This is a genomic window from Streptomyces sp. NPDC048269 (assembly GCF_040652395.1).
GTDB lineage: Bacteria > Actinomycetota > Actinomycetes > Streptomycetales > Streptomycetaceae > Streptomyces.
Window position 1 is genome coordinate 1 of the sequence record NZ_JBEZLW010000015.1, and the last position, 112064, is coordinate 112064.

Annotated in this window: 102 protein-coding genes and 4 pseudogenes; 57 read left to right on the forward strand and 49 right to left on the reverse strand. The window is 72.7% G+C overall.

Annotation, left to right across the window (positions count from 1 at the left end):
* Positions 1 to 135: 135 nt before the first annotated feature.
* The 5 genes and pseudogenes from AB0D48_RS18580 (at position 136) to AB0D48_RS18600 (ending at position 4260) form a co-directional block, all read left to right on the forward strand.
* Complete coding sequence (locus AB0D48_RS18580; RefSeq protein ID WP_362397458.1) at positions 136 to 1434, forward strand: MFS transporter; 1299 nt, start codon at positions 136 to 138, stop codon at positions 1432 to 1434.
* Between the two features lie 6 nt (positions 1435 to 1440).
* The gene (locus AB0D48_RS18585; protein ID WP_362397461.1) at positions 1441 to 2142 is read left to right on the forward strand and encodes a 4'-phosphopantetheinyl transferase superfamily protein; all 702 of its coding nucleotides are present in this window, start codon (positions 1441 to 1443) and stop codon (positions 2140 to 2142) included.
* Positions 2142 to 2696 (forward strand): annotated as a pseudogene (locus tag AB0D48_RS18590) (MFS transporter); the annotation flags it as partial. The gene AB0D48_RS18585 and the pseudogene AB0D48_RS18590, both read left to right, overlap by 1 nt.
* Before the next feature lie 22 nt (positions 2697 to 2718).
* Positions 2719 to 2832, forward strand: a pseudogene (locus AB0D48_RS18595) (SDR family oxidoreductase); the annotation flags it as partial.
* 459 nt (positions 2833 to 3291) lie between these two features.
* Positions 3292 to 4260: a nitrilase-related carbon-nitrogen hydrolase gene (locus AB0D48_RS18600; protein WP_362397464.1), complete on the forward strand. Its 969-nt coding sequence runs from the start codon at positions 3292 to 3294 to the stop codon at positions 4258 to 4260.
* Positions 4261 to 4582: 322 nt separating this feature from the next.
* On the opposite strand, the gene AB0D48_RS18605 is transcribed toward AB0D48_RS18600, so the two are convergent.
* Positions 4583 to 5521: a glycoside hydrolase family 16 protein gene (locus tag AB0D48_RS18605; RefSeq protein ID WP_362397467.1), complete on the reverse strand. Its 939-nt coding sequence runs from the start codon at positions 5519 to 5521 to the stop codon at positions 4583 to 4585.
* 299 nt (positions 5522 to 5820) lie between these two features.
* Complete coding sequence (locus AB0D48_RS18610) at positions 5821 to 6384, reverse strand: hypothetical protein (protein WP_362397470.1); 564 nt, start codon at positions 6382 to 6384, stop codon at positions 5821 to 5823.
* 74 nt (positions 6385 to 6458) lie between these two features.
* Here AB0D48_RS18610 and AB0D48_RS18615 point away from each other — a divergent pair, with 74 nt between their 5' ends.
* Complete coding sequence (locus AB0D48_RS18615; RefSeq protein ID WP_362397853.1) at positions 6459 to 8534, forward strand: glycosyltransferase; 2076 nt, start codon at positions 6459 to 6461, stop codon at positions 8532 to 8534.
* Positions 8531 to 9784, forward strand: a complete 1254-nt coding sequence (locus AB0D48_RS18620) for an acyltransferase (RefSeq protein WP_362397473.1) — start codon at positions 8531 to 8533, stop codon at positions 9782 to 9784. Before AB0D48_RS18615 ends, AB0D48_RS18620 begins: the two co-directional genes overlap by 4 nt.
* A gap of 30 nt (positions 9785 to 9814) precedes the next feature.
* Here AB0D48_RS18620 and AB0D48_RS18625 read toward each other — a convergent pair whose 3' ends face one another.
* The 3 genes and pseudogenes from AB0D48_RS18625 to AB0D48_RS18635 all read right to left on the reverse strand — a co-directional run bounded on the left by AB0D48_RS18625 (position 9815) and on the right by AB0D48_RS18635 (position 13338).
* Positions 9815 to 10192 carry an FKBP-type peptidyl-prolyl cis-trans isomerase gene (locus tag AB0D48_RS18625; protein ID WP_362397476.1) on the reverse strand — a complete coding sequence of 126 codons (378 nt, stop codon included), beginning with the start codon at positions 10190 to 10192 and terminating at the stop codon, positions 9815 to 9817.
* A gap of 241 nt (positions 10193 to 10433) precedes the next feature.
* Complete coding sequence (locus tag AB0D48_RS18630; protein ID WP_362397478.1) at positions 10434 to 11957, reverse strand: aldehyde dehydrogenase family protein; 1524 nt, start codon at positions 11955 to 11957, stop codon at positions 10434 to 10436.
* Positions 11958 to 12010: 53 nt separating this feature from the next.
* Positions 12011 to 13338, reverse strand: a pseudogene (locus tag AB0D48_RS18635) (GAF domain-containing protein).
* A 509-nt stretch (positions 13339 to 13847) separates the two neighbouring features.
* Here AB0D48_RS18635 and AB0D48_RS18640 point away from each other — a divergent pair.
* Complete coding sequence (locus tag AB0D48_RS18640; protein ID WP_362397481.1) at positions 13848 to 14030, forward strand: hypothetical protein; 183 nt, start codon at positions 13848 to 13850, stop codon at positions 14028 to 14030.
* Between the two features lie 584 nt (positions 14031 to 14614).
* On the opposite strand, the gene AB0D48_RS18645 is transcribed toward AB0D48_RS18640, so the two are convergent.
* Together AB0D48_RS18645 and AB0D48_RS18650 are read right to left on the reverse strand one after the other, a co-directional pair.
* Entirely contained in the window at positions 14615 to 15070 is a 456-nt protein-coding gene (locus AB0D48_RS18645) for an SAM-dependent methyltransferase (RefSeq protein WP_362397856.1), read from the reverse strand.
* A gap of 41 nt (positions 15071 to 15111) precedes the next feature.
* Positions 15112 to 15891 (reverse strand): hypothetical protein, encoded by a 780-nt coding sequence (locus AB0D48_RS18650; protein ID WP_362397484.1) that lies wholly within the window; start codon positions 15889 to 15891, stop codon positions 15112 to 15114.
* Between the two features lie 135 nt (positions 15892 to 16026).
* Here AB0D48_RS18650 and AB0D48_RS18655 point away from each other — a divergent pair, with 135 nt between their 5' ends.
* Positions 16027 to 16941, forward strand: a complete 915-nt coding sequence (locus tag AB0D48_RS18655; protein ID WP_362397487.1) for an oxygenase MpaB family protein — start codon at positions 16027 to 16029, stop codon at positions 16939 to 16941.
* A 76-nt stretch (positions 16942 to 17017) separates the two neighbouring features.
* Here the strand turns inward: AB0D48_RS18655 and AB0D48_RS18660 are convergent, their stop codons facing one another.
* Positions 17018 to 17617 carry a methyltransferase domain-containing protein gene (locus AB0D48_RS18660; RefSeq protein WP_362397490.1) on the reverse strand — a complete coding sequence of 200 codons (600 nt, stop codon included), beginning with the start codon at positions 17615 to 17617 and terminating at the stop codon, positions 17018 to 17020.
* Between the two features lie 178 nt (positions 17618 to 17795).
* Between AB0D48_RS18660 and AB0D48_RS18665 the strand changes: the two genes are divergently transcribed.
* The 5 genes from AB0D48_RS18665 (at position 17796) to AB0D48_RS18685 (ending at position 22852) form a co-directional block, all read left to right on the forward strand.
* Positions 17796 to 18575, forward strand: coding sequence for an MHYT domain-containing protein (locus tag AB0D48_RS18665; protein WP_362397859.1), 780 nt, complete (start codon positions 17796 to 17798; stop codon positions 18573 to 18575).
* Between the two features lie 98 nt (positions 18576 to 18673).
* The gene (locus tag AB0D48_RS18670; protein WP_362397493.1) at positions 18674 to 21337 is read left to right on the forward strand and encodes an ATP-binding protein; all 2664 of its coding nucleotides are present in this window, start codon (positions 18674 to 18676) and stop codon (positions 21335 to 21337) included.
* Positions 21337 to 21780, forward strand: coding sequence for a roadblock/LC7 domain-containing protein (locus tag AB0D48_RS18675; protein WP_362397495.1), 444 nt, complete (start codon positions 21337 to 21339; stop codon positions 21778 to 21780). Before AB0D48_RS18670 ends, AB0D48_RS18675 begins: the two co-directional genes overlap by 1 nt.
* 14 nt (positions 21781 to 21794) lie before the next feature.
* A complete protein-coding gene (locus AB0D48_RS18680) occupies positions 21795 to 22175 on the forward strand; it encodes a DUF742 domain-containing protein (RefSeq protein ID WP_328924407.1) in 381 nt (126 codons plus the stop codon).
* Positions 22175 to 22852 (forward strand): ATP/GTP-binding protein, encoded by a 678-nt coding sequence (locus tag AB0D48_RS18685; protein ID WP_362397498.1) that lies wholly within the window; start codon positions 22175 to 22177, stop codon positions 22850 to 22852. The genes AB0D48_RS18680 and AB0D48_RS18685 overlap by 1 nt, the downstream gene beginning before the upstream one ends.
* A gap of 52 nt (positions 22853 to 22904) precedes the next feature.
* On the opposite strand, the gene AB0D48_RS18690 is transcribed toward AB0D48_RS18685, so the two are convergent.
* Complete coding sequence (locus AB0D48_RS18690) at positions 22905 to 23342, reverse strand: PPOX class F420-dependent oxidoreductase (RefSeq protein WP_362397501.1); 438 nt, start codon at positions 23340 to 23342, stop codon at positions 22905 to 22907.
* A gap of 106 nt (positions 23343 to 23448) precedes the next feature.
* Between AB0D48_RS18690 and AB0D48_RS18695 the strand changes: the two genes are divergently transcribed.
* On the forward strand, positions 23449 to 23847 hold the full coding sequence (locus tag AB0D48_RS18695; RefSeq protein WP_328924404.1) for a roadblock/LC7 domain-containing protein: 399 nt from the start codon (positions 23449 to 23451) through the stop codon (positions 23845 to 23847).
* A 254-nt stretch (positions 23848 to 24101) separates the two neighbouring features.
* Positions 24102 to 24875 carry a DUF6397 family protein gene (locus AB0D48_RS18700; protein ID WP_362397504.1) on the forward strand — a complete coding sequence of 258 codons (774 nt, stop codon included), beginning with the start codon at positions 24102 to 24104 and terminating at the stop codon, positions 24873 to 24875.
* On the opposite strand, the gene AB0D48_RS18705 is transcribed toward AB0D48_RS18700, so the two are convergent.
* From AB0D48_RS18705 to AB0D48_RS18715, 3 genes are all read right to left on the reverse strand, one after another.
* Complete coding sequence (locus AB0D48_RS18705) at positions 24839 to 25240, reverse strand: YchJ family metal-binding protein (protein WP_362397507.1); 402 nt, start codon at positions 25238 to 25240, stop codon at positions 24839 to 24841. The two genes, AB0D48_RS18700 and AB0D48_RS18705, sit on opposite strands and share 37 nt — an antisense overlap.
* A gap of 158 nt (positions 25241 to 25398) precedes the next feature.
* Complete coding sequence (locus tag AB0D48_RS18710) at positions 25399 to 26307, reverse strand: acyl-CoA thioesterase II (RefSeq protein ID WP_362397510.1); 909 nt, start codon at positions 26305 to 26307, stop codon at positions 25399 to 25401.
* 88 nt (positions 26308 to 26395) lie between these two features.
* On the reverse strand, positions 26396 to 28918 hold the full coding sequence (locus tag AB0D48_RS18715) for a DUF3516 domain-containing protein (protein ID WP_362397513.1): 2523 nt from the start codon (positions 28916 to 28918) through the stop codon (positions 26396 to 26398).
* Positions 28919 to 29063: 145 nt separating this feature from the next.
* On the opposite strand from AB0D48_RS18715, the gene AB0D48_RS18720 reads away from it, so the two are divergent.
* The gene (locus AB0D48_RS18720; RefSeq protein WP_362397516.1) at positions 29064 to 29855 is read left to right on the forward strand and encodes a metal-dependent hydrolase; all 792 of its coding nucleotides are present in this window, start codon (positions 29064 to 29066) and stop codon (positions 29853 to 29855) included.
* 104 nt (positions 29856 to 29959) lie between these two features.
* Positions 29960 to 30487, forward strand: a complete 528-nt coding sequence (locus tag AB0D48_RS18725) for a hypothetical protein (RefSeq protein WP_362397519.1) — start codon at positions 29960 to 29962, stop codon at positions 30485 to 30487.
* Between the two features lie 83 nt (positions 30488 to 30570).
* On the opposite strand, the gene AB0D48_RS18730 is transcribed toward AB0D48_RS18725, so the two are convergent.
* From AB0D48_RS18730 to AB0D48_RS18745, 4 genes are all read right to left on the reverse strand, one after another.
* The gene (locus AB0D48_RS18730) at positions 30571 to 32352 is read right to left on the reverse strand and encodes an ABC transporter ATP-binding protein (RefSeq protein ID WP_362397522.1); all 1782 of its coding nucleotides are present in this window, start codon (positions 32350 to 32352) and stop codon (positions 30571 to 30573) included.
* Positions 32349 to 34187 carry an ABC transporter ATP-binding protein gene (locus AB0D48_RS18735; RefSeq protein WP_362397525.1) on the reverse strand — a complete coding sequence of 613 codons (1839 nt, stop codon included), beginning with the start codon at positions 34185 to 34187 and terminating at the stop codon, positions 32349 to 32351. Before AB0D48_RS18735 ends, AB0D48_RS18730 begins: the two co-directional genes overlap by 4 nt.
* A gap of 147 nt (positions 34188 to 34334) precedes the next feature.
* The gene (locus tag AB0D48_RS18740) at positions 34335 to 37271 is read right to left on the reverse strand and encodes an FAD-binding and (Fe-S)-binding domain-containing protein (protein ID WP_362397527.1); all 2937 of its coding nucleotides are present in this window, start codon (positions 37269 to 37271) and stop codon (positions 34335 to 34337) included.
* A 40-nt stretch (positions 37272 to 37311) separates the two neighbouring features.
* Positions 37312 to 37782, reverse strand: a complete 471-nt coding sequence (locus AB0D48_RS18745; protein ID WP_362397530.1) for a MarR family transcriptional regulator — start codon at positions 37780 to 37782, stop codon at positions 37312 to 37314.
* A gap of 95 nt (positions 37783 to 37877) precedes the next feature.
* Between AB0D48_RS18745 and AB0D48_RS18750 the strand changes: the two genes are divergently transcribed.
* Both AB0D48_RS18750 and mltG read left to right on the forward strand, forming a co-directional pair.
* Entirely contained in the window at positions 37878 to 39737 is a 1860-nt protein-coding gene (locus AB0D48_RS18750) for an ABC transporter ATP-binding protein (protein WP_362397533.1), read from the forward strand.
* A gap of 63 nt (positions 39738 to 39800) precedes the next feature.
* A complete protein-coding gene (gene mltG / locus AB0D48_RS18755; protein ID WP_362397536.1) occupies positions 39801 to 40667 on the forward strand; it encodes an endolytic transglycosylase MltG in 867 nt (288 codons plus the stop codon).
* 241 nt (positions 40668 to 40908) lie between these two features.
* Here mltG and AB0D48_RS18760 read toward each other — a convergent pair whose 3' ends face one another.
* The 4 genes from AB0D48_RS18760 to AB0D48_RS18775 form a co-directional block, all read right to left on the reverse strand.
* Complete coding sequence (locus tag AB0D48_RS18760) at positions 40909 to 42006, reverse strand: FAD-dependent oxidoreductase (RefSeq protein ID WP_362397539.1); 1098 nt, start codon at positions 42004 to 42006, stop codon at positions 40909 to 40911.
* Between the two features lie 55 nt (positions 42007 to 42061).
* The gene (locus AB0D48_RS18765) at positions 42062 to 43438 is read right to left on the reverse strand and encodes a cytochrome P450 (protein ID WP_362397542.1); all 1377 of its coding nucleotides are present in this window, start codon (positions 43436 to 43438) and stop codon (positions 42062 to 42064) included.
* A 118-nt stretch (positions 43439 to 43556) separates the two neighbouring features.
* The gene (locus tag AB0D48_RS18770) at positions 43557 to 44234 is read right to left on the reverse strand and encodes an HAD family phosphatase (protein WP_362397545.1); all 678 of its coding nucleotides are present in this window, start codon (positions 44232 to 44234) and stop codon (positions 43557 to 43559) included.
* 45 nt (positions 44235 to 44279) lie between these two features.
* Positions 44280 to 44759 (reverse strand): Lrp/AsnC family transcriptional regulator, encoded by a 480-nt coding sequence (locus AB0D48_RS18775; protein WP_362397548.1) that lies wholly within the window; start codon positions 44757 to 44759, stop codon positions 44280 to 44282.
* Positions 44760 to 44947: 188 nt separating this feature from the next.
* On the opposite strand from AB0D48_RS18775, the gene AB0D48_RS18780 reads away from it, so the two are divergent.
* The 3 genes from AB0D48_RS18780 to AB0D48_RS18790 are packed head-to-tail and all read left to right on the forward strand — an operon-like array spanning position 44948 to position 48953.
* The gene (locus AB0D48_RS18780) at positions 44948 to 46525 is read left to right on the forward strand and encodes an SDR family oxidoreductase (protein ID WP_362397551.1); all 1578 of its coding nucleotides are present in this window, start codon (positions 44948 to 44950) and stop codon (positions 46523 to 46525) included.
* Positions 46522 to 47895, forward strand: a complete 1374-nt coding sequence (locus AB0D48_RS18785; RefSeq protein WP_362397554.1) for a deoxyribodipyrimidine photo-lyase — start codon at positions 46522 to 46524, stop codon at positions 47893 to 47895. Before AB0D48_RS18780 ends, AB0D48_RS18785 begins: the two co-directional genes overlap by 4 nt.
* Positions 47896 to 47930: 35 nt before the next feature.
* Entirely contained in the window at positions 47931 to 48953 is a 1023-nt protein-coding gene (locus AB0D48_RS18790) for a MerR family transcriptional regulator (protein WP_362397557.1), read from the forward strand.
* Here AB0D48_RS18790 and AB0D48_RS18795 read toward each other — a convergent pair.
* Entirely contained in the window at positions 48877 to 49467 is a 591-nt protein-coding gene (locus tag AB0D48_RS18795; RefSeq protein ID WP_362397560.1) for a sigma-70 family RNA polymerase sigma factor, read from the reverse strand. The genes AB0D48_RS18790 and AB0D48_RS18795 overlap by 77 nt on opposite strands.
* 70 nt (positions 49468 to 49537) lie before the next feature.
* Positions 49538 to 50252: pseudogene (locus AB0D48_RS18800) on the reverse strand (YoaK family protein).
* Positions 50253 to 50322: 70 nt separating this feature from the next.
* Between AB0D48_RS18800 and AB0D48_RS18805 the strand changes: the two are divergent.
* The 5 genes from AB0D48_RS18805 (at position 50323) to AB0D48_RS18825 (ending at position 55254) form a co-directional block, all read left to right on the forward strand.
* Positions 50323 to 50916, forward strand: a complete 594-nt coding sequence (locus tag AB0D48_RS18805) for a histidine phosphatase family protein (RefSeq protein WP_362397563.1) — start codon at positions 50323 to 50325, stop codon at positions 50914 to 50916.
* 48 nt (positions 50917 to 50964) lie between these two features.
* On the forward strand, positions 50965 to 52605 hold the full coding sequence (locus AB0D48_RS18810) for an APC family permease (protein ID WP_362397566.1): 1641 nt from the start codon (positions 50965 to 50967) through the stop codon (positions 52603 to 52605).
* A 9-nt stretch (positions 52606 to 52614) separates the two neighbouring features.
* Positions 52615 to 53055 (forward strand): universal stress protein, encoded by a 441-nt coding sequence (locus AB0D48_RS18815; RefSeq protein WP_362397569.1) that lies wholly within the window; start codon positions 52615 to 52617, stop codon positions 53053 to 53055.
* 157 nt (positions 53056 to 53212) lie between these two features.
* Positions 53213 to 54130, forward strand: a complete 918-nt coding sequence (locus AB0D48_RS18820; RefSeq protein WP_362397572.1) for a methyltransferase domain-containing protein — start codon at positions 53213 to 53215, stop codon at positions 54128 to 54130.
* Between the two features lie 2 nt (positions 54131 to 54132).
* Positions 54133 to 55254 (forward strand): hypothetical protein, encoded by a 1122-nt coding sequence (locus AB0D48_RS18825; RefSeq protein WP_362397575.1) that lies wholly within the window; start codon positions 54133 to 54135, stop codon positions 55252 to 55254.
* A 9-nt stretch (positions 55255 to 55263) separates the two neighbouring features.
* On the opposite strand, the gene AB0D48_RS18830 is transcribed toward AB0D48_RS18825, so the two are convergent.
* From AB0D48_RS18830 to AB0D48_RS18850, 5 genes are read right to left on the reverse strand one after another with little or no spacing between them, the layout of a single operon-like run.
* A complete protein-coding gene (locus AB0D48_RS18830; protein ID WP_362397862.1) occupies positions 55264 to 56604 on the reverse strand; it encodes a cytochrome P450 in 1341 nt (446 codons plus the stop codon).
* 29 nt (positions 56605 to 56633) lie between these two features.
* Positions 56634 to 57254 carry an ATP/GTP-binding protein gene (locus tag AB0D48_RS18835; RefSeq protein WP_328924377.1) on the reverse strand — a complete coding sequence of 207 codons (621 nt, stop codon included), beginning with the start codon at positions 57252 to 57254 and terminating at the stop codon, positions 56634 to 56636.
* The gene (locus AB0D48_RS18840; protein ID WP_362397578.1) at positions 57235 to 57594 is read right to left on the reverse strand and encodes a DUF742 domain-containing protein; all 360 of its coding nucleotides are present in this window, start codon (positions 57592 to 57594) and stop codon (positions 57235 to 57237) included. Before AB0D48_RS18840 ends, AB0D48_RS18835 begins: the two co-directional genes overlap by 20 nt.
* A complete protein-coding gene (locus AB0D48_RS18845) occupies positions 57591 to 57998 on the reverse strand; it encodes a roadblock/LC7 domain-containing protein (RefSeq protein WP_362298409.1) in 408 nt (135 codons plus the stop codon). The genes AB0D48_RS18840 and AB0D48_RS18845 overlap by 4 nt, the downstream gene beginning before the upstream one ends.
* A complete protein-coding gene (locus AB0D48_RS18850) occupies positions 57995 to 59524 on the reverse strand; it encodes an ATP-binding protein (protein ID WP_362397581.1) in 1530 nt (509 codons plus the stop codon). The genes AB0D48_RS18845 and AB0D48_RS18850 overlap by 4 nt, the downstream gene beginning before the upstream one ends.
* Positions 59525 to 60454: 930 nt before the next feature.
* On the opposite strand from AB0D48_RS18850, the gene AB0D48_RS18855 reads away from it, so the two are divergent.
* Positions 60455 to 61951, forward strand: a complete 1497-nt coding sequence (locus AB0D48_RS18855) for an FUSC family protein (RefSeq protein ID WP_362397865.1) — start codon at positions 60455 to 60457, stop codon at positions 61949 to 61951.
* On the opposite strand, the gene AB0D48_RS18860 is transcribed toward AB0D48_RS18855, so the two are convergent.
* Positions 61941 to 64232 carry an ATP-binding domain-containing protein gene (locus AB0D48_RS18860; RefSeq protein WP_362397583.1) on the reverse strand — a complete coding sequence of 764 codons (2292 nt, stop codon included), beginning with the start codon at positions 64230 to 64232 and terminating at the stop codon, positions 61941 to 61943. The two genes, AB0D48_RS18855 and AB0D48_RS18860, sit on opposite strands and share 11 nt — an antisense overlap.
* 140 nt (positions 64233 to 64372) lie before the next feature.
* On the opposite strand from AB0D48_RS18860, the gene AB0D48_RS18865 reads away from it, so the two are divergent.
* The 3 genes from AB0D48_RS18865 (at position 64373) to AB0D48_RS18875 (ending at position 67436) form a co-directional block, all read left to right on the forward strand.
* Complete coding sequence (locus AB0D48_RS18865; RefSeq protein WP_362397586.1) at positions 64373 to 64954, forward strand: GNAT family N-acetyltransferase; 582 nt, start codon at positions 64373 to 64375, stop codon at positions 64952 to 64954.
* 214 nt (positions 64955 to 65168) lie between these two features.
* Complete coding sequence (locus AB0D48_RS18870) at positions 65169 to 66302, forward strand: nitric oxide synthase oxygenase (RefSeq protein ID WP_362397589.1); 1134 nt, start codon at positions 65169 to 65171, stop codon at positions 66300 to 66302.
* Between the two features lie 54 nt (positions 66303 to 66356).
* On the forward strand, positions 66357 to 67436 hold the full coding sequence (locus AB0D48_RS18875; RefSeq protein ID WP_362397592.1) for a lactonase family protein: 1080 nt from the start codon (positions 66357 to 66359) through the stop codon (positions 67434 to 67436).
* A 75-nt stretch (positions 67437 to 67511) separates the two neighbouring features.
* On the opposite strand, the gene AB0D48_RS18880 is transcribed toward AB0D48_RS18875, so the two are convergent.
* From AB0D48_RS18880 to AB0D48_RS18890, 3 genes are all read right to left on the reverse strand, one after another.
* Positions 67512 to 68426, reverse strand: a complete 915-nt coding sequence (locus tag AB0D48_RS18880) for a hypothetical protein (RefSeq protein ID WP_362397595.1) — start codon at positions 68424 to 68426, stop codon at positions 67512 to 67514.
* Positions 68427 to 68522: 96 nt separating this feature from the next.
* Positions 68523 to 69209 carry a uracil-DNA glycosylase gene (locus AB0D48_RS18885; protein WP_362397597.1) on the reverse strand — a complete coding sequence of 229 codons (687 nt, stop codon included), beginning with the start codon at positions 69207 to 69209 and terminating at the stop codon, positions 68523 to 68525.
* Between the two features lie 11 nt (positions 69210 to 69220).
* Positions 69221 to 70312: an exo-alpha-sialidase gene (locus AB0D48_RS18890; RefSeq protein ID WP_362397600.1), complete on the reverse strand. Its 1092-nt coding sequence runs from the start codon at positions 70310 to 70312 to the stop codon at positions 69221 to 69223.
* Positions 70313 to 70556: 244 nt separating this feature from the next.
* Here AB0D48_RS18890 and AB0D48_RS18895 point away from each other — a divergent pair, with 244 nt between their 5' ends.
* The 3 genes from AB0D48_RS18895 (at position 70557) to AB0D48_RS18905 (ending at position 73538) form a co-directional block, all read left to right on the forward strand.
* Entirely contained in the window at positions 70557 to 71906 is a 1350-nt protein-coding gene (locus AB0D48_RS18895; protein WP_362397603.1) for a wax ester/triacylglycerol synthase family O-acyltransferase, read from the forward strand.
* A gap of 81 nt (positions 71907 to 71987) precedes the next feature.
* A complete protein-coding gene (locus AB0D48_RS18900) occupies positions 71988 to 73088 on the forward strand; it encodes an NADH:flavin oxidoreductase/NADH oxidase (protein WP_362397605.1) in 1101 nt (366 codons plus the stop codon).
* A 105-nt stretch (positions 73089 to 73193) separates the two neighbouring features.
* Positions 73194 to 73538 carry a helix-turn-helix domain-containing protein gene (locus AB0D48_RS18905; protein WP_362397608.1) on the forward strand — a complete coding sequence of 115 codons (345 nt, stop codon included), beginning with the start codon at positions 73194 to 73196 and terminating at the stop codon, positions 73536 to 73538.
* Here the strand turns inward: AB0D48_RS18905 and AB0D48_RS18910 are convergent.
* From AB0D48_RS18910 to AB0D48_RS18920, 3 genes are read right to left on the reverse strand one after another with little or no spacing between them, the layout of a single operon-like run.
* On the reverse strand, positions 73535 to 73954 hold the full coding sequence (locus AB0D48_RS18910; RefSeq protein ID WP_362397611.1) for a hypothetical protein: 420 nt from the start codon (positions 73952 to 73954) through the stop codon (positions 73535 to 73537). The two genes, AB0D48_RS18905 and AB0D48_RS18910, sit on opposite strands and share 4 nt — an antisense overlap.
* 10 nt (positions 73955 to 73964) lie before the next feature.
* Complete coding sequence (locus AB0D48_RS18915) at positions 73965 to 75323, reverse strand: FAD-dependent oxidoreductase (RefSeq protein ID WP_362397614.1); 1359 nt, start codon at positions 75321 to 75323, stop codon at positions 73965 to 73967.
* Positions 75324 to 75375: 52 nt separating this feature from the next.
* Positions 75376 to 75990, reverse strand: a complete 615-nt coding sequence (locus AB0D48_RS18920; protein WP_362397617.1) for a DUF305 domain-containing protein — start codon at positions 75988 to 75990, stop codon at positions 75376 to 75378.
* Positions 75991 to 76139: 149 nt separating this feature from the next.
* Here AB0D48_RS18920 and AB0D48_RS18925 point away from each other — a divergent pair, with 149 nt between their 5' ends.
* Positions 76140 to 77624, forward strand: coding sequence for a hypothetical protein (locus AB0D48_RS18925; protein WP_362397620.1), 1485 nt, complete (start codon positions 76140 to 76142; stop codon positions 77622 to 77624).
* Positions 77625 to 77652: 28 nt separating this feature from the next.
* Here AB0D48_RS18925 and AB0D48_RS18930 read toward each other — a convergent pair whose 3' ends face one another.
* From AB0D48_RS18930 to AB0D48_RS18945, 4 genes are all read right to left on the reverse strand, one after another.
* Entirely contained in the window at positions 77653 to 78291 is a 639-nt protein-coding gene (locus AB0D48_RS18930; RefSeq protein WP_362397623.1) for a helix-turn-helix domain-containing protein, read from the reverse strand.
* A gap of 208 nt (positions 78292 to 78499) precedes the next feature.
* Positions 78500 to 79147 (reverse strand): phosphatase PAP2 family protein, encoded by a 648-nt coding sequence (locus tag AB0D48_RS18935; protein ID WP_362397625.1) that lies wholly within the window; start codon positions 79145 to 79147, stop codon positions 78500 to 78502.
* A 44-nt stretch (positions 79148 to 79191) separates the two neighbouring features.
* Positions 79192 to 80130 (reverse strand): M56 family metallopeptidase, encoded by a 939-nt coding sequence (locus tag AB0D48_RS18940; RefSeq protein ID WP_362397628.1) that lies wholly within the window; start codon positions 80128 to 80130, stop codon positions 79192 to 79194.
* 81 nt (positions 80131 to 80211) lie between these two features.
* On the reverse strand, positions 80212 to 80748 hold the full coding sequence (locus AB0D48_RS18945; protein ID WP_362397631.1) for a DUF5134 domain-containing protein: 537 nt from the start codon (positions 80746 to 80748) through the stop codon (positions 80212 to 80214).
* A gap of 174 nt (positions 80749 to 80922) precedes the next feature.
* Between AB0D48_RS18945 and AB0D48_RS18950 the strand changes: the two genes are divergently transcribed.
* Positions 80923 to 81462: a GNAT family N-acetyltransferase gene (locus AB0D48_RS18950; protein ID WP_362397633.1), complete on the forward strand. Its 540-nt coding sequence runs from the start codon at positions 80923 to 80925 to the stop codon at positions 81460 to 81462.
* Positions 81463 to 81507: 45 nt separating this feature from the next.
* Here AB0D48_RS18950 and AB0D48_RS18955 read toward each other — a convergent pair whose 3' ends face one another.
* Together AB0D48_RS18955 and AB0D48_RS18960 are read right to left on the reverse strand one after the other, a co-directional pair.
* On the reverse strand, positions 81508 to 82200 hold the full coding sequence (locus AB0D48_RS18955; protein ID WP_362397636.1) for a glycerophosphodiester phosphodiesterase family protein: 693 nt from the start codon (positions 82198 to 82200) through the stop codon (positions 81508 to 81510).
* 190 nt (positions 82201 to 82390) lie between these two features.
* Positions 82391 to 83062 carry a PadR family transcriptional regulator gene (locus tag AB0D48_RS18960; RefSeq protein WP_362397639.1) on the reverse strand — a complete coding sequence of 224 codons (672 nt, stop codon included), beginning with the start codon at positions 83060 to 83062 and terminating at the stop codon, positions 82391 to 82393.
* 49 nt (positions 83063 to 83111) lie between these two features.
* On the opposite strand from AB0D48_RS18960, the gene AB0D48_RS18965 reads away from it, so the two are divergent.
* The 6 genes from AB0D48_RS18965 to AB0D48_RS18990 all read left to right on the forward strand — a co-directional run bounded on the left by AB0D48_RS18965 (position 83112) and on the right by AB0D48_RS18990 (position 89217).
* Positions 83112 to 84233, forward strand: a complete 1122-nt coding sequence (locus AB0D48_RS18965; RefSeq protein WP_362397642.1) for an LLM class flavin-dependent oxidoreductase — start codon at positions 83112 to 83114, stop codon at positions 84231 to 84233.
* A complete protein-coding gene (locus AB0D48_RS18970; protein WP_362397645.1) occupies positions 84233 to 85222 on the forward strand; it encodes an alpha/beta hydrolase in 990 nt (329 codons plus the stop codon). Before AB0D48_RS18965 ends, AB0D48_RS18970 begins: the two co-directional genes overlap by 1 nt.
* A gap of 81 nt (positions 85223 to 85303) precedes the next feature.
* Positions 85304 to 86710 (forward strand): DUF6421 family protein, encoded by a 1407-nt coding sequence (locus AB0D48_RS18975; RefSeq protein ID WP_362397648.1) that lies wholly within the window; start codon positions 85304 to 85306, stop codon positions 86708 to 86710.
* A 26-nt stretch (positions 86711 to 86736) separates the two neighbouring features.
* Positions 86737 to 87498, forward strand: a complete 762-nt coding sequence (locus tag AB0D48_RS18980; RefSeq protein WP_362397651.1) for an SDR family oxidoreductase — start codon at positions 86737 to 86739, stop codon at positions 87496 to 87498.
* Entirely contained in the window at positions 87495 to 88571 is a 1077-nt protein-coding gene (locus tag AB0D48_RS18985) for a low specificity L-threonine aldolase (protein ID WP_362397654.1), read from the forward strand. The genes AB0D48_RS18980 and AB0D48_RS18985 overlap by 4 nt, the downstream gene beginning before the upstream one ends.
* Positions 88572 to 88614: 43 nt before the next feature.
* Entirely contained in the window at positions 88615 to 89217 is a 603-nt protein-coding gene (locus AB0D48_RS18990; RefSeq protein WP_362397657.1) for a transglutaminase family protein, read from the forward strand.
* On the opposite strand, the gene AB0D48_RS18995 is transcribed toward AB0D48_RS18990, so the two are convergent.
* The gene (locus AB0D48_RS18995; RefSeq protein WP_362397659.1) at positions 89153 to 90400 is read right to left on the reverse strand and encodes an MFS transporter; all 1248 of its coding nucleotides are present in this window, start codon (positions 90398 to 90400) and stop codon (positions 89153 to 89155) included. The genes AB0D48_RS18990 and AB0D48_RS18995 overlap by 65 nt on opposite strands.
* An 82-nt stretch (positions 90401 to 90482) precedes the next feature.
* On the opposite strand from AB0D48_RS18995, the gene AB0D48_RS19000 reads away from it, so the two are divergent.
* Together AB0D48_RS19000 and AB0D48_RS19005 are read left to right on the forward strand one after the other, a co-directional pair.
* Positions 90483 to 91046, forward strand: a complete 564-nt coding sequence (locus AB0D48_RS19000) for a CGNR zinc finger domain-containing protein (protein WP_362397662.1) — start codon at positions 90483 to 90485, stop codon at positions 91044 to 91046.
* Between the two features lie 181 nt (positions 91047 to 91227).
* Positions 91228 to 92430, forward strand: a complete 1203-nt coding sequence (locus AB0D48_RS19005; protein ID WP_362397665.1) for an alginate lyase family protein — start codon at positions 91228 to 91230, stop codon at positions 92428 to 92430.
* A gap of 74 nt (positions 92431 to 92504) precedes the next feature.
* On the opposite strand, the gene AB0D48_RS19010 is transcribed toward AB0D48_RS19005, so the two are convergent.
* Positions 92505 to 93227, reverse strand: coding sequence for a lysophospholipid acyltransferase family protein (locus AB0D48_RS19010; RefSeq protein ID WP_362397668.1), 723 nt, complete (start codon positions 93225 to 93227; stop codon positions 92505 to 92507).
* A gap of 200 nt (positions 93228 to 93427) precedes the next feature.
* Here AB0D48_RS19010 and AB0D48_RS19015 point away from each other — a divergent pair, with 200 nt between their 5' ends.
* The 5 genes from AB0D48_RS19015 (at position 93428) to AB0D48_RS19035 (ending at position 98131) form a co-directional block, all read left to right on the forward strand.
* The gene (locus AB0D48_RS19015) at positions 93428 to 93802 is read left to right on the forward strand and encodes a thioredoxin family protein (protein ID WP_362397868.1); all 375 of its coding nucleotides are present in this window, start codon (positions 93428 to 93430) and stop codon (positions 93800 to 93802) included.
* 313 nt (positions 93803 to 94115) lie between these two features.
* A complete protein-coding gene (locus AB0D48_RS19020; RefSeq protein WP_362397671.1) occupies positions 94116 to 94646 on the forward strand; it encodes a flavin reductase family protein in 531 nt (176 codons plus the stop codon).
* 201 nt (positions 94647 to 94847) lie between these two features.
* Complete coding sequence (locus AB0D48_RS19025) at positions 94848 to 95633, forward strand: electron transfer flavoprotein subunit beta/FixA family protein (RefSeq protein WP_362397674.1); 786 nt, start codon at positions 94848 to 94850, stop codon at positions 95631 to 95633.
* A gap of 60 nt (positions 95634 to 95693) precedes the next feature.
* Positions 95694 to 96656: an electron transfer flavoprotein subunit alpha/FixB family protein gene (locus AB0D48_RS19030; protein ID WP_362397677.1), complete on the forward strand. Its 963-nt coding sequence runs from the start codon at positions 95694 to 95696 to the stop codon at positions 96654 to 96656.
* A gap of 176 nt (positions 96657 to 96832) precedes the next feature.
* Complete coding sequence (locus AB0D48_RS19035; protein ID WP_362397680.1) at positions 96833 to 98131, forward strand: aldolase; 1299 nt, start codon at positions 96833 to 96835, stop codon at positions 98129 to 98131.
* Between the two features lie 63 nt (positions 98132 to 98194).
* Here the strand turns inward: AB0D48_RS19035 and AB0D48_RS19040 are convergent, their stop codons facing one another.
* Positions 98195 to 98557 (reverse strand): WD40 repeat domain-containing protein, encoded by a 363-nt coding sequence (locus AB0D48_RS19040; protein ID WP_362397683.1) that lies wholly within the window; start codon positions 98555 to 98557, stop codon positions 98195 to 98197.
* A gap of 177 nt (positions 98558 to 98734) precedes the next feature.
* On the opposite strand from AB0D48_RS19040, the gene AB0D48_RS19045 reads away from it, so the two are divergent.
* Complete coding sequence (locus AB0D48_RS19045) at positions 98735 to 98929, forward strand: hypothetical protein (protein ID WP_362397687.1); 195 nt, start codon at positions 98735 to 98737, stop codon at positions 98927 to 98929.
* A gap of 3 nt (positions 98930 to 98932) precedes the next feature.
* Here AB0D48_RS19045 and AB0D48_RS19050 read toward each other — a convergent pair whose 3' ends face one another.
* Positions 98933 to 99919 (reverse strand): LacI family DNA-binding transcriptional regulator, encoded by a 987-nt coding sequence (locus tag AB0D48_RS19050; protein WP_362397690.1) that lies wholly within the window; start codon positions 99917 to 99919, stop codon positions 98933 to 98935.
* A 189-nt stretch (positions 99920 to 100108) separates the two neighbouring features.
* Here AB0D48_RS19050 and AB0D48_RS19055 point away from each other — a divergent pair, with 189 nt between their 5' ends.
* The gene (locus AB0D48_RS19055; protein ID WP_362397693.1) at positions 100109 to 101146 is read left to right on the forward strand and encodes an NUDIX domain-containing protein; all 1038 of its coding nucleotides are present in this window, start codon (positions 100109 to 100111) and stop codon (positions 101144 to 101146) included.
* 51 nt (positions 101147 to 101197) lie between these two features.
* Here AB0D48_RS19055 and AB0D48_RS19060 read toward each other — a convergent pair whose 3' ends face one another.
* Together AB0D48_RS19060 and AB0D48_RS19065 are read right to left on the reverse strand one after the other, a co-directional pair.
* Entirely contained in the window at positions 101198 to 101887 is a 690-nt protein-coding gene (locus AB0D48_RS19060; protein ID WP_362397695.1) for an MBL fold metallo-hydrolase, read from the reverse strand.
* A 107-nt stretch (positions 101888 to 101994) separates the two neighbouring features.
* Positions 101995 to 103359 (reverse strand): dipeptidase, encoded by a 1365-nt coding sequence (locus AB0D48_RS19065; protein WP_362397698.1) that lies wholly within the window; start codon positions 103357 to 103359, stop codon positions 101995 to 101997.
* Positions 103360 to 103541: 182 nt separating this feature from the next.
* Between AB0D48_RS19065 and AB0D48_RS19070 the strand changes: the two genes are divergently transcribed.
* Positions 103542 to 104876, forward strand: a complete 1335-nt coding sequence (locus tag AB0D48_RS19070; RefSeq protein ID WP_362397701.1) for a geranylgeranyl reductase family protein — start codon at positions 103542 to 103544, stop codon at positions 104874 to 104876.
* A 921-nt stretch (positions 104877 to 105797) separates the two neighbouring features.
* Here the strand turns inward: AB0D48_RS19070 and AB0D48_RS19075 are convergent.
* Positions 105798 to 106259, reverse strand: a complete 462-nt coding sequence (locus AB0D48_RS19075) for a nitroreductase/quinone reductase family protein (RefSeq protein ID WP_362397703.1) — start codon at positions 106257 to 106259, stop codon at positions 105798 to 105800.
* 153 nt (positions 106260 to 106412) lie between these two features.
* Between AB0D48_RS19075 and AB0D48_RS19080 the strand changes: the two genes are divergently transcribed.
* Entirely contained in the window at positions 106413 to 107111 is a 699-nt protein-coding gene (locus AB0D48_RS19080; RefSeq protein ID WP_362397706.1) for a TetR/AcrR family transcriptional regulator, read from the forward strand.
* A 346-nt stretch (positions 107112 to 107457) separates the two neighbouring features.
* Positions 107458 to 108441, forward strand: a complete 984-nt coding sequence (locus AB0D48_RS19085) for a spherulation-specific family 4 protein (RefSeq protein WP_362397709.1) — start codon at positions 107458 to 107460, stop codon at positions 108439 to 108441.
* Between the two features lie 224 nt (positions 108442 to 108665).
* On the opposite strand, the gene AB0D48_RS19090 is transcribed toward AB0D48_RS19085, so the two are convergent.
* Complete coding sequence (locus AB0D48_RS19090) at positions 108666 to 109136, reverse strand: hypothetical protein (protein WP_362397712.1); 471 nt, start codon at positions 109134 to 109136, stop codon at positions 108666 to 108668.
* A 108-nt stretch (positions 109137 to 109244) separates the two neighbouring features.
* Entirely contained in the window at positions 109245 to 109988 is a 744-nt protein-coding gene (locus tag AB0D48_RS19095) for a maleylpyruvate isomerase family mycothiol-dependent enzyme (protein WP_362397715.1), read from the reverse strand.
* 38 nt (positions 109989 to 110026) lie between these two features.
* Here AB0D48_RS19095 and AB0D48_RS19100 point away from each other — a divergent pair, with 38 nt between their 5' ends.
* Complete coding sequence (locus tag AB0D48_RS19100; protein ID WP_362397717.1) at positions 110027 to 110692, forward strand: alpha-ketoglutarate-dependent dioxygenase AlkB; 666 nt, start codon at positions 110027 to 110029, stop codon at positions 110690 to 110692.
* Positions 110693 to 110734: 42 nt separating this feature from the next.
* A complete protein-coding gene (locus AB0D48_RS19105; protein ID WP_362397719.1) occupies positions 110735 to 112051 on the forward strand; it encodes an ROK family protein in 1317 nt (438 codons plus the stop codon).
* Positions 112052 to 112064 lie beyond the last annotated feature (13 nt).

Here is a 112064-nt window from a genome sequence, read left to right on the forward strand (position 1 = left end):
TCCACGGCCGAGTACTCACACCATCCCGAACGGCCGAATCGTCACACCGGTCACGGCTGACCAGGACATCTCATCAAGATCCTGTTACGAGCTCTAAGGGTCATTCACGAATCAGGGAAAGGGGGTTCTGTTCGTATGCCCGGCTGTTCGGCGGATGACGCGGTCCGTGACCAGAGCCCGGACGCTGACGCACCGGCCGGCAGGCCGGTTCGCTCGCGGGACTTCGCCTTGTTCCTCACGGCGCGTGCGGCCGCCCGGCTGGGCGAGACCATGCTGCCCGTCGCTCTGGCCGCGGGCCTCCTGCACGTCGGCTACGACGCCGGCGCGGTGGGTCTGGCGATGGCCGCCCCGCTGGCGAGTTTCGTGGCCCTGATCCTCTTCGGCGGTGTCTTCGCCGACCGGGTGGACACCCGGCGGCTGATGATCGCCGCCGACCTGGCCCGGGTCGCCACGCAGGCACTCACCGCCGCCCTCTTCTTCTCCGGCCACGTGGTGCTGTGGCAGGTCTGCGCGATCGGAGCGGTGAGCGGCGCGGCCACGGCCGTCTTCCAGCCCGGGGTGGCCAGCACGATCCCGGCCCTCGTCGACGACGTACAGAAGGCCAACGGCGCGATCCGGGTCGCGGAGTCCGTCATGGCGCTTGCGGGCCCCGCGCTCGCCGGCGTGGGCGTCGCGTTCGCCCCGGCGGGCGGCGTCTTCGTCCTGCACGCCGGAACGTACCTGCTCAGCGCGGTCTGTCTGCTCCTGATCCGGCACCGGCCGCAGGCGCCGGAAGACGGCCGTGGCCGCGCACCCGGCGGCAAGCAGCGCCCCACCAGCGTCCTTCGTGATCTGCAGGAAGGCTGGCAGGAGTTCACGGCCCGTACGTGGCTGTGGAGCGTCATCGTGATCTGGTGCGTGCTCACCCTCACCGTGTGGGGGCCCGCGGTGCCGTTGGTCGCGGCGAGCGTGGTCGACGAGCACGGGCCGCGTTCCTTCGGCCTGATCAGTTCCGCGCTGGGAGCCGGCACGATCCTCGGCGGGCTGCTCGCCCTGCGGTTGCGTCCGCTGCGGATGCTGCGTGCCGGCGCGCTCGCCTTTGCCGGCTTCGCCCTCTACCCGGCTTCCGTCGGCGCGCATCTGCCGGTACCGGCGATCGCGCTCTGTATGGCGGTGGCGGGCGCCGGAATGTCGTTCTGGGGAGTGATGTGGTCCACGAGCATCCAGACCCAGGTACCAACGGCCGTGCTCAACAGGGTCTCCGCGTACGACCTGGCCGGTTCGCTGGTCATGCTGCCGGTTGGACAGGCGCTCGCGGGCCCGGCCTCCTCCCTCTTCGGTACGGGCCGCGTCCTGCTCGGCAGCGGGGTGATGACCCTGGCCGTGTCGGGGGCCCTCCTGGCCGTCCCGGCCGTGCGTCGGCTGCGTCGGGCCGACGCCCCCGAGGACAGGTGAGCCGCCATGACGCCCGCTTCCACCCACGTCCGCTGGGCGGACACCGCCCGCGTGCTGGCCGTGCTCCGTCCGCTACGGGCGGCGCTCACCGCCGCAGAGCACGCGCGCGCCGCCCTTTTCGCCTCGCCGCTCGACCGGGAGGACTACCTGGCGGCTCACCTGCTGGTCCGTGCGTGCGCCGCCCGTGCCACCGGGGCGGAGGCCGCCGGTCTCTCGTACACCCACTCGTGCCCCGACTGCGGTGCCACGGACCACGGCCGGCCCCGGATCCCCGAGCTCCCGGAGCTGTCCGTCAGCCTGAGCCACACCGCGGGTCGCGTAGCGGCCGCCGCCGGCCCCGGGAGGGTGGCCGTGGACATCGAGGGGACGTCCCTGAACTCCGTCCGCCTCGCCGCGGCGCACCGGATGCTCACGCCGAGGGAGCGGGCGGCGGTCGAGGCGGCCCCGGACCCGCAGGCGTGCGCAGCCCTCCACTGGACCTACAAGGAGTGCCTCGTGAAATGGGGTGACGCCGCCCTGCACAGCACGGGGAGGATCGAAGCTCCCCCGCTGGTCCTGCGGCAAGGCCCCGTGCGGCGGGATGACCGCTGGCTCTGGACCTGGGTGGACGGCGGCGCGAACGGAACAAGCGGAACCACTATGACGTCCGAGCGTCCCGAAATCGAAGGTCCGGGACGCCTTGAAAGCCTTCTGACAGCGACACCCTGATGACTGCGGGGGGAGTGGTCGGCTGCCGTTCAACGGGGTGGGGGGATTTTGACACTCAATTACAAGAATGTGAGCACACGTGTCGCGGCCCACTTGGGTGGGTTACCGAGAAGTTTCTGGATCGTATTCACCGGTCAGTTCATCAACCGCATCGGCAGTATGGCCGTCCCCTTTCTGGTCCTTTATCTGGGAGACAGGGAGTCTCGACCCGGAACGCCGGATTCGTGCTCGGCACGGTCGGCGTCGGCGGGCTCGTCTCCCAGCTGGTAGGGGGTTTGCTCGCCGACAGGTGGGGCCCTCGTCTTGCCCTGGTGACCGGCCTTCTCGCGAGTTCCGTCGCCATCGCCCTGCTGGCCGTGGCCCGCGGCCTGCCGATGATATTGGCCGCAGCCCTGCTGGTCGGCGTCGCGGCGGACGTCTACCGGCCGGCCGCCGCCGCGCTGGTCGCCGCCGCCGTGCCGAGTGCGGACCGACCGCGCGCCTACAGCCTCATCTACTGGGCCGTCAATCTCGGTGTGGCACTGGGCGGTCTGGTCGCCGGTCTGCTCGCCGGGCACGGCTACTGGATGCTGTTTTCGTCTGGCCCGGCCCGAGGAGGTCGCCTCAGCGGTCCTGTGGCTCTCCTCCGCCGAGGCTTCCTACGTCACCGGCCAGGCGCTGGCCGTCGACGGGGGCTGGACCGCTCACTGACGTTCCCCATGCCTGTCCAGCGCCGCACTGAAAGGCCCTGATCTGCATGACCGACCGCCATATCTCCCTGGTCGACACCTACGCCCTGTCGCAGCGGACGCCGTCGGCTTCTTCGACGCCGGATACACGCCGGTCAGGGTCCAGAGCACCCTCGACGTGCCGGCGCTCTACGCGGGCAGGCCGGATCCGCACCCCTATGCGGCGGATCTGGTGCACCGCGGGGACGTGCGGGCAACGGCGGCGAAGCTGGCGGAATTCGAGCCGGTCGCCGTGGTGGGGGGAGGAGAGCTCGGCGTCGATGGCCCACGACGTGGACGAGGTCCTGCCGCGCGACCTCGGCACCGTCCGCTTCCTCGACGGGCACGGCTTCTACGAGCTGGAAGACGCCCCGGCGAACGGCCGGGCCGCCTGAGGTGCCCGCCCCCCCCGTGACCGGCCCTACACGTGAGGAATTCCGACATGGACGCCATGAACTCCGCGCCTCCCGCTGCTGACGGGGCCCGGCGCACCGTCACCGCCGCCGTCGTCCAGGCGGCCGCCCCGCTGTTCGACACGCCGACCGCGCTGGTGCGTGCGGAGGAACTCATCCGTGAAGCCGCCTTCGTCCACCGAGCCGAGGTGGTGGTCCTGCCCGAGGCGTTCCTCGGCGGCTACCCGAAAGGCCTGGACTTCGGCATCACCGTGGGCAGCCGTACCCCGGCCGGCCGGGACCTGTTCCGCCGCTACCACGCCGCCGCCATCGACGTCCCCGGCCCCGAGGTCAGCGCCCTGGCGGCCCTCGCCCGGGAACTCGGCATCCACGCCGTGGTCGGGGCGGTCGAACGCCAGGGCGGCACCCTGTACTGCGTCGCGCTCTTCTTCGGCCCCGAAGGCTACCTGGGCCTGCACCGCAAGCTGATGCCGACGGCGGCCGAACGCTACCTCTGGGGGCAGGGCGACGGTTCGACGCTCACGGTCGTCGACACCGGCACTGCCCGCCTCGGCGCGGCGATCTGCTGGGAGAACTACATGCCGCTGTTCCGCACCGCGATGTACGCCAAGGGGGTCGACCTCTGGTGCGCCCCGACCGTGGACGACCGCGACGCCTGGCAGGCCAGCATGCGCCACATCGCCCTGGAGGGGCGGTGCTTCGTCCTCAGCGCCAACCAGTACCTGCGCCGCGATGCCCTGCCGGACGACGTCCGCCCGGTCCAGGGAAACGATCCCGGCACGGTCCTGATCGGCGGAGGCTCCGTCGTCGTCTCCCCGCTCGGAGAGGTCCTGGCGGGCCCACTGCGCGATGGCGAAGGCATCCTGGCCGTCGAACTCGACCTCGACGACCTCGTCCGCGCACGCTTCGACTTCGACCCGACCGGCCACTATGCCCGCCCCGACGTCTTCACCCTCGACGTCGACGAATCCACCCACTCCACCGTCACCACGACCTGACCCCGAACGCCGCGTCGCGCTCACGGAAAAGTCCGGATCAGGCGGCCACGGTGACCGCGTACCGGGCAGTCGTCACTGGTGCGGTGCCTTGCGGACGAGGCCGACGGCGGGTCGGCTGCTCCTCGAGCTGGACGGCCGTTTCGTCAGCCGGGACCCGGCCCTACGAGCGGGCGGCAGGCTCCTTCCTGGACGTCGCCGGCACGGTGCTGCTCGGCCCCGCCGGCCTGGACGGAAGTCCAGGCCAGCGGGGCTCTTGCCGTTTGCGGAGCGGCAGGTGGCCGATCGCAGGAACGAATTGCGGCCGCCAGACCCCGGAGCGGGGTCAGGACTTCGGCACGGTGTTGATGTAGTTGGTGCCGGCACTGTAGAAGCCGTCCACCGTTTTCTGGACATCTGCCTGAGAGACGGCCTCACCGGCCTTGTAGTAGAACCAGTTGACCTTCATGTCCCATGTGCGTGGACCACCGGTGAAGGGAAGGTCGATGAGCCAGTTGCTGAAGTGGATGTCCATCTTCTCGTGCGGGACGTACTTGCCGGAGCTGGTGAACAGCTCCTTGCCGTCCAGGGAGTAGGTGACCTTTCCGTTCACGGCGGTGATCATCATGATGTGCCAGCCCTCGAGGTGTTGCTTGAGCGCGTGGGTGACCCGGTCCGGCGGATCGGCCTTGTACCAGCTCGTGGTGTCGAGTCGCGGACCCACCGAACCCCAGCCGCCGTTCGGCATGTACTCGCAGTCGAGTTCGCTGTAGTCCGTCGAGGAGTCCGAGGCGGAAATCGGGAAGAAGGTCTGGACGACGTGGTCGCCGTTGCGACCGCTTGTGGGCTTGTCGCTCAGGTAGACCCGAGCGGCGAAGGTCCCCGTGAAGAGGGCGGTACCGGTGCTCTGCACCTCGACCTGCTTGGTGCCCTGCTTGGTGCCGTCGGTGGAGGCCTGCAGCTGCAGGACCCTGCCCCCCTGGGCGGTCGTGTCGGAGGGGAAGCTGGCACCAGCGGTGGACCAGCTGTCCTTGATCCCCGGGCCACCCCCACCGGTACGGACCTCCCAGCCGTGGGCGGTGAGCGAGGGGTCGTCGGGGCCGCTGTAGTGGAAGTCGTCGAACAGGGTTCCCGGCGGTCCGGGCGGGGTCGGCGAGGCGCTGGGGGCGGGCGCGGCGGCATCGTCACTGGGGGCGCCGGAACACGCGGCGAGCACGCACAGGAGGGCAGGCAGCGTGAGCGCGGTCCAGACGCGGCGACGAGAGGTGCGGCGGGGCTGGCTCACACGGGCTCCTTGGGGCGTAGAGGCGGTACCTGGACGCGCCCTTTGCATGAGGATCACTGGCTGATCACACGAGGGGGTCATCCTAAGGTTCGGGGTGCCCACCGGAGTGACCTACGCGACCCCGGCCACCGCTGGTCCCGGCGGAACGGCTCCGGCTGAACACGCACCGATCAGTGCCGGGCGGCCGTGTGGGCAGGCCTACTAACCGGTATCACCGATTCCATTTCGATCTGATTACAGCACCTGAGCGGATCGTGCCAAATGGCGACATCGAGCCCAAGTCGACTCAGCCCGGTGCACTAGCGTTCGCCTGCGATCCCGCGGTCTACGTACCCTGCAATGAAAGGCCCTCGCAAGGTGCGCCCAGTCGTCACTTCCATCGAACGCGGACCGGCGCACCAGGCACAGCCTGACATGTCCGAGTCGAGCTTTGAGGAGCCCGCTCCCGCACCGGTGTTCGTCGACCAGTCGGGTCTGCGCGGCCGTCTGTTGCGGGGCTTGGGCTGGCCGGTCTCCGTGGTCGGCGCGATCCTGGCGGTCGCCATGGGCAGCAGCCTGATCGGTGTGCAGGCGGACGCCCCGGCGATGGGCATACCCGCGCAGCCCTCGCGGTCGCCCGCCCCCTCGCCCTCACCCGTGCCGTCGCTGTCGCCCACCCCGCCGTCCGCACCTCGGACGGCCGCGCGGTCGGCTACACCCCGGACGAAGTCCTCGGCCACCACATCGAAGCTCACGGCCACCACATCGAAACCGACGACCACCACGTCGAAGCCGACGACCACCGCGCCGCACGGGGCAAGGCCTTCGGGCCCACCGGCCAAGCACCCCTGATCGCCCGCACCACCCATCTCCAGGAGCGTCATTGTCCCGCCACCAGCGCCGCCGGCAGTCCGTGCTGAGGCCGCGCCGACTGGCCGCGCCGCCACTGCGCTTCTTCATGCCGCTGTCCCTGCTGGCGTGCCTGCTTGCGCTCCTCGTCCTGCGCGGCCTCGCCACCAATGAGGCGTTCCACGACTCCCGGATCGCGATCTCGGTCGACAAGACGACCGTGCCGGACAACCTGCTCAAGGGCGGTCCGATCATCGACGCGCGCGGCACCAAGAACGCGCAGCCCGTGAGCTATCACATACCCGACCGCACCGTGGTTCTGAGCTTCGACGACGGTCCCTCGCCGGAGTGGACTCCGAAGATCCTGGAGGTGCTCGCGGCCCGCAACGTCCGTGCGGACTTCTTCGTGACCGGCGCCATGACCACGCGCAACCCGGAGCTGATCCGGCAGATCGTCGCGGGCGGCCACGAACTCGGCGTGCACACCTTCACCCACCCCGATCTGGTGTACCAGTCCCACGCCCGGATCAGCTGGGAGATGGCGCAGACGCAGCTGGCGCTGGCCGGCGTCGCGGGCGTCCACAGCGCGCTGTTCCGTCCGCCGTACTCCTCCGACGCCTCGGCGATGGACGACTGGAACTACCCGGTGATCAAGTATGTGGGCGCGCGCGGCTACCTCACCGCGTTCATCGACCGCGACACCGACGACTGGAAGCGTCCCGGCGTCGAGGAGATCGTCAAGGCGGCGATGCCGTCCAAGCCCGGTGCGGGCGCGCTGATCCTGCTGCACGACGCGGGGGGTGACCGCACCCAGACCATCACCGCGCTCGGGCAGATCATCGACAAGCTGCAGGCCCAGGGCTACCGCTTCACCACCATCTCCGAGGCACTCGGCGCCTCCAGCGCCACCGTGCCGGTGCACGGATTCCAGCTGTGGGCGGGCAAGGGATTCATCTGGGCCACCCACGTCGCCGTGCTCACCCTGCCGGTGCTGGTCGGGCTGCTGGCCCTCGTCGGCTTCCTCAACTTCGGCCGGTTCGCGCTGATGCTCGTCCTCGCACCGATCCACGCCCGCCGCTCCAAGCGGCGGGACGCCTGGGGACCGCCCGTCACCGAGCCGGTCACCGTACTGGTCCCGGCCTACAACGAGCGCGAGTGCATAGCCAACACCCTCAACTCCCTGGCCGCCAGCGACTATGCGATCGAGGTGATCGTCATCGACGACGGCTCCACGGACGGCACCGCGGACATCGTCGAGGAGATGGACCTGCCGTTCGTCCGGTTGATCCGCAAGGTCAACGGCGGCAAGTCCCGCGCGCTCAACACCGGTATCGCGGCCGCCTCGCACGACATCATCGTGATGATGGACGGCGACACCGTCTTCGAGCCGTCCACCGTGCGCGAGCTGGTCCAGCCCTTCGGCGACCCGGCGATCGGCGCGGTCGCGGGCAACGCCAAGGTCGGCAACCGCGAGAGCCTGATCGGAGCCTGGCAGCACATCGAGTACGTCCTCGGCCACAATCTGGACCGCCGGATGTACGACATGCTGGGCGTCATCCCGACCATTCCCGGCGCGGTCGGTGCCTTCCGCATCGAGGTCCTGCAGCGGGTCGGCGGGATGAGCGACGACACCCTCGCCGAGGACACCGACATCACCATCGCGGTGCTCTGCGACGGCTGGAGGATCGTCTACGCCGAGCACGCCCGCGCCTGGACCGAGGCTCCCGCCAGCCTCCAGCAGCTCTGGTCCCAGCGGTACCGCTGGAGCTACGGCAGCATGCAGGCGATGTGGAAGCACCGTGGCGCGGTGACCTCCCGCGGTCCGGCCGGGCGCTTCGGCCGACTCGGGCTGCCGCTCGTCGTGCTGTTCGGCGTGGTCGCCCCGCTGCTGGCGCCGCTGGTCGACTTGTTCCTGCTCTACGGCGTGCTGTTCGGGGACGCCCCACTCACGCTCACGAGCTGGGGCGGCTTCATTCTGCTCCAGGCCGCACTTTCCTGGTACGCCTTTCGGCTCGACCGTGAGAAGCCCTGGCACCTGATCAGCCTGCCGATCCAGCAACTGGTGTACCGGCAGCTGATGTACATCGTCCTGTTGCAGTCCGCGATCACGGCGATGACCGGTGGCAGACTGCGCTGGCAGAAGCTCCGGCGCACCGGCGAGGTCGCTGCACCGGTGGAGGCATGACCGTGACTGCATCCATCGAGCTCGGGCGCACCCAGGACACCGTCCAGTTGAGAGTCCCCGCCGTTCTGCGACAGGAGCCGGATCCGCAGGCACCGTCCGAACGAAAGGGCGGCCGGGACCGTTATCTCGACCTACTGCGCGCGCTGGCGCTGGTTCGCGTGGCGCTGTACCACAACTTCGGCTGGTTCTGGCTGCCCCTCGTCTTCCCGTCGATGGGCGTGATGTTCGCGCTGGCCGGCTCGCTGATGGCCCGCTCGCTCAGCCGTCCCGCTCTCGGCGTGATCCGCGGCCGACTGCGCCGGCTGCTGCCGCCGATGTGGCTGTTCGGCGCCGCCATGATCGCCCTCCAGATCCTCGACGGCTGGGGCCCCCATTCCGACGGCCATCCCACCTGGTGGTGGGCCAAGCTGGGGTTCTGGATCCTGCCGCTGAGCACTCCGCCGTACGCGGACGACCTGCCCGGTTTCCACCATCTCGTGGAACACACCTGGGCCGCGCAGATCATCGTCCCGCTCTGGTACCTCCGGGCCTACCTGTGGTACGTCCTGCTCTCACCGCTGATGCTCCGGGCACTGCGACGAATTCCGGTGGTGACGCTGTTCACTCCCCTGGCGCTGTTGATCGTCATGAACACGTTCTTCGCCGACCAGGAGTTCATCTACAGCCGGGTCTGGGAGACCGCCAACGACTTCACCATGTTCGGCTCCTGCTGGATCCTCGGCATGGCCCACCAGGAGGGGCTGCTCAAGAAGATCCCGCAGTACGTACTGCCGTCCATCGCGCCGCTGATCATGGTGGCCGGCTTCTGGTACCTGCAGACCCGGCCGGTCGATCCGACCGAACCGACCGACATCGAGTCCTGGCCGATTGCCCAGGCCCTGTGGTCCCTCGGCTTCGTTGCCATCCTGCTCCACGTCAGCCCGTCCTGGGAGCAGTGGCCCAGGCCTCTGGAACGCTGGAACGGCCTGGTCAGCCTGCTCAACGCGCGCGCTGTCAGCGTCTACCTCTGGCACGAGACCGCGCTGGTGGTTGCCGTCCCGCTGATCGACCCCCTCTGGAGCGTCCCCTTCTTCTACAAGAACCTCCAGTGGCTGCTGGCCAGCCCATGGTTCACGCTGCTGGTGGCCATCCCGCTGCTCGGCCTGCTGCTGCTGACCTTCGGCTGGGTCGAGGACGTGGCCGCCAAACGCTCGCCGCGGCTCTTGCCGTACGCGCGCCGCCGACGGGGCAGGCGCCGGGCCGCCGACTGACGTGGGCTGAGTCTGGATCAAGGGGCCTCCTCAGACTACGGAGAGCAGGTCCACCACGAAGACGAGCGTGGAACCTGCCGGGATCAACGGCGAGGGGGACTGATTGCCGTAGCCGAGGCGCGGGGGAACGATGATCTCGCGCCGACCGCCGACCTTCATCCCCCTGAGTCCCCGGTCCCAGCCCTTGATGACCCTGCCACCCCCCACGGCGAACTTGAACGGCTGGCCCCGGTCCCAGGAGGCGTCGAACTCTTTTCCGGACTCGAAGGTCACCCCGACGTAGTGAACCCGGACAACCCTGCCCGGCTTCGCCTCAGGCCCGTCCCCGACGACGAGGTCCCGGATCGTCAGCTCCTGGGGAGCATCACCCCCCGGAAGTTCGATCTGGGGCTTCGTCAGTTCACTCATCGCAGCCTCATTGCTCTCCGCCGGAATCCCTCGTACAGACCAGCCGGGCGCATGGTCACTCCATGCAGTAGATGATCACGCTACCGAGAACGCTGATCGACTGAAGTACATCAGACCCCACGGAGCACGGCGCGACGTGACCGGGCGTGCTACGTCTTCGGTACGGCCATGGCGAGGGCCGGGAATAGGCTTGGCGATCGGGGCGGAGGGGAGAGGAAGCCGATGTGGCTTCCGAAGACGCTCAGAAGAACCCGAGCCGCTTCGGCGAGTAGCTGACCAGCAGGTTCTTCGTCTGCTGGTAGTGCTCCAGCATCATCTTGTGGGTCTCCCTGCCGATGCCCGACTGCTTGTAGCCGCCGAAGGCGGCGTGCGCCGGGTACGCGTGGTAGCAGTTCGTCCAGACGCGGCCCGCCTGGATCGCGCGGCCCGCGCGGTAGGCCGTGTTGATGTCGCGGGTCCACACGCCCGCGCCGAGGCCGTACGCCGTGTCGTTGGCGATCCGGACCGCGTCGTCGAAGTCCTCGAAGGAGGTCACGGACACCACCGGGCCGAAGATCTCCTCCTGGAAGATCCGCATGCGGTTGTCGCCCTCGAAGACGGTCGGCTCGACATAGAAGCCGCCCGCCAGTTCCCCGCCGTGCTCGATCGCCCCGCCTCCCGTGAGGACCTTCGCGCCCTCCTGCCGGCCGATCTCCACGTACGACAGGATCTTCTCGAGCTGCTCCCGCGAGGCCTGCGCGCCGATCATCGTGTCCGTGTCCAGCGGGTGCCCCGGCACGATCAGTTCGGTACGGGCCACGGCCGCGTCCAGGAAGTCGCCGTAGCGGCCGCGCTCTATCAGGGCGCGGGACGGGCTGGTGCACACCTCGCCCTGGTTGAGGGCGAACATCGTGAAGCCCTCCAGCGCCTTGTCGCGCAGCTCGTCGTCGGTGGTCCAGATGTCGTCGAAGAAGAGGTTCGGGCTCTTGCCGCCCAGCTCCAGGGTGACGGGCTTGAGGTGCTCCGCCGCGTACTGCATGATCAGCCGCCCCGTGGTCGTCTCCCCGGTGAAGGCGATCTTCGCCACGCGCGGGCTGGACGCCAGCGGCTTCCCGGCCTCCTCCCCGAAGCCGTTGACGATGTTCACCACGCCCGGCGGCAGCAGGTCCGCCACCAGGCTCAGCCAGTAGTGCACCGACGCCGGGGTCTGCTCGGCCGGCTTGAGCACCACCGTGTTCCCCGCCGCCAGCGCCGGAGCGAGCTTCCACACCGCCATCAGGATCGGGAAGTTCCACGGGATGATCTGACCTACCACGCCCAGCGGTTCGTGGAAGTGGTACGCCACCGTGTCGTCGTCCAACTGGCTCAGGGCCCCCTCCTGCGCGCGCAGGGCTCCCGCGAAATAGCGGAACTGGTCGACGGCCAGGGGCATGTCGGCCGCCAGGGTCTCCCGTACCGGCTTGCCGTTCTCCCACGTCTCCGCGACCGCGAGCGCCTCCAGGTTCTGCTCCATCCGGTCCGCGATGCGCAGCAGGATCGTGGACCGCTCCGTGACGGAGGTCCGCCCCCAGGCGGGCGCGGCCGCGTGCGCCGCGTCCAGCGCCCGCTCCACGTCCTCCGCCGTACCGCGCGCGACCTCAGTGAAGGTCTGTCCGTTGACGGGGGAGGGGTTCGCGAAGTACTGGCCGCGGGCGGGCTCGACGTATTCGCCGCCGATGAAGTGGGCGTAGCGGGACGCGTACGACATGAGCGCCCCCTCGGTACCGGGCGCAGCGTAGCGGGCCATGGTGTCCTCCCTTGCCGGGCGCCGGCCACCGTCGGACAGCGCTCGCCGGGAGGCTAGGAGCGGGCAGGTTGCGGATACGTTGCGCGCCCACGGCCGGCGGGGCGCGCGAGCTGCCGCACACCGGCCCCTGGCGCGCCGAGCTCCCGGTCCAGGGCGCGTACGCGGGCCAGCGCGGCGGACCGGCCCCGGGAGGCAGCGCCGCCGCCAGCGCCCGCCACGCCTCCCTGTCGTCCGCGCCCCACGGGCTGCACACCCAGTCGGTCAGCAGCCCGGTGTCCGCGCGGGCGATCACGGAGGCCCTCGCCTGGTCCTCGATCCGGCGGCGCAGCCGGACGATTCCCGGCGCCGTGGAGGCTGGCAGGAGGGGGCCGGGGTAGTGGCGGAGGGCGGCGGAGACCGCGCCGGAGGCCAGGTGCCGGGTCAGGGCGGTGAAGTCGGCGTCGAGCGGGCCAGCCGTGCGGTAGGGCCGCGAGAGGGGGCCGACGGGCCCCAACAGTGCGCGCAACCGGGAGATTTCGGCGCGTAAGGTCACCGGTGACACCGACTCGTCCTCGTACAGCTCGATCGCCAGCTCCTCGCCCGACAGCCCCTCCGGGTGCTGCGCGAGCAGCACCATGATCTCGCTGTGCCGCCGTCCCAGCCACACCCGGCGCCCGCCCGTGGCCAGCAGCGCCTCGTCCTGACCCAGCGCGGTGAGGGTGTCCCGGGCGGCCGGTGGGCGGGGGTCGGCCAGGGCCAGCTGGGCCTCCGCCGCCCGCGCCACCGCCTGTACGAAGGCGAGGGAATGGGGGTGGGCGAGACTGTCGCCGCCGGTGATGTCCACCGCCCCCAGCACCCTGCCGGTCCGGGGATCACGCACCGGAGCCGCCGCGCAGGTCCACGGATGGATGCTGCGGCTGAAGTGCTCCGCTCCGAAGACCTGCACGGATTCGCCGACCGCGACCGCCGTGCCGGGAGCGTTGGTCCCCATCGCCGTCTCCGCCCAGCGAGCGCCCGGGACGAAGCCGAGCCGCTCCGCCCGCCGCAGCGTGCCCGGTTCGCCCTCCACCCACAGCAGACTGCCCCGCGCGTCGCAAACCGCCAGCAGATGCGCCCCGTGCGCGGCGAACGCCCCGACGAGGTCCCGGAAGAGCGGCATCACCCGGGCCAGGGGGTGCGCCTCGCGGTACGGCCGCAGCTCCGCCTCCGCCAGCTCCATCCGGGCCGCGCACTCGGGGCTCACCCGGGCCCGGGCACACCGCCGCCAGGACTTCGCGATGACCGCCCGGACCGGAGCCTCGACCCGCCCCTCCAGGGTGAACGCGGCATGCGCCCGGCGCAGTTCCCGGGTGCGCTCGGCGGGATCGGCCCCGCCCGGGAGCGCCACCGAAGGATCGTCCATGTCACCCTCCCGTGGTGCTGCGGTACCCGGAGCGCCCCATCGTCGTCCGGGCACCGGCCCCCGGCAAGCGGCACGTCGGCCACTACGCGGGCCGCCGGGACGCGTAGTGGCCGAATGGTTGCCGCACCGTGCCCTGGTCCCGGCGTCCGGATCCAGTTCCTTTCGGAGCCGGAGCCGGAGCCGGAGCCGGAGCGGAGCCGGAGCTGAAGCGGGGTCCGGGGCCGACGGGCCCCGGAAGCCGCCGCCAGGAGCGGCGCGGCCCGGAGTGGAGCCGGGATGCCACCGGCGCCGGCCACGGAGACCCCGGAGAGCACACGCGCTCCTCACGCGTGACTACCGGGGGTGACGCGGGCGGCCGGGGCAACCCGCTGCGTGGCCGCCCGCGGGCCGGCTGGGGCCGGGCCGCGGCCGGTCCAGGCCGATTCGCGGCCGTCCGGGTGCTCGGGAACGCGCGGTCGTGGTGATGCGTTGAGGGGGTAGTGGTCGACGGCAGGAGGAGGTGTCCGCAGGTGTCCACGAGCGGAAAGGTCGCGGTTGCCGGGGTAGTGGCAGCCATCGTGTTGTTCTGGACGGTCGGGTTCTGGCCGGGGCTGCTGGTGCTGATCGGCGTGCCCGCGGCCGCCTACCTCCTGCTGGACTCCTCTCAGCGGCGTCGCCTGCGGGGCATATCCAGGAAGCAGATCGGCCGCTGACGGCGGCAGGGCCGGCCGGGCTCGGCCTTCGGCGGGAGCCCGGCCGGCCCGGAGGCAGAGTGGGCAGCGCGGGCCGATGGGGCCCCGGCGGCGAGATCAAGCGGCGGTGGTCCCGAAGTGTGCCGCCGTGTCGCGGGGACGCGTACCGGTCGGGAAGAGGGCGTGCGCCCGCTCCGGGGTGCGGTCTGGGGCGGCACCAATGAGTGGCTCGGCGCGCGGTCCGGCGGTCCGGCTCGGGGACCGGTTCGCGCAGCACCCGGGCCGAGGGGTCTACGAGCTGCCGCAGCGCGGGCAGGTGGTCGCCGTCGCCGCCCAGCTCGTCCAGGACGCGCGACGCATGCCGCGCCGTTCCCGTCGGCCAGATCGTTGGGACAGCGGGCCGAGGTCCACCACAGCAGGTGCACGGCTGCACGGCGGAGATCGGCACGGCCGGGCCGGTCAGGACTGTCTCGACCTCGTCCACGGGCGACGGCAGCCCCGACAGCGGATGCCTGAGCCTGCGGTGCTCCCGGCGCTTCTCGGCCCCGGCCGATCGTTCCCGGCAGGGGCCGCTGCCGTCCGCCAGGCCAGCGGCTGGGGCGCGCTCAGTAGTAGTCGCGCATCAAGGCGGTCGCCCAATCGGGCTGCCGCGACTCGCCCCGCGGACCGAACTCGGCCATGTACGGCTTCAGGTCGAGCACGGGCGTGCCGTCCACCGCGTCGAGACCCTCCACGTGCAGGTCCAGGCCGTCCACCTTCACGACCCGGCACCGCGAGACGCCCAGCCGGTTCGGCCGGTTCTTGCCGCGCTGGGCGAAGATGCCGACCAGCGGCCACTCCGGGTTGCCCCGGGGGCGCCGTGCGCCCGTCTCGACCTTCTCCACCGGCACCCGGTCGAAGTGGTAGACCACCTCGACGTGCGAGAAGTCCTCCAGCCCGTACAGCGCCTCCGGGCCGAACCGGCGGCCGTCCAGGCGGATCACCGCCGTCTCACGCCCCCAGTCGTCGTCGACCACCTCCGCGCGGCCACCCACCACCACGCCCACCGGCTCGCACTCCACGGTCACGTTTCCCCCTCTGATTCCGTTGATTCCGTCGGCGGTCAGGCCGGGCGTACCGCGACGCGGTCCAGCGCCGCCAGCAGTCCCGGCAGATCGGGCTCCCCCTGCCGGGGGACCGAGAGCACCTCGCCCGGCTCCTCGTCGAGCACGACGAAGGCGGCGTCACCGGTACGGGCCACCAGTGACCAGCCCGGCCCGTCCACCCGCAGGGTCCGGGCCCCCTCACCCGCGAAGGAGGACCGCACCCGCCCGGGCGGCGGCGGGGTGAGCGTGTACCCCTCGGCCTCCTCCAGCGCCCGGGCGAGCCCGGGATGCGCGGCGGCCGCGGCCCCGCCGTCCGCCGCCACGCGCTCGCGCCAGTCGGACCACTGCCCTGCGATCTGGTCGGCGGCCATCCGCCGCTGCACCGGACCCCAGGCTTCGGCCGACGGCGGCGCCAGCGGCACCCGTCCCGTGCCGTCCGCGCCCTGCTCCGGATCGTGCGGCTCCGGGATCCCGGACGCGGCCACCGACAGCTCCAGCGGCCAGCCGGCCAGCGAGACCACGATCGACCGTTCGTCGGGGGACAGGTCGTACTCCATCCCGCAGTCCCACGAGGCGATGGCCGTGGCCACGAGCGAGACGTCGTCCACGACGACCGTCCAGCGCGCGCCCTCCTCGTCCTGGCCGAGCACCAGCCCGTACCCCTCCCCGGCCGGCTCCACGCCCAGCAGGGAGCAGGCCTCGGGGAAGTCGTCTCCCAGGATGCTCGGGAACTGCGCGGGGGTCAGCAGCACGGCGGTCAGCACGTACAGCGAGCCGCCACCCTCGTCGTCGGACACCTGGCCTCCTGGTAGCTCTTTCGTCGGCGCACCATAACCAGCGGGTAACCCGCACGTCGAGAGCCGGAGGCCGACGATTTCCAAGGCCGCTGCCTGCACGTAGAGTTGGGACCCCGCCACAGAAAGGGACACCCGGTGCAGCGTTACGACCGGCTGAGGGAGATCCTCCGTCTCGACCCCGACAAGGATTTCCTCGCCATCTACCGGCTCACCGCCACTTACGAGTTCCCCTGGGACTTCACGCGCGCCCTGGAACTCGCCCTCTTCCGCACCTACGCCGTCCCCTCCATCGGCGGCCTGCTGGCCGAGACCGCCGAGTTCACGGACCACACCCAGAAGCGTTACGACGACACCGCGCTGCTCCTCGACGCGGTCGTGGAGCACGGCTTCGAGAGCGACACCGCGCGCACCGCGATCCGCCGCGTCAACCAGATGCACCGCAGCTACGACATCTCCAACGAGGACATGCGCTACGTCCTGTGCACTTTCGTGGTGATTCCGGCGCGCTGGCTGGACGCCTACGGCTGGCGTCCGCTGACCCACCACGAGCGCAGGGCCTCCGCGAACTACTACGCAACCCTCGGCCGTCACATGGGCATCACGGACATCCCGGGCTCCTTCGAGGAGTTCGAGACCACCCTGAACGCCTACGAGGAGGCCCACTTCGGCTGGGACGAGGGCGCCCGGACGGTCGCCGACTGCACCCTCGACCTGATGGCCTCCTGGTATCCGGCGCCGCTCGCCCCCGCCGTCCGCGGCGCGAGCCTGGCCCTCCTCGACGAACCGCTGCTGAGTGCCTTCCGGTACGAGCGCCCGCGCCTCCCGGTCCAGCGGCTGGTCCGGGGCGCCCTGCGGCTGCGCGGCCGCGCGGTGCGGCTGCTGCCCCCGCGCAGAGCCCCGCACTACGCCCGCCAGAACCCGGAGATCAAGAGCTACCCCGGTGGCTACGACGTGGGCGAGCTCGGCACGTTCCCCGTGCCCGGCTCAGGCGGCTGCCCCGTTCCCCATCCCCGCCGGCCGGCCGGAGCCGAGGCCCAGCCTCCGGCGTGATCCCGATGGCCTCCACGCATCCCGGACACGGTGCCGACGTACATGCTCATGTCGTGATGCATTGGGTTTCGTCGTGTCACGGGTGACGTGCGGCCAGCACCAGGAAGCGGGTGTCCTCGTCGGCGTACGAGGTCATCTCCCAGCCTGAACGGGTCAACAGCGGACCGAGGTTGGACTCGGCCCGCAGGTCCTCCGGGGTGAGCTCGCGGCCGTGGCGGGCGGCGAGCGCCGCTCGCCCGATCGGGTGAAACAGTGCGAGCCGGCCGCCGGGGCGGACCACCCGGGCCAGTTCGCGCAGGTTCGCCTCCGGGTCGGGCAGATGGGCGATGAGACCGGCCGCGAACACCGCGTCCAGCGCTCCGTCGCGCACGGGCAGCCGGGTCACGTCCGCGAGCAGCAGTTCGCCCTCCGCGCCCCGCCCCGCCCGCTGCGCGGCAGCCAGCATCCCCGCCGTGACGTCGGCGCCGAGCACGATGCCGGCGGGCCCGACCGCGGCGCGCAGCGGGGTCAGGGCCCGCCCGGTGCCGCAGCCCGCGTCGAGCACGCGGTCGCCGGGCCGCAGGCCGAACTCGGCCACGGCGGTCGCGAAGGCGGGCCCGTCCTCGGGGAACTTGCGGTCCCAGTTGGCGGCGCGCGCTCCGAAGAACTCCTGCACGTGTGTGTGGTCCTCGCTCATGCGCCCATGATCCCCCACCGCCACACCCCGTGTGGCTCTGCGGACCGTGCGCAAGGTGGCACGTGCGGCGATCGGAGATGAACGTATCTCTGTCATATTCCAGCAGTTCCAGCGTCTTTCGAAATGCGCCCCTTGTTCGCGACCTCACCCGGACTAGCGTCCGGTGGCCATGGGACACCTGGGACATCTGGACCACGCCGCCTACGGCTGGCTGACACCCGCGCTGTCATACGTGATGGCATCGATCGGCGCCGCCCTCGGGCTGCGCTGCACCGTCCGCGCGCTCGCCGCGACCGGACCCTCCCGGCGCAACTGGCTCCTCACCGCCGCCTCCGCGATCGGCACCGGCATCTGGACGATGCACTTCGTCGCGATGCTCGGCTTCGACGTCACCGGCACCGAGATCCACTACAACGTGCCGCTCACCATCCTCAGCCTGCTCGTCGCCGTGCTGGTCGTCGGCGCCGGCGTCTTCGCCGTCGGCTACGGCAAGGAACGCGGCCGGGCGCTCGTCCTGGGCGGCCTCACCACCGGCCTCGGCGTCGCCAGCATGCACTACCTGGGCATGGCGGCCCTGCGCCTGCACGGCGACGTGTCCTACGACCCGCTCACCGTCGGACTCTCCGTCGCCATCGCCGTGGTCGCGGCCACCGCCGCCCTGTGGGCCGCGCTCCACATCAAGTCACCGGTCGCCGTAGCCGTCGCCTCCCTGGTCATGGGCGCCGCCGTCAGCAGCATGCACTACACCGGGATGACTGCCGTCGCCGTCAGCGTCAGCCCCTCGGACACCGCCCTGCCCGGGGCCACGGCCATGCAGTTCATCTTCCCGCTCGCCGTCGGACTGGGCTCCTACCTGTTCATCACCGCCGCCTTCGTCGCGCTGTCCCCGACCGCCGACGAGCGGGCCGCCTCCGCCTCCGCCCGGCACCTGGGGGAACACGCCGCGGCGGTCCAGTGACCACGCCGACCCCCCGGCCCCGCCGGACGCCCGTACGCACGCACACCGCACGACCGCACGACCGCACCCGTTAGGTACCGCCCCGGAACGAGGAGCCCATGCGCACACCCCGCAGAAACCCGGAAGCAGCGGCGCCGCGGCTGCCCGCGCCTGCGGACGGCCGCGCCACGGGAACAGGCCGCCGGGCCCACGCCGGGCCGCCGGCCGACGAACCCGCGGAGCAGGGGGTCCACCAGCCCGCCCCGGCCGCCCCCACCGCCCCGCACGCCCGAGGCCCCCGACTGCGGCCCGCCACCGTCCGCGCGAAGATCGTCTCGCTGCTGATGGTCCCGGTCGTCTCGCTGCTCGCCCTCTGGGCCTTCGCCACCGTCAGCACCGCCCAGGACATCGCCCGGCTCAGCCGCGTCCACCAGGCCGACACCGAGATACGCACCCCCGTCGCCGCCGCCGTCACCGAGCTCCAGGCCGAACGGCGCGCCGCCGTACGCCTCCTCGCCGACCCCGCCGCCGACCCGGCCGCCCTGGACCAGCAGGCCCGCCGCACCGACACCGTCGTCGGGCGGCTGCGTCTCGGAGACCGCAACACCATCGCCGACTCCGGAGACTACGGCTCGGACATCGTCGTCCGCCTGGGCGCCTTCGTCGCCGACGCCGAGGCGCTCGTCCCGGCCCGCAAGGACGTCACCGGCCGCCGCGCCACCCCCGAGGCCGCCTACGCGATCTACACGCGCGTGATCGACTCAGCCTTCGCCGTAGGCGGCGCCCTGACCGGCGGAGAAGACGCCGAACTCGGCCCCGACTCCCGCGTCCTGCAAGAATTCGCCCGCGCCGGGGAACTCCTCGCCCGGGAGGACGCGCTGCTCGCCCTACCGGGCCCGCGCACCGCTGAAACGCTTCGGCAACTGACCGGGACCATCGAGACCCGGCGCATCCTCACCGCCTCCGCGGCCGGCGACCTCCCCACCGCCCAGCAGGACGCCTGGCAGTCCGTCGCCAAGAGCGCCGCCTACGCCGACCTCACCGCCGCCGAGGACCGGGCACTGGCCGCGGCGGCCAAGGAGGCCCGCGGTGTGCCCGCCGGATGGGAGGGCGCCTACACCTCCATCAGCGTTTCCATGCGGGAGATCGAAGGAGCCGCGCACGCCGCGGCCGCCGACCGGGCCGACCCGCTCGCCGAAGGGGCGCTCAGCCCGGCAGGCGCCGCCGTCCTGCTGGGTCTGGCCGCCGTCGCGGCCTCGCTGGTCATCTCCGTCCGCATCGGCCGCGCCCTGGTCGTGGAGCTGGTCTCGCTGCGCAACACAGCCCTGGAGATCGCCCACCGCAAGCTCCCGCACGCCATGGAGCGGCTCCGCGCGGGCCAGGACATCGACGTCGCCGGCGAGACCCCGTCCGGGCCGCCGGCCGACGACGAGATCACCCAGGTCGGCGAGGCGCTCGCCACCGTCCACCGGGCCGCGCTCAGCGCCGCCGTCGAACGGGCGGAGCTGGCCAGCGGGGTCTCCGGGGTGTTCGTCAACCTCGCCCGCCGCAGCCAGGTCCTCGTCCACAAGCAGCTCACCCTGCTCGACTCGATGGAACGCCGGGCGGACGACCCGAACGAGCTCGGCGATCTCTTCCGCCTCGACCACCTCACCACCCGGATGCGCCGGCACGCCGAGAGCCTCATCATCCTCTCGGGCGCGGCGCCGGGCCGGGCCTGGCGGATGCCGGTACCGCTCACGAACGTCGTACGGGCGGCCGTCTCCGAGATCGAGGACTATCCGCGGGTGGAGGTCCGCCAGCTCGCGGAGGCCGCCGTGATCGGGGGAGCCGTCGCCGACCTCACCCACCTGCTGGCCGAACTCATCGAGAACGCCGCCCAGTTCTCGCCGCCGCACACCAAGGTCCGGGTCAGCGGCGAGCCGGTCGGCGCCGGTTACGTACTGGAGGTCGAGGACCGGGGGCTCGGCATGGGCCGCGAGACCCTGAACGACGCCAACCGGCGCATCGAGCAGTCCGAGGCGCTCGACCTCTTCGACAGCGACCGGCTCGGGCTGTTCGTCGTCAGCCGCCTCTCGGCCCGTCACGGCGTGAAGGTGCACCTGCGCACTTCACCGTACGGGGGCACCACCGCCGTGGTGCTGCTGCCGAACTCCATGCTCCAGAGCGCGATCACGGCCGGCGCCCCAGGCGCGGAGCCCCGGGCGGGGACGGTTGCCGCTTCCCAGGCCCAGGCCCAGGCCCGGGTTCCGGTCGCCGAGGCGGCACCGGAGGCGGCTGCGGAGTGGGCGGCTGGGGTGCGGGGGGCCGCGCGGACGGAGCGGCAACACGCCGTGACGGTCGTGCGGGAGGACGCGCGCGGCCTCGTGGGCCGGGACCCTGACCGCACACCCGCGCCGGAGGAGCCGCGCCCCGCCCCGGTGGCGGCGCTGCGGCCGCGCGCTCCCGGCGGCGCGGTCCCCCGTACGCAGGTGGCTGCCGCTCCCACGGCCCCCGCGACTGCCACGGCCCCAACCGCTCCTACGTCCCCGGGCACTCCCACAGCCCCCGCCGCTCCCGCGGCCTCGGTGACGGAACTGCCGCGCCGGGTGCGTCAGGCCAGCCTCGTCCCGCAGCTGCGCGAGGCTCCCGCCCCCGAGGCCCCGGCCGGCGCACGGCTCCCCGAGGACCCGCCGGGCCGCAGCCCGGAGCAGGCCCGGGACCGGATGGCGGCCTACCGGGCCGGCTGGGTCCGCGGCGCCCAGGAGAACTCCCCCCACGCAGGCACCGAAGGAGAACTGTGATGATCGAACACCAGAGGATCGACCGGGGCGGCGTCCGCAGGTCGGGCGAACTGGACTGGCTGCTGGACGACATGGTGGTCCGGGTCCGGGAGGTCCGGCACGCCGTGGTCCTGTCCAACGACGGGCTCCCCGTCGGTGCTTCGAGCGCCCTGAGCCGGGAGGACGCGGAGCACCTGGCCGCCGTGGCCTCCGGCTTCCACAGCCTGGCCAAGGGGGCGGGCCGGCATTTCCACGCAGGGGGCGTGCGCCAGACGATGGTCGAGATGGACGAGGGGTTCCTCTTCGTCGCGGCCGCCGGGGACGGCTCCTGTCTGGCCGTGCTCAGCGGGGCCGGTGCCGACATGGGGCTGATCGCCTACGAGATGGCCCGGCTGGTGAAGCGGGTCGGCGAACACCTCTACACCCCGCCCCGGTTCGCGGCGCGGCCGCCGGCCGCCGGCTGAGGGCGGTCCGGCACATGAACGGCCAGTGGTACGACGCCGACGCGGGCCCGCTCGTCCGTCCGTACGCCATGACCGGCGGGCGGACGAAGCCGGGGCCCCATGGGGTCCGCTTCGACCTGATCGCCCTGGTCGTCGTGGATCCGCAGGGCACCGACGAGGCGGCCGAGTCGCTGCTCGGCCCCGAACACCGGGCGCTGCTCGGACTCTGCCGGTCCGAGACGCAGTCGGTGGCGGAGCTCGCCGCCGACGCGGACCTGCCGGTGGGGGTGGTGCGGGTGCTCCTCGGCGACCTGTTGGAGGGCGGGCACGTCAAGGTGAGCAGGCCGGTACCGCCCGCGCAGCTGCCGGACGAGCGGATTCTGCGGGAAGTCATCGAGGGATTGCGAGCGCTGTGATGGGACAACACGACAACGGACCGGCTCCGGCCGCGGTTCCGGGTACGGCCGGTGCGGCTCCGGGCGCGGATCCCGGCGACGACACCGAACTGGCCTCGCTCGCGCTGAAGATCCTGGTGGCGGGCGGTTTCGGAGTCGGCAAGACCACGCTGGTGGGCGCGGTGAGCGAGATCAGGCCGTTGCGGACGGAGGAACTGCTGAGTGAGGCGGGCGAACTGGTCGACGACACCGGCGGGGTGGACCAGAAGACGACCACGACCGTGGCCATGGACTTCGGGCGGATCACCATCCGGTCCGGGCTCTCCCTGTACCTGTTCGGCACGCCGGGCCAGGACAGGTTCTGGTTCCTGTGGGACGAACTGTCGCAGGGCGCGCTGGGCGCGGTGGTGCTCGCCGACACGCGACGCCTGGAGGACTGCTTCCCGGCCGTGGACTACTTCGAGCACCGGCGCATCCCTTTCGTGGTCGCCGTCAACTGCTTCACGGATGCGCGGCGGTACGGGGCGCACGACGTGTCGCGGGCACTGGACCTGGACCGGGGGACCCCGGTGGTGCTGTGTGACGCGCGGGACAAGGACTCGGGGAAGGAAGTACTGATCAGGCTGGTCGAGTACGCCGGGCGGGTGCACACCGCCCGGCTGCTGGACTCGGTGGGTCCGCAGGCCGATTCGGTGTGAACCCGACCGGTCCGCGGAGGGTGAGGCTTCGGGCGGGTCGCCGCACCTCCCGTCAGTCCGCCACCCCGCCGAGGGCGATCACCTTGTCGATGGGCACCCGGACGAGGAGTTCGCCCGTAACGGCATTGCGGCGGCCGAAGGCCCGCGCGTTCTCCTCGCCCATGTAGCGGGCGCCGATCGCCGTCGCCCAGGCGAGCATCTCGTCCTCGTTCCCGGCATACTCGCTGATCTCGGCGCGGCCCTGGAGAACGACGTAGGAGTACGGCGGCCGGTCGTCGTCCACGCACAGCGCGACCCGGCCGTCACGGGCCAGGTTGCGTGCCTTCACCGTGTCCTTCCCGGTGGTGAACACGAACGAGTCGCCGTCGAGTGCGAACCAGATGGGAGCGATGTGCGGGCTTCCGTCCTCACGGACGGTGGAGAGCTTTCCGGTCCGAGTGGAGCAGGAGACGAACGCACGCCATTCCTCTTGAGTCATCTTCTTCGTCATGGGGACATCCTCCTTGCCGGAAAGGGGCTGGTGGGGAAGGCTTGCGCCACGACTACGCGGGGTGGGGCGCGGCCAGGCCGGCCGCGTCTACGGGGAGGGGTTCGCCATGGCACTGGACAAGCAGCTCGACTGGCTGCTGGACGACCTGACGCGCAGGGTCCAGCAGGTGCGGCACGCGGTGGTGCTGTCCAACGACGGCCTGGTGACGGGCGCGAGTGCGGGACTGGCGCGGGAGGACGCGGAGCACCTGGCGGCCGTCGCAGCCGGACTGCAGAGCCTGGCGAAGGGGTCGGGGCGGCACTTCAGGGCCGGGGAGGTCCGGCAGACGATGGTCGAGTACGACGAAGGGGTGCTCTTCGTCATGGCGGCGGGCGCGGGCAGTTGCCTGTGTGTGCTGAGCGCCTCCGAGGCGGACATCGGGCAAGTCGCGTACGAGATGACGCTGCTGGTCAACCGGGTGGGCGAGCACCTGGGCGTCGCGGAGCGGCGCATCACCGGCGGCTGAGTTATCCACAGGCCTCGCGAGGTGTCGTCGCGCTGAGTTACGGTCTTCACACAGAGTAATCAATGCTCGTGGGGGAGACCGTGATGATGACGCAGATGGGGATGGCCGTGCTCCGGGACGCCGTGACCAGCGACGTGCGGGCGGATGTGACTGCGGATGGCCGTCAGGGCGTGCGTCCGGGCGGGCGTTCGGGCGTGTGTCCGGGCGCAAGCCGGGACGGGGTTCCGGATGGCCGTGCGGAGGAGCCTGCCGAGGTGCTGGTGGGCGGTGTGCGGGCCGCAGGGGAACTGGGGCTGAGCCGGGGCGAGTTCGCCCGGGCCGTTCAGCTGGGGATCGTACGGGCGGCCGGGCCGCCCGCGTCCGGCGGGGCCGCGCGGTACGCCCGGGCCGAGCTGGACCGGGTCAGGTCCGCCGAGAGCCGGCTGGGCACGGAGTGGCCGGAGGCGCTGCGCGAACGGGTGGCCACCGTGGGCGGAGCGGAGGCGGCGGGAGTGCTGGGGGTCGGCCCGAGCCGCTTCACGCGGCTCGCGCGCTGCGGGCACGTCGTGCCGGTGGGCTACCGGATCAACCGCTACCGGGCGGTGGTGTGGCTCTACCTGGCCTCGGAGTTACGGGAGTTCGCGGCCCGGGAACCGACGATGCTGCGCGGGGTCGCACCTCCGGCGGACCGGGAGCTGATGGTGGCCAAGGCGGACCTGCGCCCGCGTAAGTGGCGCGGGCGGCACGTCGGGCTGCTGCTGAGACGGACCGCCGACCCCTGGGAGCGCGCTGCCGTACTGGCGTCCGTACTCCCCGAGGAAGAGCTGCGGCAGGCCGTGCCCGACCCGGCGGAGCGCATCGTGCTGGCCGCCCTCGCGCCGCCCCCGCCGTACGGCCACCCGCAGGTTCCGGCGGCCGCGGCCGTGGCGCTGCCGCTGCTGAAGGCCGAGCCGCCGGAGGAGATCGACTGGTACCGCACGAGCCTGGACTTCGCGCTGAGAGGGGCGCGTGGTCAGTCGAAGTCGACGGGGGAGAGCGGGCCGACGTAGACCCAGGCCCCGCCCTCGCGGGAGAAGGCGCTGTGCTCGTGCAGGGAACCCGTGTGCCCGCCCTCGCGGTAGTGCGCAAGGAACTCCACCGAACCCTCCGTCTCGAACATCCCCCCGCGCTCGGTGGCGAGGATCTCCAGCCGTTCCCAGCGCTGCCCGGGATCCAGGTCGAGCCGGGCCGGGCGGGTTGAGGGGTGCCAGGAACGCAGCAGGTAGGCGGTGTCGCCGACGGCGAAGGCGCTGAAGCGGGAGCGCATCAGCTTCTCGGCGGTGGGCGCCTGCTGGGCACCGGAGTGGAAGCGGCCGCAGCACTCCGGGTAGGTGGCGGGCAGCCCGCAGGGGCAGGGGAGGGCCGGGGTGGGCATGGGGTGGCTCGGTTCCTCGTGGAGGTCGGGGACTACGGGGGCGTCTGGACCAAGGGGTACGTCTGGACCGTGGGGTTGCCTGGACTGGGGGATGCCTCGGCCGTGGGCCGGCCGACCGGTTGCCTCGGCCGCGGGGCCGGTGGGGCGGGTTGCCTTGGCTACGGGGTCGGCGGGGCCGGCTCGGCGGGCCGGGGCGGCTTGGCGGGGTACGGGCGGAAGAGGCCCTCCTGGACGACGGAGACCAGCAGCCTGCCCTCCAGGTCGTAGATACGGCCCCGGGCCAGTCCCCGGCCGCCGTGCGCGATGGGGGACTCCTGGTCGTACAGGAACCACTCGTCCGCCCGGAACGGGCGGTGGAACCACATGGCGTGGTCCAGGCTCGCCATGTCGAACCCGCGCATCCCCCACAGGGGTTCGACCGGGATCCGCACCGCATCGAGGAGGGTCATGTCACTGGCGTAGGTGAGGGCGCAGGTGTGCACGAGCGGGTCGTCGCCCAGCGGGCCGACCGCCCGCATCCACACCGCGCTGCGGGGATCGGCGTCCTTGAGCTCCTCGGGAGTCCAGCGGAGCCGGTTCACGTACCGGATGTCGAAGGGCTGGCGGCGGGCCATCCGCTCCAGCGTTTCGGGCAGGGCGCCCAGGTGCTCGCGGATCTCGTCCGCGACCTTCGGGAGCGTGTCCGGATGGGGAACGTGGTGAGGAGGCAGCTGGTGCTCGATGCTGCCCTCCTCCGGATGATGGAAGGAGGCGGTGAGATTGAAGATCGTCTTGCCCTGCTGGACCGCTGTGACACGGCGCGTGGTGAAGGACCGCCCGTCGCGCACCCGTTCCACCTGGTACACGATCGGCACCCCGGGGATGCCGGGGCGCAGGAAGTACGCGTGCAGCGAGTGGACCGGGCGGTCGCTCTCCGTGGTGCGCCCCGCCGCCACCAGCGCCTGGCCGGCGACCTGGCCGCCGAAGACGCGCTGGAGTGACTCCTGCGGGCTGGCGCCGCGGAAGATGTTGACCTCGATCTGCTCCAGGTCGAGCAGGTCGACCAGTCTCTCGGCGGGGTTCGTCATCAGAGGTTCTCCACTGTCAGGTCCGGGCGGAGCGGGCGGGAAACACGGGTCGGCGGGTCCGGTGGGCCGCCGGGGGCGGTCGGCGGTCTCAGAGGGCCCCGAGCTCGCCGACCGAGGTGACCCGGATGACGGCCCGGCCCTCCTCGTCGGAGGCCGCGAGATCGACCTCGGCGCTGATGCCCCAGCCATGGTCCCCGTTGGGGTCGGCGAAGGTCTGGCGGACGCGCCACAGGCCGTGCGCCGGGTCCTCCTCGATCTGCAGCAGCTTCGGGCCGCGTGCGTCGGGGCCGGTGCCCAGGTCGTCGTACTCGTCCCAGTACCCGTCCATCGCCTCGCCCCAGGCGTCGGCGTCCCAGCCGGACTCGGCGTCCAGCTCGCCCAGCACGTTGACGTGGTCGAGGGCGGCCAGCTCCACCCGGCGGAACATGGCATTGCGGACCAGGACGCGGAAGGCGCGTGCGTTGGCGGTGACCGGCTTGACCTGGTCGGCCTTCTCCTGGGCCTGCTCCGCCGTCTCCACCTCCGGGTTCGCCAGCTGCTCCCACTCGTCCAGCAGGCTGGAGTCCACCTGGCGGACCAGCTCCCCGAGCCACTCGATCAGGTCCTGGAGGTCCTCGGACTTGAGGTCGTCGGGGATGGTGTGGTCCAGCGCCTTGAACGCGCTCGCCAGGTAGCGCAGCACGATGCCCTCGGTGCGGGCCAGCTCGTAGAAGGAAGTGAACTCGGTGAAGGTCATCGCGCGTTCGTACATGTCGCGGATGATCGACTTCGGGGAGACCGGGTGGTCGCGGACCCACGGGTGGCTCTTGGCGTACACGTCGTAGGCGTGGAAGAGCAGCTCTTCCAGCGGCTTCGGATAGGTGACGTCCTGAAGCCGCTCCATCCGCTCCTCGTACTCGATCCCGTCGGCCTTCATCTGGCCGACCGCGATGCCGCGTTCCTTGTTCTGCTGGGCGGCCAGGATCTGGCGGGGGTCGTCCAGCGTGGACTCCACGACGGACACCATGTCCAGCGCGTAGGAGGGGGACTCCGGGTCCAGCAGGTCGAAGGAGGCGAGCGCGAAGGTGGACAGCGGCTGGTTGAGCGCGAAGTCCTGCTGGAGGTCGACGGTGAGCCGGATGGTGCGGCCCTCCGCGTCCGGGGTGTCGAGCTTCTCGACCACACCGCCGTCCAGCAGCGAGCGGTAGATCGCGATGGCCCGGCGGATGTGCCGCAGCTGGGCCTTGCGCGGCTCGTGGTTGTCCTCCAGGAGGTGGCGCATCGCCTTGAACGCGTCGCCCGGCCGGGCGATGACCGACAGCAGCATGATGTTGGTGACCTTGAAGCGCGAGGTCAGCGCCTCCGGGTCGGCGGCGATGAGCTTCTCGAAGGTGGTGTCCGACCAGGCGACGAAGCCCTCGGGAGCCTTCTTGCGCACCACCTTGCGGCGCTTCTTCGGGTCGTCGCCCGCCTTGGCGAGGGCCTTCTCGTTCTCGATGACGTGCTCGGGCGCCTGGGCGACCACATAGCCCGCCGTGTCGAAGCCGGCCCGGCCGGCGCGGCCGGCGATCTGGTGGAACTCGCGGGCGCGCAGGGTGCGGACCCGGTTGCCGTCGTACTTGGTGAGCGCGGTGAACAGCACCGTGCGGATAGGGACGTTGACGCCGACGCCGAGGGTGTCGGTACCGCAGATGACCTTCAGCAGACCGGCCTGGGCCAGCTTCTCGACCAGGCGCCGGTACTTGGGCAGCATTCCGGCGTGGTGCACGCCGATGCCGTGCCGGACGTAGCGCGACAGGTTCTGGCCGAACTTGGTGGTGAACCGGAAGTTGCCGATCAGGTCGGCGATCTTGTCCTTCTCCTCGCGGGTGCACATGTTGATGCTCATGAGCGACTGCGCCCGCTCGACCGCCTGGGCCTGGGTGAAGTGCACGATGTAGACGGGAGCCTGCCGCGTCTCCAGCAGCTCGGTGATGGTGTCCGTGATCGGTGTGGTGACGTACTCGTACGACAGCGGGACCGGCCGGGTCGCGGAGCGGACCACCGAGGTGGGCCGGCCGGTGCGCCGGGTCAGGTCCTCCTCGAACCGCTTCATGTCGCCGAGGGTCGCGGACATCAGGATGAACTGCGCCTGCGGGAGCTCCAGCAGCGGGATCTGCCAGGCCCAGCCGCGGTCCGGCTCGGCATAGAAGTGGAACTCGTCCATCACGACCTGGCCGATGTCGGCGTGCTTGCCGTCACGCAGGGCGATGGAGGCCAGCACCTCGGCGGTGCAGCAGATCACCGGTGCGTCCGCGTTCACCGAGGCGTCGCCGGTCAGCATGCCGACGTTCTCGGTGCCGAAGAGCTTGCACAGGTCGAAGAACTTCTCCGACACCAGCGCCTTGATCGGGGCGGTGTAGAAGGTGACCTTGTCCTGGGCCAGGGCGGTGAAGTGCGCGCCCGCCGCGACCAGGCTCTTGCCGGAGCCGGTCGGGGTGGAGAGGATCACGTTCGCCCCGGAGACGACCTCGATCAGCGCCTCCTCCTGAGCCGGGTACAGGGTGATGCCCTGGTCCTCCGCCCACGAGGAGAAAGCCTCGAAGAGGGCGTCGGGGTCGGCGTTCGGCGGGAGCTGATCAATGAGGGTCACACCCCCCATCTTGCCTGGCTTCCCCCCGGATCAGGGAACCGGCCGACGGAGGGAAGATCATCGACGGTACGCTGTGCCGTCGATGCGGCCCGAACGAAACCGTCGACCGGGCCCGACCAGCACACCACCGGGGCGGGGAACGACCATGATGGGTCCGGCGCATTCACTCTCCGGGGCGGCGGCCTGGCTGGGGGTGGGCGCGGCCACCGCGGCCGCAGGGCACCCCATGCCGTGGCCGGTCCTCGTCGTCGGCGCCCTGATCTGCGCCGGAGCAGCCCTGGCCCCCGACCTCGACCACAAGTCGGCGACGATCTCGCGCGCCTTCGGCCCGCTCTCCCGAGGCCTGTGCGAAGTGGTCGACAAGATCTCCTACGCCGTCTACAAGGCCACCCGCTCGCCGAAGGACGCCCGCCGCACCGGGGGCCACCGCACCCTGACGCACACCTGGCTCTGGGCCGTCCTGATCGGCGGCGGTGCCTCCGTGCTCGCCGTGACCGCCGACCGCTGGGGCGTGCTCGCGTTGCTCTTCGTCCACCTGGTGCTCGCGGTCGAGGGCCTGCTGTGGCGGGCCGCCCGGATGTCCAGCGACATCCTCGTCTGGCTGCTCGGCGCGACCAGCGCGTGGATCCTGGCGGGTGTGCTCGACCAGCCCGGCAACGGCGCGGGCTGGCTGTTCACCGCACCGGGGCAGGAGTATCTCTGGCTCGGCCTGCCGATCCTGCTCGGAGCCCTGGTCCACGACATCGGCGACGCCCTGACCGTCTCCGGCTGCCCGGTCCTGTGGCCCATCCCGATCGCCGGCAAGCGCTGGTACCCGATCGGCCCGCCGAAGATGATGCGCTTCCGGGCCGGCAGCTGGGTGGAGCTCAAGGTCCTCATGCCGGTGTTCCTGCTCCTCGGCGGCTTCGGCGGCGCCTCCGCCCTCGGGTTCGTCTAGGCCGTCTCTTTCGGATCTTGCCGCGGGCCTGGGGGCACCTCCCAGCGGTAGCTGGGGGAGCAGGATCCGAAAGAGGGCCCAAGTCCATCCGGAGGTGTCCCGCCATGAGGTTCGACGTCACGTTCGCCGGTGACCGGGTCCTCCTGCCGGACGGCGTGTTGCGCGCATCCGCTGTCCGGGCCGGCGACCCCGCCGCCGCCCCGCCGGAGATCCGCACCGTCGCGGGAGACACGGTTTTCGTCCCGGCCCCGCAGCGCGCCGAGCTGGAGCGGTTCTGCGAGGACAACGGGATCCCCCGGGTACGCAGGCCCGACGTGTGGGGTGAGCTCCTCGAGCCCTTTCTGGACACCGCTTTCGGCCCCGATCACCAGGCCGCCACCCTGGACCGCCCGGAGCGGCTCGGCGTGGGCCGGGCGGAGGCGGCGAGCATCCGCGACCGGGTCGCCCCACTCATGACCGCCTACAACGCCCTGCACTGGGACCGGCACCACCTGGGCCTCGCCGACCTCCTCGACGCGGCCTCGGCCGCCGTACCTCCCGGACATCCGCACGGCCGGCCCGGCGAGGTGGCCGCCTTCCGCTCGTGGGCCATGGCCATCGCGGAGCGCGGCCGTTCCCCCGACGGGCCCTGAGGCCGGCAGGGCCGCCCGGCGTGGCGGCCCCACCGCTCCGTGCCCCGGCGGCCATCAGGCACGTCGGCCCATGCCTCGGCGGGTCAGCCGTGCCAGGACCGCCACAGCGCCGCGTACGCGCCGTCGGCGGCGACCAGCTCGTCGTGCGAGCCGAGTTCGCTGATCCGGCCGCCCTCGACCACCGCGATCACATCCGCGTCGTGTGCCGTGTGCAGCCGGTGGGCGATCGCGATGACCGTACGGCCGTCCAGCACCCGGGCCAGCGAACGCTCCAGGTGCCGTGCCGCGCGCGGGTCCAGCAGCGAGGTCGCCTCGTCCAGCACCAGCGTGTGCGGGTCCGCCAGCACCAGCCGGGCCAGCGCGACCTGCTGTGCCTGAGCCGGGGTCAGCGCCGTGCCCCCGGAGCCGACCTCGGTGTCCAGGCCGGCCTCCAGGGCACGCGCCCAGCCGTCCGCGTCCACCGCGCCCAGCGCCTCCCACAGCTCCGCGTCCCCTGCGCCCGTCCTGGCCAGGCGCAGGTTGTCCCGCAGCGAGCCCACGAACACGTGGTGCTCCTGGTTGACCAGCGCCACGTGCTCGCGCACCCGCTCAGCCGGCATCCGCGACAGCCGCGCCCCGCCCAGGGTGATCTCGCCGGTCCGCGGCGCGTAGATGCCCGCGAGCAGCCTGCCCAGGGTGGACTTGCCCGCGCCCGAGGGGCCGACGAGCGCCATCCGGGTGCCCGGCGGCACGGACATCGACACCTCGTGCAGGACGTCCACGCCCTCCCGGTAGCCGAAGTGCACCTCGTCCGCCCGCACGTCCCGGCCCTCGGGCCCGACCTTGGGGTCCCCGGCGTCCGGCTCGATCTCCCGCACGCCCACCAGCCGGGCCAGCGAGACCTGGGCGACCTGCAGCTCGTCGTACCAGCGCAGGATCAGGCCGATGGGATCGACCATCATCTGGGCCAGCAGCGCACCCGTCGTCAGCTGTCCCACCGTCATCCAGCCCCGCAGCACGCAGTACCCGCCGATCATCAGCACGGAGCCGAGGATCGTCACGTACGTGACGTTGACGACGGGGAAGAGGACCGTCCGCAGGAACAGCGTGTACCGCTCCCACGCCGTCCACTGCTTGATCCGGCGCTCCGACAGCGCGATCCGGTCCTCACCGAGCCGGTGCGCCTCGACCGTGCGGCCCGCGTCCACCGTCTCGGTGAGCGCGGCCGCGACCGCCGCGTAGCCGGCCGCCTCCGAGCGGTACGCCGACGGCGCCCGCCGGAAGTACCAGCGGCAGCCGATCACCAGCACCGGCAGCGCCACCAGCGCGGCCAGCGCGAGTTGCGGCGCGGTCACCGCGAGCGCGCCGAAGAGCAGCCCCGCCCACACCACGCCGATGGCCAGCTGCGGTACGGCCTGGCGCATCGCGTTGGCCAGCCGGTCGATGTCGGTGGTGATCCGCGACAGCAGGTCGCCGGTGCCCGCGCGCTCCAGCACACCCGGCGGCAGTCCCACGGACCGCACCAGGAAGTCCTCGCGCAGATCGGCCAGCATCTCCTCGCCGAGCATCGCCCCGCGCAGCCGGACCAGCCGGACGAAGAGGGTCTGGACGGCGAGCGCCAGCGCGAACAGCAGCGCCACGCGCTCCAGATGGAGCTCGCGCGCCCCCGCCGCGAGCTCGTCCACGACCTGGCCCAGCAGATAGGGGCCGGCCATGGAGGCGATCACCGCGACGGCGTTGACGCCCACCAGGACCCCGAAGGCCCGCCGGTGTCGCCGGAACAGGCCGCGCACATAGCCCCGTACGGTCGCCGACGTGCCCACGGGCAGGGTCGCGACGGACTCCGGGGCCGCCGGATCGTACTCCGGCGGTGCCACGCCGATCATGCGGATTCCTCGATCTCTGTGAGTGCTTCTTCCAGCTCTGTCAGTCCGAGCTGCGCGACCCGCTGCTCCTCTTCCGTCTCGCGGGTGACGACCGCCCGGTAGAGCGGTTCGCCGTGCAGCAGTTCGCGGTGCGTACCGACCGCCGCGACCGTGCCCTCGTGGATGAGGACGACCCGGTCGGCGCGGTCCAGCACCAGCGGCGAGGACGCCAGCACCACGGTGGTGCGCCCGGCCCGCAGGGCCGCCACCCCGTCCGCGATCCGTGCCTCGGTGTGCGAGTCGACCGCCGAGGTCGGCTCGTCCAGCACCAGCACCTCCGGATCGGTCACCAGGGAGCGCGCCAGCGCGAGCCGCTGGCGCTGCCCGCCGGACAGTGACCGGCCGCGCTCGGTGATCCGCGCGTCCATCGGATCGTCGACCCCGTCCGGCGCCGACTGCAGCAGCGCGTCCAGAACGTCCGCGCACTGGGCCGCCGCCAGGGCGGCACCGGACTCGACGGCCCCGGAGGACGGTACGTCGAACAGCTCGCGCAGGGTCCCGGACAGCAGCACCGGATCCTTGTCCTGTACGAGGACCAACGTCCGCGCGGTGTCCAGCGCGAGCTCGTCCAGCGCGACCCCGCCGAGGAGCACCGAAGGCCCGGCGGCCGTCTCGGCGTCCCCGTCCATCGGGTGGCCGCCGAGGCGCTCCGCGAGCCGGCCCGCCAGGTCCGGGTCCCCGCACACGACGGCGGTGAACCGGCCGGCGGGGGCCAGCAGCCCGGTCCGCGGGTCGTACAGGTCCGCGCCCGGAGCCGGAGCCTTGGCCGCCTCGGCGGCCGGCTGCCCCTCGGCGGCGTCCGTACGGGTCAGCGACAGCACCCGGGCGGCCCGCTTGGCCGAGGGCCGCGAGAAGGAGTACGCCTGGGCGATCTCCTCGAAGTGCCGGAGCGGGTACAGCATCGTGGCCACCGCGCTGAACACCGCGACGAGTTCACCCACCGCGATGCGGTCGTCCGCCACGAGCGCGGAGCCGTACCAGACCACCGTGACCAGCAGCGCGCCCGGCAGGAGCACCTGGATCGCGGAGATCAGCGCCCACATCCGGGCACTGCGCACGGCCGCCTTGCGGACCTCTTGCGAAGCCTCGCGGTAGCGGCCGAGGAACAGCTCCTCGCCGCCGATGCCGCGCAGAACCCGCAGACCCGCGACGGTGTCGGAGGCCAGCTCGGTGGCCTTGCCCGCCTTCTCCCGCTGGATGTCGGCACGTCGGGTGGCACGGGGCAGCAGCGGCAGCGCCGCCAGTGCGACCACCGGCACGCCGATCGCCACGACCACGCCCAGCTCGGGTGCGTAGAACAGCAGGCCGACGCAGATCAGCACGACGGTGAAGGCGGCGGCGAGGAAACGGGAGACCGCCTCGACGAACCAGCCGATCTTCTCCACGTCGCCGGTGGAGACCGCGACCACCTCGCCCGCGGCGACCCGGCGGGTCAGGGCGGAGCCCAGCTCGGCGGTCTTGCGTGCCAGCAGCTGCTGCACGCGTGCGGCAGCGGTGATCCAGTTGGTGACGGCGGTCCGGTGCAGCATGGCGTCGCCGAGCGAGATGGCGGCGCCGAGCAGCACGAGCAGCCCGCCGACGAGCAGCAGCCGGGTGGAGTCGCGGTCGACGACCGCGTCGACGCCCGTGCCCACCGCGTACGGAAGTCCGGCGATGCCGCCGAAGTGCACCAACCCCCAGCACAGGCTCTTGAGCTGGCCGCCGAGCTGACCCCGGCCGAGCCACATCAGGAACCGAGGCCCTGAACGGGCGTCGGGTACCCCGGGGTCCGGATACGGAAGATCGCTGATCTGCATGACGCCCCATGACTGGTCGAGTGGTCCAAACCGTGCAAGGTTCGCCTTCAGTACCGGAGCCCGGCAATCGATTTTCCGGTGCCCAAGCACCCTCACGAGGAGGTTTGCGGCCGCCGCGGGCGACGTAGCGCCAGGTCAGAACCTACGTCAGGGGCGGGTGACGTGCTCCAGTTCGAGCAGAACCGAGTAGTAGCCGCGTCCGGTGGCCCGGTCCATGCCCACCTCGCACATCCGGTTCGCCGACAGGTGCGCGTCGAAGGGCCGCGCCGTGACCTCGGCGGCCTCGCGCGCCGTCGCCGAGGCCGTCAGCTCGGGGTGCAGCATGCCCCGGTCGCCCGCGAAGGCGCAGCACCCGGCGTCGTCCGGGACGACCACCTCGTCGGCGCACGCCCCGGCGACGGCCCGCAGCTGCGCCTCGTCGCCCAAGTGCCGCATCGAGCAGGTGGGATGGAGGACCGCCGAGCCGACCGTGCGGCGGATCTCCAGGTGCGGCAGCAGCTCCTCGGCCGCCCAGACGACCGAGTCGACGATGTGCAGCTCCGCGTGCAGGACCCGGTTCTCCTCCGTCAGGTACGGGACCACCTCATGGGCGAGGCCCAGGGTGCAGGAGGAGGCGTCGACGACCAACGGCAGCCGCCCGCCGGCGGTCCAGCCCCAGGCCGCCTCGACGATGCGGTTGGCCATCACCCGGTTCCCGGCGTCGTAGCCCTTGGAATGCCAGATCGTCGCGCAGCACGTGCCCGGCGCGTCGCCGGGGATCCACACGGGCTTCCCGGCCCGCTCCGACACGGCCACGACGGCCTCCGGCAGGGAGGGCCCGGGCCGTCGGCCGGGACCGCCGAAGATCCGGTTGACGCAGGCCGGGTAGTACACGGCCGAGGCGCCCACCCGCCGGGTGGCGGGCAGTCTCCGCGCGGCGGCTCCGGGGATCTGCGGCAGCCATTGGGGAACCAGGTCCGGTCGTACGGCCCTGCGTGCGGCCCGCGTGACCGCCTCCACCACGCGGTCCCCGAGCCGGTCGGTCAGCTTGTCGGCGGTGGCCACGGCCAGCCGGGCGGCGGCTTCGACCGCGCGGAACCGCCGCGCGGCCAGGGCGGCGGCCCGCTCCTCGCGGGCGCTGTGCCGGCGGTGGCGGAAATCCCTCATCAGCGCGCCGGTGTCGATGCCGACCGGGCAGGCGAGCTTGCAGGTGGAGTCGCCCGCGCAGGTGTCGACGGCGTCGTAGCCGTAGGCGTCGAGCAGCCCGTCCAGCACCCTGGAGCCGGGCTGCTGGCGCGCCATTTCGCGGCGCAGCACGATCCGCTGGCGGGGAGTGGTCGTCAGGTCCTGGCTGGGGCAGGTCGGTTCGCAGAATCCGCACTCGATGCACGGGTCGGCCACCGCCTCCACCCGCGGAATCGTCTTCAGGCCGCGCAGGTGCGCCCGCGGGTCGCGGTCGAGGAGGACCCGCGGGGCGAGCACCCCCTCCGGGTCGACGAGGCGTTTGGTGCGCCACATCAGCTCGGTGGCCCCGGCGCCCCATTCCAGTTCCAGGAAGGGCGCCATGTTGCGTCCGGTGGAGTGCTCGGCTTTCAGGGAACCGTCGAACCGTTCCACGGTGAGCCGGCAGAAGGCGTCCATGAAGGCCGCGTACCGCTCGACGTCCGCCGGGTCGGCGGCGTCGAAGGCGAGCAGGAAGTGCAGGTTGCCGTGGGCCGCGTGACCGGCGACGGCCGCGTCGAAGCCGTGCTCCGCCTGGAGTTCGAGGAGCGCCTCGCAGGCCTCGGCCAGCCGGGACGGCGGTACCGCGAAGTCCTCGGTGATCAGCGTGGTGCCGGCGGCGCGGGCGCCGCCGACGGCGGTGACGAAGGCCCTGCGCGCCGTCCAGTAGCCGCCGATGGTCCGGGGGTCCCGGGTGAAGGCGTTCGTGACCGAGGCCACCGGAGCCACGAGGTCGAGCCCGGCGAGCAGCCGCGTGGCGCGGCGTTCGCAGGCGTCGCGGCCGGCCTCGTCCGGTGCGCGGAACTCCACCAGCAGGGCGGTGGTGTCCTTGGGCAGGTCCGCCCAGTCGGCGGGGACGCCCGCGACGCTGACCGAGGCGCGCAGGGTGTTGCCGTCCATCAGCTCGACCGCGAGGGCGCCGGCCTCGTTGAAGAGCGGCACGGCCGCGGCCGCGGCCGGCAGCGAGGGGAAGAACAGCAGGGCGGAGCAGAGTTCGCGGTCCAGGGGGAGGGTGTCGAAGACGACCTCGGCGATGAAGCCGAGGGTGCCCTCCGATCCGACCGTCAGACCGCGCAGGATCTCGACGGGGGTGTTGCCGTCCAGATAGGCGTCGAGCCGGTAGCCGGTGGTGTTCTTGATCTCGTACTTGGCGCGGATCCGGGCGACCAGCGCGGGGTCGGCCTCGATCTCCGCCTTGATCTGCATCAGCCCCTGGCACAGGGCAGGTTCGGCGCGTGCCAGCTCCTCGTCGGCCAGCGGGTCCGCCGTGTCCACCACGGTGCCGCCCGGGAGCACGAGGGTGAGGGAGGAGAGCATGCGGTACGAGTTCCTCGTGGTGCCCGCCATCATGCCGGAGGCGTTGTTGGCGACGACTCCGCCGAGCGTGCAGGCGAGGGCACTGGCCGGGTCGGGGCCGAGTACGCGGCCGTGCCGGGCGAGGGCGGCGTTGGCCCGGAAGACGGTGGTGCCGGGCTGGATCCGGGCTCGCCTGCCACCGGCCAGCACCTCGACGCCGGTCCAGTGGCGGCGTACGTCGACGAGGATGTCCTCGCCCTGGGCCTGACCGTTGAGCGAGGTGCCGGCGGCGCGGAAGACGACCTCGCGCTGCCGGCCGTGCGCGTACGAGAGCACCGCGGAGACGTCGTCGATGTCCTCGGCGATCACCACGACCTGGGGGACGAAGCGGTAGGGCGACGCGTCGGTGGCGTAGCGGACCAGGTCGGAGACCTTCCACAGCACCTTCTCGGCGCCGAGCAGCTCGGCCAGCTCGGTGCGCAGTGGTTCCGGGGTGCCGGCGGCCCGGTGCTCGGGCACCCGGTCGGGAGCGGGACCGCTGGTGCCGCGCGGGCGCAGGGCTCCGGGCTTCGGTTCCAGCAGTGGCATGGCCGACCCCTCGCCTCGTCGCGGGCCACGCGTGGCCCCGTCAGCAGTGGCGCTCCGCCGGGGCGTCCGACAGGGCGTTCAGCAGTCCGCCGAGCACCTCGCGCTGTTCGGCGGTCAATGGAGCCAGGATCTCCTCCGCCGCGTCGGTCCGCGCGTTGCGCAGACGACGCAGCGTGGCGCGTCCGGTGTCGGTGAGCTCGATCCTTATGACGCGGCGGTTCGCGGGGTCGGGTGCGCGGCGCACGCAGCCGGCCGCCTCCAGGCCGTCCACGAGGGTGGTCACGGCGCGGGGGACGACCTCCAGGCGGGCGGCGAGATCCGCCATTCGGGGGGCCTGGTCGCCCTCGTAATGCGAGACGAGGCGCAGCAGCCGACTCTGGGCGGGAGTGATACCGAGCGGTTCCATGTGGCGCTTCTGGATCCGGTGGAGCCTGCGCGTCAGGCGCAGCAGCTGTTCGGCGAGGAGGCGGTCGGTGTCGGAGGCGGAGGCGGAGGCGGAGGCGGAGCTCATGCCGGGAACAATATCAGGACCACATTCATTGTGAGCATAGGTAACAATGACCTATGCTCCAATGGTCTTGACTTCCGACCCCCGAGAGGGTGCCCATGCGCGACGAACCGAAGTGGACCCCATCCAAAGATCCTCTGGACCCCAATCGCCCGGCCCCGGCGGAGCAGCCGCGCGAGCTGCGCCGCATCGTGGGCCTCTTCCGGCCCTACCGCGGCCGGCTCGCCGTCGTCGGCCTGCTCGTCGGCGCCTCCTCGCTGGTGGGCGTCGCCTCGCCGTTCCTGCTGAAGGAGATCCTGGACGTCGCGATTCCGCAGGGCCGTACCGGGCTGCTCAGCCTGCTCGCGCTCGGCATGATCCTCACCGCCGTCGTCACCAGCGTCTTCGGCGTGCTCCAGACCCTGATCTCCACCACGGTCGGCCAGCGCGTCATGCACGACTTGCGCACCGCCGTCTACGCCCAGCTGCAGCGGATGCCGCTGGCCTTCTTCACCCGGACCCGCACCGGTGAGGTGCAGTCCCGCATAGCCAACGACATCGGCGGCATGCAGGCCACCGTCACCTCCACCGCGACCTCGCTCGTCTCCAACCTCACGGCCGTCATAGCCTCCGTCGTCGCCATGCTCGCGCTCGACTGGCGGCTCACCCTGGTGTCGCTGTTCCTGCTGCCCGTCTTCGTGTGGATCAGCCGGCGGGTGGGCCGCGAGCGCAAGAAGATCACCACCCAGCGGCAGAAGCAGATGGCCGCCATGGCCGCGACCGTGACCGAGTCACTGTCGGTGAGCGGCATCCTGCTGGGCCGCACCATGGGTCGCTCCGAGTCCCTCACCTCGGCGTTCTCCGAGGAGTCCGAGAAGCTCGTCGGCCTCGAAGTGCGCTCGAGCATGGCCGGGCGCTGGCGGATGTCCACCATCGGCATCGTCATGGCCGCCATGCCCGCGCTCATCTACTGGGCCGCGGGCATAGCCCTCCAGACCGGCGCCCCCTCGCTCTCCGTCGGCACCCTCGTCGCCTTCGTCACCCTCCAGCAGGGCCTGTTCCGGCCCGCCGTGAGCCTGCTGTCGACCGGTGTGCAGATCCAGACCTCGCTCGCGCTCTTCGCCCGCATCTTCGAGTACCTCGACCTGCCGGTGGACATCACCGAGCGCGAGGGCGCGGTGCGCCTGGACCGGGCCAAGGGCGAGATCCGGCTGGAGGACGTGCACTTCGCGTACGACCTCAAGAGCGGCCCGACCCTCGCGGGGATCGACATCACCGTCCCGGCCGGCGGTTCCCTCGCCGTGGTCGGTCCGACCGGCTCCGGCAAGAGCACGCTCAGCTACCTGGTGCCCCGGCTCTACGACGTCACCGGCGGACGGGTCGCCCTCGACGGGGTGGACGTGCGCGACCTCGACTTCGACTCGCTGGCCCGCTCCATAGGCGTGGTCTCCCAGGAGACCTACCTCTTCCACGCCTCGGTCGCGGACAATCTGCGCTTCGCCAAGCCGGACGCGACGGACGAGGAGATCGCCGAAGCGGCCCGCGCGGCCCAGATCCACGATCACATCGAGTCCCTGCCCGACGGGTACGAGACCCTCGTCGGCGAGCGCGGCTACCGTTTCTCCGGCGGCGAGAAGCAACGGCTCGCCATCGCCCGCACCATCCTGCGGGACCCGCCGGTGCTGATCCTGGACGAGGCCACCAGCGCCCTCGACACACGCACCGAGCACGCCGTCCAGCGGGCCATCGACAACCTGTCCCAGGGCCGCACCACCATCACCATCGCGCACCGCCTCTCCACCGTCCGCGATGCCGACCAGATCGTGGTCCTGGACGGGGGCCGGATAGCCGAGCGCGGTACCCACGAAGAACTGCTGAAGGCCGATGGTCGGTATGCGGCCCTGGTCCGCCGCGACCGGGACGCGGCGCAGCCGCCGGACTCGGTGCAGGACTCCGAACTGGCTCCGGTGAATGTGTGACCGTATGACTGGCGCACGGGCTGGATGCCGGGAATGTGGCGATCTGCGGGTTAACGTTCCCGCATGCGTCATGAGTACCGGCCACCACAGCGCCGATCCCGGCTCACCCGCCGGGGCCGGCTGGCGCTGCTCTTCCTCGGCACGCTGATCGCGATCGGGGCGGCGGTCCTGGTCCCGCTGCTGCGGGGCGGTGAAGAGCCCGAGAAGCCACGTCAGTTGGTGATCCCCGAGGGCTGGCGGGCACCACAGGTGTACGCGGCGATCGACCGCGAGCTGCGGCTCCCGGCCGGTTCGGCCAAGGCTGCCGTGTCCACGGCAGGACTGGCACTTCCCGCCGAGGCGAAGGGGAACCCCGAGGGCTACCTCTTCCCGGCCACCTACCCGGTGACCTCGAAGTCCACCCCGGCCACGCTCCTCGCGTACATGGTGCGGACGGCGAACGAGAAGCTCGCTACCAAGGCGGTCGCCGACGGCGGCAAGGCCCACGGCATGACCCCGTACCAGACGGTCACCCTGGCCAGCCTCATCGAGGCGGAGGCGGAGAACCGCGCCGACATGGGCAAGGTCGCACGGGTCGTGCACAACCGGCTGGCGAAGTCGATGCCGCTGCAGATGGACTCCACCATCAACTACGCCCTGAACCGCAGCACCGTGGACACCAAGCTGAGCGAGACCCGCCTCGACAGCCCCTTCAACACGTACGAACGCCAGGGACTGCCACCCACGCCGATCGACAGCCCGGGGCTGGCGGCCATGGCGGCCGCGGTCGCGCCGACGCCCGGCGACTGGCTGTTCTTCGTCACCGTCAAGCCGGGGGACACCCGTTTCTCGGCGACGTACGAGGACCACAAGAAGCACGTGGCGGAGTTCAACCGGATCCGCGCCCACACGGGCTCCCGCGCAGGTCAGGGGGCTGCCCCCGGGAAATGAGGGGCGCCGCGCGGGATCGGCCCTACGATCGGCGGCCTGCCGGACGTGTGACCGAGGGGGGCCCAGCCGTGAAGTGGCCGTGGAGAGCAAAACCGAAAGCCGCAGCGAAGTGGGCGCGTCCTGCGCGTGCGCGACGGGATGGGCTACGTGTACGCCACCCCGGAGGCGTGCGCGGCCGGCACCCCGGACCGGGAGTTCCGCATCGAGGCGCCGGGGGCGGCCTGAAGGGCCCACTGACCCGTCAGGCCGTGGGCGCGCCCACCCGTTCGCGGGCCAGCAGGCGGCGGATCTCGCGGACCGCCGCCCCGCCCGCGCGGTTGGCGCCGATGGTCGACGCCGACGGGCCGTAGCCGACCAGGTGGACCCGTTCGTCGCGCACGGCCCTGGTGCCTTCGACCCGGATGCCTCCGCCCGGCTCCCGAAGGCGCAGCGGGGCCAGGTGGTCGACGGCCGCGCGGAATCCGGTGGCCCACAGGATGACGTCCGCGTCCACCCGGCTCCCGTCCGCCCAGGCGGCGCCCGTGGGGGTGATGCCGTCGAACACGGGCCGGCGGTCGAGCACCCCCGAGTCCAGTCCGGCCCGGACCGCCTCGTTCAGCGGGAGCCCCGTCACGCTGACCACGCTCTGCGGGGGCAGCCCCCGGCGCACCCGCTCGTCCACCAGAGCCACCGCCGCCCGGCCCTCGGCCTCGCCGAAGCTCCCGTCGCGGAAGACCGGGGGCCGCCGCGTCACCCAGGTGGTCTCCGCGGCCACCTCGGATATCTCCAGCAGGTGCTGCACCGCCGAGGTGCCGCCGCCCACCACGATCACCCGGGCGCCGGTGAACTCCTGCGGCCCCGGGTAGTTCGCGGTGTGCAGCTGCCGGCCGCGGAAGGTCTCCTGACCCGGGTAGCGCGGCCAGAACGGCCGGTCCCAGGTCCCCGTGGCGTTGATCAGGGCCCGCGCCGACCACACGCCCGCCGAGGTCTCGACCCGCAACCGCCCGCCGTCCCCCTCGCGCACGGCCGACACGTCCACGGGCCGTCGTACGCGCAGGCCGAAACGGTCCTCGTAGGCGGCGAAGTACTCCCCTATCACCTCGGACGAAGGGCGCAGCGGGTCGGCGCCGGACAGTTCCATGCCGGGCAGGGCGTGCATCCCGTGGACCCTGCCGTAGGTGAGCGAGGGCCAGCGGAACTGCCAGGCCCCGCCCGGACGCGGCGCGTGGTCCAGGACCACGTGGTCGATGCCGGCCCGGGCGAGGTGATAGGCGCTGGACAGGCCCGCCTGCCCGGCGCCGACGACCACCACGTCCACATCCGCGCCCACACCCACGCCCGCGTCAGCGTTCCGCGTCATATCGTTCACGGTTCTACTAACTCGCGCGATCGGCGGGATCTTCCCGACGGGCCGGCTACGGCGCGGGCACGCCGCGCGCAGGCGTACGAAGCGTGGCCAGGACCGGCCCGGCGGGCTGCAGGGTGAGCCCCGGGAACACCGCGGCCCGCCCGCTCCCGCTGTCCAGGTGGAACCGTTGTGCGAGCACCGCCAGTACGAGCGCGGCCTCCACCAGGGCGAACCGGGCGCCCAGGCACGCCCGCGGGCCGCCGCCGAAGGGGAACCAGGCGTGTTCCGGCACCGGATGAGGGGCCTCCGCGTCCCACCGCTCGGGGCGGAAGTTCTCCGGATCCGGGAACCACCGCTCGTCGCGGTGCATCGACCACGGGCTGGTCCACACCGCGGTCCCCGCGGGAACCGGCCGCCCGCCGATGCTCGCACCCTGCGTGGCCACCGCGGAGATCAGCCAGATCGGCGGATAGATCCGCAGCGCCTCCTTGACCACCTGCCGGGTCCAGGGCAGCCGGTCGTAGTCCTCGTACGTCGGCAGCCGCCCGCCGAGCACCCGGTCCAGCTCCTCGGTCAGCCGGGCCCGCGCCTCGGGCGCCCCCGACAGCAGCTGCCAGGTCCAGGTCAGGGTGGTCGAGGTGGTCTCGTGGCCGCCGATGTAAAGGGTGATCGACTCGTCCCGGAGTTCTTTGCGCGAGAGCGGGGCGCCGTGCTCGTCGCGGGCGGCGAGCAGCCGGCTCAGCAGGTCGTCCCGCTCGGCCCCGGCCGCCGTGCCCGCCTCGTGTTCGGCTATGACGTGCGCGATCTCCCGGTCGAGGACCGCCACCGCCTCCCGCATCCGGCGCCGCCCGGGCGTCCGCACCCATGGCGGGAGGAACAGCGTGAGCCCCCGGAACTCGGCCCCCAGCTCCCGTTGGGCCGTGGCCATGGCCTCGCTGATGGGTGCCTGCCGGCCCGCGGCGTCACTCCCGAAGAGCGTGCGCACCGCGATCCGCTGGGTGAGTCCGGCCATCTCGCGGTGCACGTCGATCCGTTCGCCCTCGCGCCAGCCGCCGGCCAGCGCGTCCGCGCACTCCACCATCGTGGCGGCGTACGAGCGCACCTGGCGCGGCCGCACCGCGGGCTGGACCAGCGCCCGCTTGCGCCGCCAGTCGTCACCGGTGGCGACGACGACCCCCTCGCCGAGCAACTGGTGGAAGGCCCAGCCCAGTTCCATCGGCGTGAAGGTGCCCTCCACGGCACCGAGCAGCTCCCCGGCGTGCTCGGGCCGCGAGACGAACACGTTGCGCCGCGGGCCGAGCGCCCAGGGCACCCAGTCGCCGTACTCGTCGCGCAGGGACTCGAAGAAGGCCAGCGGGTCACGGGCGAAGGCGGGCAGGTTCCCGAGCAGGGGCCAGGGGCGCGGCCCGCCGGTCCGGGTGGCCGGGCGCAGGGTCGAGGTCACGCAGGCATGGTGACAGCCGCGCCGGCGGGGCACCAGGGGGGCCGACGGACCGCGGGTGACAGCCGCGCCGGCGGGCACCAGGGGGCTGTCGGGCCGCCCCGTTCGAGCGGCCGGTCCGTCAGGCGCCGCGGCGCGCGGTCAGCCAGTCGTACGCGACGTCGGCCGTGAACTCCCACTGCCCACCCGCGAAGAGGAGCCCGGCGGCCGTGAAGGCCGGATCGTGCGCGGTGTCCGTCACGTACGGGATCGCCACGCAGGCCATGCCCGCGGCACGGGCGGCCAGCGCGCCCGGCGCCGCGTCCTCGACGACCACGCAGTCGGCCGGCCGGGCGCCCAGCCGGCGGGCCGCCTCCAGGAACACGTCCGGGGCGGGCTTGCCGTGCGCCACCTCCTCGGCGGAGACCACCGTCGTCAGCAGGGCGTCCAGGCCGGTGCCGGCCAGCACCGCGTCGATCGCCTCGCGCGAGGAGCCGGAGGCCACCGCCAGCGGCACGCCGTCGGCGTGCAGCCGCTCCACGAACTTCCGCATCTCGGGGAAGGCCTCGGTCCCGGCGCGGGCCAGTTCCAGGTAGGAGGCGTTCTGCTCGGCGAGCAGCTGCTCCACCGGCGCCCGGATCCCGTACCGGTCCTTCAGGATCTCCAGCGTCTCCAGGGTGCCGATGCCGATGAACCGGGAGTGCTGCTCCCACGTGAAATCGGGAACCCCGTGCCGCTGAAGGGTGCGGCGCCCCGACTCGTAGTAGTTCGGCTCACTGTCCACGAGGGTGCCGTCGAGATCGAATATGACGGAAATCATCCGTTGTGCCCGTCCTACGAGTCATGTCCTGCCACGGCCATCCTGTCAGGATTTGCGAGCAGCCCGTCCCACGGACTCGACCAGCGGCAGCAGCCGGTGCGGTACCCGCTCGCGCAGCGCCACCTCCGTCCGCGTGCGGACCACACCCGGAAGTTGGATCAGCCGCTGGATCACGTCCTCCAGGTGCGCGTTGTCCCGGGCCGCCACACGCGTCAGCAGGTCGCCGCCACCGGTGATCGAGAAGGCCTCGATGATCTCGGGCACGGCGGCCAGCGCGTCACCCACGTCATCCAGGTGCCCCTGGGTCACCTCGATGTGCACGAACGCCAGCACCGGATGCCCCAGCGCGGCGGGGGAGAGGACCGGCCCCGTCCCGGTGATCACCCCGGTGCGCTCCAGCCGGTCCAGGCGGGCCTGGAGCGTGCCGCGCGCGACCCCGAGGAGCCGGGCGTACTCGCGGACGCTGGTGCGCGGCTGCTCGATCAGCAGGCGCAGGATTCTGGTGTCGAGCTCGTCCACCGCCATGCCGCGACTGTACCAATGGCCCGGTTCACCCGGATCGTGCCGCCCGCCCGCCCGCCCGGCCCGCCCAGCCGGACGGAGCGCCGGATGTGTGATCGGGTGGAGGTGCGCAGCGCGGCCGCATCCGATCGCACGGCCGCGGCGGAATCCCGTACGTGACCAACAGCAGCCCACACGGAGCGGAGAGAGCCATGACAGGTCTGAACTGCCTGGTCACCGGCGCCACCGGCTACATCGGCGGCCGGCTGGTGCCCGAGCTCCTCGACGCCGGACACCACGTCCGCTGCCTGGCCCGCTCCCCGGAGAAACTCCGCGACCACCCCTGGGCCGGACGCGCCGAGACCGTCCGCGGCGACGCCACCGACCCGCGATCCGTGGCCGGGGCCATGCGCGGCATCGACGTCGCCTACTACCTCGTGCACGCCCTCGGCGGTGGCTCCGGATTCGAGGAGCGCGACCGCGCCGCCGCCCGGATCTTCGCCGAGCAGGCGCACGCCGCCGGGGTCCGCCGCATCGTCTACCTCGGCGGGCTGACCCCCGCCGGCATCCCCGTCGACTCGCTCTCCCCGCACCTGCGCTCCCGCGCGGAGGTCGGCGAGATCCTCCTCGCAGGCCCCGTGCCCGCCACCGTCCTGCGCGCCGCCGTCATCATCGGCTCGGGCTCGGCCTCCTTCGAGATGCTGCGCTACCTCACCGAGCGGCTGCCCGTCATGGTGACTCCCAGCTGGGTCGGCACCCGCTGCCAGCCCATCGCCGTCCGCGACGTCCTGCGCTACCTCGTCGGCAGCGCCGACATGCCGCCCGAGGTGAACCGGGCCTTCGACATAGGCGGCCCCGACGTGGTCACGTACGAGGAGATGATGCGACGCTACGCCGAGGTGGCCGAGCTGCCCCACCGGCTCATCCTGCGCGTCCCGATGCTCACTCCCGGGCTGTCCAGCCTCTGGATCGGCCTCGTCACCCCCGTGCCACGGGCGCTGGCCCGGCCGCTCGCCGAATCCCTGCGCCACGAGGTGGTCTGCGCGGAGCACGACATCGCCCGGTACGTCCCCGACCCGCCCGGCTCACCGGTCGGGTTCGACCGCGCCCTCTCGCTGGCCCTGCGGCGGGTGCGGGAGGCCCGGGTGACAACCCGCTGGTCCTCCGCCTCCGTGCCGGGCGCCCCCAGCGACCCGCTGCCCACGGACCCCGACTGGGCGGGCGGCAGCCTCTACACCGACCGGCGGGAGAGGGACGTCCAGGCCCCGCCCGGCGCGCTGTGGCGCGTGGTGGAGGGCATCGGCGGCGAGAACGGCTGGTACTCCTTCCCGCTGGCCTGGTCCGTACGGGGCTGGCTCGACCGGCTCGTCGGCGGAGTCGGCATCCGCCGCGGCCGGCGCGACGCCACCCGGCTGCGGGTGGGCGACTCCCTCGACTTCTGGCGGGTGGAGGAGATCGAACCGGGCCGCCTGCTGCGCCTGCGCGCCGAGATGCGGCTGCCGGGCCTGGCCTGGCTGGAGATGTACGCGGACCCCTGCCCCGAGCCCGGGCGCGCGAGGTACCGGCAGCGGGCGCTTTTCCACCCGCGCGGACTGCTCGGCCACCTGTACTGGTGGAGCGTGTCCCCCTTCCACGCCCTGGTCTTCGGCGGGATGGCCCGCAACATCGCCCGCGCCGCCGAGCGCCTGGAGCCGGACCTCGCCCAAGCCCCCGCATCCGCTGCGGCCCCGGTGGCCGAAGTACCGCACGACAGCCGTCCTCCCCAGCCTGACGCGGAGCGAGAACCATGAACGTCGCGGTGGTCCTGTACACCTCCGACCTGCGCCTGCACGACCATCCGCCGCTGCGCGCGGCCCTCTCCTCGTGCGACCGGGTGGTCCCGCTCTTCGTCCGGGACCGAGCCGTCGCTGCCGCCGGATTCGCTCCGCCCAACCGGCAGGCCTTCCTCGCCGACTGCCTCGCCGACCTGGACGCCGGACTGCGCGAGCGCGGGGGCCGCCTCGTGATCCGTTCCGGCGACCCCGTCGCGCAGGTCTGCGCCCTGGCGAGCGAGACCGATGCCGACGAGGTCCACCTCGCAGCCGGGGTCAGCGCCTACGCGCGCGCCCGCGAGGAGCGGCTGCGCACCGCCCTCGAAGCAGAAGGCCGCCGGCTCCACGTGCACGACATGGTCGTCACCGCGGTCGCGCCCGGGGCCGTCACGCCCGCCGGATCCGACCACTTCGCCGTCTTCACGCCCTACTTCCGCCGCTGGGCCGAGCTGCCGCCGCGGGCCGTCACCGCGGCCCCCCGCACCGTTCTGCTCCCCGAGGGCATCGGCTCCGAGCCGCTGCCCGTGCGCGGCGCCGTCACCGGGGTCTCCCCGGCCCTCGCCAAGGGCGGCGAGACCGAGGCGCGCCGGCTCCTGGCGAACTGGCTGCGCTCCGGCATCACCCGCTACGAGGACGCTCACGACGACCTGGCCGGCGACGCCACCTCCCGGCTCTCCCCGCACCTGCACTTCGGCACCCTCTCGGCCGCCGAGGCGGTCCAGCGCGCACGGGCCGCCGGCGGCCCGGGCGCCGAGGCGTTCGTCCGCCAGCTGTGCTGGCGCGACTTCCACCACCAGGTGCTCGCCGCCCGCCCCGAGACGGCCGCCGAGGACTACCGCGCCCGGCAGGACCGGTGGCGCACCGGCCCCGCCGCCGAGGAGGAGACAGAGGCCTGGAAGGAGGGCCGCACCGGCTACCCGGTGGTGGACGCCGCGATGCGCCAGCTGCGCCACGAGGGCTGGATGCACAACCGCGGCCGGCTGCTCACCGCGAGCTTCCTGGCCAAGACCCTCTACGTCGACTGGCGGACCGGCGCCCGCCATTTCCTCGACCTCCTGGTCGACGGGGACCTCGCCAACAACCAGCTCAACTGGCAGTGGGTCGCCGGCACGGGCACCGACACGCGCCCCAACCGGGTGCTCAACCCCGTCCGGCAGGGCCTGCGGTACGACCCGCAGGGCCGGTACGTCCACCGCTGGGTGCCGGAGCTCGCCGGGCTCCCCGCCCCGCAGGTGCACGAGCCGTGGCGGCTGCCGCCCCTGGAGCGGGCGCGGTTCGACTACCCGGAACGGCTGGTGGAGCTCGCCGACGGGCTCGACCGCTTCCGGAGGGGGCGGGGTACCGGGTGAGCGCTCGCGCGAGCGGCCCGTCGTATCGTGAGCGGGTGGAGCCCGTGCCGCAGCCCGAACCCCCGCAGGACCTCCCGGCCGCCGCGCTGAGCACGGGAGCCGTGGCCCGGCGCCTCGGGGTCTCACCGACCACCCTGCGCTCCTGGGAGCGCCGGTACGTGATCGGTCCGGCCCACCGCGAGGACGGCCGGCACCGCCGCTGGACCCCGCAGGACATCGCCCGCCTGGAACTGATGTGCCGGCTCACCGCGCAGGGCGTGCCTCCGGCCGAGGCGGCCCGGGCCGCACGGGACGATACCCCGGCCACCCGGGCCGGCGCCCGCCCCGGGCCGGTCGCGGGAAGGCCCGACTCCCTTCCCCTGGGGAAGGTCCGTCCGGAGTGCAGAGGGCTCGCACGGGCCGCCGTACGACTGGACGCGCCGTCCGTGGAGGAACTGCTGGCCACGGCCCTCGCCGAACACGGCCTCGTCACCGCGTGGGAAGAGGTCATCGTGCCGACCCTGCACGCGGTGGGCCGCAAATGGGCTGCGGCGGGGGAGCGTTACGTGGAGGTGGAGCACCTGCTCTCCTGGCACGTCTCCTCGGCGTTGCGCCGGATCCGGCCGGCCCCGGCGCCGCCGCATCCGGCCGTCCCGCCGGTGCTCCTCGCGTGCGTGCCCGGGGAGCAGCACAGCCTGCCGATCGAGGCCCTGGCCGCCGCCCTCGGCGAACGCGGGCTCCCGGTAAGGATGTTCGGGGCCGACCTGCCCGCCGACGCCCTGCGTGACGCCGTACGGCGGACCGGCCCGCGGGCCGTCGTGCTGTGGTCGCAGTCCAGGACGACCGCGGATCCCGCCCTGGCCCGTTCGGTGGCCGGTGTCGAGTGGGGTCTGCGCGGCGCCCGCCTGCACTCGGCGCTGCTGCTCGCGGGACCCGGCTGGGGCGCGGGCGCCCCCGACCCGCGCACCGCGCGGCTGTTCGGCCTGCGCTCGGCCCTGCAGGTCATCGCGGTGCCGGCAGCGGGCGCGGCTCCAGAGACCGCCGCAGGCCGTGCAGGGCCCGCCGCATGTGGCTCTTGACGGTGCCCAGCGGCAGTCCGGTCCGGTCCGCGATCTGCGACTGCGTCAGGTCCCCGTAGAAAGCGAGGCGGACCACCCGCTGCTGCGCCGGGGGCAGCCGGGCCAGCTCCCCGAGGACCAGCACCCGGTCCACCGCCGCCTCGGGCTCCAGCTCCGGCCGGGCCGCCGCGACGGGGTGCGGCGCGAGGTCGCGGCAGGCGCGTACGGCGGCAGCCGCCTTGGCCCGCCGGGTCCGTGCCCGCAAGGCGTCGGACACCTTGTGCCGGGTGATCCCGGTGAGCCAGGCCCCCAGTCCGCCGGGTCCCGGCCGGTAGCCGCGCCGACCGTGCCAGGCGGCGAGGAAGACCTGCTGGGTCACGTCCTCGGCCTCCCGCTCGTCGCCCAGCGCACGCCTGGCGAGGGCGTGGACCAGGGGCCGCCAGCGCTGGTAGACCGCCTCCACGCAGCCGTCGTCGCCGGCCACGAATCCGGCCGCGACGCGTTCGTCGAGGCCCTGCGGCCCCTTGTCGTCCATGCTTCGAGCCTCGTCGTCGCGGCCCCGGCGGGAAAGTCGCATCGTTTCCGCATCGAATCGACCCGGCTTCTCAGACTTGGTGGGTGTGCGGCAGCGGCAGGGCCCTGTAGCCCAGGGCCACTGCGAGGACCACCGCCGCGGCAGGCAGCAGCAGCGCGCCCACCGTCCACCCCGCCCGGATCAGCAGGGCCCCGGTCAGCCCGCCCAGGAACATCGCCAGCACCGCCACGGCCCGGGGCACCCAGGCCCCCGTCCCGTACCCGAAGGCGCTGTCCCGCCCCAGTGCCGAGCTGCCGATCAGCGCGGTGATGGACCGGGTGACCAGGGTCGTCGGCACCCCGGGCACGTTCACCCGCATGCTCGTCACCGTGCGGATGCCCATCGCCGCCGCCAGCATCCCGGTCACCGCCAGATGCTGGGCGGTCGGATGCCCGAACCGGGGCGCCACACCCCATCCGGTGGCCGCACCGGTCAGGAGCAGCGCGGCCTCCACGTACAGGCCGAGTCCGACCCAGCGCCTCCCCCGGGCCTCCGCGGCCGACTCCATCCGCGCCCCGCACACGGCCCCGGGCGAACGCGGCCAGCGAGGCAGCGGCCGACAGCGCCGGCAGGTTCCCCTCCCGCGCGAGCCCGAACGCCAGGAAGAGCACGTTGCCCGTCTGTATCGCCGTGAACACCGGCCCGAGGGCGAGCAGGCTCACCGCCTCGATCAGCCCCGTGACCGCTGTCAGGACGATCATCAGCACGGTCGGGGACGGACGCACCGGGTGCGCACCCACGTTCATGGGGCCCGACAGTGACACGCCCGCCCCGGTCCCCCGGCGCCGACATGCCGGAGGGCTTAGGGTCCGGAGGATGAGCGACCTGCTGCTGGTGAGGCACGGCGAGACGGAGTGGAGCGCCGGCGGGCGTCACACCGGGCGCACCGACGTCCCGCTGACCGCACGGGGGGCCGAGGAGGCCGTCTCCCTCGCCCCGTTCTTCCACGACCAGCAACCGGCGCTGGTGCTGACCAGCCCGCTGCGCAGGGCAGTCGCCACGGCCGAACTCGCGGGGCTCACGGGCGGAGTCACCGACCCCGACCTCTGCGAGTGGGACTACGGCGGCTACGAGGGCGTCACCACCGCGGAGATCCGGCGGAGCGCACCCGACTGGTCCCTGTGGACCGATGGCGTCCCGCCCGGCGACGCGGCGCACCCCGGCGAGAGCGCCGCCCAGGTGGGCGCCCGCGCGGACCGGGCCCTGGCCCGGATCGCCCCGGCGCTGCGCGCGGACGGCGGGAACGTGGTGATCGTCGCCCACGGCCACTTCCTGCGCGTGCTCACCGCCCGCTATCTCGGCCTGCGACCCGCGGACGGCAGGCTGTTCCTGCTGCGCACCGGCACGGTCAGCGTCCTCTCCACGGAGCACGGGCTCCCGGTGATCGCGGGCTGGAACACCCGCCCGTAGGGGGCATCCCGCCTCGCGCGGCGGCCGGGGGCGGGTGACGATGCGTACATGGCCGACGACGGTGCGGGCGGCAAGCGCATGGGCAACGAGAACCCTGACGGCAACGAGAACGGCACGGGCAACGGCGGAGGCACGGGAGGCAGGGGCAAGGGCAAGGGCACGGGCACGGGCAACGGCGGACCGGAGAATGGGCACGCGGAGCCGGGGCTCAAGGCCGACGCGATCGGTTTCCTCGACGCGCTCGTCATCGGCCTGAACTCCACCTCGCCCGCCTACTCCCTCGCCGCCGTCCTCGGGCCGATCGTTGCGCTGGTCGGGATCTACGCGCCGGGCGTGATGCTGGCCTCCTTCGTGCCGATGCTGCTGATCGCCGCCGCCTTCTACTACCTCAACAAGGTCGACCAGGACTGCGGGACCACCTTCTCGTGGGTCACCCGGGCCATGGGCCCCTGGGCGGGCTGGCTCGGCGGCTGGGCCATCACGATGACCGGCGTGCTGGTCATCGGCTCACTGGCCGACGTCGCCGTCCACTTCGGCCTGCTCGCCGCCGGGCTCGACAACTGGGCCGCCAACGACGTGATCCGCCAGACCCTCACCGTCGTCGTGATCCTGGTCATGACGGCCATCTGCGTCATCGGCACCGAACTGTCGGCCCACCTCCAGGACATCCTCATCCTCGCCCAGGTCTTCTTCCTCCTGGCCTTCGCGGTGGTCGCCATCTACCGCGTCTACGCCGGCACCAGCACCCTCGACTCCATAGAGCCGTCCCTCAGCTGGCTCAACCCCTTCGGCGCCGGCGGCGCCGCGCTGACCGGCGGGCTGCTGCTCGGCGTGTTCATCTACTGGGGCTGGGAGTCCGCGGTCAACCTGACCGAGGAGGTCGAGAACTCCGCCACCGCACCCGGCAAGGCCGGCATCTGGTCGACCGTCGTGCTGCTGGTGACCTACCTGTCCGTGGGCTTCGCCGTCGTCGGCTACGCCGGCACCGCCTTCCTCGCCGAGAACGCGGGGGAGGAGGAGGCCATCTTCGCCGTACTCGCCCACGAGGTCATGGGCGGCTGGGACTGGATGGTGCTGCTCGCGGTCTGCACCTCCGCGCTCGCCTCCACCCAGACCACGATCATCCCCGCCTCCCGCACCGCCCTGTCCATGGCCCGCAGGCACGCGCTGCCGCCCGCGCTCGCGCACATCCACCATCGGTTCAGGACCCCGGACGTGAGCACGTGGTGGGTGGCGGGCATCGCGATCGGCTGGTACCTCGTCGTCAACCAGATCAGCGAGAACGCCCTCCTGGACTCGTTGACCGCCCTCTCCCTGCTCATCGCCTTCTACTACGCGCTCACCGGCCTGGCCTGCGCCGTCTACTACCGCCGCCACCTGCTGGAGAGCGCGCACAACTTCTTCCTCATCGGCCTCGGTCCGGTCCTCGGCGCGGGACTGCTCGGCTGGCTGCTGGTGGAGTCGATCGGCGACATGTCGGACCCGGAGAACTCGGCCAGCGGCGTCTCGTGGTTCGGGCTCGGTCCGCCGCTCGTCATCGGGATCGCCATCGCCGTCGCCGGCGTCCTCGTCATGGGCTACTGGCGGCTGCGGGACCACACGTTCTGGCAGGAGCGGCCCGGGGTGGCCGACCCGGATCTCGTCCACGGCGTCCACGGCGTCCGCGGCGTCCGCGGCGGGAAGAACTGAGGAGGCCCGATGTCCGTCGTCCTCGGCTACGACGAGTCGCCCGGTGCGGAACGGGCGCTGCGCGTGGCACTCGAAGTCGCCACCGCCTTCGGCGAGCCCCTCGTCCTGGTCTACGGGGCGGCCGCCCCGGGCGCCGCCGGCGAGGAGTACCGGGCCCACCGCGAAGCCGTCCGCCAGGCGGGCCGCAGCGCTCTCGCCCGCGCGGTCGAGGCCGCCGACGAAGCGGGCGTGCCGTCGGCGGTGGAGGTGGTCGACGAGAAACCCGCGCAGGCGCTGCTCGATGCGGCCCGGCGCCACGACGCCCGCGTCATCATCGTGGGCACCTGGGGCGACAGCCCGATCCGCGGCGCCCTGCTGGGCTCCACCCCGCACAAGCTCCTGCACCTCTCGCCGGTGCCGGTGCTGTGCGTACCGACGGAGACGGGGACGGAGAACGGTGCGAGGGCATAGGCCGTTGCGCAATGATAGGTCAACTCTGCCGGAAATGTGGCCATTTCAAGTGTGACTATGCTCAATGCCTAAGTGATCGAGGCGTTTTACTGATCGCTCTTGGGCAGAGTGGGGCGGCCGAGAAACATCCCCACATGACCGCAGGACCGGAGAATCGATGGACAGCAACCTCGTCATCCAGCCCCCCACTGGTGGCCAGGCGTTCGACGAGAGTCAAGTGCCCCTCTACTACAGCCGCAAGACGGCTGACATCCTCCACAAGTACGGGCCGGGACCGCGAGTTCACTTCCACATGGGCCTCTTTGCCCCGGGCGCGACACCCAACACCACCGTCCCCCAGCGCGTGCTCAAGCGCAGGATCGTCGAGTCCCAGGAGGCGATAGTCGAGCACGCCGCGCGGACGTGGGGCGCGTACGCCACCCCGCCCGCGCGCCTTCTCGACATCGGCTGTGGAGTCGGCGGAGGCTCGCTGTACTGGGCGCAGGAGCACGGCGCGTCCGTCACCGGCCTCACGGTCGCGGCGGAACACGTCCCTCTCATCGCGCAGTTCGCGCGCCAGGCCGGGGTGGGCGACCGGGTCACCCCCTTGCTCGCCGACGTCCACGACTTCACCACCGCGCGAAGATATGACGCCGCCTACGCCAACGAGAGCTCCGGCTACATGGACCGCGAGCGGCTCTTCCAGGTCGTCGCCAAGGCGCTGAAGCCGGGCGGCTGGTTCGGGATACAGGAGCACTTCATCTGCCGTCCCGAGTGGACCGACTTCATCGACGGCTACTACAAGACGCGCCTCGGCACCCTCACCGAGTACATCACCACCGCCGCCAGAGCGGGGTTCGAGCTGGAGCAGGACGAGGACGTCACCGACCGGGTCGCGGAGTTCTGGGTGCAGTCCATGGCCTGGAACACCGCCGAACTGGACCGGATCGAGCAGGCGGGCGCCGTCGGCACGCGCTCCGCCTGGTGCCGGGAGCGGCTCCAGGAGTCGACCATCACGCACGGCAAGCTGTTCCGTATCTGGCGCGACCACGCGCTGGAGACCCGTCTGCTGCTCTTCCGGCTCGGGGGGAAGTGATCATGGCTCCGGTGTACGCAGAGCGCAGCGTGCCCTCCCGTATCGGCTGGCAACTCCCGCCGTTCTACTGCCCGTTCAACGAGAAACTGATCCACCCCAAAGCCGCGGAGCTCGAAGCGCGCGCCATCGAGTGGATCGACACCTACGGGCTCTACCCCGACCCCGTGGAGCGGGCCTGGGGCCTGGCCACCCACAGCGCCGACTTCACCAGCCGGATCATCCCCTACGGCGACGTGGAACCCTTGCTGTTGTTCATCGAGTGGAACTACTGGGCCAACGCGGTCGACGACTGGCAGGACTCCGGGTCCACCGCCACCCGTACCGCGGACATCGCGGACCACAGCGCCCGGCTGGTCCGCTCCATCGAGGCCCCCGGATCCGGGCTGTTGCCGTCGGGTCCGCTCACCGAGGCGCTCGACGACCTGGTGTCCCGGACCCGCGCGATGCTCACACCCTTCCAGCTGCGCAGGTTCAGCGAAGGCACCCGGGACTGGCTGTTCGGTGCGGGCTGGCAGACCTCCAACGCCGAACGCGGGGTCATGCCGTCCCTGAACGACTTCGCGGCGATGCGGATGTCCGTCAACGGCACCCGTTTCACCCTCACCTGGTGCGACGCGGCGAACGGCATCCACCTCCCGGCCGACGTCCTGTACTCGGCGCCCGTCCAGGCCCTCACCGACGCCGCGGGCTTCGTCGTCTCCTGCGACAACGACCTCTACTCGTACAACAAGGAGGACCACCAGGACCCCTGGGAGCAGAACCTGCTCAATGTCGTCGCCCGGCACCACGGCTGCACCCCGAAGGAGGCGCTGGCCCCGGCCGTCGCCCTCCGGGACCGTGCGATGACCCTCTTCGTCCGCCTGCGGGAGAAGCTCGCCGAGGGCGCCGACGAGCCGCTGCGCCGCTATCTCGACTCGCTCGGCCACTACGTGTCGGGCTGCATCGAGTGGCAGAACCTCGCACCGCGCTACGCCAGCCCCCGCAACCGGAACGAACTCCCGGTCGAAGGCGCGTCGTACGACATCACCTGGCGGGACACCCCCAGCGACCCCAGCCACGAGCCGCTGCCGATCCCGGCCGTGGCCTGGTGGTGGCAGCAGCTCGACGAGAGCCGGCGGGGGTAGCGGCCGGGCTCAGCCCCGGCCGAGCAGACGGGCCCACCAGGACGGGCGGGCCGTCTGCTCCCTGCGGAGCGGCGGGGGCGGCTGCGTACTGGGCGCGGCGGGCGCGACGGGCGCGACGGGCGGCGCCGCCGCTGGCGCGGCTCGCGCTGCGAAGGTCACGGGCAGGGCCACCAGATGGCGCGACATCAAGGACGAGTCCCACTGCAGCTCACCCTCGTGCACCGCCAGTTCCATGTCGGGCAGCCGCGAGGTCAGTGCGTCGATGCCGGTGTCCGCGATCGCCCGGCCGATGTCCTGGCCGGGGCACTCGTGGGGGCCGCCGCTGAAGGCCAGATGTGAGCGGTTGCCGTGCACGGGGACGGAGAGGTCGGGGCGGATCTCCGGGTCCACGTTGCCCGCGGCGAGGCCGAGCAGCAGCATGTCGCCGGCCTTGATCTGCTGGCCGCCGAGCTCCGTGTCGCCGGTCGCCCAGCGGCCCAGGATCGTGGTGAGCGGCGGCTCGTCCCACAACACCTGCTCCAGGGCGTCCGGCAGGGTCATGTGGCCGCCGGAGAGATTCGCACGGAAGCGGCGGTCGGTGAGCACCATGCGCAGCGTATTGGCGATCAGGTTGGCCGTCGTCTCGAAGGCCGCGATCAGCACCAGCCGCAGGTGCTCGATGATCTCCGGGTCGGAGAGCGACGTGGAGTGCTCCAGCAGCCAGGAGGTGAAGTCCCGGCCGGGGACCGCCCGCTTGCGCGCGACGAGCTCCCGGAGGGCGTCCGTGACGTACTCGTTGCTGGCCACGGCCGTCTCGGTACCGCGGATCATGTCGCGGGCCGCCTCGACGAGGCGCGGTCCGTACGAGTCCGGCATCCCCACGAGCTGGGTCATCACCAGCATCGGCAGCGGTTCGGCGAAGTCCCTGACCAGATCGGCGCGTCCGGACCGGGCGAAAGCGTCGATCAGCTGGTTGGCGAAGCGCGTCACGTAACGGCGGATGCCGCGCCGGTCGAACCGCTCCAGCGACTCGGTGACCGCGCCGCGCAGCCGCTCGTGCTCCACGCCGTCCTGGAAGTTGCACACCGGTTGCCAGGCGGCAACCGGCGTCAGCGGGTGGTCCGCCGGGACCTTCCCCTCCTGCATGTCGCGCCAGCGCCGGGAATCCCGGGAGAACCGGGACGGCGTACGCGCCACGTCCAGGTTCTCGCGGTGGCCGAGCACCAGCCAGGCCGGCAGGTCGCCCTGCACGAGGACGGGGGCCACCGCGCCGTGCTCGGCGCGCAGCTTCTCGTACAGCCCCATCGGATCGGCCTCGGCGGCGGGACCGTAGAGCCGGTGCGCCGGGCAGCCCGGCGGCGGCGCCGGCACGGAGGGGAAGGGGTCGGACGGGCTGGTGCTCACGATGCCTCCGGGGTCACGGCGAGGGAGTGGAGATAGCGCATCAACGTCATCAGGACGTCACGGCTGGACTCGCGCCGCCGTGCGTCGCAGAGCACCAGCGGCACCGATGCGGGCAGGTCGAGGGCGCTGCGCAGGTCCTCGACGGGGTGCTCGGGCGCGTCGGGGAAGGAGTTGACGGCGACGACGAAGGGCACCCCGCGCTCCTCCAGCCGGCCGATCACGTCGAAGCTGACCTCCAGGCGGCGGGTGTCGACCAGGACCACCGCCCCCAGGGCGCCCTCGAACAGGCCGTTCCAGAGGAACCAGAAGCGCTGCTGGCCGGGGGTGCCGAAGAGGTACAGCACCAGCTCCTCATTGATGCTGATCCGGCCGAAGTCCATGGCCACGGTGGTGGAACTCTTGCGCTCCACGCCCGCCGTGTCGTCGACGCCGACCCCGGCCTGGGTCATCGTCTCCTCGGTGGTCAGGGGCCGGATCTCGCTCACCGAGCCGACCAGGGTCGTCTTGCCGACCCCGAAGCCGCCCACGATCACCACCTTGACCGCGGCGGCGGCCGTGGCCGGCAGTACGTCCTCGCGCCGCGGCCCGGCGGGCCGCTCAGAGCTTTCGAAGTCCATCGATCACTGCCTCAATCAATGCCAGGTCGGGGAGTTGGGCGCGGGCGACGGGTGCGCGGGAAAGCACCTGGCCCGCGGTGATCAGATCGTCGACCAGTACGGTGACCACACTCACCGGCAGGCCGAGATACGCGGAGATCTCGGCCACCGAGAGGGGCGCCTGACACAGCCGCATGATGGCCGCGTGCTCCGGCTGCATGCCGGGCCTGGGACCCGACCTGGCCACGATCAGCGTGACCAGGTCGAGACCGGTGGGCACTAACGGTCCGCTGCGACCGCCCGTGATGACGTAGAGCCGCTCAGGACTGCCGTCTTCCCAGTCGTGGCCCGGGTCGCTCACGCGGTCTGCCTGTCGCTGCGCGGCGGGCTGCTGAGGTGCTCTCCGATCCGCGCCACGAGGTCACGCATGCGCTGGCCCATCAGCCCTGCGTCGACGCCCTCGTCGGCCAGCACCGCGAGATAGGCCCCGGCACCGGCCGCCATCAGGTAGAAGAACCCGCCGTCCATCTCGATCACGACGAGCCTCATCCGGCCGTTGCTGTTCGGGAGTTCGGAGGCCACCGCGCCGGCGAGGCTCTGCAGTCCGGCGCAGGCGGCGGCGAGCCGGTCGGCCGTGTCGGTCTCCGCGCCGTACTGGGCCATCCGCAGGCCGTCGGCGGAGAGCACGATGACGTGCCGGGTCTGCGGAACGCTCTCGGCCAGGTCCTTGAGCATCCAGTCCATGTTGGTCTGCTGCTGACTCATGGCTGTTCCCCCTTGCTCGCCGAGGCCGGCGAGACGTCTGCTGTGTTCTGGCTTGCGCCGGCCTGGCTGTCCCCGGACAAGCCGCTCTGGAAGGCGGCCAGCCACATGCCGGGCTGTGCTTCGGTCCGGTCAGGGGCGGCGGCGGTGGTCCGCTCGACGGCCGCGGGTCCGGCCGGAGCCGTCGCGCGGGTCTTGCGGCGCCGCTGCGGCAGCCCGTTCGGTGCGCGCTCGGTCAAGGCGGGCACCTCGTCCTCGGTCGCCGGGTGCCGCGGGCCCGTGGCCCGGCGCGCCGGCTGCGGCGGCTGTGACGCAACGGCGGCCGGTTCCAGCGCCGCCCGGGGCCCCGACGACGTACCGATGCCGTGGGCGACGCCGGTCGCGGTCGAGACGGTGGTGATCAAGTCCTGCGGGATGACGAGGACGGCTCGTACGCCGCCGTACGCCGAGGAGCGCAGCGACACCCGGAAGTCGTACGCCTGCGCGAGCCGGCCGACCACGGCGAGCCCCAGCCGTGGAGTCTCGCCCAGGTCGGTCAGGTCGATGCCCTCCTGCGCCTGGCGCAGCATGCGCTCGGCCCGCTTGCGGGCCTCCTCGCTCATGCTCAGGCCGCCGTCCTCGATCTCGATGGCGATGCCCGAGTTCACGTCGACGGCGGTCAGATGGACCTTGGTCTGCGGCGGGGAGTAGCGGGTCGCGTTGTCGAGCAGTTCGGCCAGCGCGTGGATGAGCGGCTCCACCGCGGGGCCGACGACGGCTACCTGGGAGACGGAGTGGAGCTCCACGCGCTGGTAGTCGATGATCCGGGACATGGCGCCGCGCAGCACGCTGTACAGCGGGACGGCCTTGCTCCACTGGCGGCCGGGCCGCGCACCGCCGAGCACGGCGATGGAGTCGGCGAGCCGGCCGATGAGCGCGGTGCCGTGGTCCAGCCGCAGCAGATCGCCGAAGACGGCCGGGGTCTGGCCGTGCCGGTCCTCCATCTCCCGCAGTTCCTGGGCCTGTTGGTGGACGATCGCCTGGACGCGGCGGGCGATGTTCACGAAGGCCCGCTGCGCGGAGTCGCGCAGGTCCTCCTCCGCGACCACGGCATCGAGCACGGAGCGCAGCACCGCGTGGTGGGCCGCCTTGAACTCGGGTGTCAGCCCGGGCTGGTAGGTGCCCGGGTCCTCCAGGGACGTGAGTACATCCTCGGGGAACTCACCCTTGCGCAGGCGCGCCACGACATCGGGCAGCAGCGTGTCGGCCAGCCGTACGGTCTCGGCCTGCTGCCGCCACAGCGCCTCGTCCTGGGCGGCGACCCTGGCCCGCAGCGCCGTCACGGCCTTGCCGCGCCGGGCGGCCTCGCCACAGGAGAGCGCGACGGCGACGAAGGCCGCGGCACCGACCCAGGCCACCGGGGTGCGGGCCGGTGCGGACACCAGCGCCACGGCGACCGCCGAAAGAGCGGCGGTCAACAGGGCGGGCAACGCCCATACGACGGGTGAGGTGGGCCCTGGACTGCCGGGCGACGATCCCTCTCGAACCATCAGAACCCTCAAACGATCGAAAGCGAAAGATCATTGGACAACAGCCCGGGATCCTATCGGCTCTGTGTACGGCACTTGACAACAGGTCATGATGCGGACGTGCCACGCGTGTTGGCCGGGCGGGACGTGACCTGAAACGGACCACGCTCCCGACCGGCCGCCCCGGTGGTAGGGGACGATCGTCCGCGCCGTCAGGACCCGGCGGACACCTGTTCCGCGCCCGTGCGCGGGCCCGCGCGGACCGACGCGGTCCCCGGCCCGATTCGGCTGGTTTCCGACGGCGGGCAGCATGGCCCGGCCGGGCCCGAAGGCTCATCGGCATGGCGGGAGGTGAGCTCCACCGGAGCCACCGGCAGGTCGTTTCACATCGTTGGCGCATCGCGGCGTCGCGGAGCGGTCGTACGTACTGAAAAGAGGTGTCCGCCCGCTACGTGAACACACTCGACCGGGCGGCCCGGGCCCCCTGGTCCTCCACGACGCGCCGTCGGCGCCCGCAGCCTCGTCGACGAGAGCCGCTGCAACCTGCTGCCGGCCGTCGCCGCCCGCCTCGGCCTGGACACCGGCGAGGAGACCACGCCCACCGGCAGGCCCCGGCCTGAGAGGCGCCGCACGTGCGCCCTACGCCCGGCCGCGGCGCGTCACGACCGGCCTGACCCGGCGGGCCGGTCCGTTGGCACCCTCCTGGCTGGAGAACACGGGCCTGCGCTGGGCCAATGGCCCAGTGGTCCGATGCCGGGTTGAGCCAGTGGGCCCGCAGGTGCTTATCTGTGTCGTATCCATGTACTTTCGGCGCCGCGTAGCGCCGGACGGCAACGAGGCCGATCCGGACCGCGGCGCCTTCGCCGTGCCCGTACGCCGCCCACCACCCCCGGGCGGCCACCGGGCCGGCGCGCACCATCGCAAGGGGGGCGGCACACCGCCGTGAAGAGGATGTTCGTGGCTCCGGATCCGGGGCGTCTCAGGCTCAGGAACTCGGCTCGCGCAGTGATCGGCGTCGGCGCCGCCGTGGCCCTCGCCGAGCTGTGCGGTCTCTCCCTGACCGCGTCCATCACCGGGGGACTGGCCGCCCTGCTCGCCCTCTTCACCGTGCTCGACGCCGACGTCCGCGCCCAGCGCGCCACCACCGCCATGCTGCCCGTCGCCGGATTCCCCGTCCTCGCGCTGGCCACCACCCTGCACGGGGTGCCCCTCGCCCGTGACGCCGCCTTCCTCGCCGTCGTGTTCGCCGGGGTCTACGCCCGCCGCTTCGGCCCGCGCGGGCACGCCCTCGGGATCTTCGGCTTCATGATGTTCTTCGTCACCCAGTTCCTGCACGCCCGGCCCGGGCAGCTGCCCGAGCTGTACGCCGCCGTCGGGCTGGCCCTCCTGGCGGCCGGAACAGTGCGCTTCGCACTGTGGCCCATCGAGCGGCGCACGCCACCCGCCGCCGCGCCGCCCGGACTGCCGGGCACCGGCCTCGCACGGCCCACCACCCGCCAGGCCTTCCAGGCCACCGCCGCCTGCGGCTTCGCCCTCGCCATCGGCCAGGCGCTCTCCGAAGACCGCTGGTACTGGGCCGTCGGCACCGCTTGGTGGATCTTCGTCAACACCGCTTCCCGGGGCGAGACCCTCGTCCGCGGCTTCCGCCGGGTCGTCGGCACCGTCACCGGCATCGCCGCCGGGCTGCTGATCGCCGTACCGCTGCACGGCGCGCCCGCGCCGACCGCCGCGCTGGTCGCCGTATGCGTCTTCGGGATCTTCTACACCGCGGCCCCCTCGTACTCCTGGATGATGTTCTTCGTCACCGTCATGGCGGGGCTTCTCTACGGCCTCCTCGGCGTCCTGCACCCCGGGCTGCTGCTCCTGCGCTTCCAGGAGACCGCCATCGGCGCGCTCGGCGCCGCCCTCGCCGTCGTGATCATCCTCCCGGTGACCACCCACGCCGCCAACGACGCCTGGATCCAGCGCGCCCTGCGCTGCGTACGCGCCTCCACCGCGGCCTCCCTGGACCGGCTCGCCGGGAACCCCGAGGCCGACCCCGCCCCGCACGCCGCCGAGCTGGAGCTGCTGCTGGGCCGCGTACGCATGGCCCTGGCGCCCCTCGTCCACCCGCTGAGCCCGCTGCGCGCCCGCAAGGCCCGGGCCCGGCAGGTCCTGGCGCTGCTCGACGAATGCGCCCGGGAGGTGCGCGGCCTCGTCGCCGTCGCAGCCGACCCGCAGGCCTCGCACGACGCCCGGCTGGCCGCAGCCTGCTGGCGCGTCGAGGCGGCCGTCGAGGCGCTGACCGCCCCGCAGGGCGCCCCGGAGCCCGCCGTGCGGACGACGCAGGCCCGGCCCGCCCCCGCGGAACCGGCCCTCGCCCACCTGCACGGCATCGAGCACGCCCTCGTCGCGCTCGCCGCCCCGCTGCGCACCGACCCCCGGGCGCCGCTGGTCATCAGCGCCTGAGCAGCCCCGCCAGGCCCGGCCCCGTCGGCAGCCCGCCCTCGGTGTGCACCACGCCGAGGGCCTGGGTGGCCCGCGTCAGCGCCACGTACAAGTCGCTCGGCTGGAAGCCGGCCGGCTCCACCACGATCACCGTGTCGAACTCCAGCCCCTTGGCCTGGCGCGGGTCGAGGAGGACCACCTGCCGGGTCAGATCCGGTTCCGCGCCGGCCCGGACCCCCGGCAGCTCGACGGCCAGCGAGGCGTGCAGCGCCCGCGGCGCGATCACCGCGAGCCGCCCCTCGTGCGGCAGCTCCCGCCGCACGGCGTCCCCGACCGTCTCCGCCAGGTTCCCGGCCGCCCGCACCCACGGCCGGACCCCGGTGGTACGCACCGAGCTCGGCGGCTCGAAACCGGGGTCGCGGGCCCGCAGTACGGACGCCGCCACCTCCATGATCTCGGCGGGCGTGCGGTAGTTGACCCCCAGTCGGACCAGTTCCCAGCGCTCGCCCACATACGGGCCGAGGATGCGCTGCCACGAGCCGCAGCCCGCCTCGTCGGCGGTCTGTGCCGGATCGCCGACCAGGGTCATGGAGCGGGTCGGACAGCGCCGCATCAGCAGCCGCCACGCCATCTCCGAGAGCTCCTGCGCCTCGTCCACGATGACGTGCCCGAAGGCCCACGTACGGTCGGCCGCGGCCCGCTCGGCCGCGCTGCGGTGGTCGGCCTCCTCGTGGCGCTCGGCCATCCTCTCGGCGTCGATGATGTCGTGCGCGGCGAGGTACTCGTTCTCCTCGTCCTCGAACTCGTACGACTCGGAACCCTGCGACAGGTCCAGCACGCCCTGCGCGTACGCGATCCGCCGCTGTCGCTCGCGTTCCTCGGCCGCGCGCCGGGCGCTGTCGTCCTCCCCGAGCAGTTCGGCCGCCTCGTCCAGCAGCGGCACGTCGGCCGGGGTCCAGTCCGGGCGCGCCGTCGGCTCGCGCCGGATCAGCTCCGCGTCGTGCGCGGGCAGGTGCGTGGGCTCCGCCAGGAAGTCTGTGATCAACCCCTCGGGCGTGAGGGAGGGCCACAGCGAGTCGATCGCGGCGTGCACGGCCGGGCTCATCGCGATCTCCTTGCCCAGCTGGGCGACGTCGTCCGCGCCCAGCAGGTTCGGGCCGCCGTACGGATCCGCCCCGAGCCGGTCGGCGAGCTGGGACGTGAGCGCGTCGATGATCCGGAAGGCGAAGGCGGGCCGCGCCTGGTTGTGCGGCAGCCCGGTGGCCCGGGCCCGGTCCCGTGCCTCGTACGCCATCGTGCGGTCCAGCAACAGGGTCCCGTAGTCGTCGTGGTCGATCTCCAGCGCGGGCTCGGGGACCGTGTCGTACTCCTCGCCGCTGTCCGCAGGGACGGCCTCCGGCAGGCACTGCCGGTCGGCCACGACCCGGGCCAGCACCTCCGCCATCGAGGCCCGGCCCTTGACCGCGGCCGCTCCGGGGCGGTCGGTGCCCTTCGCGTGGATCCCGGGGAAGAGCTCGCCCGGCGTCGCGAGCAGCACGCCCGTCTCGCCGAGCGCCGGCAGCACCCCGCCGATGTAGCCCAGGAAGGCCGGGCCGGGGCCGACGATCAGGACCCCGCGCTTGGCGAGCAGCTCGCGGTGGGCGTACAGCAGGTACGCGGCGCGGTGCAGCGCCACCGCCGTCTTTCCGGTACCGGGGCCGCCCTCGACGACCAGCACCCCGCGGTGCGTGGAGCGGATGACGCGGTCCTGCTCGGCCTGGATGGTGCGCACGATGTCGTGCATCCGGCCGGTCCGGGCCGCGTCGAGCGCCGCGAGCAGCACGGCGTCCGCGTCGGCGCCCTCGAAGCCGGTGCGCTCCGCGTCGGTCAGGTCGAGGATCTCGTCGTGCAGGGCGGTGACCACCCGCCCGCGGCTGCTGATGTGCCGCCGGCGCCGCAGCCCCATGGGGGTGTGGCCGGTGGCGAGGTAGAACGGGCGGGCCACGTCCGCGCGCCAGTCCAGGACCAGCGGCGTGCGCTCGGCATCGTCCGCGCGGATTCCGATGCGGCCGATGTGGTGGTCACGGCCGTCCGAGAACTCCAGACGGCCGAAACACAGACCCGTCTCGCCCGCATTCAGGGCGGAGAGCAGACCGGACTGCTCGGCTACCAGGATGTCGCGCTCCAGCCGCATCTGAGAGCCGTTACCGACATCGCGCAATGCCCCTGCAACGGCACCTTCGGCCTGGTCACGCAGGTGGTCGAGGCGTGCGTAGAGACCGGTGACGAATTGCTGTTCTTTCCGGAATTCCTCGGTTGACAATTGCGCTCCTGCCGCGATACAGTGTCCTCGTAAGCTTTTTATGTCTTCGCTTTCGACGAAGTCATGAAACATTGAATATACGCTCTCTCCTCCCTCGGCAGTCAATTCCGCCGGGGGATTTTTTGCGTACCGTGGATCCCATGACCACCGCACACGGCTCCGCCGACGGCATCGTCTACCGCCTCGCCCGCCCCGGGGACGCGGGAGCCATCGAGGCCCTGGACGGCTCCTTCACCACCGACACCGTCTTCGAGGTGGCCGCCTCCGGCACCGGCTTCGGATTCCTGCTCCGCGAGGTCCCGGCCGACCCGCCCCTGTACAAGGAGTTCCCGCCCGAGGAGCACGACGAGCAGGGAATCGGCCGCGGCACGGACACCGCCGGCGACGCCCGGACCTACGTGGCCGTCGACGGCGGCCGGGTGTGCGGCTTCGCCGCCGTCGGCTACGCCGCGTGGAACCGGCGGCTGACGATCGAGGACATCGAGGTCTCGCCCGGCCACCGCGGCCGTGGCATCGGCCGCGCCCTCCTGGAGTGCGCGGACGGATTCGCCCGCGAACGCGGCGCCGACCACCTCTGGTTGGAAGTCAGCTCGGTCAACGCCCCGGCGGTGCACGCCTATCGGCGCATGGGGTTCGTCCTCTGCGGCCTCGACACCACCCTCTACGGCGGCACCCCCGCCACCGGGGAACAGGCGCTGTTCATGAGCCGGCCCTGCCTCTGACCCGCTGCCCGAAGTCAACTCCCGGACTGTGGCGGATCGTACGCCGCGTTCCGGTCGGCCCGCAGTCCGATCCCCGAAGATCACTCGGAGGGGTGTTCCGTGTGCGCCTGGCGCACGCCGCTGACCTGCGGCAGGTACAACGGGTGAGGGTTCATTGCACATGCATCCGGCATGTACAGGGTGGATCTGTCCGGACAGGGGGTAACGGCCCGGAATGGAAATTCTTCAACAGTGCTCCACCACCGCCCAGGTGTGGGAAGCGGCCGAGGAGTTCATCCGACTCTTCCACAGGGAGAACCAGGGCGCAGGCGATCCGCGCGCCCGGCTCGCCGCCGTGCGGGACGAGCTCGCGGAGACCGGCACCTACCGGCACACCCCCGAGGAGCTGGTCCACGGGGCGCGCGTGGCATGGCGCAACAGCAACCGCTGTATAGGCAGGCTCTATTGGAACTCCCTGCGGGTCCGTGACCGCCGGGAGGTCACCGAAGCCGACGAGATCGCCGCCGAATGCTTCGGGCACCTGCGCGAGGCGACCAACGGCGGCCGCGTCCGGCCCACCATCACGGTCTTCGCCCCGGACACCCCGGACCGGCCCGGGCCGCTGATCTGGAGCGAGCAGCTCGTCCGGTACGCCGGCTACGGGGACCACCCCTCCGTCACCGTCGGCGACGCGCGCAACGCCCCGCTCACCGAGGCCCTGCTCCGGCTCGGCTGGGAGGGCGGCGCCGGAACCCCCTTCGACCTCCTTCCGCTGGTGGTCCAGGGAGTCGACGACAAGCCCCGCTGGTTCGACACCCCCGCGGACGCCGTCCTGGAGGTCCCGATCTCCCACCCCGATGAGGGCTGGGCGGACTGGGGACTGCGCTGGCACGCCGTACCCGCCATCTCCAACATGTGCCTGGAGATCGGCGGCATCCACTACCCGGCCGCCCCGTTCAACGGCTGGTACATGGGCACCGAGATAGGCGCCCGCAACCTCGCCGACACCGACCGGTACAACCTCCTGCCCGCCGTCGCCCGCCGCCTCGGCCTGGACACCTCCAGCGACCGCTCGCTGTGGAAGGACCGCGCGCTCGTCGAGCTCAACCGGGCGGTCCTGCACTCCTTCGACCGCGCCGGGGTCACCATCGCCGACCACCACTCCGAGTCCCGGCGCTTCCTGTCCCACCTGGCACGGGAGGAGTGCAAGGGCCGTGAGGTGGGCGCGGACTGGTCCTGGATCGTCCCGCCGATCTCCGGTTCCGCGACCCCGGTCTTCCACCGCACCTACGAGGACCGGCCGAGCAGCACGGCCTACGTCCACCACCCCGGCGCGCAGGAACGGGCCCAGGGGAGGGACTTGGTCTAGACCCTTCTGTTACCGTCGGCTCCGGACGGATCCGACAGCCGAGAGGGGCCTCCCGTGGGCGGCACGGACAGCACCGACCGGAACGGCGGACACAGGGCCTACATCGGCTCGTTCACCTCCGGGGGCGGCCGCGGCGTCACCACCGCGGCCGTGGACCCGGCCACGGGTGCCCTGACCCCGGTCGCGGCCACCGGCGTCACCGTTGCCGACCCCTCGTACCTCGCCCTCGCCCGGGACACCGGCGTGCTCTACGCGGTGAGCGAGACCGAACAAGGGGCAGTCGCCGCCTTCACGCCCACCGCCGGGGGCCTGGTACCCCTCGGCGCGCCCGTCGGCGTCGGCGGCTCCGGGCCCACCCATCTCAGCCTGGCCGGGCGCCGATTGCTCACCGCCAACTACACCTCGGGCAGCGTCAGCAGCCTCCCGCTCGCCGCCGACGGCAGCCCCGGCGGGCCCGCCGCCGTCCTCGCGCACCACGGTTCCGGTACGGACGCCGACCGCCAGGAGCGGCCGCACGCCCACCAGGTGCTGCCCGACCCGAGCGGCAACTGGGTGCTCAGCGTCGACCTCGGCACCGACTCCGTACGGGTCTGCGCGCTCGATCCGGCCACCGGTGGGCTCCGCCTGCACACCGAGACCGGCCTGCGGGCGGGGACCGGCCCCCGCCACCTCGCCTTCCACCCGGACGGCACGGTGGCCTACGTCCTGCACGAGCTGGAGCCGCAGCTGACCGTCTGCCGGTGGAACGCGGCCTCCGGGCGACTGGAACCGGTCGGGGAGGTTCAGGTCGCCTCCGCGGGCCCCTCAGGGGCCGTACGGGCCTACCCCTCGGCGATCGCCGCCTCGCCCGGCGGGCGCTTCGTCTGGGCCGCCGTCCGCGGCACCGACTCCATCGCCACCTTCTCCCTCGCCGCAGGCGTAGAGAAGCCACAGCTCACGGGCGTCGTGGGCTGCGGTGGCAGCTGGCCGCGCGATCTCGCCGCCGACCCTTCGGGGCGCCGCCTGTACGCGGCCAACGAGCACTCGGGTGACGTCACCTGGTTCGACGTCGACCCCCTGACCGGGCAGCCGCGAGAGGCCGGCTCGGTGGCCGTGCCCGCCGCCACCTGCGTGGTCTTCGGCCCGGCCGTGTGAGGTCCGCCGTGTGAGGTCCGCCGACGTGAAGGGCCCCCGCCGACCGGCGGGGGCCCTTCACGTCACGGCAGGCGGTCAGTGCGTGGCCGCGCCCTGGGTGATCCCGAGAGCCGCGGCGTACTGCGCGACGGCGAGCTTGCCGAGCGCCGGGTAGGCGCCGAGCACCTCGGCGGCGCTGCAGTTGGCGTCCTTGCAGGCACTGTCCAGCAGCCCGTCGGCGGCCTCCGGGCCGATCAGGTACGGGGCGAGCGCCAGGTGCGTGGAGCCCTCGCGGCGCAGCTGCTCGGCGACCGCGGCCACCGAGCCCTCCTCGTCGAGCGCCGCCGCCTTGACCGGCACGGCGAGCCGGGCGGCGAGCAGCATCCCGGTGATCCCGGCGGCCTGGACGGCCTCCTCGCCGCCGGTGGTGGCCAGGACGATGCCGTCGGCGGCGGTGGTCACGGTGAAGAGCCGGGCGCGGTCGGCGCGGGCCAGCCCCGCCTCGGACAGCCGCACGTGCAGGCCCTCGGCGAGCAGCGGGTGCGGACCGAGCACGTCGGCCAGCTCTGCGGCGGCCGATGAGTCCATCAGCGCCTGGCGGACCCGGCGGAGCAGATCACCGTCGGGACCGGCCAGCAGCGGGACCACCACGGCGTCCGGGCCGGTCGGTGCGGGCACCTCGTGGCCGGCGGCGCGGGCGAACTCCGCACGCGCGGCACGCTCGGTCGCGACGGCGGTCAGCACGCCGGACAGGGACGGGAAATCGGAGGCGTCGTCACCGTCGAGGAAGCCGATCCGGGCGTCGAGGCCCGGCAGCTCGGAACGGCCGATGCTGATGATCTCTTCCGCCAGCCCACGCGAGGCGGCCGAGGGGGCACCGGGCACGGCGAGCACCAGCGCGGGCGCGCCCTCGGGCGCCGCCGCGGGCTCGGGCCGGCGGTGCCGTCCGGTCTGGCGGGGTCGCGGCATTCGTACGGGCAGGCCATTTGCGGGCCCAGTGGGGGAGCTCATGGCGCCGCATGCTACTGGCTTATCGGAACCGGGTGTTCGGGCAGGGCCTTCTCCGGTGGCATCTGTCCGTATTTATCCGGTGAATAGCAGATACCGTCAACTGACGGACGGCAAGCGCCAGTCCACAGGCTGTGAACCCTGGCCCACCAGCAGCTCGTTCGTCCTGCTGAACGGCCTGGAGCCGAAGAATCCGAAATCGGCGGACTTGGGGGAGGGGTGGGAGGACTCCACGACCGGCAGCTCGCCGAGCAGCGGCCGCAGATTGCGGGCCGCCCGGCCCCAGAGGATGGACACCAGCGGCTTGCCGCGCGCGGCGAGGGCCCGGATGGCCTGGTCGGTCACGGCTTCCCAGCCCTTGCCCTGGTGGGCGTTGGACCTGCGGGGGGCGGTGGTCAGCGAACGGTTGAGCAGCAGCACGCCCTGCCGGGTCCACGGGGTGAGGTCGCCGTTCGCGGGCCGGCCGGTACCGAGGTCCCGGTGCAGCTCCAGGAAGATGTTGTCGAGGCTCGGCGGCACCGGCCGCACCTCGGGCGCGACCGAGAAGGACAGGCCCACCGCGTGCCCCGGGGTGGGGTAGGGGTCCTGGCCCACGATCAGCACCTTGACCTCGTCGAAGGGCTGCTGGAAGGCGCGCAGGACGTTCGCCCCGGCCGGGACGTAGGTCCTGCCCGCCGCGATCTCGGCGCGCAGGAAGTCGCCCATCGCGGCGATCTGGCCCGCCACCGGCTCCAGAGCCCGGGCCCAGCCCGGCTCGACGATCTCGTTCAACGGTCGTGCTGCCACGGTGGATCACTCTACTGGCCGATCGTCGCCGCCCGCACACACAGCACGTCGGGCAGGTGCTCGGCCAGCGGCTGCCAGCTCTCTCCGTCGTCGTGGCTGGCGTACAGCTCGCCGTTGCGGTTGCCGAAGTAGACGCCCGCCGGGTCCGCGTCGTCCGTGCACAGGGCGTCGCGGAGCACCGTGCCGTAGTGGTCCCCGGCGGGCAGGCCGTGAGACAGCGGCTCCCAGCTGGTGCCCGCGTCCTGCGTGCGGAAGACCCGGCACCGGTGCTCGGCCGGGACCCGGTCGGAGTCGGCGTTGAGCGGGAAGACGTAGGCCGTGTCCGGCCGGTGGGGGTGGGCGGCCACCGCGAAGCCGAAGTCGGAGGGGAGCCCCCCGCCGATGTCGGTCCACCGGGCCCCGGCGTCGTCGCTGCGGTAGACGCCCCAGTGGTTCTGCAGGTACAGCCGGTCGGTGTTCCCGGAGTCCTGGGCGATCTTGTGCACGCACTGGCCGAACTCGGGGTGCGGATCGGGCAGGAAGACCGCCGACACCCCTTCGTTGGACGGCTCCCAGCTGGATCCGCCGTCCTTCGTCCGGAACACTCCGGCGGTGGAGACGGCCACCGTCACGGCGTCCGCGTCGCGTGGATCGGTGATCACCGTGTGCAGCCCCTCACCGCCGCCGCCCGGCTGCCAGCTGCCCCGGCTCGGGTGGTCCCACAGCGGACGGACCAGCTCGAAGGATTCGCCGCGGTCCGTCGAGCGGAACAGCGCGGCCGGCTCCGTCCCCGCGTAGACCACGTCCGGGGCCTCGGGTCCGGCCGGCTGGAGCTGCCACACGCGCTCCAGCGAGGCACCGGTGTCCTTGGGGAACTTCACCGCGGCTTCGGCGGGCTCGTTCCAGGTCGCTCCGAGGTCGTCGGAGCTGAAGACGGACGGTCCCCAGTGCGAGCTGTCCCCGGCGACCAGCAGGCGGGGCGCCGGGCCCCGCCGGTCGACGGCGACCGCGTAGACGGCCTGGGCGTTGAAATGGGGCCCGTCGAACTCCCAGGGCCCCTCGCCCCGGCGGCGGCCGATGAAGAGTCCCTTGCGGGTACCCACGAGCAGCAGTACGTCGGCCATGGCCGGCACCTCCGGACTTCGTCGTCCATGTCTTCGTCTTCGGGGCTATCCGTGCTTCACGAGCTGTCCGTCTCTTTCGGGCCAGTCTGCACCCGCCCACTGACAGCGGCCCGGCGGGCGGCACCGGGTCCGGAGCGCCGGATTAATACCGATCATTTACCCGTAGGAAACGATCGCTGCTTGCATGTGGATGTTCGGAATAGGTTGACTTCAGGCCACTGCTGCCGCACGCGAGAGGACGTACGTGGCCACGGAGCACTTGTCCCCGCTCGACCTCGCCTTCTGGCGGATCGAATCCGCCGCCCACCCCATGCACCTCGGTGCCCTGGCCGTCTTCCGGGCCGCCGGGCCCGGGGCGGCCGAGCACGCCGCGGAACTGCTCGCCACCCGCTGCGCCGGCGTGCCAGGCCTGCGTCGCCGGATCCGGGACGTCCTGCTGCCGGTGGGCGCGGCCGCCTGGTCGCCGGACCCCGGCTTCGACCCGGCGCGGCACGTCTTCCTGGTCCGGACGCCTGCCTCGCCGCACGAGGCCGCGGGACCCCTGATGGCCCGGCCCCTGGACCGGAGCCTGCCGCCCTGGGAGGCGCACGTGCTGGCCGGGCCCGATGCGGATTCCTTCGCCGTGCTGTTCAAGTTCCACCACGCCCTCGCCGACGGGCTCGGCGCGCTCGCCCTGGCCGCGGCGCTGTTCGACGAGGGGCAGTCCCTGCGCCCGCCCCCGAGCCCGGCTCCGCGTCCGTCCCCGCGTGCGGCCGCGCCACCCGTCTCCGGGCGGCAGGCCGGCCCGGCCCTGCGCCGGCTCTCCGGACTCCTCGCCGCCCGGGTCCAGGACGTCGGCCAGGCCCTGGAGATCGGTGCCGCTGTCGCCCGCGCCGGGCTGCCGCTCGGGGTCCCCGCGGCCCTCACCGCGGGCGCCGCCCGCACCGGCTCCCGTACGGTCGCGGGCCTCGCCCTCGACCTGGACGAGGTCAACCTGGTCCGAAAGGCCGCCGGCGGCACCGTCAACGACGTGCTCATCTCCGTGGTCGCCGGCGCGCTGCGGCGCTGGATGGAGGGCCGGGGCGACCCCGCGCCCGGCGGACCGGGCCCGCGCGCCCTGATCCCCGTGTCCCGCCGGGGCAGGGCCGGGACCGGCGGGGGGAACCGGCTCTCCGGCTACCTCCTGCGGCTGCCGCTCGCCGAGCGGGACCCGCTGCTGCGTCTGGACCGGGTACGGGCCGCGATGGACCGCAACAAGGACGCGGGACCCGCCCGCGGCGCCGGGGCAGTCGCCCTGCTCGCCGACCACGTCCACCCGCTCGGCCACCGCCTCGGAGGCCCGTTCGTCGCCCAGGCCGCCCGGCTGCTCTTCGACATCCTGGTCACCAGCGTCCCGCTGCCCGGCCTGACCTTCTCGCTCGGCGGGAGCCGCGTCGGCGAGGTCTACCCGCTCGCCCCGCTGGCCCGCGGCCAGTCCCTGGCCGTCGCGGTCTCCACGTACAAGGGGACGGTCCACTACGGGCTGGTGGCGGACGCGGCCGCCCTCCCGGACCTGCCCGCGCTGGCCGAGGCGCTGCGGGCGGAGCTCGACGCGCTTGTACGAGAGGTCTCGTAGTACGAAGAAATTCGTAGTACGGTGAGTCTCGTACTTAGCCGCCGATCCCCGGCGCGCCCGGTGACGTCCTGGAGAGCCCTGATGAGTGCTGCCCCCGCTGGTTCCGCTGCCCTGTTCGCTCCCTACACCCTTCGCTCGGTCACCCTCCCGAACCGCGTGTGGATGGCCGCGATGTGCCAGTACAGCGCCGAGGCCTTCGGCCCGAACGCGGGCGTGGCCGACGACTGGCACTTCGCGCACTACGCAGCCCGCGCCGTCGGCGGCACCGGCCTGATCATCCAGGAGGCCACCGCCGTCTCCCCCGAAGGCCGGATCACCCCCTACGACCTCGGCATCTGGAACGACACCCAGGTCGAGGCGCTGCGCCGGATCACCTCCTTCCTCAAGGCCCGGGGCACCGTCCCCGGCATCCAGATCGCGCACGCCGGACGCAAGGCCTCCACCGACCGGACGTGGAAGGGCGGCGGCCCGGTCGGGCCCGAGGCGCACGGCTGGCTGCCGGTCGCCCCGAGCGCCGTGCCGTTCGACGGGGACCGCCCGGCGCCGCACGAGCTGACGGCCGATGAGATCGGGGAGATCGTCGGCCAGTTCGCGGCCGCCGCCGAGCGCGCACTCGCCGCGGGCTACGAGATCGTCGAGATCCACGGGGCCCACGGCTATCTCATCGGCGAGTTCCTGTCCCCGTTCAGCAACAAGCGCACCGACGCGTACGGCGGATCCTTCGAGAACCGCACCCGCCTCGCCGTCGAAGTCGTGGACGCCGTACGGGCGGTGTGGCCCGAGGAACTCCCGCTGTTCTTCCGGATCTCCGCCACCGACTGGCTGGAGGAGGACGGCTGGACCGCCGACGAGACGGTCCGGCTGGCCGGGCTGCTCCAGGAGCACGGCGTGGACCTCCTCGACGTCTCCACCGGCGGCCTCGCCCCCAGGGTGGAGATCCCGGTCGGCCCCGGCTACCAGGTGCCGTTCGCCGCCCGGGTCAAGGCGGAGACCAGCCTGCCCGTGGCCGCCGTCGGCCTGATCATCGAACCGGCGCACGCCGAGAAGATCCTGGCCAACGGCGAGGCCGACGCGGTCCTGCTGGGCCGGGAACTGCTGCGCGACCCGTACTGGGCCCGCCGGGCGGCCGCCGAGCTCGGCGCGGAGCCGCGTACGCCCGACCAGTACCACCGGTCCTGGTGAACCCGGTGCGGCTCCGGCGCCCATGCCGGAGCCGTACCCGCCACGCTCCTACGACGACTCTCGTACGATGGGGACCCTGGCAAGCCGAGCGAGCGGAGCAGGGACATGACGGAACGTGACACGGCCCGTGCCCTCGCCCACCCCGAGGCGGCCGAGATCCGCCTGGAGGGCGTGCTGCACGCGCTCTCCGACCCGGTCCGGCTCTCCATCGTCCGGGATCTGGCCGGCTCCGCCACGGAACTGGCGTGCTCGTACTTCGACCTGCCGGTCACCAAGTCGACCACCACCCACCACTTCCGCGTCCTGCGGGAGAGCGGCGTCGTCCGGCAGACCTACCGCGGTACGGCCAAGCTCAACGCCCTGCGCCGCACGGAGCTGGAGGACCTCTTCCCCGGCCTCCTCGACAGCGTCCTCACGGCAGCGGCCGCGGAGGAAGCGCGGCTCGCCTAGGACCGGGACGTGGCGTCCCGGCGGTGGAGCAGTCGCCCGTCGGGGCCGAAGACGTCCATCCGGTAGCCGCCGCCGAGGGAAAGCCCTTCCCGGTCCGCCAGATAGGCGGTGACGGACGCCGCCTGCTTCTGGAAGAGAGCGTCCTCGGCGTCCGGATTGCCCGTCCTGACGACGATGAGGGGCGCTGCCCCGGCCCGGGTCTCCCACTGGATGGCGTACACGGCCGCGTCCCCGCCGGCCTGCCGATAGCGCTCGGCCAGGGCCGTCGCGTGCGGGGACGCGGCCGTGCTCGTCGCCGTGGGGCCGGCGGCCGGGCGGTGGCCGCCGTGGGCCGTGCAGGCCGTCAGTGCGGCGACGAAAGCCGTCAGTACCAGCACCGACGCCAGGCCGGAGCCGTGGCTCGCCGTACGTCTCATGCCCGCATGCTCAGGCGAGGCCGGCGGCGTGCAACAGGCCCTGCCAGTCGGGGATCTTGACCGAGCGGCGGCCCAGGGAGCGGCCCAGTTCGGTCTCGGCCGACTCGATGGCCTGCCAGCCCGGCCATTCCACCGGCCGCAGGCCCGCGGCCCGCATCGCGTCCAGCGGATCGCCGGGCAGCTCGCGGCGGGCCAGCGTCCCCGCGTCCTGGAGCAGGGAGGACGCCGTCTCCTTGGCGCAGGGCCGGTTCGTGCCGATCACCCCCGTCGGGCCGCGTTTGATCCAGCCCGCCACGTACTCGCCGACCGAGGCCCGGCCCGCGCGGACGACCCGGCCCGCCGCGTGCGGGACCGTGCCCCTCGCCGGATCGAAGGGCAGACCGGCCAGCGGGACGCCCTTGTACCCCACCGAGCGCAGCACCAGCTGCGCCTCGATGTCCTCGTAGGCCCCCGTCCCGGTCACCCCGCCGAGGCCGTCCGGGACGGTCCGCTCGAAGCGCATGCCGGTCACCCGGCCGTCGGGCCCGCCCAGCACCTCCACCGGCCGCAGGTAGAACCGCAGGGCGATGCGGCGCGGCCCGTCTCCCGCTCCGGCCTGTGCCCAGCCGCGCAGCACCTCCAGGTTCCGCCGCGCCACCGCGGGCAGCGCCGCGGCCGCCGCCGGATCGTCGTACACCGGGTCGAGGGCGGCCTCGGCGGGGTCCACCACCGCGTCCACACCCGGCAGCGTGCCCAGCTCCCGCAGCTCCTTGGTGGTGAACTTGCCCTGCGAGGGGCCGCGCCGGGCCACCATGGCCACCCGGCGCAACCCGCTGTCCGCGAGCGCGCCGAGCGCGGGCTGCGGCATGTCCGTCGGCTCCAGCTCCGCCACGCCCCGGGCAAGGATCCGCGTCACGTCCACCGCGACGTTGCCCGCGCCGACCACGACCGCCGAGTCCACCCCGGCCAGGTCGAAGACTTCGGCGGCGGCATCCGGGTGCCCGCTGTACCAGGACACGAAGGCCGTCGCGGAATGCACCCCCGCCAGGTCCTCGCCGGGGATCCCCAGCAGCCGGTCCCGGGCCGCGCCCACGCAGTACACCACCGCGTGGTAGAGCTCCAACAGCCGTTCCGTGGGCAGTTGCCCGCCGCCGACCTCGACGTTCCCGAGGAAGCGGATCCGCTCGTCCTCCAGCACGGTGCGCAGGCTGCCCTGCAGCGATTTGATCTTCTCGTGGTCCGGCGCGACCCCGTACCGCACGAGCCCGTACGGCGCGGGCAGCCGGTCGAGCACGTCGACCCGTATCCCGGGCACCTCGCGCTGCTGGACCAGCGTCTGGGCCGCGTAGACCCCGCTGGGGCCCGATCCGACGACGGCGACACGAAGCACGGCGGAGCTCCTCCCGCAGGTGGTCCCAGCATGACACCGGCTTCCCCGGCAGTCAGCCCATCGCGCGCATCCGGTGGATCTCGGCGCTCTGCGTCGCCACCACCTCGGTGGCCATCTCCTCGACAGCCACGTTGTTGCCGCCGGTCAGCGCCTCGCCCGCCATCTTCAGGGCACCTTCGTGGTGGGCGGTCATCAGCTTCAGGAAGAGCCGGTCGAAGTCGGCTCCCTCGGCTTCGGACAGTTCCTTCAGCTGCTGCTCGGTCGCCATGCCCGGCATCGCGCCGTGGTCGTGTCCGTGCCCGCCGGAGGCCGCCGGCGGCGCGGGATGGAGCGTGAGCCACTTCTCCATCGCCCCGATCTCGGGCTGCTGCGCGGCGGTGATCCGTTCCGCCAGCCGCTTGACGCCGTCCGCCGAGGCCCGCTTCGGTGCCAGCGCGCTCATCGTCAGGGCCTGCCGGTGATGTTCGATCATGTTCTGGACGTACGCGTGGTCGGCGGCGTTCGGGCTGTCGTCGGGCTTTTCCTTCGCGGCCTGTTCGGGGGTGAGGGTGCGCGCCTTCTCGCCCGGCTTGCCCGGTGCGACGACCATGGCGCGTCCGTCCTCGGACCCGTCCGCCCGGTCGTCCCCCTGGCAGCCGGCGAGTGCCAGCAGGAGCCCGGCGGCCAAGGCCGCTCCGGCGGATCGGCCGAGCCGCGTGCGTAAGGCCGTGCGGCCCCGGGGGGCTTTTGCCATGTCCATGAAAAGGAAGATACTGCCGGGGTCCTGGTTCCGTTCCCCCAACGACCGGAACCGACCGGACTCCCATGGGAGGGCACGTGAGCTCGTTCCACACCACGAGAGTGCGCAGCGGAAGGGTGGGAGCGGCCGTCGCGGCGGCCGGGCTCCTCACCGCACTCCTGACCGCCGGACCGGCGGCCGCCACCCCGGACCCGGGTGACTCAACCCCCGGAAGCGGCAACCAGCAGAGCGCGGGCCTCGTCGACGGCGGGGAGCTCGCCCCCGGCGAGATCCCCGGTCAGGACGAGATCGTGCACAGCGCCAACATCAAACCCCTGGCCAACATCCCCAGCGCCGACCCCGCCGTCATCAACTCCGACCTGGCCTTCCAGGGCAGGTATGCCTACGCGGGCAACTACAACGGCTTCACGATCTACGACATCGCCAACCCGAAGGCACCGAAGACCGTCACCCAGGTGCTGTGCCCCGGCGGCCAGAACGACATCTCCGTCTACGGGGACCTGCTCTTCCTCTCCACCGACTCCTCCCGCAGCGACGACTCCTGCAGCAGCGTCTCGCAGCCCGCGACGGAGAAGTCCTCGTGGGAGGGCATCAAGATCTTCGACATCAAGGACAAGAAGCACCCCAAGTACATCAAGTCCGTCGAGACGAACTGCGGCTCCCACACCCACACCCTGGTGCCGGGCGGCCGCGACATCTACCTCTACGTCGCCTCGTACTCCCCGAACGAGGCCTTCCCCGACTGCAAGCCGCCGCACGACGGCATCTCGGTGGTGAAGGTCCCGAAGAAGGCGCCGACGCAGGCCGCGGTCGTCGCCTTCCCGATCCTCTTCCCCGACGGCGGCAACCCCGGCGGGCCCACCAACCCCGGGGTCTCCAAGACCACCGGCTGCCACGACATCACCGTGCTGCCGTCGAAGAACCTGGCCGCCGGCGCCTGCATGGGCGACGGCATCCTCTTCGACATCAGCAAGCCCGAACAGCCGCGGGTCATCGACCGGGTGCAGGACAACGTGAACTTCGCGTTCTGGCACTCGGCCACCTTCAACGAGCGGGCGGACAAGGTGGTGTTCACCGACGAACTCGGCGGCGGTAGCGGCCCCACCTGCAACGAGGCCACCGGCCCCCACCGGGGCGCGGACGGCATCTACGACATCACCGGCAGCGGGGACGGGCGCAAGCTCGCCTTCCGCGGCTACTTCAAGATCCCGCGGCACCAGGCCGACACCGAGAACTGCGTGGCGCACAACGGCTCGCTGATCCCGGTCGGCGGCGGCCGCGACATCATGGTGCAGGCCTGGTACCAGGGCGGCGTCTCGGTGTGGGAGTTCACCGACTCCACACAGCCCAAGGAGATCGGGTACTTCGAACGCGGCCCGCTGACCACGGACCAGCTCGGACTGGGCGGGTCCTGGTCGGCGTACTACTACAACGGGCACATCTACTCGAACGACATCGCCAAGGGCCTCGACGTGCTGCGGCTGGACGACTGGCGCACCGAGAGCGCGAAGTGGGTGTGGCTGGACCGGCTCAACGTGCAGAGCCAGCCCGAGTACCGGTGACGCCCTCGACGCCCTTGAAGCCGAGGGGCTAGAGGTGTGAGGGAAATGTTCCGCCGGGCGGCCCGCCGTCCGGCGGGACGCCGAGCTCCCAGTCCAGCCCGTAGCGCTGGAACAGCTCGGCCCGCAGCCGGGCCGCCGGCATCGGCGCGCCCGGCAGCAGGACCGCCACCACGGCGCCCATCAGCAGTGCCCGTAGCAGCGGATAGTCCACGTCCACGTCCGTCGAGCCGTACCGGGCGACGGTGTCCCGCAGCAGTTCGGCGAGCCGCTGCTGCTCGGCGCACTGGACGAAGCCGTCGGCCTGGAGGATGCCCGCCATGTGCGTCCGCATCAGCCGCGGCTCGTCCCGGGCCAGCCCGAGGATCGCGTCGACGGCCCGGGCCAGCCGCTCGCGCCCCTCGTGCTCGCCGGCGGGCAGCGGCTCGCGCTCCAGGGCCGCCTGCAGGGTGAGGTGCATCAGCCGGTGCACGGCCGACTGCAGCAACTGCCTCTTGCCCGGGAAGTAGTACGAGACCAGGCCACGTGCGGCGCCCGCCCGGTCGGCGATGTCGCCGAGCGTCGTTTCCTCGTAGCCCCGTTCGGCGACGAGCTCGACCGTGGCCTGGAGCAGCCGCTCCCGGGAACGTCTGCGCAATTCTTCATTGACCGATGCGCTGCGCGGGGACATGCTTACTCCTGCGTTGACTGGCTCAGAGCCAATATACTCAGCGCGCGGAGGGCCTGCTCTGGGTGAAACGGGGGATCGCCCAGGGCAGGCACACCGAGTAGGCACGCCGAGGCCCGGCGCGTAGGCACGCCGAGCAGCCGTCGAGCAGGCCGTCGGGCACGCCGAGCAGGCCGACCGGGCGGGCACGCCGAGCAGGCACGCCGACACCTCAGGGTCCGGCCGTGCCGGATCCCCGCCGGCGGACGGAGCCGGACGTCGCGAGCGCCACGAAGGCCACGCCCAGCAGCCAGCCCGCGACCACGTCCGACACCCAGTGGACGCCCAGGTACAGGCGGGTGAAGCCGACCCCGATCACGGAGACCGCGGCCACCGCCCAGGCGGTACCCACCCACCACGCGGGAGTCCGCCGGGGGAGCAGCCAGAGCAGCAGCCCGCACACCACCGTCGCCGTCATCGCGTGGCCCGACGGGTAGGCCGAGAAGTGGGCCGAGGCCACCGGGTCCGGCCACACCGGGCGCTCCCGTCCCACCAGCCCCTTCACCCCCTGCTGCACTGCCGCGGACACCAGGGTGGCAAGGCCCACCCGCAGCGCCCGATCCCTGTCCCCGCGCCACCACAGCGTCACACAGGCGACGGCGGCCAGGGCCCGCATGGTCCACGGATCCCACACCCAGTCGGAGAGGATCCGCACCGCATGGGTGAACCCGGCACGGGCGACCGCTTGTCCGTGCAGATCCCGGGCGACCTGGTCGTCGTACGACAGGAGCGGCTGCCAGCCCGCCACCACCAGCACGGTCAGGACGGCCGCGAGGAGCGCACAGCCGGTACCCGCCCACCGCAAGTGATCGTTCCGCATACGGGGATCCTGCCACCGGCGGGCGGCAGGCGAGGACGGGCGCGCTACGCCAGGGCGCTCAGCCCGGGCACGAAGGCCACCAGCAGCGGCACCGCCGGGACCAGCGTGGCCAGAACCGTCAGCCGGAGCCTGTGCATCGCCGACAGCCGGGGCGCGGCAGACAGGAGCCGGCGCACCCGCTCCTGGACGTGCGCCTGCGGGGCGGCGGAGGGCCCGAACGCCCCGCGGTCCTCGTTCAGTCCGACCAGGGCCAGCGCGATCGTGAGGCGCCCGTACCGCCGCGAGGCCACGTCGTCGGCGGCCAGCTCGACGAGGCGGTGCATCTCCGCCTCGAACGCAGCGAAGACGGGCACCTGCGGGAACCCGCCGGCCAGCGCCCGCGAGCAGTGCAGCAGCCAGTCGTGCCGGGCCGCCGCGTGCCCCTGTTCGTGCGCGAGTACGGCATCGAGCTGGCTCCCCTTCAGCCGGCCCAGCGCCGCCGTCGTGACCACCAGCTGCGGGGCCGCCCCAGGAAGCCACCAGGCGTCCGGCCGCTGCCCCTCCAGTACGACGAGCCGCGCGCCCGCCGGGTCCTCCCCGGGCAACAGCGGGGCCCGCTCCAGCAGTTCGGTGCTCTGGGTGCGCCGCCGGGTCCGCGCCCGCAGCACCTCCCGGGCCAGCATCGCCCCGGTCCACAGCGCCCCGCCCGCCAGCGCGAGCGCCGTTCCGGCGGCCCAGGGACCGCCGGACGTGCCCAGGGCGTACGCGTCGACCACGCCGTGCGGGGCGGCGGCGAACAGCCGCCCCCGGACCGCCTGCCAGGCGGCCGCCGCGCTCAGCAGCATCGACAGCCCGAAGCACAGGAGCACCGCGCCCACCACGCACTGCCACACCCACAGGGCGACGACCGGTTCACGCTCGGGCCATCGGGCCCGGCCCAGCAGACGGGGCGCGAGCACCGCGGTCAGTGCGCCGAGCATCAGGAGTGCGGCGGGGACCATCATGTCCACCAGCCTATGAGCGGGGGGCTACCTGCGGGTACGGCCGCGGGGCATTGGTGACGCAGGACACGTGGGCCGCCGCCGTCACATCGTGAGCAGCATGGCCAACATCCCCATCCCCATGGCCAGTCGGCACGCCCGGGTCAGCTCGGCCGCCCGCCGGGGACCCGGGGACGGACCGCCCGCGGCCGTCGCCACCGGGCGGGCGCCCCCGCCCGCCGTCACCAGCCGGGCCCCTCCCAGCAGGACGTAACCCGCGAAGTAGAGGAGCAGCGCCCCGGTGACCAGGGGCAGCCCCGCGCCGTGCCCGTACCCCGCGGCCGCCGTCAGCGCCATGTAGGCCATGGCCAGCGAGCCGACCAGGTGGTGCGCGTGGTGCACCCCGCCGCGCAGCATCCACACCGCGTGCACGGCCGCGGCGCAGAAGACCAGCCCCAGCACGAGCGCCTGCCACCCGTCGCGGGCCCCGAAGGGCACCGCCATCAGCGCCATGCCGAACCCCATCACGGCCTCCCCGGCAGCGCCGCCGCCCGATCTGCGCACCTGCCCGAGGCAGTACGCGCCGCTCACCGCGCACAGCAGCACGAGCAGCCAGGAGGAGGCGGCGGCAGATGCGGACATGGTGGAACCGTGCACGGCGGAACCTCCCGGTTCGTCGGCGTCACGGGAAGAGATGCCCGGCCCGGGCGGCCCGCACGCCGCCCCGGGGGAGGTTCTCCTCCTGCCGCCCCGGGATAGGCTCTCCGCAGCCGTACCGGGCATGTCACATGCCACCGCGCAGAACGGAGCCCCCCGATGTCGACCGCCAACCCCGCCGCCCTGAGCTTTCGCAGCGCCGTAGAGGCGGACGTGACGGAGCTGGTGGCACTCGTCGAGTCGGCGTACCGCGGTGACGCCAGCCGTGGCGGCTGGACCACGGAGGCCGACTACCTGGAGGGGCAGCGCACCGACGCGGACGGGGTCCGCCAGATCATCGAGGCGCCCGACAGCACCCTGGTGGTCGTCGAACGCGCCGGTGAGCTCGTCGCGTGCTGCCAGCTCGAACACCGGGGGGACCACGCCTACTTCGGGATGTTCGCGGTCCGTCCCGGGCTCCAGGGCGCGGGCCTCGGCAAGGAGATCCTGGCCGAGGCCGAGCACCGCGCCCGTGACACGTGGGGTGCCAAGGAGATGCGCATGACGGTGGTGAACGTACGGGAGGAGCTCATCGCCTACTACGTGCGCCGCGGTTACCGGCGCACCGGCGAGCTGAGCCCCTTCCCCTACGGCGACGAGCGCTTCGGAGTTCCGCTCCGCGACGACCTGGCCTTCGAACTGCTGGTCAAGCCGCTCTGACCGGTCGGGGCGCCGACCGGGCGCGCCGACCGGTGACGGGCGCCGTCACGCGGTGAAGCGGCCCGTGCTGCGGATCTCCGGGAAGTCGGTGGCCGCGCCGTCCAGGCCGAGCGCCCGCGCGAGCCGCAGCTGGTCCAGGGTGTTGACGGCCAGGCCGGTCACCCGCAACCCGGCCGCGTGCGCCGCCTCCACGGTCTCCAGGGAGAGCCGCCGGATGTCCACGGCGACCGTCGCCGCGCCCGCGGTCCGCGCCCGTGCCACGAGGTCCTCGCCCTTGCCGCCGGCGCGGTCCGCGTGGAGCACGGTCCGCACGCCCGGCACCAGCCGGGCCGTCTCGGCCAGCAGCGCCTCGTCGGAGGAGGTCACTTCCACGCGGGCGGTCAGGTCGCGGCGCAGGAGCAGTTCAGCGAGCACCCCGGCGGCGGCCCGGTCCCGGACCGACGCCTGGAGCGGGACCCGGACAGCGTCCAGGACGTCCTCGAAGACCGGCACGCGCTCGCCCTTGCCGGCGTCCAGCCCGCTCAGTTCGGCAAGGGTCAGGTCGGCGACGGCGCCCGAGCCGTCGGTCGTCCGGTCCACCTCGGGGTCGTGCAGGGCGACGAGGGCGCCGTCCTTGCTCAGTCGGAGGTCCAGGGCGATGGCGTCCATGCCGGAACGTTCCGCTCGGAGATACGACCGCAGGGTGTTCTCCGGTTCGACACCCATGACCCCGCGGTGACCGATGGTGAGGAAAGTCAAGGTTCTCTCGCTTCCGTCGACGGCGGCTCCCCGCGCGGTCGCGGTGTCCCGACCGGCCGCGCGCGATGAGGACGCATGCTAGTGCGCCGAGGGCGCGAAGGGACCGGCCGTGCAAGGCCCCGCCGGGGCCCACCGGCCGCTTCTCGCCGGGGTTGTGAGACCGGGCGCGGCCCGTGGCGGTCCCGCCGCGTCACCCGGGCGTGGGCGCGTCCCCATCGGCTTGACGGCCCGCGCTCCCGGCCCCGGCGACGGCCTCGGTGACCGCGGTCCCGGTGGGCTCCTTCCGGTCGGCGCCCAGGTCGGCGAGGTCGTCCAGGAGGGCCTGTGCGAGCTCCAGTTCCGCCAGGTGCTGCCGCTCGCTCCAGCGCAGCGCGAGGGCGGGGAAGGCCCATTCCGGTACGCCGCCCGCCTGCTCCCTCGCCTCCCGTACGGCGGCCAGCTCGGCCCGGGTGCGCTCCATGTGCCCGGCGACCATCGCGCGCAGCCGCTCGGGCTGGGCGAGGTGCCCTAGCCAGACCCGCAGCAGCAGCCCGTGCTTGAGCACCGGGGGACCGGCCTCGGCCGTGTCTGCGGCCCAGCCGGCCAGGGCCTCGCGCCCCGCGCCGGTGATGGAGTAGCGCCGCTTGGCCCGCGCCTCCTCGGGCCCCGAGCGCACGGAGGCCGCGTAACCCAGCTCCTCCAGCCTCCGCAGCTCCGCGTAGATCTGGCTGATGGCCGGTGACCAGTAGAAGAAGCGCAGCGAGGAGTCCGCCCACTTCTTCAGCTCGTAGCCCGTGCGCTCCCCAGGGAACGAGAGCAGGCCGAGAACCGCCCACGCCGTCGGCGGCAGCTCTTGCTTCTTCGCCTTCTGACTACTAGTCATATTCCTAATTGAAGTAAGACCGGGCACGGGACGCAACCCTGGAGGCACCGTGAAATTCTCCGTGATCTTCGAAGCCCAGCTGGCCGATCCGACCGTGGAGCGGGAGCACCAGGTCATCCGCGACAGCGTCGAGCAGGCCGTGCTGGCCGAGCGGATGGGATTCGACCGGATCTGGGCGGTCGAACACCACGCACTGAAGTGGTACGCCCACATGTCGGCCCCGGAGGTCTTCCTGACCTGGGTCGCCGCCAAGACCAGCACCATACGCATCGGGCACGGGGTCGTGTGCATGCCCTTCAACTTCAACCACCCGGTCCGGGTCGCGGAACGGGCCGCGATGCTCGACCTGCTCTCCGGCGGACGGCTCGACCTCGGGGCCGGGCGCGGGGGCACCGAGCAGGAGTCCTCGCTGTGCGGGGTCGACCGGGAGCGCACCACGATGGAGGTCGAGGAGGCCCTGAGGATCATCGGCAAGGCCTGGCAGGAGGAGGAGCTGGAGTACCACGGTGAGCTGATCGACATCGACCCGCACCCGATCCTGCCGCGGCCGCGGCAGACCCCGCACCCGCCGCTGTTCCTGGCGTGCAGCCGGGGCGAAACCCTGGTCCAGGCGGCCGAGCTGGGGATCGGGGCCCTGGTGATGGGCTTCGCCGGACCCGAGTCGATCGCGGGGATGCGGTCCGTCTACGACGCGGCGGTCGCCGGGCGGGACGGCCGCCGGTTCGTGTCCACGGTGGTCAACGACCACTTCTCCGTGCTCTGCCCGACGATCGTGCTGGACGACCGGGAGGAGGCGCGGCGCATCGGCATCCGCGGGCAGCGGTTCTTCGCCCAGTCCATCGGCCACTGGTACGGCGGGGCGGGCATCCCGGACGAGGCGGTGGTCGCGGGAGCCGACGAGCCGGCGCGGATGCGCGAGGCGGCCGAGCAGGTGGTGGCCCGGCTGCACGAGCTGGACATCCCGGTCCGGCCGACCTCGACGGCGACCTTCAACGCCGACCACGCCTACGGCAGCGCCGACGACGCCATCGCCTACGTGGAGCGGCTCAGGGCGGCGGGCGCCGACGAGGTCATGTGCCTGATCCAGATGGGCACCGTGGAGCAGGAAGCCTGCCTGGAGACCCTGCGCCAGTGGGGCGAGAAGGTCATCCCGCACTTCCGGGGCCTGTGATGAGCGGCCCCGCCGACCCCGCCGCCCGGCCCTTCCTCGACGCACTGGCCGCCGTCTTCCCCGATGTGGGCGGGAGCGTCACCGACGCCGACGAGGCCCGGCGGATCCTCGCGGCCGTGCCCCGCCCGGCCGTGCGGACGCCGCGCGTCGGAGCCGTCGAGGACCGGACGGTACCCGGCCCGCCGGGGGCTCCGGCGCTACCCGTCCGGATCTACCTGCCCGACCCTGAGCAGTGGCCCGGGCCGCGGCCGACGGTGGTGTTCTGCCACGGCGGCGGCTGGGTGCTGGGCGACCTGGACACCTACGACACCACCGCCCGGAACCTGTCGCGGGCGGCCGGCGCCGCAGTGGTCTCCGTCGACTACCGGCGGGCCCCCGAGCACCGTTTCCCGGCAGCCGCCCAGGACGCGTACGCGGCCCTGTGCTGGGCCGGCGGGCACCTCGGGGAGCTGGGCGGCGACCCGGGGGCCCTGGTGGTCGCGGGGGACAGTGCCGGGGGCAACCTCGCCGCCGCCTCGCTGCTGCTGGCCCGCGAGCGCGGGGGGCCGGCCGTCGCCCTCCAGGTGCTGGCCTATCCCGCACTGGACGCCGCCCAGGACACCGAGTCGTACCGGAGCAACGCCGAGGGCTGTTTCCTGACCGCCGCGCACATGGCCTGGTTCTGGGAGCAGTACCTCGGCCCGGCCGGGAGCGGCGGGCATCCGGCGGCCTCGCCGCTGCGCGCGGACCTGCACGGGCTGCCGCCCGCCCATGTGGTCGTCGCCGGGTGCGATCCCCTGCGGGACGACGGGCTGGCGTACCACCGCCGGCTGCGAGCGAGCGGGGTTCCCTCGGTCCTCGACAGCCGTCCCGGGATGTTCCACGGCTTCCTGGCGCTGTCGGCGGTACTGCCGGAGGCCCGGCAGGCCATGGAGAAGCTGGGCGGAGCCATCCGCTCCACCCTGACGAACGGGAAGACTTTCGGCGTATCGGGGGGTCGAGCAGGATAATTTCCCGAGTTACCTCTTGAGCAGGAGAGCCTCGTCCGTTTACGCTGCCTTGACGTGAGGTTCTCCTGTGGAGGAAGTGACATGACGGAAACTCTTGTGCCGGGTGTCGGCGGTGCCGTGATAACCGCCGGGACGCGGGTGGTGGACCACCCCGCGTGGCCCGAGCTCAAGGCCGCCGTGGAGGAGATCCGCCCCTGGCAGTCCAAGGACGGCTCCATCGACTTCGAGGCCGAGGGCGCACCCGCCCAGCACACCGCCGAGGCCGCCGTCGGTCGCGTGATCCGCGCCGTCGAGACGCTGTCCCCGCTGCTCCCGCACGCCACCGCTTACCACGAGGCGCTCGTCGACGACCTGCGCAAGTGGGCCGCGGGCGGCTTCCAGGTGCCGGACTTCCTCGACTCCCTGCTGGCCTTCCAGCCGGCCGCCGAGCGCGCCGACGGGCTCCAGCACCTCGTCGTCTTCCCGATGTACACGCAGAACGGCAACCCGGACCGCAATCTGGAGGCCGTGGCGCTCAAGATGGTGTGGCCCGAGTGGCTCTCCGAGCTGGAGCGCACCCGGTACGACAACCCGCTCTTCCTCGGCATCACGTTCGAGGACTTCACCGCGGGCTACGACACGCACTCCGCCGTGCTGTTCCCGGAGACCATCGCCGTCCGCGAGGCTCCCGAGCGCTTCACCTGGGGCGGCATCTTCTGCGACCGCGAGGCCGCCCGCTTCCGCAAGGTCACCGAGGCCGCCGTCGACATCCTGGGCATCGAGCTGCCCGCCGACATCGCCGCCATGGTCACCGACCAGGAGCGCTGCGAGAAGGCGTTCGTCCTGTGGGACATGGTCCACGACCGCACCCACAGCCACGGCGACCTGCCGTTCGACCCCTTCATGATCAAGCAGCGCCAGCCGTTCTGGATGTACGGCCTGGAGGAGCTGCGCTGCGACCTCACCGCCTTCAAGGAGGCCGTGAAGCTGGAGTCCGAGGGCAACGAGCACGGCCGTGACGTGCAGTACGCCGTCCTCTTCGACCGGATGTTCCGCTTCCCCGTCTCCGGTGACCGCAACCGCAACTACGACGGTCTCGGCGGCCAGCTGCTCTTCGCGTACCTCCACAAGCACGACGTCGTGCGCTGGACGGACAACAAGCTGAAGATCGACTGGATGCGTGCCCCGCAGGTCACCAACCAGCTGTGCGGCGAGATCGAGGACCTCTACCGGGCCGGCATCGACCGCCCGAAGCTCGTCCACTGGTTCAAGGCCTACGAGCTGGTCTCGACGTACCTCGCCCCGCACCCGGGCTCCAAGTGGGCCAAGGGCCCCGACGCCCTCGACATGACGCAGCCTCCGCGCAAGCTGGTGGACGACGTGCTTCCGGACGAGTTTCCGCTCAGCATGTTCTTTGAGGCCCTCGCCAAGAAGCTGAAGGGCGTGATCGCCTCGACGAAGGGCATCACGGCCCGTAACGCGGAGCACGCCGACCGGGTCGCCGCGTGAGCACTCGCCCTCAGGAGGCTGCACAGATGAACGGCTCCGGGAACGGCAACGGAAAGCTGCACGGCGCGGTGGTGGCGGTGGCCGGGGCCGGTGGGCCCGCCGGGCGCGCCACCCTGCTCCGCCTCGCCGAGGCGGGTGCGGTGGTCGTGGCGTCCGACGCCGATCCGACGCGCCTCGCCGAGGCCGTGGACGCGGCGCGGTACGCCCACGGCGGTGCCACCGTCACGGGTGACACCGTGGACCTGCTCGACCTCGACGCGACCAAGGCGTGGGCCGACCGGACCGAGAAGGAGTTCGGCCGGATCGACGGTCTCGTCCACCTCGTCGGCGGCTGGCGCGGCAGCACCACCTTCACCGACACCGACCTCGCGGACTGGGACTTCCTGGAGAAGCTCCTCATCCGCACCGTCCAGCACACCTCGCTCGCCTTCCACGACGGACTGCTGCGCAGCGACCGCGGACGCTTCGTCCTGATCAGCCAGTCCGGCGCGCACAAGCCGGTCGCCAACAACGCCGCGTACAACGCGGGCAAGGCGGCGGCCGAGGCCTGGACCCTGGCCCTCGCGGACTCCTTCCGCAAGGCGGGCGGCGACGAGGGCCCGGGCGCGGCAGCTGCGATCCTGGTCATCAAGGCACTGGTGCACGACGCGATGCGCGCCGAGCGTCCCAATGCGAAGTTCGCGGGCTTCACCGACGTCAAGGAGCTGGCCGAGGCCATCGCCGGCGTCTGGGAGCGGCCCGCCACCGATGTGAACGGACAGCGTCTGTGGCTCACTCCGCAACCGTGAGAACCGATGCCGGGAAGACCGACGCCCGGCAGCACCACGACCCGGCGGTGCGCGGTTTCGCGAGCGACAACTACGCGGGGGTGCACCCCGAGGTCCTGGCGGCCGTCGCGCTGGCCAATGGCGGCCACCAGGTCTCGTACGGCGAGGACGAGTACACCGAACACCTGCAGAAGGTCATCCGCAGCCACTTCGGGCCGTACGCGGAAGCCTTCCCGGTCTTCAACGGCACGGGCGCCAACGTCGTCGCCCTGCAGGCCATGACCGACCGGTGGGGCGCCGTGATCTGCGCCAAGACCGCCCACATCAACGTGGACGAGGGCGGCGCGCCCGAGCGGATGGCGGGCATCAAGCTGCTCGCCGTGCCCACCCCGGACGGCAAGCTCACCCCCGAGCTGATCGACCAGGAGGCCTGGGGCTTCGAGGACGAGCACCGGGCCATGCCCCAGGTCGTCTCGATCACCCAGAACACCGAACTCGGCACGGTCTACACTCCGGACGAGATCAAGGCCATCTGCGACCACGCCCACGGCCTCGGCATGAAGGTGCACCTCGACGGTGCCCGGATAGCCAACGCCGCGGCCTCGCTCGACGTGCCCATGCGCAGCTTCACGAACACGGTCGGCGTGGACGTGCTGTCGTACGGCGGCACCAAGAACGGCATGATGTTCGGCGAGGCCGTGGTGGTGCTCAACCCGGACGCGGTCCGGCAGATGAAGCACATCCGCAAGATGTCGATGCAGCTCGCGTCGAAGATGCGGTTCGTGTCGGTGCAGCTGGAAGCGCTGCTCGCCAAGGACCTGTGGCTGCGCAACGCCCGGCACGCCAACGCGATGGCGCAGCGGCTCGCCGCGGGCGTGCGCGAGACGGACGGCGTGGAGATCCTCTACCCGGTGCAGGCGAACGCGGTGTTCGCGCGGCTGCCGCACGAGGTGTCCCGGCGGCTGCAGAAGCGTTACCGCTTCTATTTCTGGGACGAGGCCGCCGGTGACGTCCGCTGGATGTGCGGCTTCGACACCCAGGAAGAGGACGTGGACGGCTTCCTCCAGGCGCTCAAGGAAGAGCTCGCCCGATAATGCGATAGGTATGCGAATGGTCGCATAGGTATGCTCCTGGATCATGGAACTGATCCAGGAGCAACCCGACCTTGCCGCCTACCTCGTGGCCGACGACGTCATCGACCACCACCATCCGCTCGTCCGCGAAACCGCCGACGCGCTCTGGACGGCCACGGGCGGCGAGGCCTCTTCGTACGCCGCGGCCGCCTTCGAGTTCGTCCGCGACACGATCCCGCACTCGGCGGACTCGGGCGATGCCCGCGTCTCCTGGCGCGCCTCCGACGTGCTGGCCACCCGCAACGGCATCTGCTACGCCAAGTCCCACGCCCTGGCCGCCCTCCTGCGCGCCCAGGGCATCCCGACGGCATTCTGCTACCAGCTCCTCGCGGACGACGACGGGACGAACCCCGTGATCCACGGGCTGATCGCGCTGCGCCTGCCCGGCGGTTCGCGCTGGCACCGCCAGGACGCGCGCGGCAACAAGCCCGGTGTGGACGCCCGGTTCAGCCTCGACGGCGAGCAACTGGCCTTCCCCGTCCGGCCCGAACTCGGCGAGATCGACCACCCCGAGCTGTACGCCGCCCCGCACCCCGCCGCCCTCAAGGCCCTCCAGGAATCCGCCGACCGGCCGGAGCTGTGGCGGAACCTTCCGACGGCGCTGTAACCACTGGCGCTGCCGATGACGGGCCGGGCTCCCGCGCGGCCGTCACTACGTGCAGCAGGGCCGCCGCGAGCTGCAGCCCGGCGATCCCGGTCAGCAGCGTCCACGCGGGCGCGTCGGCCGCGAACCCCACCAGGGCCGCCCCGGCCGACGCCGCCGTGACCTTCAGCCCCGCACCGAGGGTGAAGACCTGCGTCCGCACCTCGGCCGGGGCGTGCTCCGAGCGGATCCGCAGGGTGGCCGTGAGCAGCGGTCCGTCGCACACCCCGGCCACCGCGAACAGCGCCGCGGTGGCGGCGACCGACGGCGTGAACGCGGCCGCCGCCAGCGCCGCCCCGGTCCCGGCCAGTGCCCACCGCACCAGCACGCCCGGCTCCACGGCCGTCATCCGGCCCAGCGTGAGCGAACCGGCCAGGGCGCCCACCGCGAAGGCCGTCATCAGGACGCCCCCGGCACCCGGGCTGCCGAGCCCCTCGGCCAGAAGGACCGAGGTGGTGGTGAGGGCGCCCACGCCCACGAAGGCCACGGTCGTCGCCGAGGTGACCGCCCGCAGCTCCCGGACCCGCCACAGGGCGGCGAGCCCCGCGCCCAGGCCCGCCCGCGGCCCGGCCTTCGGGCCGCCCGCGCGGGGATCCTCGTACGGGAGCGTGGCCGCGAGCCCGGCCGCCAGCGCGCCGGAGCCCGCCAGGACCGCCATCGCCGGAGCGGCGGAACCAAGCGACGCGGCCAGGCTGACCGCCGCGGGGGCGGTGACCGCGGCCCCGTTGTAGGTGGAGGCGTCCCAGCCGTACGCGCGGTCGCGCCCGGCGCCCGCCGGGACCAGGCCCGTTACCAGGCTGGAGAGGCCGCCCGTCACCATCGGCCCGCAGCTGCCGCCGAGCACCGCCACCGCGAGCACCAGCGGCATCGGTGCGCGGCCCAGCAGCACGGCCAGGGTCGCCACGGCGGCCGTGAATCCGGCGAGGGCGCCGACGTGGAAGAACCTCGGTCGGCGGGTCCGGGCCGCGGCGGCGCCCGCCAGCGGAGCCGCCAGCACGTGCGGTGCCAGCCAGGCCGTCAGTACGAACGCCCCGTACGCCGCGCTCCCGGTGCGCTCCACGGCGAGCAGTACCACGGCCATGCCCATGCCCTCCGAGGCGAACCGCCCGGCCAGTGCCGCCGCCAAGTACCGCCCGAACCCGCTCATCCCCGGACCCTCCCCGCAGTGTGTAACGTGATAGGCGGACAAGACGTTACGTCATTCGGGTGTATGGGGAAAGGATCCGGGCATGGCGGATTCCCGAGGGGGTTTCTCGGCTGCCCGGCGGCTGATCGACCTCGCCGAGGCGGTCCGGGCGGACCCCGAACTGCCGCGCGCCGCCCTCGCGGAGCTGCTCGCCGGGCACGGCCAGCGCCCGGCGGACCTGACCGAGCAGGCGTTCTCCGAGGCGGGCGCCGCCGAACTGCGCGCCGCGGCCCGGCGGATGGCGGGGGTGCTCGCCGAGCGGGACGAGGAGCGTGCCGTCGGCGCCCTCAACGCGCTGCTGGCGGAGTGCGCCACCCGGCCCCGGCTGACCCGGCACGACGGCCACCCCTGGCACCTGCACGTGGACCGGGGGGAGGGGGCGGGCTGGGGCGACTGGTTCCTCGCCTCCGGCGCCCTCGCACTCGCCCAACTGCTCACCGAGTACGGCCGGATCGCGTGGGGCGCCTGCGCCGCCGCGGGCTGCGGACGGTTCTTCCTGGCCACCGGGCCGGGCAGTGCCCGCCGGTACTGCTCCACCGCGTGTGCCGGACGGGCCCGCGTCGCCGCTCACCGCCGCCGCAAGCACGAAGAGGGTCAAGGGAGGTGAAGGCCAACGGGAAGGCCCGTGCGGAGGCGAACGCCGGCGGCCGACGCCAGGGTCGAGGCGAGACGATCGAAGGCGATGTGACGGTCGATAGGAAAGTTTCTTGTCGGACATCGTTGTCAGCTTGGCATGGGCATGAGTACCTTCGGGTTCGCCGGAACCCCCTCCCACCGGAAGGCCCCCCATGCGTTTCGGATCACCCGCCGCGCTCACCGCCCTGGCCCTCGGCCTGGCGGCGGCCGTGGCACCCGTCCCCACCCTCGCGGCGCCCCCCACCCCCGCCGCGCCCGCCGCCCCCGCGCAGTTCGCCCACCCCGGAGTCCTCAACAGCCGCGCGCAACTGGACTTCGTACGGGCGAAGGTGCAAGCCGGTCAGCAGCCGTGGAAGCCGGCGTTCGATTCCATGCTCGCGAGCAAGTACGGCTCGCTGTTCCGCACGCCCCAGCCGCGCGCCGTCGTCGAGTGCGGCTCGTACTCGAACCCGGACATCGGCTGCTCCGACGAGCGCGAGGACGCCATCGCCGCCTACACCCAGGCGCTCGCCTGGTACGTCACCAGGGACAGCCGCTACGCGAAGAAGTCGATCGAGCTGATGGACGCCTGGTCCGGGACGATCAAGGACCACACCAACAGCAACGCACCCCTGCAGAGCGGCTGGGCGGGCTCGACCTGGCCGCGCGCCGCCGAGATCATCAAGCACACGTACACCGGCGGCTGGGCGAACCAGGGCCGCTTCGCGACCATGCTGCGCGAGGTCTACCTGCCCGAGGTGATCAACGGAAGGCCGAACACCAACGGCAACTGGGAACTGATCATGATGGACGCCGCCGTCGGCATGGCCGTCCACCTCGACGACCGCGCGAGCTACGACAAGGCGATGGGGATCTACCTCGGCCGCGTCCCCGCATACTTCTACCTCGCGTCCGACGGAACGCAGCCCGTCTATCCGCCGCGCTCCACCATCGACACCAGGAGCGAGCTGGTGGAGTACTGGCACGGCCAGAGCACCTTCGTGGACGGCCTCGCCCAGGAGACCTGCCGGGACTTCGGCCACACCGGCATGGGGATCGCGGCGGCCATGCACGTTGCCGAGACCTCGCGCATCCAGGGGCGTGACCTGTACCCGCAGTTCAAGGACCGGTTCCGGCACGCGCTCGGCTTCCACGCGAAGTTCGAGCTCGGCGAGGCGGTGCCGTCCTGGCTGTGCGGCGGAAGCCTGTCCAAGGGCATCGGCCCGGCGACCGAGGTCGGCTACAACGCCCTGCACACCCGGCTCGGCGTGAGCATGGAGAACACCCGCAGGCTCACCGAGGGGCGGCGCCCGGCGGGCACGGAGAACCACTTCGAGGCGTGGGAGACCCTGACCCACGCCGACAACCCCCACTGAGCGGAACGACGGAGGCCGTGCGGCCCCGCCCGGAGGGCGCGGCGGCACGGCCGGTCACGGCAGGCGCGGGCGGGTCAGCCCGCTTCCTTGACCTGGGCCGGCGTCGGCGCGGTCCCGCCCAGGTGGGCCGGCAGCCACCACGAGTCCTCGGTGCCCTTGGGCGTGTCCGGATAGGCGCGCTGCGCCGCGTCCAGCAGTTCCTGCACGCGCTCGCGCAGCCGCCGGGTGATGGCGCCGGCGTACTGGTCCGTCGGCGCTTCGAGCGGCTCGCCGACGCGCATCGTCACCGGGACGTGGCTGCGCTTGAGGTTCTTCGGGCGGCCCTTGGTCCACAGCCGCTGGGTGCCCCACAGCGCCACCGGAATCAGCGGGACGCCGGCCTCCTGCGCCATGCGCGCCGCACCCGACTTGAAGCTCTTGAGGGTGAAGGACTGGGAGATCGTCGCTTCCGGGAACACACCGATGATCTCGCCGGCGCGCAGCGAGTCGAGCGCGTGCTGGTACGCCGTCTCACCCTGCGAGCGGTCCACCGGGATGTGCTTCATCGCGCGCATCAGCGGGCCGGACACCCTGTGCCGGAACACCGACTCCTTCGCCATGAAGCGCACCAGGCGCTTCTGCGGCCGCGCGGTCAGGCCGGCGAAGATGAAGTCGAGGTAGCCGATGTGGTTCGACACCAGGACGGCCCCGCCCTTGCGCGGGATGTTCTCGGTGCCCTTCATGTCGATACGGATGTCCAGCGCACGGAAGAGCGTGTGCGCGGCGCCGATCACCGGGGGGTAGACGAACTCAGCCATGGTGCGGAGACCCCGCTTTCTGCCTGGGGAGGTGCTCCCGGCCGGAAGTTACGGCAGCGTAGGTACGCGCCATTGGGGATCGTGCCCCATGTGCGCGCTGCTGGCCAGCCCAGACGCCCGAGCCCGGGGAGATTCTCGTCACGCCGGGAATCACGCAGGTCCGGCGGGCGGTTCGTTCCCCGTACGAGCGTACGGCGATGATGTACGCACACGAAGGCGACGGCGGTGCGACGACGGGAGCGCGGGTGCGCGGGCAGCGAGAGGCGGCGGGCCGGCTGGGCGCGGCGGAACTGGGCGCGGAGCCGGGGGAGCGGGCCAGCCTGGTGCAGTTCTCCAGCGCCTTCTGCCAGCCCTGCCGGGCCACCCGGCGGATCCTCGCCGAGGTCGCGGCGATGGTCGAGGGGGTGGCGCACATCGAGATCGACGCCGAGGACCGGCTCGAACTGGTCCGCGCCCTGGGGATCGAGAAGACCCCGACCGTCCTCGTCCTGGACGGGGCGGGCCGGATCGTCCGGCGGGCGGCCGGGATGCCGCGCAAGGCGGACGTGATCGCCGCCCTGGGGGCGGCCGTATGAAAGGCACACCGGTGCGGGAGGCGGTGCGAGTACCCGTGTCCGCGCCGGCGCGAGTACTCGTGTCCGCGCCGGTGCACGCGCCGTCGCGGGCGCCCGCACGCAGCGTGACGCGCCTGACATCTGCCGGATCCCGCTTGACTGTGTACACGCGGGATCGCCAGGCTGACCGTATGCCGTATGAACTCCTGCTCTACGGACGGGTCCATGTGGACCTCGTCCGCCACGCGAGCGCGCGCTGTCGGGATCACTGAACGTCCCAGGTCCCCGATCCCCGACAGCGCCCGCGTGCTCCGCGGCAGAAGGAAGTACCCCGATGACCGCTCCTGCGGCCCCGACGGCTCCGGCCCCCCGATTCCACGCCGGGCTCCCCGGCTCGCCCGAGCTCCTGCGCTCCGTGTTCCGGCAGCACGCCGCCGGAGTCGCCGTGATCACCGCCGAGACCGGCGGCCGTCCGGCGGGCTTCACCGCCACCTCGCTCAACTCGGTGTCGGCGGAGCCGCCGCTGCTCTCCTTCACCATCGGCACCGGGTCCTCCAGCTGGCCCGCCGTGCGCGACAGTGGTCACCTCGGGGTCCACATACTCGGCGAGCACCAGCGGGAGCTGGCCGGCCTGTTCGCGCGGAGCGGAGCCGATCGTTTCGGCCCGGGCACGGCATGGAGCGCGGGGCCCCACGGGGTTCCCGTGCTGGACGGCGTGCTGGCCTGGCTGGTGTGCAGGGTGGTGGCCCGTGTGCCCGCCGGTGAGCATCGTGTGATCATCGCCGAGGCGGTCGCGGGGGACCCGGCCGGGGAGGGCCGTCCCCTGCTGTACCACCAGGGTCGCTTCAACGCGCTGCGCGACTGAATCGTCCCTGCTGGGGCGGGTTCGGGCGGCGTTGGACAGATCACAGTTCACCGGCCTTGCGAGTTCGTGGCACCCACGATGTACTGACGAGTAACATTCCCTTCGGAGCGCGGGCCGCCCCGACCGGGATCCGCCCGACAAGGCGCCTATGCTGCCTGCACAAGGCGGTACCAGAAAAGACGATGCGGTAGGAGAGCCGGCGTGAGCCTGAGGATCGTTGTCTGTGTGAAGTACGTGCCCGACGCCACCGGCGACCGGCAGTTCACCGAGGACTTGACCGTCAACCGTGACGACGTCGACGGCCTGCTGTCGGAGCTCGACGAGTACGCCGTCGAGCAGGCGCTGCAGATCGCCGAAGAGGCGGACGACGCGGAGATCACCGTCCTGACGGTGGGCCCCGAGGACGCCAAGGACGCGCTGCGCAAGGCGCTGTCGATGGGCGCCGACAAGGCCATCCACGTCGAGGACGACGACCTGCACGGTACGGACGTCATGGGTACCTCGCTGGTGCTCGCCAAGGCGATCGAGAAGGCCGGTTACGACCTGGTCATCACGGGCATGGCCTCCACCGACGGCACCATGGGCGTGCTCCCGGCGATCCTGGCCGAGCGCCTGGGCGTCCCGCAGGTCACCCTGCTCTCCGAGGTCAAGGTCGAGGACGGCACCGTGACCGGCCGCCGCGACGGCGACAGCGCGAGCGAGCAGCTGGAGGCCTCCCTCCCGGCGCTCGTCTCGGTGACGGACCAGTCGGGCGAGGCCCGCTACCCGTCCTTCAAGGGCATCATGGCCGCCAAGAAGAAGCCGGTGGAGTCCTGGGACCTGGAGGAGCTGGAGCTCGAGGCCGACGAGGTCGGTCTGGAAGGCTCCTGGACCAAGGTCGACTCCGCGGCGCAGCGTCCGGCCCGCACCGCCGGCACGATCGTCAAGGACGAGGGCGAGGGCGGCAAGCAGCTGGCCGAGTTCCTGGCCGGCCAGAAGTTCATCTGAGAACTTCGGCCAACCCCTCAATAGCCCCCAGACACTTCGCAATAGCAGGAGAGCAGTCCCATGGCTGAAGTTCTCGTCTACGTCGACCACGTGGACGGCGCCGTCCGCAAGCCCACCCTCGAGCTGCTGACGCTGGCCCGCCGCCTCGGCGAGCCCGTCGCCGTCGCCCTGGGCGCCGGTGCCGACGCCACCGCCGCGGTGCTCGCCGAGCACGGCGCGGTCAAGGTCCTCACCGCCGACGCCCCCGAGTTCACCGAGTACCTCGTCGTACCGAAGGTCGACGCGCTCCAGGCCGCGTACGAGGCCGTGTCCCCGGCCGCCGTGCTCGTCCCGTCCTCTGCCGAGGGCAAGGAGATCGCCGCGCGCCTGGCGGTCCGCATCGGCTCCGGCATCATCACCGACGCCATCGACCTGGAGGCCGGTGACGAGGGTCCGGTCGCGACGCAGTCCGCCTTCGCCGCGTCGTTCACCACGAAGTCCCGCGTCTCCAAGGGCACCCCGGTCATCACCGTGAAGCCGAACTCGGCCCCGGTCGAGGCCGCCCCGGCCGCCGGCGCCGTCGAGGCGCTCGCCGTCACCTTCGGCGCCCTGGCGACCGGCACCAAGGTCACCGGCCGCACCCCGCGCGAGTCGACCGGCCGCCCCGAGCTGACCGAGGCCGCGATCGTGGTCTCCGGCGGCCGCGGTGTCAACGGCGCCGAGAACTTCCACATCATCGAGGAGCTCGCGGACTCCCTCGGTGCGGCCGTCGGTGCCTCGCGCGCCGCCGTCGACGCCGGCTGGTACCCGCACTCCAACCAGGTCGGCCAGACCGGCAAGTCCGTCTCCCCGCAGCTGTACATCGCCTCCGGCATCTCGGGCGCGATCCAGCACCGGGCCGGCATGCAGACCTCGAAGACCATCGTGGCCATCAACAAGGACGCCGAGGCCCCGATCTTCGACCTGGTCGACTACGGCGTGGTCGGCGACCTCTTCACGGTCGTCCCGCAGCTGACCGAGGAGATCAAGGCGCGCAAGGGCTGACCTCTGGTCTGACCTGCGGGTAAGTGGTCTCCGGGGCCGTGTGGTGATTGTCACCGCACGGCCCCGAGTCGTTTGTCCAGGACGGGCGAGGGACCATTGACGGAGCGGAACCCCCGTGACTAAATTCTGCTATGCGGATCTAAGCTTCCGTGAAGCGGAAAAGAGGAGAGTGCACGATGGGTCAGCAGGAGAAGGTGGCGACGAGCCTCGCAGGCGCGGTCAGCGAGGGCATCAGCGCCTCCCTCGCGCCGGTGGACGCGGAACTCGCGCGCCACTACCCGGGCGACCCCGGCACCCGCCAGCCCATCCACACGGTCTACGTGCCCGGTGACGTCTTCGCCGCCGACACCATCCGCTCCTGGGGCGACCAGGCCCTCGCCGCGCTGGACGAACACGCCCCGGACGCCGCCACCTTCGCCAAGGTGCTCGGCATCTCCGACGAGCTGGCCGTACCGGTCTACGACCGCGTCCGCGCCAAGCTCGCCTCCGAGCCGATCGAGGACCTCCGCGTCGACTTCGAGGACGGCTTCGGCGTCCGCTCCGAGCAGGAGGAGGACCAGGCCGCGGCCCGCGCCGCCCGCCTCGTGGCGGAGGCGTTCTCCAACGGCACGAACGCCCCGTACATGGGCATCCGCATGAAGTGCATGGAGTCCAACGTCCGCGACCGCGGCATCCGCACCACCGACATCTTCCTCTCCGGCCTGCTGGCGAACGGCGGACTCCCCGAGGGCCTCGTCCTGACCCTCCCCAAGGTCACGTACGCCGAGCAGGTCAGTGCCTTCGTCAAGCTGCTGGAGGCCTTCGAGACGGCCCGCGGCCTGCGCCCCGGCCGGATCGGCTTCGAGATCCAGATCGAGACCAGCCAGTCCATTCTGGCCTCCGACGGCACCGCCACCGTGGCCCGGATGATCGAGGCCGCCAAGGGCCGCGCCACGGGCCTCCACTACGGCACCTTCGACTACAGCGCCTGCGTCGGCGTCTCCGCCGCGTACCAGTCGAGCGACCACCCGGCCGCCGACCACGCGAAGGCGATCATGCAGGTCGCGGCCGCCGGCACCGGCGTACGCGTGTCCGACGGCTCCACGAACGTGCTGCCGATCGGCACCACCGAGCACGTCCACGACGCCTGGAAGCTCCACTACGGCCTGACCCGCCGCGCCCTGGCCCGCGCCTACTACCAGGGCTGGGACATGCACCCGGCGCACCTGCCGACCCGCTACGCGGCCGTCTTCACCTTCTACCGCGAGGGCCTCGACGCCGCCGCCGCGCGCCTGAAGGCCTACGTCGCCAAGATCGAGGGCGACGTGATGGACGAGCCCGCCACCGCCAAGGCGCTGGCCGGATACCTGGTCCGCGGCCTCGACTGCGGCGCGGTCGGCGCCGAGGAGGTCACCGCCCTGACCGGCCTGACCCGCGCCGAACTCGACGCCTTCGCCATCCCGCGCCGCTCGGCGACGCTGACGGCGACCGCCTGATCCTGTCGCCCGGCCTGCGCGAGGCCCGTCCGGAACCGCTTCCGGACGGGCCTTCGCGGCAGTTCACACCCGCCCGACGATCCAACGGCGCAGGACCCCGTCCATCCCGCCGGAGACGAGCAGCGAGCCGTCGGGAGTGAAGGCGACGTGCCGTACGGGGCCGTCGTGGCCGTACTCGTCGTACGCGTACAGGATCCTGACCAGCCCCATCAGCGTGTCCGCACGGACCAGCCGCTTGCCGTTGAAGGCCTCGCTCTGGGTGGCGGGCGACAGCTGGATCCCGCTGCCCGAGCGCGCCGCGCGGGTGACGAGATCGCGGTACGAGGGCTTGCCGCGGGCGATCCGCAGCCGGTGCAGATCGGCTGCGAGGGCGGCCAGTTCCTCCTCGAAGGTCCGGGGAGGCTGTCGCGGGAGCTGCGGCTCCATGGCGATCAGGTTAAAGCGCCCGCGCGGATCGGTCCCGAACTTTCCCGAACACCACGCAACGGCGCCGTGTTCCGCCGAACACGCCCGATGTTCAGGGGAGTTCGGCACCGATCGGCTTCCGGTCCGGTCCGTTCCGGCCGTGCCAGCCGCCCCTGCCGGATGCGGTGTGATCGAGCCATGACCACATCACCGCACTCCGATCCACCGTTCCTCACCCTGCACACCACGGTCGTGCTGGTCGCCGCCGTCCTCATCGGGCTCGTCGCCGGCGGCTTGAGCTTCCTCGGCGGCACGCCTCCCGCCCTGGCCGTGCCGGCCGGGCTCACCGCCACGGGCGGGGCCGTGCCCGTGCTGCGCCGCCTCGTCCGGTGACCGTCAGCCGGCCGGCGGGAGTTCGCCCGAGCCGCGGGGGATCAGGCGGGTCGGGAGTTCGATGCGGGTCGGGGGGAGGTCGGTTCCCGCGAGGCGCTGGAAGAGACGGTCCGTGGCCACCCGGCCCAGCGCCGCCGGGTCCTGGGCGACCACCGTGACGCCGGGCCGGAGCAGGTCGGCCAGCTCGAAGTCGTCGAAGCCGACCAGTGCCACCGGGCGCTCCCGGTCGGCGAGGACCCGCACCACCGTGACCGTCACGCGGTTGTTGCCTGCGAAGACGGCCGACACCGCCTCCGGGCCCGCGAGCAGCGCCCGGGCCGCCGCGGACACCCTCTCGGGCGCCGTGGAACCGAGCGAGACCCAGGATTCGGACACCGGCAGGCCCGCGTCCGCCATCGCCGCGCGGTAGCCGCGCAGCCGCTCCGCCGCCGTGTGGATGCGCGGACGGTCGCCGATGAATCCGATCCTGCGATGCCCGCCCGCGATCAGGTGGGCCACCCCCTCCCGGGCGCCGCCGAAATTGTCCGACAGCACCACGTCCGCGTCGATCCGGCCGGCCGGGCGGTCCACGAACACGGTGGCCACACCTGCCCGCATCTCCGGCTCCAGGTAGCGGTGGTCGTCGCCGGCCGGGATCACGATCAGCCCGTCGACCCGGCGCGCGCACAGCGCGAGCGCCAACTCCCGCTCCCTGTCCGGGTCCTCGGCGCTGGAGCCGTTGATGAGCAGCGCCCCGTGCGCGCGTGCGACCTCCTCCACCGCCCGGTTCAGCGGACCGTAGAAGGGATCGGCGAGGTCCTCAAGGACCAGGCCCACGGTTGCGGTTCGGCCCTTTCGCAGGACGCGGGCGCTGTCGTTGCGGCGGAAACCGAGGGCGTCGATGGCCTCCTGGACCCGCTGCTCGGTGTCGGGGGTGACTCCGGTCTCCCCGTTGACCACCCGCGACACCGTTTTCAGGCCCACGCCCGCCCGGGCCGCCACGTCCTTCATGGTCGGCCGGTTTCCGTAACGGGGGTCGGACGGGCGGCGGCTGTGAGGCACGGCGGGCAAACCTCCGGAGGTATCGGACAGGGCTGTGACCTTGAGGATAAGCACTCGGCCGAGACTGAGGTTTCCGTGGCAGGGTGAGGCGGGCAAGCCACTGGGGGCTCCGGACGAGCCATGGGGAGAGGGGTAGACGTGATTGTCTGGATCAACGGCACATTCGGCGCCGGGAAGACCAGCACGGCCCGCGAACTGACCGGAATGCTGCCGGACAGCACCCTGTTCGACCCGGAGTTCATCGGTGACGCGCTGCGCGTGCTGCTGCCGCGCAAGCGCCTGGCGGAGGTCACCGACTACCAGGACCTGCCGAGCTGGCGGCGCCTGGTGGTGGACACGGCGGCGGCGATGCTCACCGAACTGGGCGGAGTCCTCGTCGTGCCGATGACGCTCCTCAGGCAGGAGTACCGGGACGAGATCTTCGGCGGTCTGGCGGCCCGGCGGATCGCGGTGCGCCATGTGCTGCTGGCCCCTGCGGAAACGATCCTCCGGCACCGGATCGCGACGCGGGAGGAGCCCGGCGGGCCGCAGGACGTGGACCCCCGGGTCCGGCAGTGGGCGTACGACCACATCCCCGCCTACCAGCAGGCGCTCGGCTGGCTCACCGCCGACGCGCACGTCATCGACAACGGCGCCCTGAGCGTGCGGGAGACCGCGGAACGGATCGCCGAAGCGGTGCGCACGGACGAGGCGCGGGTCTGCGACATCGTGCAGACCCCGGAGCCCACCCGGGAAACGGTGGCATCCGGGGTGCTGCTCTTCGACGAGCAGGACCGGGTGCTGCTGGTGGATCCGACGTACAAGGCGGGCTGGGAGTTCCCGGGCGGCGTCGTCGAAGCCGGGGAGGCACCCGCGTGCGCGGGCGTACGGGAGGTCGCCGAGGAACTGGGCCTCGTACTGGACCGGACGCCCGGGCTGCTCGTCGTCGACTGGGAGTCCCCGCAGCCGCCCGGTCACGGGGGCCTGCGCCTGCTCTTCGACGGCGGCCGCCTCCCGGAGGGCGCGGCGGACCGGCTCCGGCTGCCCGGCCCGGAGCTGCGGACCTGGCGCTTCGTCACGGAGGCCGAGGCCGCCGGCCTGCTCCCGAAGCACCGCTACGAGCGCCTGCGCTGGGCCCTGCGCGCCAGGGAGCGCGGCCGCCCCCTGTACCTGGAGGCGGGCGTCCCGGTGGGCTGACCGGGGCGTCCCGGTGGGCCGGCCCGGGCGTCCCGGCGGCTGACCGCTCCCTCAAGAAGCCGCGGCGACCCGGACGAGGGCCGCCGCGGTGTCCTCCGTCAGCGGATCCCCGTGTCCGAAGCAGGCCGTCGAAGGGGCGAGCGCGGCCAGCCGCCGGAACGATTCGACGGCCCGGGCCCGGTCCACGTTGAAGACGCCCAGCATCAGCGGGCCGACGGCGGCGACACAGTCACCCGTGAACAGCACCCCGTGGCGCGGGAGATGGACGCCGATGCTGCCGTCCGTGTGGCCCGGCGCGTGGACCACGTACGCCCCGTCCCCGAAGCCCAGCGCGTCCCCGTCCTCCAGCTCCTGGTCGACCTGGGTGGGCGGGGCCTCGGGGACGGTCAGGCCGTGCGCGTACAGCGGAAGCTCCCAGTCCAGCAGCACCGGTTCCGGCACGGGCGACTCGCCTCGGATCACGGGCGCGTCCAGCCGGTGCGCCAGTACCCGCGCGCCCCAGCGGGCGGCGAGCTCACCGGCCGCGCCGACGTGGTCGCGGTGGCAGTGGGTGAGCACGATCCGCTCCAGCCGCTCGGGGAGCAGCCCGAGGGACCGTACCGCCCCCTCGATGGCGGCGGCGGAGCCCGCGTGACCGGCGTCGATCAGGGTGAGCGCCTCGCCGTCCTGCCACAGGTAGGCCTGGCCGATGGGGAATCGGAGCATGTGGAGCCGGTTCGGGATTACTTCTACAAGATCCATGTCACGAACGTACGAACACATCCTCGCCCAGCGCACACAGGTTCGCCGGGAGCGCAGTACGCCCAGGGCGCACTGCGCCCTGGGCGTACGACGCAACCCGCGGCGGATCAGCCGCGCCTGGACTCCGCGTAGTTGACGAGGAAGAGGGCCTCCGCCACCGACAGGCGCTCCAGCTCCTGCGGCGACACGCTCTCGTTGACCGCGTGGATCTGTGCCTCCGGCTCGCTCAGCCCGATCAGCAGCATCTCCGCGTCGGGGTACAGCTCCGTCAGCGTGTTGCACAGCGGGATCGAGCCGCCCATACCGGCGACCTGCATCTCCTCGCCCGGGTACGCCTCCTGCAGCGCCGCCGCCATCGACGCGTACGCCGGGCTGCTCGTGTCCGCCTGGAACGGCTGGCCCTGGCCCACGATCTCCAGCTCCAGGCGCGCCTTCCACGGGGTGTGCGCCACCATGTGCGCCTCCAGCAGCTTGACGGCCTCGGTGGTGTCCACGCCCGGCGGCACCCGCAGGCTGATCAGCGCGCCGGCGCTCGCGTGCACCGACGGCGTCGCGCCGACCACCGGCGGGCAGTCGATGCCGAGCACCGTGACGGCCGGCCGGGCCCACAGCCGGTCCGCGATCGTGCCCTCGCCGATCAGCTCCACCCCGTCCAGCACCCGCGCGTCGGCGCGGAAATCCGCCTCCGGGTACTGCAGGCCCTCCCACACCGCGTCCGAGGCCAGCCCGTCCACGGTCGTCGAACCGTCCGACGCGCGCAGCGAGTCCAGTACCCGGATGAGCGCGGCCAGCGCGTCGGGGGCGACCCCGCCGAACATGCCGGAGTGCAGGTTGCCGCCCAGCGTGTCGATCTTCACCTTGAGCAGGCACATGCCGCGCAGGGTGGCCGTCACCGTCGGCAGCCCGAGCCGGAAGTTGCCCGCGTCGCCGATGACGATGGTGTCGGCCGCCAGCAGCTCCGGGTGCGCCAAGGCGTACTGCTGGAGACCGCCGGTGCCCTGCTCCTCCGAGCCCTCGACGATCACCTTCACGCTCACCGGCACGCCGCCGTTGGCCTTCAGGGCGCGCAGCGCCAGCAGGTGCATGATGAACCCGCCCTTGCAGTCGGCGGCGCCGCGCCCGTACCAGCGGCCGTCGCGCTCGGTCAGCTCGAAGGCGGGGGAGATCCACGCCGCGTCGTCCAGCGGCGGCTGCACGTCGTAGTGCGCGTAGAGCAGTACGGTCGGCGCACCCTCGGGGCCGGGCAGGAAGCCGTACACCGACTGGGTGCCGTCGGGGGTGTCGAGCAGCGCCACGTCCTGGAAGCCCTCTACGCGCAGCGCGTCGGCCACCCAGTCCGCCGCGGCCCGGCTCTCGCTCTGCGGGAACTGTGCCCAGTCCGCCACCGACTGGAAGGCCACCAGCTCGGTCAGCTCCTGCTTGGCGCGGGGCATCAGCGAGGCGACGGTCTCGGCGATCGGATTCTGGGACATGGGCACGCTCCTTTTGGGTGCGACGTTGTGCTCTGTAGTACGCCATCCGTATACGCGGGGTGTGCGTACGCCGGGTACGGCGAAAGACAGTCCGATCCTCGCACAGCGGGGCGGGGGGGCGTCGCGCCGTAGGATTTCCCCGGCATCGGAGCACACCGGGTGATCAGGAGCAGCAGCACATCGTGAGCAGCGACGACGTACGCGACGCAAGCGCAGGACACGACGCGCAGGAGGCGGACGACGAGGTGACCGGAGGGACCGGCGGAACGGGCGAGGTCTGGGACGTGGTCGTGGTCGGGGCCGGACCGGCCGGGGCCTCCGCGGCGTACGCGGCGGCGACGGCGGGCCGGCGCGTCCTGCTCCTGGAGAAGGCCGAACTGCCCCGGTACAAGACCTGCGGCGGCGGGATCATCGGACCCTCGCGTGACGCCCTGCCCCCGGGCTTCGTACTGCCCCTGGAGGACCGCATCCACGCGGTGACCTTCTCGCTGGACGGGAAGCTGACCCGGACGCGGCGCTCGAAGCAGATGCTGTTCGGGCTCGTCAACCGGCCCGAGTTCGACGCCGGGCTGGTCGCCGTGGCCGAGAAGGCCGGCGCGACCGTCCGTACGGGGACGGCCGTGAGCCGCGTCGAGCAGCACGGGGCCGCCGTGCCGGACCGGCGGACCGTCGCCGTGGTGCTCGCCGACGGGGAGACCGTCCTGGCCCGCGCGGTGGTCGGGGCGGACGGCAGCGCGAGCCGGATCGGCGCGCACGTCGGGGTCGAAATGGCGCAGGTGGACCTCGGGCTGGAGGCGGAGATCCCCGTACCGGCAACGGTCGCGGAGGACTGGAAGGGGCGGGTGCTGCTCGACTGGGGCCCGCTGCCCGGCAGTTACGGCTGGGTCTTCCCCAAGGGCGACACCCTCACCGTCGGGGTCATCTCCGCCAAGGGCGAGGGCGCCGCGACGAAGCGGTACCTCGACGACTTCATCGCCCGGCTCGGGCTCGCCGGTTTCGAGCCGGCCGTATCCTCCGGGCACCTGACCCGCTGCCGCAAGCCCGATTCGCCGCTGTCGCGCGGGCGGGTGCTGGTGGCGGGTGACGCCGCGGGACTGCTGGAGCCGTGGACCCGGGAGGGCATCTCCTTCGCGCTGCGCTCCGGGCGGCTGGCGGGGGAGTGGGCGGTGAAGATCTCCGAGGCGCAGGACGCGGTGGACGCGCGCCGTCAGGCGCTCAACTACGCCTTCGCCGTGAAGGCGGGGCTGGGCGTGGAGATGGGCGTCGGCAGGCGGATGCTGGCCGTCTTCGAGGCCCGCCCGGGGCTGATGCACGCGGCGGTCACCGGGTTCCGCCCGGCGTGGCGGGCCTTCGCCCGCATCACGCGGGGATCGACGACCCTGGCCGACATGGTGCGCACGTATCCGCTGGCGCGCAGGGCGCTGCACGCCCTGGACGCCCGGCAGGCGGTCCGCGGCGCCGGTAGTGGCGGCAGTAGTGCCGGTAGCGGCGGTAGCAGCGAACAGGAGTTGGCGTAGGCGTAGGGGTCTATGCCGTGCGCGGGGGTGAGGGCGGGAGAACGTGTACCGGGACGGGTACGGCTGCCTGGACCGGCGGGGCGGCTCGACCTGAACGAGGTTGACCGGCCGGAACACCTGGTCGCGGCCTTCGCGCGCGGCGAGCACGTCGGGGTGGCGGTGATCGCTCTGGCGTTCAACCAGCCTGGGCAGGCCGCGGCGTTGCCCGTGGTCGCCGGGGCGCTGGAGTCGGCGGCCCGGAGGGGCGCCGCCAGGGCGTCATCGCCCTGGCGCACGTCGCGCGGCTCCACCGGACGGTGGGCCGGCGCTGTCTGGAGCGCTCGGGTTCCTGCCCGCGCGGCAACGAGGCCGATGACGACCTGTGGTCGTTCGTGCCCCGCCGGGAGCTGCCGCTCTGGCTGGGGAGGCACCACCTGGGCGAACTGACGGGCGGGCTGCCGCCCGCCCGCGTCCGCGGCCACCTCCGCGTCCGCGGCTCTCGGCGTGGCTGACCGGCCGGCCCCGGCCCCGCCCCCGCGGCTCTCGGCGCGGCTGGCCGGTCAGCCCCGGTCCGCTCCCGGCGTCCGTCCCGGCGGCCTCGGCTCGGCGCGGCTGACCGGCCAGTCCCGGTCCGCCCCGCGTCCGCCCGGCGTCCGTAGCTCTTGGCGCGGCTGACCGGCCCGCCCCGGCGTCCGCGGCTCACGGCGCGGCTGGCCGGCCAGTCCCGGTCCGCTCCCGGCATCCGCGGCCTCGGCTCGGCGTGGCTGGCCGGTCAGCCCCGGCCCGCCCCCGCGTCCGCGGCTCTCGGCGTGGCTGGCCGGTCAGTCCCGGTCCGCCCCGGCGGCCGCGGCTCTTGTCGCGGTGACCGGTCGGACTCGCGCTGTTGCTCGGGCCGGCCCCGCCGCTGCTGCGCGGGCCCGTGCCCACGCCGGGGGCCGCCGGTCAGTTCGACACCGTGATCCGGAAGACCGGGTGGTCGCCGGCGGCCTCCTGGAGCTCCGCGTCGGAGGACTTCGCGGTGACCCCCTGGAAGAAGCGGTTGACCTCCCAGCCCCACTTCTCCAGGTAGGCGCGCAGGATGGCGGCCTGCTGGACGGGGTCGGTGATCTCGGTGGCGGTGAAGGGCCGCACCTTGCGCCCCACGCGCAGCTCGCCGCCGCCCGCCGCCCGCATGTTGCGGACCCACTGGGAGTGGCCGCGGGCCGAGACCAGGTACTGCGCGCCCTCGTACGTGTGCGGGTTCACCGGGATTCGCTGCATCTCGCCGGACTCGCGGCCGCGGACCGACAGCTCGGCGGTGCCGGCCAGGCTGATGCCGAGCCGCGCGAGCTTGCCGAGGAACGCGTTGAAGCGGACGTCGAGCGGGCTGGCCTTGGCGTAGTACGGCTCGGGCGACGCATTCATGGTGACCTCCGGGGCCGGCTCATTGAGAGAGCACTGCTCTCGCTTGAGAACAGTGTGCACGGATCGGCGCACCAAAACAAGAGCAGTGCTCTCTCAATAGAGCAGGGATCCGATTCTTGGGCAGTGCTCCAGGTGCATGGCACACTGACACGCATGAACACCGTGCGAGGGGCCAGGGAGCGGGCCCGCATCGAGGTCACCGCCGCCATCAAGGACGAGGCACGCCGCAGGCTCGCCGCCGAGGGCGCCGCCAAACTCTCCCTGCGCGCCGTCGCCCGAGAACTGGGCATGGTCTCCTCCGCCCTCTACCGGTACTTCCCCAGTCGCGACGAGCTGCTCACCGCCCTCATCGTCGACGCGTACGACAGCGTCGGCGCGGCGGCCGAAGAGGCGGACACCCGCGCCCTCGCCGCCGGGCAGCCGCCCCGCGCCCGCTGGATCGCGGTCTGCGAGGCCGTCCGCGCCTGGGCGCTGGAGCACCCGCACGAGTACGCCCTCATCTACGGTTCCCCGGTCCCCGGCTACAGTGCCCCCCTCGACACCGTCGGCCCCGCCTCCCGCGTCGGGAACGTCTTCATCGCCGTCGTCCGCGCCGCCTACGAGGGCCGCGGCCTCGCGCTGCCGCCGCTGCCGGATGCCCTGCGCCCGGAGGCCGTGCGGATGACCGCCGACTTCGCCGAAGGACTGCCCCCGGAGGTCACGGCCGCCCTGGTCGCCGCCTGGGCGCAGCTGGTCGGTCTCATCTCCTTCGAGCTGTTCGGCCAGTTCAACCGCGTGGTCGAGGACCGGGCCGTCTTCTTCGCGCACGCCGCCGGCCAGCTGGCCCACGGGGTCGGACTGCCCGCCGTATGACGGCAGTCCCCCAGGCCCTGTTGTCGAAGTCCCGCCCGGCCCGCGACGCGCGGCACCACCCCACGCCGCGTTGTCGGGGCACCCCGATGCGTCCCGGTATTCGGGCGCCCCTGCGCCCTGCGAGGCGCGGCGCGGGACGCCACGGTCTGACCGGCGCTCCTTCGACGGCAGGGCCCAGGGCCCCCGAAGAGGATCCTGACGGCTGATCCTGACGGGAATTCACGTGATGGGGCGACAGGTCGCTTGTCTGTTCCTCGTACGAATGTGGGCGGTTCAGTCTTGACCCTGGGGGCGCCCGTCTAGTGTTCCTGGGGTCGAACCCCCTGCCGCCGCCGGAGGAACAGTCATGCCCCGCGCCGCGAAGGCCGTGTACGCAGTCCTGGTGACCGTCTTACTGGCCGCGCCGGCGCCCGCGGTCACGGCGCCGGCGCACACCGCCGAACCAGCGCCCGCAGGCCGGTCGGCGGCCGCGCCCCCACCGGCCCCGGCCCCCGCCGCGACCCCCGCACCCCCCGCGCCACGGATGCCGGGCGTGCGGGGCCTGGACATCGGCGTCCCCGCGTACGTCTGGGCGAACGACGAGATGCTGGCCGACCTCACCGCCACCGGCCCGGCCGCCTCCGTGGTGGTCCTCAACCCCGGCAACGGCGACTCCCCGTTCGACGCCCCGTGGCGGGCCCGCGCCGACGCCCTGCGACGCGGCACCACAGCCATCGGCGAGAAGACCAAGGTCCTCGGCTACGTCCACACCGACCACGGCAACCGGGACGCCGCCGCCGTCAAGGCGTCCGTCGACAACTACCTCAAGACCCCCGACGGCCGCCTCCACGTCGACGGCGTGTTCTTCGACGTCGTCAGCCGCGACTGCGGTCCCGGCAACGCCACCCGCGACCACTACGCGGAGCTCCGCCGCCACGTGGAGGACACCATGCGCGCCGTCGACCCGGCCGCGTCCCCGCTGGTCGTCAACAACCCGGGCACGGCCATAGCCGACTGCTACTTGGAGCCGGGCCGCCGGACCGCGGACGTCTTCGTCACGTACGAGGACACGTACGCCGCGTACACCGGCGGCGGCTGGCTCGGCGGCAACGTCTTCGACCCGCTCACCGGCTACCGCGCCGGCACCGAACTCGACCCGAGCGGCACGGCGTTCTGGCACCTGGTCCACGACGTCCCGGACGCCGGGGCGATGCGCACGACCCTGCGTACGGCCTTCGACCGCGGTGCGGGCTACGCGTACGCGACCAGCGCGGCCATGCCCAATCCCTGGAACACAGGCCCGGCATGGAAGTACGGCGCCCAGACCGCCTACGCCGCCGGCCTCGGCTGAGGTTCCGCGTTCCAGGCCGGTGCGGCGAAGAGGTGCACGGTTACATCACCGTCCGGGACGCGCTCCGCCGCTCATCGACGGTGGCCGGCAGGCTGCGGCCCCTGCGTTCGTACGGCGCGCGGCGTGAGACGAACAGGCGGCCGACGCAGGGGCGCCGAGGCCGATGCAGGCGCCGACGCGGGCGCCGACCCAGGCGCCGAGGCCGGCCGCCGTGCGCCGTCGGATCAGCGGTAGTCGTCCGGGTGGGCCTGCATCCAGGTGTTGATCTTGTCCCGGGTGTCGATCAGCGACGTCTGGTGCTTCTTCAGGTTCTCGAAGGAGCGGTCCCCGCCGAGTTCCTTGTCGAGCTTCGCGATCAGGTCGATCGGCTCGGGGAAATGGCCGGGCCCCTTCGGGTCGGCCTTCATCGCGCGGTCCATGCGGTGGAGTTCGTCGTGGACCCGGCCGAGGAAGTACGCGCAGTTGCCCGGGGTGCACGAATCGTCCAGCGTCGCCTGGAGACCGGCGAACGCGTCCCGCACCTTCTCGGCCGGGACGGCCGTGGGAGACGCCCCGGCCGCCGGGCTCGAGGCCGCCGGGCTCGCGGCTGCCTGGGACGCGGACGCCGAGGGCGCCGCGGCGGCCGGGTCGGCGGGCGGCGTCGCCGGCTCCGCGCTGCAGGAGACGGTGAACGCCGCCAGAGCGACGGCGAGCACCGCGGCGGACCGCGCTGAGGATATGACATCGACTGCCCCCCATGATCGATTGAGGCAGCCGACCCTACCTGTCCGCCCCCTTGCGCCCGCCGCCGCCCTCCCTGGGCCTCAGATCCCGGCGGTCTCGGTCCACAACCGGGCCAGCGCCAGGTCCCCGGTCACCCCCGGACCCGCCAGCGGCAACCGGTTCCACAGCGCCGCGTACAGCCAGGCGGCCTCCCCGGTCACCTCGCAGTCGACCGCGTCGTCCGTGGCACCCAGCACCGTCCGCGGCGGCTCGGACGACAGATGTACGGTCCACGCCGCGCCCGTGTCCGCGGCCCTGACACGCAGCACCCGGGGCTCCGGGGTCCGCACCCGGCTGCGCGGCCGCGCGTGGAAGCCGGTCAGCAGCTCGTCCACCCCGTCCTCCGCGAACTCGGCCGCCACCGGCGAGAACGCGACGCCGAGCGCCGCCTCGGCGTCCATCCGGTGCACGGCCGTCTCATGGGCCTGGCGCCGCGCCCAGAACGCCCGCGGCGAGGCCGGCGCGGTCGGCAGGAAGGTCCAGCTCTGCAGATCGTCCGGTGCCTCGCCCAGGGCGCGGACCAGGGCGGCGTGCCCTTCGCGGAACCAGGCGAGCAGTTCCGCGCCGGCCAGCTCCGGAGCGTCCGGGAACGGCATCCGCTCCAGCAGTCCCTCCTCGACGTACCCGGCCGCCCAGCGGTGCACCGAGCCGGTGTGCCGCAGCAGATCGGTGACGTGCCACCCCGGACACGTGGGAACACGGGCGTCCGTACCGGCTTCTTCCGCCAGCTCGGCGAGCAGCTGCCCGTCCCGTTCCAGCGTCTTCACGAATGTGGTGATCTCCATGCGGGGAAGTCTGTCAGCAGGCCCGCGACAATGGGGGAATGGACCGGGAACTCTTCCCGCGCGAGCGGACCGTGATCGCCCCCGGTGCCGTGCACGTGCCCGACTGGCTCGCCCCCGCGCGGCAGCGGGAGTTGCTGGCCGCCTGCCGCGAGTGGGCCCGCCCGCCCGCCGGCCTGCGCACCGTGCACACTCCAGGCGGCGGCACGATGAGCGCCCGGCAGGTGTGCCTCGGGCTGCACTGGTACCCGTACGGCTACGCCCGCACCGCCGTCGACGGCGACGGGGCCCCCGTCAAACCGATGCCCGCATGGCTCGCCGAGCTGGGGCGGGAAGCGGTGGCCGCCGCGTACGGGGAGCTCCCGGGGAGCGAGGTCGCGTACGACATCGCTCTGATCAACTTCTACGACGGCGACTCCCGCATGGGCATGCACCGCGACGCCGAGGAGCGGTCCGCGGCGCCGGTGGTCTCGCTCAGCCTTGGCGACGCCTGCGTCTTCCGCTTCGGGAACACCGTCTCGCGCGGACGGCCGTACCGCGATGTCGAGCTGCGCAGCGGGGACCTGTTCGTCTTCGGCGATTCGAGCCGACTGGCCTATCACGGGGTGCCGAAGGTCCTGCCGGGCACCGCCCCGGAAGGGCTCGGGCTGACCGGCCGGCTCAACATCACGCTCCGGGTCGGCGGACTCGGCCCGGACAACACCTGACGGCGGCGTCCGGCGCCCTGCGACCATGCGAGGATCGATGCCATGAACGGCAACGGGGCCCCGCAGCGGGTGGGGGATGTGACCACGGTGTCCACGGCTTCGTCGGCTTCGTCGGCTTCTTCGGTTTCTTCGGCCGGGTCGGCTTCTTCGGCTTCCACGAGGACCAAGCTGGAGCGTGGCCGCAGCGCACTCGGCCCGGCGCTGGAGCTGGTCCACACCGGCCGCGCCCCGACCCGGGCCGTCCTCACGGCCGAGCTCGGGGTCACCCGCGCGACCGCCGGGGCGGTCGCCGCCGAGCTGGAGGCGCTCGGGCTGATCCGCGTCGACTCCCGCCCCGGCGGCGCGGGCGGCACCCAGGGCCGCCCCTCGCACCGCCTCTCGGTCGACGAGAACGGCCCCGTGGCACTGGCCGCGCAGGTGCACGCCGACGGGTTCCGGGCCGCGCTGGTCGGTCTCGGAGGCCGCATCGTGGCCACCGCCCCCGGCAAACTCACCGTCTCCGCCGACCCGGCACAGGTGCTCGGCGCGGTGGTGGAGGCCGGAGCCGCCCTGCTCGCGGAGACCGGCCGGCGCTGCATCGGCGCGGGGCTCGCGGTCCCCTCCGCGGTCGCCGAGCCGGAAGGTACGGCGCTGAACCCGCTGCACCTGGCCTGGCCGCCCGGTGCCCCCGTACGGGCCGTCTTCGCGGAGTGCGTGAAGGCGGCCGGCATCGACGGCCCGGCCCTGACCGGGAACGACGTCAACCTCGCTGCCCTCGCCGAGCACCGGCACGGCGCCGGGCGCAGCGCGCAGCACCTGCTGTGCGTGGCCACCGGGCACCGCGGGGTCGGCGGGGCGCTGGTGCTGGACGGCCGCCTGCACAGCGGGAGCTCGGGCCTGGCCCTGGAGGTCGGCCACCTCACGGTGAATCCCGAGGGACGGCCCTGCCACTGCGGCAGCCGCGGCTGCCTGGACGTGGAGGCGGACCCGCTGGCCTTCCTGACGGCGGCGGGGCGCACGCCGGGTCCCGAGGTGTCGCTGCTCCAGCAGGCCCGCGACCTGCTGAGCGCGGAGTACGCGGAGCCGGCGGTACGGGCGGCCGCCGAGGAGCTCATCGACCGGCTCGGGCTCGGCCTCGCGGGCCTGGTGAACATCCTGAACCCGGACCGGATCATCCTGGGCGGGCTGCACCGGGAGCTGCTGCACGCCGACCCGGAACGGCTGCGCGCGGTGGTCGCGGACCGTAGCCTCTGGGGGCGCAGCGGAGGCGTGCCGATCCTGCCCTGCACCCTGGACCACAACAGCCTGGTCGGCGCGGCGGAGCTGGCGTGGCAGCCGGTGCTCGACGACCCGTTGGGGGCGTTGGGGGCCGCGGCCTAGGGGCGCCGTGAGG

Excerpts from the sequence above, each read along its gene's own strand:
- AB0D48_RS18780 (WP_362397551.1), top strand. The coding sequence starts at position 44,948 with ATGACAGGTCTGAACTGCCTGGTCACCGGCGCCACCGGCTACATCGGC.
- AB0D48_RS18695 (WP_328924404.1), top strand. The coding sequence starts at position 23,449 with ATGGCACTGGACAAGCAGCTCGACTGGCTGCTGGACGACCTGACGCGC.
- AB0D48_RS19010 (WP_362397668.1), bottom strand. The coding sequence starts at position 93,227 with ATGGCTGAGTTCGTCTACCCCCCGGTGATCGGCGCCGCGCACACGCTC.
- AB0D48_RS18690 (WP_362397501.1), bottom strand. The coding sequence starts at position 23,342 with ATGACGAAGAAGATGACTCAAGAGGAATGGCGTGCGTTCGTCTCCTGC.
- AB0D48_RS18745 (WP_362397530.1), bottom strand. The coding sequence starts at position 37,782 with ATGAGCTCCGCCTCCGCCTCCGCCTCCGCCTCCGACACCGACCGCCTC.
- AB0D48_RS18970 (WP_362397645.1), top strand. The coding sequence starts at position 84,233 with ATGAGCGGCCCCGCCGACCCCGCCGCCCGGCCCTTCCTCGACGCACTG.
- AB0D48_RS18760 (WP_362397539.1), bottom strand. The coding sequence starts at position 42,006 with ATGACGCGGAACGCTGACGCGGGCGTGGGTGTGGGCGCGGATGTGGAC.
- AB0D48_RS18945 (WP_362397631.1), bottom strand. The coding sequence starts at position 80,748 with ATGTCCGCATCTGCCGCCGCCTCCTCCTGGCTGCTCGTGCTGCTGTGC.
- AB0D48_RS18785 (WP_362397554.1), top strand. The coding sequence starts at position 46,522 with ATGAACGTCGCGGTGGTCCTGTACACCTCCGACCTGCGCCTGCACGAC.
- AB0D48_RS18775 (WP_362397548.1), bottom strand. The coding sequence starts at position 44,759 with ATGGCGGTGGACGAGCTCGACACCAGAATCCTGCGCCTGCTGATCGAG.
- AB0D48_RS18585 (WP_362397461.1), top strand. The coding sequence starts at position 1,441 with ATGACGCCCGCTTCCACCCACGTCCGCTGGGCGGACACCGCCCGCGTG.
- AB0D48_RS18950 (WP_362397633.1), top strand. The coding sequence starts at position 80,923 with ATGTCGACCGCCAACCCCGCCGCCCTGAGCTTTCGCAGCGCCGTAGAG.
- AB0D48_RS18770 (WP_362397545.1), bottom strand. The coding sequence starts at position 44,234 with ATGATTTCCGTCATATTCGATCTCGACGGCACCCTCGTGGACAGTGAG.
- AB0D48_RS18810 (WP_362397566.1), top strand. The coding sequence starts at position 50,965 with ATGGCCGACGACGGTGCGGGCGGCAAGCGCATGGGCAACGAGAACCCT.
- AB0D48_RS18865 (WP_362397586.1), top strand. The coding sequence starts at position 64,373 with ATGACCACCGCACACGGCTCCGCCGACGGCATCGTCTACCGCCTCGCC.
- AB0D48_RS19085 (WP_362397709.1), top strand. The coding sequence starts at position 107,458 with ATGCCCCGCGCCGCGAAGGCCGTGTACGCAGTCCTGGTGACCGTCTTA.
- AB0D48_RS19045 (WP_362397687.1), top strand. The coding sequence starts at position 98,735 with ATGACCACATCACCGCACTCCGATCCACCGTTCCTCACCCTGCACACC.
- AB0D48_RS18580 (WP_362397458.1), top strand. The coding sequence starts at position 136 with ATGCCCGGCTGTTCGGCGGATGACGCGGTCCGTGACCAGAGCCCGGAC.
- AB0D48_RS19000 (WP_362397662.1), top strand. The coding sequence starts at position 90,483 with ATGGCGGATTCCCGAGGGGGTTTCTCGGCTGCCCGGCGGCTGATCGAC.
- AB0D48_RS18620 (WP_362397473.1), top strand. The coding sequence starts at position 8,531 with ATGACCGTGACTGCATCCATCGAGCTCGGGCGCACCCAGGACACCGTC.
- AB0D48_RS18625 (WP_362397476.1), bottom strand. The coding sequence starts at position 10,192 with ATGAGTGAACTGACGAAGCCCCAGATCGAACTTCCGGGGGGTGATGCT.
- AB0D48_RS19095 (WP_362397715.1), bottom strand. The coding sequence starts at position 109,988 with ATGGAGATCACCACATTCGTGAAGACGCTGGAACGGGACGGGCAGCTG.
- AB0D48_RS18705 (WP_362397507.1), bottom strand. The coding sequence starts at position 25,240 with ATGCCCACCCCGGCCCTCCCCTGCCCCTGCGGGCTGCCCGCCACCTAC.
- AB0D48_RS18730 (WP_362397522.1), bottom strand. The coding sequence starts at position 32,352 with ATGATCGGCGTGGCACCGCCGGAGTACGATCCGGCGGCCCCGGAGTCC.
- AB0D48_RS19015 (WP_362397868.1), top strand. The coding sequence starts at position 93,428 with ATGTACGCACACGAAGGCGACGGCGGTGCGACGACGGGAGCGCGGGTG.
- AB0D48_RS19040 (WP_362397683.1), bottom strand. The coding sequence starts at position 98,557 with ATGGAGCCGCAGCTCCCGCGACAGCCTCCCCGGACCTTCGAGGAGGAA.
- AB0D48_RS18975 (WP_362397648.1), top strand. The coding sequence starts at position 85,304 with ATGACGGAAACTCTTGTGCCGGGTGTCGGCGGTGCCGTGATAACCGCC.
- AB0D48_RS18890 (WP_362397600.1), bottom strand. The coding sequence starts at position 70,312 with ATGGCCGACGTACTGCTGCTCGTGGGTACCCGCAAGGGACTCTTCATC.
- AB0D48_RS18870 (WP_362397589.1), top strand. The coding sequence starts at position 65,169 with ATGGAAATTCTTCAACAGTGCTCCACCACCGCCCAGGTGTGGGAAGCG.
- AB0D48_RS18630 (WP_362397478.1), bottom strand. The coding sequence starts at position 11,957 with ATGGCCCGCTACGCTGCGCCCGGTACCGAGGGGGCGCTCATGTCGTAC.
- AB0D48_RS18720 (WP_362397516.1), top strand. The coding sequence starts at position 29,064 with ATGATGGGTCCGGCGCATTCACTCTCCGGGGCGGCGGCCTGGCTGGGG.
- AB0D48_RS18900 (WP_362397605.1), top strand. The coding sequence starts at position 71,988 with ATGAGTGCTGCCCCCGCTGGTTCCGCTGCCCTGTTCGCTCCCTACACC.
- AB0D48_RS18995 (WP_362397659.1), bottom strand. The coding sequence starts at position 90,400 with ATGAGCGGGTTCGGGCGGTACTTGGCGGCGGCACTGGCCGGGCGGTTC.
- AB0D48_RS18710 (WP_362397510.1), bottom strand. The coding sequence starts at position 26,307 with ATGACGAACCCCGCCGAGAGACTGGTCGACCTGCTCGACCTGGAGCAG.
- AB0D48_RS18940 (WP_362397628.1), bottom strand. The coding sequence starts at position 80,130 with ATGATGGTCCCCGCCGCACTCCTGATGCTCGGCGCACTGACCGCGGTG.
- AB0D48_RS18835 (WP_328924377.1), bottom strand. The coding sequence starts at position 57,254 with ATGGACTTCGAAAGCTCTGAGCGGCCCGCCGGGCCGCGGCGCGAGGAC.
- AB0D48_RS19060 (WP_362397695.1), bottom strand. The coding sequence starts at position 101,887 with ATGGATCTTGTAGAAGTAATCCCGAACCGGCTCCACATGCTCCGATTC.
- AB0D48_RS19020 (WP_362397671.1), top strand. The coding sequence starts at position 94,116 with ATGACCGCTCCTGCGGCCCCGACGGCTCCGGCCCCCCGATTCCACGCC.
- AB0D48_RS18735 (WP_362397525.1), bottom strand. The coding sequence starts at position 34,187 with ATGCAGATCAGCGATCTTCCGTATCCGGACCCCGGGGTACCCGACGCC.
- AB0D48_RS18825 (WP_362397575.1), top strand. The coding sequence starts at position 54,133 with ATGGCTCCGGTGTACGCAGAGCGCAGCGTGCCCTCCCGTATCGGCTGG.
- AB0D48_RS18660 (WP_362397490.1), bottom strand. The coding sequence starts at position 17,617 with ATGAGCGAGGACCACACACACGTGCAGGAGTTCTTCGGAGCGCGCGCC.
- AB0D48_RS18740 (WP_362397527.1), bottom strand. The coding sequence starts at position 37,271 with ATGCCACTGCTGGAACCGAAGCCCGGAGCCCTGCGCCCGCGCGGCACC.
- AB0D48_RS18680 (WP_328924407.1), top strand. The coding sequence starts at position 21,795 with ATGAACGGCCAGTGGTACGACGCCGACGCGGGCCCGCTCGTCCGTCCG.
- mltG (WP_362397536.1), top strand. The coding sequence starts at position 39,801 with ATGCGTCATGAGTACCGGCCACCACAGCGCCGATCCCGGCTCACCCGC.
- AB0D48_RS18795 (WP_362397560.1), bottom strand. The coding sequence starts at position 49,467 with ATGGACGACAAGGGGCCGCAGGGCCTCGACGAACGCGTCGCGGCCGGA.
- AB0D48_RS18980 (WP_362397651.1), top strand. The coding sequence starts at position 86,737 with ATGAACGGCTCCGGGAACGGCAACGGAAAGCTGCACGGCGCGGTGGTG.
- AB0D48_RS18910 (WP_362397611.1), bottom strand. The coding sequence starts at position 73,954 with ATGAGACGTACGGCGAGCCACGGCTCCGGCCTGGCGTCGGTGCTGGTA.
- AB0D48_RS19065 (WP_362397698.1), bottom strand. The coding sequence starts at position 103,359 with ATGTCCCAGAATCCGATCGCCGAGACCGTCGCCTCGCTGATGCCCCGC.
- AB0D48_RS18935 (WP_362397625.1), bottom strand. The coding sequence starts at position 79,147 with ATGCGGAACGATCACTTGCGGTGGGCGGGTACCGGCTGTGCGCTCCTC.
- AB0D48_RS19035 (WP_362397680.1), top strand. The coding sequence starts at position 96,833 with ATGGGTCAGCAGGAGAAGGTGGCGACGAGCCTCGCAGGCGCGGTCAGC.
- AB0D48_RS18960 (WP_362397639.1), bottom strand. The coding sequence starts at position 83,062 with ATGACTAGTAGTCAGAAGGCGAAGAAGCAAGAGCTGCCGCCGACGGCG.
- AB0D48_RS19030 (WP_362397677.1), top strand. The coding sequence starts at position 95,694 with ATGGCTGAAGTTCTCGTCTACGTCGACCACGTGGACGGCGCCGTCCGC.
- AB0D48_RS19005 (WP_362397665.1), top strand. The coding sequence starts at position 91,228 with ATGCGTTTCGGATCACCCGCCGCGCTCACCGCCCTGGCCCTCGGCCTG.
- AB0D48_RS18855 (WP_362397865.1), top strand. The coding sequence starts at position 60,455 with ATGTTCGTGGCTCCGGATCCGGGGCGTCTCAGGCTCAGGAACTCGGCT.
- AB0D48_RS18610 (WP_362397470.1), bottom strand. The coding sequence starts at position 6,384 with ATGACGCTCCTGGAGATGGGTGGTGCGGGCGATCAGGGGTGCTTGGCC.
- AB0D48_RS18725 (WP_362397519.1), top strand. The coding sequence starts at position 29,960 with ATGAGGTTCGACGTCACGTTCGCCGGTGACCGGGTCCTCCTGCCGGAC.
- AB0D48_RS18880 (WP_362397595.1), bottom strand. The coding sequence starts at position 68,426 with ATGAGCTCCCCCACTGGGCCCGCAAATGGCCTGCCCGTACGAATGCCG.
- AB0D48_RS18670 (WP_362397493.1), top strand. The coding sequence starts at position 18,674 with ATGCGCACACCCCGCAGAAACCCGGAAGCAGCGGCGCCGCGGCTGCCC.
- AB0D48_RS18815 (WP_362397569.1), top strand. The coding sequence starts at position 52,615 with ATGTCCGTCGTCCTCGGCTACGACGAGTCGCCCGGTGCGGAACGGGCG.
- AB0D48_RS19080 (WP_362397706.1), top strand. The coding sequence starts at position 106,413 with ATGAACACCGTGCGAGGGGCCAGGGAGCGGGCCCGCATCGAGGTCACC.
- AB0D48_RS18820 (WP_362397572.1), top strand. The coding sequence starts at position 53,213 with ATGGACAGCAACCTCGTCATCCAGCCCCCCACTGGTGGCCAGGCGTTC.
- AB0D48_RS18930 (WP_362397623.1), bottom strand. The coding sequence starts at position 78,291 with ATGTCCCCGCGCAGCGCATCGGTCAATGAAGAATTGCGCAGACGTTCC.
- AB0D48_RS19100 (WP_362397717.1), top strand. The coding sequence starts at position 110,027 with ATGGACCGGGAACTCTTCCCGCGCGAGCGGACCGTGATCGCCCCCGGT.
- AB0D48_RS18750 (WP_362397533.1), top strand. The coding sequence starts at position 37,878 with ATGCGCGACGAACCGAAGTGGACCCCATCCAAAGATCCTCTGGACCCC.
- AB0D48_RS18805 (WP_362397563.1), top strand. The coding sequence starts at position 50,323 with ATGAGCGACCTGCTGCTGGTGAGGCACGGCGAGACGGAGTGGAGCGCC.
- AB0D48_RS18685 (WP_362397498.1), top strand. The coding sequence starts at position 22,175 with ATGGGACAACACGACAACGGACCGGCTCCGGCCGCGGTTCCGGGTACG.
- AB0D48_RS18850 (WP_362397581.1), bottom strand. The coding sequence starts at position 59,524 with ATGGTTCGAGAGGGATCGTCGCCCGGCAGTCCAGGGCCCACCTCACCC.
- AB0D48_RS19105 (WP_362397719.1), top strand. The coding sequence starts at position 110,735 with ATGAACGGCAACGGGGCCCCGCAGCGGGTGGGGGATGTGACCACGGTG.
- AB0D48_RS18990 (WP_362397657.1), top strand. The coding sequence starts at position 88,615 with ATGGAACTGATCCAGGAGCAACCCGACCTTGCCGCCTACCTCGTGGCC.
- AB0D48_RS18615 (WP_362397853.1), top strand. The coding sequence starts at position 6,459 with ATGCCGCTGTCCCTGCTGGCGTGCCTGCTTGCGCTCCTCGTCCTGCGC.
- AB0D48_RS19050 (WP_362397690.1), bottom strand. The coding sequence starts at position 99,919 with ATGAAGGACGTGGCGGCCCGGGCGGGCGTGGGCCTGAAAACGGTGTCG.
- AB0D48_RS18675 (WP_362397495.1), top strand. The coding sequence starts at position 21,337 with ATGATCGAACACCAGAGGATCGACCGGGGCGGCGTCCGCAGGTCGGGC.
- AB0D48_RS18845 (WP_362298409.1), bottom strand. The coding sequence starts at position 57,998 with ATGAGTCAGCAGCAGACCAACATGGACTGGATGCTCAAGGACCTGGCC.
- AB0D48_RS18600 (WP_362397464.1), top strand. The coding sequence starts at position 3,292 with ATGGACGCCATGAACTCCGCGCCTCCCGCTGCTGACGGGGCCCGGCGC.
- AB0D48_RS19075 (WP_362397703.1), bottom strand. The coding sequence starts at position 106,259 with ATGAATGCGTCGCCCGAGCCGTACTACGCCAAGGCCAGCCCGCTCGAC.
- AB0D48_RS18905 (WP_362397608.1), top strand. The coding sequence starts at position 73,194 with ATGACGGAACGTGACACGGCCCGTGCCCTCGCCCACCCCGAGGCGGCC.